Annotated in this window: 104 protein-coding genes, 6 tRNA genes and 7 pseudogenes (2 of these 117 running past the window's edge); 34 read left to right on the forward strand and 83 right to left on the reverse strand. The window is 71.3% G+C overall.

Annotated elements, in window-relative coordinates; genetic code table 11:
• From ACF1FZ_RS09265 to ACF1FZ_RS09295, 7 genes are all read right to left on the reverse strand, one after another.
• Positions 1-2428 carry the 5' portion of a Tat pathway signal sequence domain protein gene (locus tag ACF1FZ_RS09265; RefSeq protein ID WP_391772741.1) on the reverse strand. 317 nt of this gene lie to the left of the window's left edge, so 2428 of the gene's 2745 nt are visible here — the first part of the coding sequence; its start codon is at positions 2426-2428; its stop codon lies beyond the left edge, outside the window.
• Between the two features lie 59 nt (positions 2429-2487).
• Complete coding sequence (locus ACF1FZ_RS09270) at positions 2488-3036, reverse strand: hypothetical protein (protein ID WP_391772975.1); 549 nt, start codon at positions 3034-3036, stop codon at positions 2488-2490.
• 48 nt (positions 3037-3084) lie between these two features.
• Positions 3085-3945 (reverse strand): carbohydrate ABC transporter permease, encoded by an 861-nt coding sequence (locus ACF1FZ_RS09275; protein WP_391772742.1) that lies wholly within the window; start codon positions 3943-3945, stop codon positions 3085-3087.
• Positions 3942-4934, reverse strand: a complete 993-nt coding sequence (locus ACF1FZ_RS09280; RefSeq protein ID WP_391772976.1) for a carbohydrate ABC transporter permease — start codon at positions 4932-4934, stop codon at positions 3942-3944. Before ACF1FZ_RS09280 ends, ACF1FZ_RS09275 begins: the two co-directional genes overlap by 4 nt.
• 10 nt (positions 4935-4944) lie before the next feature.
• Positions 4945-6231 carry an ABC transporter substrate-binding protein gene (locus ACF1FZ_RS09285; protein ID WP_391772743.1) on the reverse strand — a complete coding sequence of 429 codons (1287 nt, stop codon included), beginning with the start codon at positions 6229-6231 and terminating at the stop codon, positions 4945-4947.
• 209 nt (positions 6232-6440) lie between these two features.
• Positions 6441-6512 (reverse strand) — tRNA-Val (locus ACF1FZ_RS09290).
• Between the two features lie 54 nt (positions 6513-6566).
• Positions 6567-7022 (reverse strand): TIGR02611 family protein, encoded by a 456-nt coding sequence (locus ACF1FZ_RS09295; RefSeq protein ID WP_391772744.1) that lies wholly within the window; start codon positions 7020-7022, stop codon positions 6567-6569.
• Between the two features lie 190 nt (positions 7023-7212).
• Between ACF1FZ_RS09295 and ACF1FZ_RS09300 the strand changes: the two genes are divergently transcribed.
• Complete coding sequence (locus ACF1FZ_RS09300; RefSeq protein WP_003959770.1) at positions 7213-7626, forward strand: SsgA family sporulation/cell division regulator; 414 nt, start codon at positions 7213-7215, stop codon at positions 7624-7626.
• 406 nt (positions 7627-8032) lie between these two features.
• Positions 8033-8590 (forward strand): CGNR zinc finger domain-containing protein, encoded by a 558-nt coding sequence (locus ACF1FZ_RS09305; protein WP_391772745.1) that lies wholly within the window; start codon positions 8033-8035, stop codon positions 8588-8590.
• Between the two features lie 65 nt (positions 8591-8655).
• On the opposite strand, the gene ACF1FZ_RS09310 is transcribed toward ACF1FZ_RS09305, so the two are convergent.
• From ACF1FZ_RS09310 to ACF1FZ_RS09320, 3 genes are all read right to left on the reverse strand, one after another.
• Positions 8656-8811: a hypothetical protein gene (locus ACF1FZ_RS09310; RefSeq protein WP_391772746.1), complete on the reverse strand. Its 156-nt coding sequence runs from the start codon at positions 8809-8811 to the stop codon at positions 8656-8658.
• 199 nt (positions 8812-9010) lie between these two features.
• Positions 9011-10030, reverse strand: a complete 1020-nt coding sequence (locus ACF1FZ_RS09315) for a LacI family DNA-binding transcriptional regulator (RefSeq protein WP_391772747.1) — start codon at positions 10028-10030, stop codon at positions 9011-9013.
• A 301-nt stretch (positions 10031-10331) separates the two neighbouring features.
• Entirely contained in the window at positions 10332-10811 is a 480-nt protein-coding gene (locus ACF1FZ_RS09320; protein ID WP_391772748.1) for a hypothetical protein, read from the reverse strand.
• A 154-nt stretch (positions 10812-10965) separates the two neighbouring features.
• Here ACF1FZ_RS09320 and ACF1FZ_RS09325 point away from each other — a divergent pair, with 154 nt between their 5' ends.
• Complete coding sequence (locus ACF1FZ_RS09325) at positions 10966-11481, forward strand: DsbA family protein (protein ID WP_391772749.1); 516 nt, start codon at positions 10966-10968, stop codon at positions 11479-11481.
• Between the two features lie 20 nt (positions 11482-11501).
• Here ACF1FZ_RS09325 and ACF1FZ_RS09330 read toward each other — a convergent pair whose 3' ends face one another.
• The 3 genes from ACF1FZ_RS09330 to ACF1FZ_RS09340 all read right to left on the reverse strand — a co-directional run bounded on the left by ACF1FZ_RS09330 (position 11502) and on the right by ACF1FZ_RS09340 (position 14314).
• Positions 11502-12338 carry a GNAT family N-acetyltransferase gene (locus tag ACF1FZ_RS09330; protein ID WP_391772750.1) on the reverse strand — a complete coding sequence of 279 codons (837 nt, stop codon included), beginning with the start codon at positions 12336-12338 and terminating at the stop codon, positions 11502-11504.
• Between the two features lie 105 nt (positions 12339-12443).
• Positions 12444-13265, reverse strand: a complete 822-nt coding sequence (locus ACF1FZ_RS09335; protein ID WP_391772751.1) for an aminotransferase class IV — start codon at positions 13263-13265, stop codon at positions 12444-12446.
• A complete protein-coding gene (locus ACF1FZ_RS09340; RefSeq protein ID WP_391772752.1) occupies positions 13262-14314 on the reverse strand; it encodes a chorismate-binding protein in 1053 nt (350 codons plus the stop codon). The genes ACF1FZ_RS09335 and ACF1FZ_RS09340 overlap by 4 nt, the downstream gene beginning before the upstream one ends.
• A gap of 144 nt (positions 14315-14458) precedes the next feature.
• On the opposite strand from ACF1FZ_RS09340, the gene ACF1FZ_RS09345 reads away from it, so the two are divergent.
• The 5 genes from ACF1FZ_RS09345 (at position 14459) to ACF1FZ_RS09365 (ending at position 14904) form a co-directional block, all read left to right on the forward strand.
• A tRNA-Gly gene (locus ACF1FZ_RS09345) sits at positions 14459-14531 on the forward strand.
• Positions 14532-14568: 37 nt separating this feature from the next.
• Positions 14569-14642 (forward strand) — tRNA-Cys (locus ACF1FZ_RS09350).
• Between the two features lies 1 nt (position 14643).
• Positions 14644-14715 (forward strand) — tRNA-Val (locus tag ACF1FZ_RS09355).
• 19 nt (positions 14716-14734) lie between these two features.
• Positions 14735-14806: transfer RNA gene (locus ACF1FZ_RS09360), tRNA-Val, on the forward strand.
• 23 nt (positions 14807-14829) lie between these two features.
• Positions 14830-14904 (forward strand) — tRNA-Val (locus ACF1FZ_RS09365).
• Between the two features lie 153 nt (positions 14905-15057).
• On the opposite strand, the gene ACF1FZ_RS09370 is transcribed toward ACF1FZ_RS09365, so the two are convergent.
• The 5 genes from ACF1FZ_RS09370 to ACF1FZ_RS09390 form a co-directional block, all read right to left on the reverse strand.
• Entirely contained in the window at positions 15058-16407 is a 1350-nt protein-coding gene (locus ACF1FZ_RS09370) for an OFA family MFS transporter (RefSeq protein ID WP_391772753.1), read from the reverse strand.
• Positions 16408-16536: 129 nt separating this feature from the next.
• Positions 16537-16848: a zf-TFIIB domain-containing protein gene (locus ACF1FZ_RS09375; protein WP_391772754.1), complete on the reverse strand. Its 312-nt coding sequence runs from the start codon at positions 16846-16848 to the stop codon at positions 16537-16539.
• A gap of 63 nt (positions 16849-16911) precedes the next feature.
• Positions 16912-17874 (reverse strand): phosphotransferase family protein, encoded by a 963-nt coding sequence (locus ACF1FZ_RS09380; protein WP_391772755.1) that lies wholly within the window; start codon positions 17872-17874, stop codon positions 16912-16914.
• 209 nt (positions 17875-18083) lie between these two features.
• A complete protein-coding gene (locus tag ACF1FZ_RS09385) occupies positions 18084-18290 on the reverse strand; it encodes a hypothetical protein (RefSeq protein ID WP_391772756.1) in 207 nt (68 codons plus the stop codon).
• Positions 18291-18511: 221 nt separating this feature from the next.
• Positions 18512-18769, reverse strand: coding sequence for a hypothetical protein (locus tag ACF1FZ_RS09390; protein WP_391772757.1), 258 nt, complete (start codon positions 18767-18769; stop codon positions 18512-18514).
• Between the two features lie 205 nt (positions 18770-18974).
• On the opposite strand from ACF1FZ_RS09390, the gene ACF1FZ_RS09395 reads away from it, so the two are divergent.
• Positions 18975-20294, forward strand: coding sequence for a protein kinase (locus tag ACF1FZ_RS09395; RefSeq protein ID WP_391772758.1), 1320 nt, complete (start codon positions 18975-18977; stop codon positions 20292-20294).
• A gap of 16 nt (positions 20295-20310) precedes the next feature.
• Here ACF1FZ_RS09395 and ACF1FZ_RS09400 read toward each other — a convergent pair whose 3' ends face one another.
• The 8 genes from ACF1FZ_RS09400 to ACF1FZ_RS09435 form a co-directional block, all read right to left on the reverse strand.
• Positions 20311-21135, reverse strand: coding sequence for a TrmH family RNA methyltransferase (locus ACF1FZ_RS09400; RefSeq protein ID WP_391772759.1), 825 nt, complete (start codon positions 21133-21135; stop codon positions 20311-20313).
• An 82-nt stretch (positions 21136-21217) separates the two neighbouring features.
• Positions 21218-22471 (reverse strand): uroporphyrinogen-III C-methyltransferase, encoded by a 1254-nt coding sequence (gene cobA, locus ACF1FZ_RS09405; protein WP_391772760.1) that lies wholly within the window; start codon positions 22469-22471, stop codon positions 21218-21220.
• Positions 22472-22761: 290 nt separating this feature from the next.
• Positions 22762-26166, reverse strand: a complete 3405-nt coding sequence (gene cobT, locus ACF1FZ_RS09410; protein ID WP_391772761.1) for a nicotinate-nucleotide--dimethylbenzimidazole phosphoribosyltransferase — start codon at positions 26164-26166, stop codon at positions 22762-22764.
• Between the two features lie 332 nt (positions 26167-26498).
• Positions 26499-27722 (reverse strand): precorrin-6y C5,15-methyltransferase (decarboxylating) subunit CbiE, encoded by a 1224-nt coding sequence (gene cbiE / locus ACF1FZ_RS09415; RefSeq protein WP_391772762.1) that lies wholly within the window; start codon positions 27720-27722, stop codon positions 26499-26501.
• Between the two features lie 121 nt (positions 27723-27843).
• Entirely contained in the window at positions 27844-28482 is a 639-nt protein-coding gene (locus tag ACF1FZ_RS09420) for a GNAT family N-acetyltransferase (RefSeq protein ID WP_391772763.1), read from the reverse strand.
• A 140-nt stretch (positions 28483-28622) separates the two neighbouring features.
• Positions 28623-29489: a MetQ/NlpA family ABC transporter substrate-binding protein gene (locus ACF1FZ_RS09425; protein ID WP_391772764.1), complete on the reverse strand. Its 867-nt coding sequence runs from the start codon at positions 29487-29489 to the stop codon at positions 28623-28625.
• A 73-nt stretch (positions 29490-29562) separates the two neighbouring features.
• Positions 29563-30234 carry a methionine ABC transporter permease gene (locus ACF1FZ_RS09430; protein WP_391772765.1) on the reverse strand — a complete coding sequence of 224 codons (672 nt, stop codon included), beginning with the start codon at positions 30232-30234 and terminating at the stop codon, positions 29563-29565.
• Positions 30231-31301, reverse strand: coding sequence for a methionine ABC transporter ATP-binding protein (locus tag ACF1FZ_RS09435; protein WP_391772766.1), 1071 nt, complete (start codon positions 31299-31301; stop codon positions 30231-30233). Before ACF1FZ_RS09435 ends, ACF1FZ_RS09430 begins: the two co-directional genes overlap by 4 nt.
• 570 nt (positions 31302-31871) lie before the next feature.
• Between ACF1FZ_RS09435 and ACF1FZ_RS09440 the strand changes: the two genes are divergently transcribed.
• Positions 31872-32231 carry a hypothetical protein gene (locus tag ACF1FZ_RS09440; RefSeq protein WP_391772767.1) on the forward strand — a complete coding sequence of 120 codons (360 nt, stop codon included), beginning with the start codon at positions 31872-31874 and terminating at the stop codon, positions 32229-32231.
• Between the two features lie 2 nt (positions 32232-32233).
• On the forward strand, positions 32234-32695 hold the full coding sequence (locus ACF1FZ_RS09445) for a hypothetical protein (protein WP_391772768.1): 462 nt from the start codon (positions 32234-32236) through the stop codon (positions 32693-32695).
• 22 nt (positions 32696-32717) lie between these two features.
• Here the strand turns inward: ACF1FZ_RS09445 and ACF1FZ_RS09450 are convergent, their stop codons facing one another.
• The 3 genes from ACF1FZ_RS09450 to ACF1FZ_RS09460 form a co-directional block, all read right to left on the reverse strand.
• On the reverse strand, positions 32718-33221 hold the full coding sequence (locus tag ACF1FZ_RS09450; protein ID WP_391772769.1) for a GNAT family N-acetyltransferase: 504 nt from the start codon (positions 33219-33221) through the stop codon (positions 32718-32720).
• A 37-nt stretch (positions 33222-33258) separates the two neighbouring features.
• Positions 33259-33828: a sigma-70 family RNA polymerase sigma factor gene (locus ACF1FZ_RS09455; protein WP_391772770.1), complete on the reverse strand. Its 570-nt coding sequence runs from the start codon at positions 33826-33828 to the stop codon at positions 33259-33261.
• Between the two features lie 102 nt (positions 33829-33930).
• A complete protein-coding gene (locus tag ACF1FZ_RS09460; RefSeq protein ID WP_391772771.1) occupies positions 33931-35088 on the reverse strand; it encodes a glycerophosphodiester phosphodiesterase in 1158 nt (385 codons plus the stop codon).
• Positions 35089-35331: 243 nt separating this feature from the next.
• On the opposite strand from ACF1FZ_RS09460, the gene ACF1FZ_RS09465 reads away from it, so the two are divergent.
• Positions 35332-36003 (forward strand): lysophospholipid acyltransferase family protein, encoded by a 672-nt coding sequence (locus ACF1FZ_RS09465; RefSeq protein ID WP_391772772.1) that lies wholly within the window; start codon positions 35332-35334, stop codon positions 36001-36003.
• A 70-nt stretch (positions 36004-36073) separates the two neighbouring features.
• On the opposite strand, the gene ACF1FZ_RS09470 is transcribed toward ACF1FZ_RS09465, so the two are convergent.
• Positions 36074-37621 carry an MFS transporter gene (locus tag ACF1FZ_RS09470; RefSeq protein ID WP_391772773.1) on the reverse strand — a complete coding sequence of 516 codons (1548 nt, stop codon included), beginning with the start codon at positions 37619-37621 and terminating at the stop codon, positions 36074-36076.
• Entirely contained in the window at positions 37618-38148 is a 531-nt protein-coding gene (locus ACF1FZ_RS09475; RefSeq protein ID WP_391772774.1) for a TetR/AcrR family transcriptional regulator, read from the reverse strand. Before ACF1FZ_RS09475 ends, ACF1FZ_RS09470 begins: the two co-directional genes overlap by 4 nt.
• Before the next feature lie 161 nt (positions 38149-38309).
• Here ACF1FZ_RS09475 and ACF1FZ_RS09480 point away from each other — a divergent pair, with 161 nt between their 5' ends.
• Entirely contained in the window at positions 38310-38810 is a 501-nt protein-coding gene (locus ACF1FZ_RS09480) for a hypothetical protein (RefSeq protein ID WP_391772775.1), read from the forward strand.
• A gap of 55 nt (positions 38811-38865) precedes the next feature.
• Here the strand turns inward: ACF1FZ_RS09480 and ACF1FZ_RS09485 are convergent, their stop codons facing one another.
• Positions 38866-39837: an aldo/keto reductase gene (locus tag ACF1FZ_RS09485; RefSeq protein WP_391772776.1), complete on the reverse strand. Its 972-nt coding sequence runs from the start codon at positions 39835-39837 to the stop codon at positions 38866-38868.
• A gap of 63 nt (positions 39838-39900) precedes the next feature.
• Positions 39901-41334, reverse strand: a complete 1434-nt coding sequence (gene argH, locus ACF1FZ_RS09490; protein ID WP_391772777.1) for an argininosuccinate lyase — start codon at positions 41332-41334, stop codon at positions 39901-39903.
• A gap of 199 nt (positions 41335-41533) precedes the next feature.
• Here argH and ACF1FZ_RS09495 point away from each other — a divergent pair.
• Positions 41534-42132 (forward strand): annotated as a pseudogene (locus tag ACF1FZ_RS09495) (pyridoxamine 5'-phosphate oxidase family protein).
• A 64-nt stretch (positions 42133-42196) separates the two neighbouring features.
• Positions 42197-42892 carry a L,D-transpeptidase gene (locus ACF1FZ_RS09500; RefSeq protein WP_391772778.1) on the forward strand — a complete coding sequence of 232 codons (696 nt, stop codon included), beginning with the start codon at positions 42197-42199 and terminating at the stop codon, positions 42890-42892.
• On the opposite strand, the gene ACF1FZ_RS09505 is transcribed toward ACF1FZ_RS09500, so the two are convergent.
• From ACF1FZ_RS09505 to argC, 5 genes are all read right to left on the reverse strand, one after another.
• Positions 42886-43431 (reverse strand): arginine repressor, encoded by a 546-nt coding sequence (locus ACF1FZ_RS09505; protein ID WP_391772779.1) that lies wholly within the window; start codon positions 43429-43431, stop codon positions 42886-42888. The two genes, ACF1FZ_RS09500 and ACF1FZ_RS09505, sit on opposite strands and share 7 nt — an antisense overlap.
• Positions 43432-43456: 25 nt before the next feature.
• Positions 43457-44653: an acetylornithine transaminase gene (locus ACF1FZ_RS09510; protein ID WP_391772780.1), complete on the reverse strand. Its 1197-nt coding sequence runs from the start codon at positions 44651-44653 to the stop codon at positions 43457-43459.
• Complete coding sequence (gene argB, locus ACF1FZ_RS09515; RefSeq protein ID WP_391772781.1) at positions 44650-45576, reverse strand: acetylglutamate kinase; 927 nt, start codon at positions 45574-45576, stop codon at positions 44650-44652. The genes ACF1FZ_RS09510 and argB overlap by 4 nt, the downstream gene beginning before the upstream one ends.
• On the reverse strand, positions 45573-46727 hold the full coding sequence (gene argJ / locus ACF1FZ_RS09520; RefSeq protein WP_391772782.1) for a bifunctional glutamate N-acetyltransferase/amino-acid acetyltransferase ArgJ: 1155 nt from the start codon (positions 46725-46727) through the stop codon (positions 45573-45575). Before argJ ends, argB begins: the two co-directional genes overlap by 4 nt.
• Positions 46728-46812: 85 nt before the next feature.
• A complete protein-coding gene (gene argC, locus ACF1FZ_RS09525; RefSeq protein ID WP_391772783.1) occupies positions 46813-47841 on the reverse strand; it encodes an N-acetyl-gamma-glutamyl-phosphate reductase in 1029 nt (342 codons plus the stop codon).
• Positions 47842-48092: 251 nt separating this feature from the next.
• Here argC and ACF1FZ_RS09530 point away from each other — a divergent pair.
• Positions 48093-48326: pseudogene (locus ACF1FZ_RS09530) on the forward strand (SRPBCC domain-containing protein); the annotation flags it as partial.
• Between the two features lie 602 nt (positions 48327-48928).
• Here the strand turns inward: ACF1FZ_RS09530 and ACF1FZ_RS09535 are convergent.
• Positions 48929-49327, reverse strand: coding sequence for a DUF5997 family protein (locus ACF1FZ_RS09535; RefSeq protein ID WP_391772784.1), 399 nt, complete (start codon positions 49325-49327; stop codon positions 48929-48931).
• A gap of 58 nt (positions 49328-49385) precedes the next feature.
• Here ACF1FZ_RS09535 and ACF1FZ_RS09540 point away from each other — a divergent pair, with 58 nt between their 5' ends.
• The 4 genes and pseudogenes from ACF1FZ_RS09540 (at position 49386) to ACF1FZ_RS09555 (ending at position 52125) form a co-directional block, all read left to right on the forward strand.
• Positions 49386-50174 carry a LysR family substrate-binding domain-containing protein gene (locus tag ACF1FZ_RS09540; RefSeq protein WP_391772785.1) on the forward strand — a complete coding sequence of 263 codons (789 nt, stop codon included), beginning with the start codon at positions 49386-49388 and terminating at the stop codon, positions 50172-50174.
• Positions 50175-50501: 327 nt separating this feature from the next.
• A pseudogene (locus ACF1FZ_RS09545) lies at positions 50502-50978 on the forward strand (alpha/beta hydrolase); the annotation flags it as partial.
• A gap of 113 nt (positions 50979-51091) precedes the next feature.
• Positions 51092-51460 (forward strand): annotated as a pseudogene (locus ACF1FZ_RS09550) (sensor histidine kinase); the annotation flags it as partial.
• Positions 51457-52125 carry a response regulator gene (locus ACF1FZ_RS09555; RefSeq protein WP_391772786.1) on the forward strand — a complete coding sequence of 223 codons (669 nt, stop codon included), beginning with the start codon at positions 51457-51459 and terminating at the stop codon, positions 52123-52125. The pseudogene ACF1FZ_RS09550 and the gene ACF1FZ_RS09555, both read left to right, overlap by 4 nt.
• 7 nt (positions 52126-52132) lie before the next feature.
• On the opposite strand, the gene ACF1FZ_RS09560 is transcribed toward ACF1FZ_RS09555, so the two are convergent.
• The 4 genes from ACF1FZ_RS09560 to ACF1FZ_RS09575 all read right to left on the reverse strand — a co-directional run bounded on the left by ACF1FZ_RS09560 (position 52133) and on the right by ACF1FZ_RS09575 (position 55914).
• Positions 52133-53284 (reverse strand): serine hydrolase domain-containing protein, encoded by a 1152-nt coding sequence (locus tag ACF1FZ_RS09560; RefSeq protein WP_391772787.1) that lies wholly within the window; start codon positions 53282-53284, stop codon positions 52133-52135.
• Positions 53285-53377: 93 nt separating this feature from the next.
• On the reverse strand, positions 53378-53953 hold the full coding sequence (locus ACF1FZ_RS09565) for a histidine phosphatase family protein (RefSeq protein WP_391772788.1): 576 nt from the start codon (positions 53951-53953) through the stop codon (positions 53378-53380).
• A 66-nt stretch (positions 53954-54019) separates the two neighbouring features.
• Positions 54020-54457 (reverse strand): GNAT family N-acetyltransferase, encoded by a 438-nt coding sequence (locus ACF1FZ_RS09570; RefSeq protein WP_391772789.1) that lies wholly within the window; start codon positions 54455-54457, stop codon positions 54020-54022.
• Positions 54454-55914 (reverse strand): PLP-dependent aminotransferase family protein, encoded by a 1461-nt coding sequence (locus tag ACF1FZ_RS09575; protein WP_391772790.1) that lies wholly within the window; start codon positions 55912-55914, stop codon positions 54454-54456. Before ACF1FZ_RS09575 ends, ACF1FZ_RS09570 begins: the two co-directional genes overlap by 4 nt.
• Here ACF1FZ_RS09575 and ACF1FZ_RS09580 point away from each other — a divergent pair.
• Both ACF1FZ_RS09580 and ACF1FZ_RS09585 read left to right on the forward strand, forming a co-directional pair.
• Positions 55913-56884 carry a DMT family transporter gene (locus ACF1FZ_RS09580; protein ID WP_391772791.1) on the forward strand — a complete coding sequence of 324 codons (972 nt, stop codon included), beginning with the start codon at positions 55913-55915 and terminating at the stop codon, positions 56882-56884. The genes ACF1FZ_RS09575 and ACF1FZ_RS09580 overlap by 2 nt on opposite strands.
• 42 nt (positions 56885-56926) lie before the next feature.
• The gene (locus ACF1FZ_RS09585; RefSeq protein WP_391772792.1) at positions 56927-57130 is read left to right on the forward strand and encodes a DUF1918 domain-containing protein; all 204 of its coding nucleotides are present in this window, start codon (positions 56927-56929) and stop codon (positions 57128-57130) included.
• Positions 57131-57181: 51 nt separating this feature from the next.
• Here the strand turns inward: ACF1FZ_RS09585 and ACF1FZ_RS09590 are convergent, their stop codons facing one another.
• Positions 57182-58438, reverse strand: a complete 1257-nt coding sequence (locus tag ACF1FZ_RS09590) for a glycoside hydrolase family 10 protein (RefSeq protein ID WP_391772977.1) — start codon at positions 58436-58438, stop codon at positions 57182-57184.
• Positions 58439-58635: 197 nt separating this feature from the next.
• Between ACF1FZ_RS09590 and ACF1FZ_RS09595 the strand changes: the two genes are divergently transcribed.
• Positions 58636-59496, forward strand: a complete 861-nt coding sequence (locus ACF1FZ_RS09595) for a 3-hydroxybutyryl-CoA dehydrogenase (protein WP_391772793.1) — start codon at positions 58636-58638, stop codon at positions 59494-59496.
• A 57-nt stretch (positions 59497-59553) separates the two neighbouring features.
• On the opposite strand, the pseudogene ACF1FZ_RS09600 reads toward ACF1FZ_RS09595, so the two are convergent.
• The 8 genes and pseudogenes from ACF1FZ_RS09600 to infC all read right to left on the reverse strand — a co-directional run.
• Positions 59554-59718, reverse strand: a pseudogene (locus ACF1FZ_RS09600) (NUDIX hydrolase); the annotation flags it as partial.
• Between the two features lie 272 nt (positions 59719-59990).
• Positions 59991-62501 (reverse strand): phenylalanine--tRNA ligase subunit beta, encoded by a 2511-nt coding sequence (gene pheT / locus ACF1FZ_RS09605; protein WP_391772794.1) that lies wholly within the window; start codon positions 62499-62501, stop codon positions 59991-59993.
• Complete coding sequence (gene pheS, locus ACF1FZ_RS09610) at positions 62501-63628, reverse strand: phenylalanine--tRNA ligase subunit alpha (protein ID WP_391772795.1); 1128 nt, start codon at positions 63626-63628, stop codon at positions 62501-62503. Before pheS ends, pheT begins: the two co-directional genes overlap by 1 nt.
• A gap of 113 nt (positions 63629-63741) precedes the next feature.
• Positions 63742-64896, reverse strand: coding sequence for an ATP-binding protein (locus ACF1FZ_RS09615; protein ID WP_391772796.1), 1155 nt, complete (start codon positions 64894-64896; stop codon positions 63742-63744).
• Positions 64897-65035: 139 nt separating this feature from the next.
• Positions 65036-65875, reverse strand: a complete 840-nt coding sequence (locus tag ACF1FZ_RS09620; RefSeq protein ID WP_391772797.1) for a TrmH family RNA methyltransferase — start codon at positions 65873-65875, stop codon at positions 65036-65038.
• 163 nt (positions 65876-66038) lie between these two features.
• A complete protein-coding gene (gene rplT, locus ACF1FZ_RS09625; protein ID WP_003970214.1) occupies positions 66039-66422 on the reverse strand; it encodes a 50S ribosomal protein L20 in 384 nt (127 codons plus the stop codon).
• A gap of 114 nt (positions 66423-66536) precedes the next feature.
• Complete coding sequence (rpmI, locus tag ACF1FZ_RS09630; protein WP_030918579.1) at positions 66537-66731, reverse strand: 50S ribosomal protein L35; 195 nt, start codon at positions 66729-66731, stop codon at positions 66537-66539.
• A 120-nt stretch (positions 66732-66851) separates the two neighbouring features.
• Positions 66852-67571 carry a translation initiation factor IF-3 gene (gene infC, locus ACF1FZ_RS09635; RefSeq protein ID WP_104791966.1) on the reverse strand — a complete coding sequence of 240 codons (720 nt, stop codon included), beginning with the start codon at positions 67569-67571 and terminating at the stop codon, positions 66852-66854.
• Positions 67572-67900: 329 nt separating this feature from the next.
• Between infC and ACF1FZ_RS09640 the strand changes: the two genes are divergently transcribed.
• Positions 67901-68266: a DUF1844 domain-containing protein gene (locus ACF1FZ_RS09640; RefSeq protein ID WP_391772798.1), complete on the forward strand. Its 366-nt coding sequence runs from the start codon at positions 67901-67903 to the stop codon at positions 68264-68266.
• Between the two features lie 60 nt (positions 68267-68326).
• Here the strand turns inward: ACF1FZ_RS09640 and ACF1FZ_RS09645 are convergent, their stop codons facing one another.
• On the reverse strand, positions 68327-69091 hold the full coding sequence (locus tag ACF1FZ_RS09645; RefSeq protein ID WP_391772799.1) for an SseB family protein: 765 nt from the start codon (positions 69089-69091) through the stop codon (positions 68327-68329).
• A 92-nt stretch (positions 69092-69183) separates the two neighbouring features.
• Here ACF1FZ_RS09645 and ACF1FZ_RS09650 point away from each other — a divergent pair, with 92 nt between their 5' ends.
• Positions 69184-69993, forward strand: coding sequence for a serine hydrolase (locus ACF1FZ_RS09650; RefSeq protein WP_391772800.1), 810 nt, complete (start codon positions 69184-69186; stop codon positions 69991-69993).
• A gap of 28 nt (positions 69994-70021) precedes the next feature.
• On the opposite strand, the gene mycP is transcribed toward ACF1FZ_RS09650, so the two are convergent.
• Together mycP and ACF1FZ_RS09660 are read right to left on the reverse strand one after the other, a co-directional pair.
• Positions 70022-71251, reverse strand: a complete 1230-nt coding sequence (mycP, locus tag ACF1FZ_RS09655; RefSeq protein ID WP_391772801.1) for a type VII secretion-associated serine protease mycosin — start codon at positions 71249-71251, stop codon at positions 70022-70024.
• Positions 71248-72111, reverse strand: a complete 864-nt coding sequence (locus tag ACF1FZ_RS09660) for a hypothetical protein (RefSeq protein WP_391772978.1) — start codon at positions 72109-72111, stop codon at positions 71248-71250. Before ACF1FZ_RS09660 ends, mycP begins: the two co-directional genes overlap by 4 nt.
• A gap of 413 nt (positions 72112-72524) precedes the next feature.
• Here ACF1FZ_RS09660 and ACF1FZ_RS09665 point away from each other — a divergent pair, with 413 nt between their 5' ends.
• Positions 72525-73727 (forward strand): amino acid deaminase/aldolase, encoded by a 1203-nt coding sequence (locus ACF1FZ_RS09665; protein ID WP_391772802.1) that lies wholly within the window; start codon positions 72525-72527, stop codon positions 73725-73727.
• Between the two features lie 9 nt (positions 73728-73736).
• Here ACF1FZ_RS09665 and ACF1FZ_RS09670 read toward each other — a convergent pair whose 3' ends face one another.
• The 4 genes from ACF1FZ_RS09670 to ACF1FZ_RS09685 are packed head-to-tail and all read right to left on the reverse strand — an operon-like array spanning position 73737 to position 78224.
• Entirely contained in the window at positions 73737-74654 is a 918-nt protein-coding gene (locus ACF1FZ_RS09670) for a DUF2510 domain-containing protein (protein ID WP_391772803.1), read from the reverse strand.
• A 22-nt stretch (positions 74655-74676) separates the two neighbouring features.
• A complete protein-coding gene (locus ACF1FZ_RS09675; RefSeq protein ID WP_391772979.1) occupies positions 74677-75465 on the reverse strand; it encodes a 3-oxoacyl-ACP reductase in 789 nt (262 codons plus the stop codon).
• A gap of 24 nt (positions 75466-75489) precedes the next feature.
• Positions 75490-76854: an aldehyde dehydrogenase family protein gene (locus ACF1FZ_RS09680; RefSeq protein ID WP_391772804.1), complete on the reverse strand. Its 1365-nt coding sequence runs from the start codon at positions 76852-76854 to the stop codon at positions 75490-75492.
• An 8-nt stretch (positions 76855-76862) separates the two neighbouring features.
• The gene (locus ACF1FZ_RS09685) at positions 76863-78224 is read right to left on the reverse strand and encodes a glutamine synthetase family protein (RefSeq protein WP_391772805.1); all 1362 of its coding nucleotides are present in this window, start codon (positions 78222-78224) and stop codon (positions 76863-76865) included.
• A gap of 74 nt (positions 78225-78298) precedes the next feature.
• Here ACF1FZ_RS09685 and ACF1FZ_RS09690 point away from each other — a divergent pair, with 74 nt between their 5' ends.
• Together ACF1FZ_RS09690 and ACF1FZ_RS09695 are read left to right on the forward strand one after the other, a co-directional pair.
• Positions 78299-79036, forward strand: a complete 738-nt coding sequence (locus tag ACF1FZ_RS09690; RefSeq protein WP_391772806.1) for a FadR/GntR family transcriptional regulator — start codon at positions 78299-78301, stop codon at positions 79034-79036.
• A gap of 111 nt (positions 79037-79147) precedes the next feature.
• Entirely contained in the window at positions 79148-79861 is a 714-nt protein-coding gene (locus ACF1FZ_RS09695; protein ID WP_391772807.1) for a gamma-glutamyl-gamma-aminobutyrate hydrolase family protein, read from the forward strand.
• Between the two features lie 3 nt (positions 79862-79864).
• On the opposite strand, the gene ACF1FZ_RS09700 is transcribed toward ACF1FZ_RS09695, so the two are convergent.
• On the reverse strand, positions 79865-80812 hold the full coding sequence (locus tag ACF1FZ_RS09700) for a LysR family transcriptional regulator (protein WP_391772808.1): 948 nt from the start codon (positions 80810-80812) through the stop codon (positions 79865-79867).
• Between ACF1FZ_RS09700 and ACF1FZ_RS09705 the strand changes: the two genes are divergently transcribed.
• Positions 80735-81889 carry a TDT family transporter gene (locus tag ACF1FZ_RS09705; protein WP_391772809.1) on the forward strand — a complete coding sequence of 385 codons (1155 nt, stop codon included), beginning with the start codon at positions 80735-80737 and terminating at the stop codon, positions 81887-81889. The two genes, ACF1FZ_RS09700 and ACF1FZ_RS09705, sit on opposite strands and share 78 nt — an antisense overlap.
• A gap of 91 nt (positions 81890-81980) precedes the next feature.
• On the opposite strand, the gene ACF1FZ_RS09710 is transcribed toward ACF1FZ_RS09705, so the two are convergent.
• The 3 genes from ACF1FZ_RS09710 to ACF1FZ_RS09720 all read right to left on the reverse strand — a co-directional run bounded on the left by ACF1FZ_RS09710 (position 81981) and on the right by ACF1FZ_RS09720 (position 86430).
• Positions 81981-82526, reverse strand: coding sequence for a helix-turn-helix domain-containing protein (locus ACF1FZ_RS09710; protein WP_391772810.1), 546 nt, complete (start codon positions 82524-82526; stop codon positions 81981-81983).
• A gap of 189 nt (positions 82527-82715) precedes the next feature.
• On the reverse strand, positions 82716-85346 hold the full coding sequence (locus tag ACF1FZ_RS09715) for an ABC transporter permease/substrate binding protein (protein WP_391772811.1): 2631 nt from the start codon (positions 85344-85346) through the stop codon (positions 82716-82718).
• The gene (locus ACF1FZ_RS09720) at positions 85339-86430 is read right to left on the reverse strand and encodes a glycine betaine/L-proline ABC transporter ATP-binding protein (RefSeq protein WP_391772812.1); all 1092 of its coding nucleotides are present in this window, start codon (positions 86428-86430) and stop codon (positions 85339-85341) included. The genes ACF1FZ_RS09715 and ACF1FZ_RS09720 overlap by 8 nt, the downstream gene beginning before the upstream one ends.
• Before the next feature lie 264 nt (positions 86431-86694).
• On the opposite strand from ACF1FZ_RS09720, the gene ACF1FZ_RS09725 reads away from it, so the two are divergent.
• Together ACF1FZ_RS09725 and ACF1FZ_RS09730 are read left to right on the forward strand one after the other, a co-directional pair.
• On the forward strand, positions 86695-87603 hold the full coding sequence (locus ACF1FZ_RS09725) for a 5'-3' exonuclease H3TH domain-containing protein (protein ID WP_391772980.1): 909 nt from the start codon (positions 86695-86697) through the stop codon (positions 87601-87603).
• A gap of 65 nt (positions 87604-87668) precedes the next feature.
• Positions 87669-88511 (forward strand): siderophore-interacting protein, encoded by an 843-nt coding sequence (locus tag ACF1FZ_RS09730; RefSeq protein ID WP_391772813.1) that lies wholly within the window; start codon positions 87669-87671, stop codon positions 88509-88511.
• A gap of 64 nt (positions 88512-88575) precedes the next feature.
• Here ACF1FZ_RS09730 and ACF1FZ_RS09735 read toward each other — a convergent pair.
• Positions 88576-89192, reverse strand: a pseudogene (locus ACF1FZ_RS09735) (MerR family transcriptional regulator).
• Between the two features lie 277 nt (positions 89193-89469).
• On the opposite strand from ACF1FZ_RS09735, the gene ACF1FZ_RS09740 reads away from it, so the two are divergent.
• Positions 89470-89913 (forward strand): SPW repeat protein, encoded by a 444-nt coding sequence (locus tag ACF1FZ_RS09740; protein ID WP_391772814.1) that lies wholly within the window; start codon positions 89470-89472, stop codon positions 89911-89913.
• Between the two features lie 92 nt (positions 89914-90005).
• Here ACF1FZ_RS09740 and ACF1FZ_RS09745 read toward each other — a convergent pair whose 3' ends face one another.
• The 12 genes from ACF1FZ_RS09745 to ACF1FZ_RS09800 form a co-directional block, all read right to left on the reverse strand.
• Positions 90006-92834 (reverse strand): DEAD/DEAH box helicase, encoded by a 2829-nt coding sequence (locus tag ACF1FZ_RS09745; protein WP_391772815.1) that lies wholly within the window; start codon positions 92832-92834, stop codon positions 90006-90008.
• A gap of 49 nt (positions 92835-92883) precedes the next feature.
• Positions 92884-93774: a diacylglycerol kinase gene (locus ACF1FZ_RS09750; protein WP_391772816.1), complete on the reverse strand. Its 891-nt coding sequence runs from the start codon at positions 93772-93774 to the stop codon at positions 92884-92886.
• An 18-nt stretch (positions 93775-93792) separates the two neighbouring features.
• On the reverse strand, positions 93793-94755 hold the full coding sequence (gene tatC / locus ACF1FZ_RS09755) for a twin-arginine translocase subunit TatC (RefSeq protein WP_391772817.1): 963 nt from the start codon (positions 94753-94755) through the stop codon (positions 93793-93795).
• Between the two features lie 49 nt (positions 94756-94804).
• Positions 94805-95098: a Sec-independent protein translocase subunit TatA gene (gene tatA / locus ACF1FZ_RS09760; RefSeq protein WP_391772818.1), complete on the reverse strand. Its 294-nt coding sequence runs from the start codon at positions 95096-95098 to the stop codon at positions 94805-94807.
• A 213-nt stretch (positions 95099-95311) separates the two neighbouring features.
• Positions 95312-95509, reverse strand: a complete 198-nt coding sequence (locus tag ACF1FZ_RS09765; RefSeq protein ID WP_391772819.1) for a hypothetical protein — start codon at positions 95507-95509, stop codon at positions 95312-95314.
• Positions 95510-95532: 23 nt separating this feature from the next.
• On the reverse strand, positions 95533-95808 hold the full coding sequence (locus ACF1FZ_RS09770) for a hypothetical protein (RefSeq protein WP_391772820.1): 276 nt from the start codon (positions 95806-95808) through the stop codon (positions 95533-95535).
• Positions 95809-95844: 36 nt separating this feature from the next.
• Entirely contained in the window at positions 95845-96801 is a 957-nt protein-coding gene (locus tag ACF1FZ_RS09775; protein WP_391772821.1) for a helix-turn-helix transcriptional regulator, read from the reverse strand.
• Positions 96802-96815: 14 nt separating this feature from the next.
• Entirely contained in the window at positions 96816-97769 is a 954-nt protein-coding gene (locus ACF1FZ_RS09780) for a helix-turn-helix transcriptional regulator (protein WP_391772822.1), read from the reverse strand.
• Positions 97770-97884: 115 nt separating this feature from the next.
• A complete protein-coding gene (locus ACF1FZ_RS09785) occupies positions 97885-98259 on the reverse strand; it encodes an FKBP-type peptidyl-prolyl cis-trans isomerase (RefSeq protein WP_391772823.1) in 375 nt (124 codons plus the stop codon).
• Positions 98260-98324: 65 nt separating this feature from the next.
• Positions 98325-99302 (reverse strand): FKBP-type peptidyl-prolyl cis-trans isomerase, encoded by a 978-nt coding sequence (locus ACF1FZ_RS09790; RefSeq protein ID WP_391772824.1) that lies wholly within the window; start codon positions 99300-99302, stop codon positions 98325-98327.
• A 237-nt stretch (positions 99303-99539) separates the two neighbouring features.
• Complete coding sequence (gene pafA / locus ACF1FZ_RS09795; RefSeq protein ID WP_391772825.1) at positions 99540-100901, reverse strand: Pup--protein ligase; 1362 nt, start codon at positions 100899-100901, stop codon at positions 99540-99542.
• A gap of 9 nt (positions 100902-100910) precedes the next feature.
• A complete protein-coding gene (locus ACF1FZ_RS09800; protein ID WP_391772826.1) occupies positions 100911-102170 on the reverse strand; it encodes an MFS transporter in 1260 nt (419 codons plus the stop codon).
• A 129-nt stretch (positions 102171-102299) separates the two neighbouring features.
• On the opposite strand from ACF1FZ_RS09800, the gene ACF1FZ_RS09805 reads away from it, so the two are divergent.
• On the forward strand, positions 102300-103328 hold the full coding sequence (locus tag ACF1FZ_RS09805) for a LacI family DNA-binding transcriptional regulator (protein WP_391772827.1): 1029 nt from the start codon (positions 102300-102302) through the stop codon (positions 103326-103328).
• 52 nt (positions 103329-103380) lie between these two features.
• Here ACF1FZ_RS09805 and prcA read toward each other — a convergent pair whose 3' ends face one another.
• The 6 genes and pseudogenes from prcA to arc all read right to left on the reverse strand — a co-directional run bounded on the left by prcA (position 103381) and on the right by arc (position 109213).
• Positions 103381-104220 (reverse strand): proteasome subunit alpha, encoded by an 840-nt coding sequence (gene prcA, locus ACF1FZ_RS09810; protein WP_391772828.1) that lies wholly within the window; start codon positions 104218-104220, stop codon positions 103381-103383.
• Positions 104221-104275: 55 nt separating this feature from the next.
• Positions 104276-105121: a proteasome subunit beta gene (prcB, locus tag ACF1FZ_RS09815; RefSeq protein WP_391772829.1), complete on the reverse strand. Its 846-nt coding sequence runs from the start codon at positions 105119-105121 to the stop codon at positions 104276-104278.
• A pseudogene (locus ACF1FZ_RS09820) lies at positions 105073-105251 on the reverse strand (endonuclease domain-containing protein); the annotation flags it as partial. The gene prcB and the pseudogene ACF1FZ_RS09820, both read right to left, overlap by 49 nt.
• Before the next feature lie 118 nt (positions 105252-105369).
• Positions 105370-105588 (reverse strand): ubiquitin-like protein Pup, encoded by a 219-nt coding sequence (locus tag ACF1FZ_RS09825; RefSeq protein ID WP_014044990.1) that lies wholly within the window; start codon positions 105586-105588, stop codon positions 105370-105372.
• Between the two features lie 120 nt (positions 105589-105708).
• Positions 105709-107220, reverse strand: coding sequence for a depupylase/deamidase Dop (gene dop / locus ACF1FZ_RS09830; RefSeq protein WP_391772830.1), 1512 nt, complete (start codon positions 107218-107220; stop codon positions 105709-105711).
• A 226-nt stretch (positions 107221-107446) separates the two neighbouring features.
• Positions 107447-109213: a proteasome ATPase gene (gene arc, locus ACF1FZ_RS09835; RefSeq protein WP_391772831.1), complete on the reverse strand. Its 1767-nt coding sequence runs from the start codon at positions 109211-109213 to the stop codon at positions 107447-107449.
• Between the two features lie 241 nt (positions 109214-109454).
• Between arc and ACF1FZ_RS09840 the strand changes: the two genes are divergently transcribed.
• A complete protein-coding gene (locus ACF1FZ_RS09840) occupies positions 109455-109766 on the forward strand; it encodes a ferredoxin (protein ID WP_391772832.1) in 312 nt (103 codons plus the stop codon).
• Positions 109767-109770: 4 nt separating this feature from the next.
• Here the strand turns inward: ACF1FZ_RS09840 and ACF1FZ_RS09845 are convergent, their stop codons facing one another.
• On the reverse strand, positions 109771-110311 hold the 3' portion of the coding sequence (locus tag ACF1FZ_RS09845) for a hypothetical protein (protein ID WP_391772833.1). The gene runs 56 nt beyond the window's last position; 541 of the gene's 597 nt are visible here — the last part of the coding sequence; its start codon lies beyond the right edge, outside the window; it ends in the stop codon at positions 109771-109773.

Raw genomic sequence — 110311 nt, forward strand, 5'->3', positions numbered from 1 at the left:
TGGCGTTGAAGTAGCGGCAGTAGTCGATCCAGGCGGCCTCGAAGGCCGGCATGTCGATCATGTCGATGAGTTCGGCGTTGAGCTCGACCAGGCCGAACATGGCCGACAGGTGCGAGACGCCGACCGCGGGCTTGTCGGCTGTCGCGAACTTCCCGGTGTCGAGGTCGTAGAGACCGACGCCCTGCACGAAGCCGTTGGGCTGGGCGGCGATGGTCTCCATGGTGGACAGGACACGGTCCCTGGCCTTCTCCCACTTGGGTCCGCGCCGCTCCCACTCGGTGAGCCAGGCGGAGACCAGGCCGCTCCAGTCCGTGCCGAATCCGATGGACAGCGCGTGCCGGTCGGGGGTGTAGGGCTCGGTGCGGATCTTGCGGATGGGGTCGAGGGCCAGGAAGGTCTCGTCGGAGTCGACATTGGCGTGCATGAGGTCGCCGACGCGCTCGTCGGCGGTGAGGAAGTAGAACATGCGCCGGTAGGTGGTGTTGGCGATGCGCTGCTGCTTGGCGCTGTCGGCGTAGTGCTGGACGCCGTGGCGGGTGCCGAGGCCGGCCCACCTGCCGAGGTGGTAGACGTCGACCTCACCGGTGTGCCGGGTCATGGCCTCGGCGAATCGGTAGATGTCGGCGCGGCCGGACCGCATGTAGGCGTACCAGAGCCAGAGGTCGGGCGAGAGTTCGGAGTTGTCCCAGGCGTAGCCGCCGACGTCGTAGCACCACTGGTGGCGGGTCGGGTCGTAGGTGTGCATGATGTCGCCGTAGTCCCAGAAGCCGTACCAACGGCGCATCTCCACCTGGTCCTTGTAGTACGTGAAGAGGAAGTCCAGGTGGTCCTCGATCTTCGACTTGGCGGCGGTGGAGCGGTCGGGTTCGGCGAAGAGTCCGCCGAAGACCTTCGCCTTGACGAGTTGCTTCGGCGGGGCGGCGAGCTGGGGCGGTGTGCGTACGGCCTCGACCTGCTGAGCGAGTGTTTCGGGTGCCGGGGTGGATTCGTTGGCCCAGAAGAGGAGTTCGCTGGTCCTGGCGATTCCGTACGGGGTCCCGAAGCCGGGTTCGTAGTCCTCGTAGGTGATGTTGAGGCCTTCGAGCTGTTCGGGGTAGGTGTCCTGCTCCATGCCGTCGTGATAGAAGCGCAGGTCCATGGGCTGGGCTTCGGGTGACCAGAGCCAGAGGGTGACCTCGGCCTCGTCGGTGTGCGCGTCGCGGATGTCGAGCTGGGCGGGGTGTTTCTCCCAGAAGTCGCGCAGCCCGAAGGAGAATCCGCCGCTCGGGCCGCCGACGTAGCCGAATCCGGAGGCCCGCCTGCCGCCGCCCGCGCCGATCCAGCCGTGCCCCTTCTTCGTGCGCTTGCGCAGGCCGAAGCCGTCGGCGGACAGCTGGGAAAGCGTGTAGTCGCCCCATTCGGGGATGTACTGGAGCCTGGTGGTGACCCGCTGGTCCCAGGTGGCGGGGTCGGGGAGCTTCCGGCCGGCGAACTGCGCCTCGCGTACGGCCGCCCCGGGGTCGCGGCGCAGTCCGGTGATGCCCTTGACGGCTTCGCGCAGCAGTCCGGTTCCTTCGCCGCCGATGCGGATGTGGCGGTCGTAGGCCGCGTCGTGCATGGGCACGGTGAAGCGGACGCCGAGTCCCCGGACGAAGTCACCGCTCGCCTTGCCGGGTTCCTGGGTGCCGTCGTAGGTGATGGTGTGCACCATGCGGAAGGAGTCGGCGCCCGCGTAGAAGTAGAGGCGCACGGAGAACGGCATCCAGGACCGTGAGCCCCTGCGGTGCTTGCCGTCGATGCGGACGACGGCGCGGACGGGCCCGTCCTGCTCGACCGCCGCCTCCCCGATGACGCTCTCGAAGCGTTCGTACTTCTCGCTGCCCTGGTCGCCGTCCTCGATCTCACCCTGGCGTACGAGCACGAGCCGGCCGTCGTGGGCTATCCGGGTGGAACCGCGTGTGACGGTCTTGACGAGGGCGGAGCCGTTCGTCCCGAGTACGGCGGTGATCACCCCGGTGGAGACGGTGATGGTGCCGCCCCTGCGGACTGCCGTGACCTTCTTCGACGGCGCCGCCGGGGCACCCGCCGTGAGGGAGAACTTCTTGGCGGTGACCTCGGGACCCACGGCGTGTGCGGTCCACTTGAGCGAGCCGTCCGGCCAGTAACCGATCGGCCAGGTCTGTACGGGGACGTCCTTGCCGTCCTCCGTGGACAGGGCGAACGTCTGGTCCTTCGGGTACTGCCCCTTGGGCCAGGGCACACCGAGCGTGGATCCGGGGGCCGCTCCGAGGCCGCCGGATTCCAGCCAGGTCAGGGGGACGGGTTCGCCGCCGTGCTCCGCGCTCCCTGCGGCCGATGCGGAGGTCGCGCCGAGGGACCAGCCGAACTGTGCGGCCGCACCGGCCGCCGTCGCGGCCTTCAGGAGCGTTCTGCGGGGCATCCTGGACATGGTTGAGCCTCTCTCCGTGCGGATTCGGGACAGGGGACGAGCAGGGACGGGTCTGTGGGTCAGTGCCGGAGCCGGCGCGCCCGCACCGCGGTGGCCGCGGCGGCGACGGCGCCGAGGACGGGGGCGGCCAGCGGCAGCACCAGGGCGCCGGACAGCACGACGACGGCCATTCCGCACACCAGCAGGAAGGAGCCGGCCGGGTCACGGACCGTGTCGCGGCCGGCTTCCGCCAGGAGGGGGCGCCAGAGGGTGCCCGGCTCCCAGCACGAGGCGGCGCGTACCACGGCGACCAGGAGACCGATCATGGCGAGGATGCCGACGGCGCCCACGAGGGGCCCGCCGGGCAGGCCGGCCCTGACGGCCGCCAGGTCGAGCCGGAGCAGGGCGGCGGCGGCCAGGACGGCCGCGCCGACGGTCCACCCGCCGCGGGCGGCGGCCAGGACGTCCTCGGCGAACTCGCGCAGCCCGCCGTGCTCCCCGGCGAGGTGGCGGCGCAGGTGCCGGGTCCCCGCGGCGAAGGCCGCGGGGAACGTGAGAACGGGCAGGGCGGCGACGGCTATCCACACGCCGACGAGCAGGCATTCGGAGAAGAGGGCGAAGCGGTCCATGAGGAGCGGACGCCCGGCCGGTCTGCGGGTCTTCGTCGCCACGGTGCGTCAGCCCTTCAGGCCCGAGGTGGCCATGCCGTCGATCAGGTACCGCTGGAAGGCCACGAAGAAGGCCAGGACCGGAAGCAGGGCCACCAGTGACATGGCGATCATGCCGCCGTAGTCCGCCACCGCGTCCTGGTCGATGAACATCTTCAGCCCCAGGGAGACGGTGTAGTTGTCCGGCTCGTTGAGGTACAGCAGGGGGCCCATGAAGTCGTTCCAGGCGTTGATGAACGTGAAGATCGCACTGGTGACGAGCGCGGGCCGGCAGAGCGGCATGACGATGGACCAGTAGGTCCTCAGGTGGCCGCAGCCGTCCAGCCGTGCCGCCTCGTCGAGCTCCTTGGGCAGGCCGCGCATGAACTGCACCATCAGGAAGACGAAGAAGGCGTCGGTGGCCAGGTACTTGCCGATCAGCAGCGGGGTGAAGGTGTTGATCAGCTCCAGTTTCTGGAACAGGACGTACTGCGGAATGATCAGTACGTGGTACGGCAGCAGGAGGGTGCCGATCATGATGGCGAACATGACGGTGCGGCCGGTGAACCGTACCTTCGCGAAGGCGTAGGCGGTCAGCGAACAGGACAGCACCACGCCGACCACGGAACCCACGGCTATGTACGCCGAGTTCAGGAAGAAAGTCGAGACCGGGATGTCCGCGATGCCCTCGGTGAGCCGGCTGTAGTTGTCACCGGTCGGGTCCGCCGGGAACAGGTCCAGGGCGCCGATGATCTCGGCGCTGGGCTTGAACGAGGCCCCCATCGTCCACACCACCGGGTAGAGGACCACGGCGAGGATGACGAGCGCACCGAGGTGCCAGGCGAGTGCACCTGGGCCCCGGCGCCGTACGGCTGCGTATCGGAGGCTCATCGGCCGCCCTCCTCGTAGTGCACCCAGCGCTTCTGGGACCAGAACAGCACGGCGGTGACCAGGCCGACCGCGAGCAGCAGCAGCCATCCCATGGCCGATGCGAAGCCCATGCGGCTGTTCACGAACCCTTGTTCGTACAGGTAACAGGTGTAGACGAGCGTCGCGTCGGCCGGCCCGCAGCTGCCGTTGCTGACGATGTAGGCCGAGCCGAAGATCTGGAACGAGTGGATGGTCTCCAGCAGGACGTTGAAGAACAGCACCGGCGAGATCATCGGCAGGGTGATGTGGAAGAACCTGCGCCAGCGGCCGGCTCCGTCCACCTCGGCCGCTTCGTACAGTTCCCGCGGGACCTGCTTGAGGCCGGCCAGGAAGATGACCATCGGCGCGCCGAACTGCCAGACGGTGAGGGCGATCAGCGCGTAGACGATCATCGAGGGGTCGCCGATCCAGCCGCCGGCCTCGACGCCGAACACCTTCTGCGTACGGTCGACGATCGCGTCGTCCGAGAACAGCGCGCGCCAGACGATGGCAGCCGAGACGCTCGCGCCGATCAGGGACGGTGCGTAGAAGGCGGCCCGGTAGAAGGACTGGCCCCACCGCTTCTGGGCGAGCAGCATGGCGACGGCGAGCGCGGCGGCCAGCTTGACCGGGGTGCCGATCAGCACGTACCAGGAGGTGACCTCGACCGACTGGCGCCAGCGGGGGTCCGCGAACATGTCGGTGAAGTTCTGGAGGCCGATCCAGCGCGGGGCCTCGAACAGGTTGTACTCGGTGAACGACAGGTACAGCGAGAACACCATGGGCCCGGCGATCAGGAACAGGAAGCCCGCGATCCAGGGCGACATGAACAGGTAGCCGGCCACGTTCTCGCGGCGGCCCGGCCGCTTCGGGGTGGTGGGCGGCGCGTTTCCTCCGGGACCGCTCCTCTTGGCGACGGAGTGGTCGTCCCCGGCGGCGAGCACGTCCGGGGAGGTGCGGATGTGAGTCACCACGGTCCTCTCAGTTCGAGGCGAGGGCGGTCTTCGCCTCGGAGAAGAACTGCTTGACGGAGTCCTTCGGCGAGGTCTTGCCCAGAGCCAGGTCGGCACCGATGCGCAGGAAGGCCGCCTCGATGACGTCCGCGCCGGCCGGGTGCGGGGTGATGGGCTCCAGGACACCCGCGTCGGCGATCGCGGTCTCGTACGCACCGATGGCCTTGCTGGGTGCGTCGGCGGGCTGGTAGGCCTCGAACTGCGCGGAGGTGGCGGGCACGCCGCGGTCGTATCCCATGATCCGGGCGACTTCGGGGTCGTGCGTCATGAAGCTGATGAAGGTGGCCACTTCGGCGGGGTGCTCGGTACGCGCCGAGCCGCTCAGCATCAGCGACCCGAGGTACTGTCCGGTCTTCTTTCCGTCGGTGCTCGGGATGGGCGCGAGGCCGTAGCTGCTCCTGCCCTCCGCGCTGTAGCGGACCGAGAAGTTGTCCCAGGTGAACTCGCCGGCGGACAGCCCCTTGGCGGTCGCCGATGCGGGCTTGATCTGCTCGACCTTGCTGGGGTCGGCGTAGAGCCCGGACTTGACCCGGTCGAGGGCTTCGGTCCAGTACGGCAGCAGTTCGGCCTCGCCGAAGCCCATGCCGTCCTCCGTGAAGAAGGCCTTGCCGTTCTGGCGCAGGATCAGGTCGTACAGGTACATCACGCCGTGCGGACCCGCGTCGCCGGCGATCTTCTGCCCGCTCTTGATCTTCTCCAGACCGGCGAGCCAGTCGTCCCACGTCCAGCCGATCTCGGGCGTGATGCCGGCCTTCTCGTACACCTTCTCGTCGATGACCAGGGCCATCGAGTTGCTGCCGACCGGGACGCCGAGCAGCTTCCCGTCGATCTCGGCGAACTTCTCCAGCCCGGAGCGGAAGCCGGTGAGGTCGAGGTTGCCCTTCTCCGCCTGGGGGCCGAGGTCGAGGAGGACGTTCTTCGCCTCGTACTTGCGCAGGAAGGTCACGGCGTTCTGGATGACGTCCGGGGGGTTGCCGCCGGCCGCCTGCGTGTTGAACTTCTTCCAGAAGTCCGCGTACTGCTGGAAGTCCGTCTTCACCTTGATCTTCGGATGCTTCTTCTCGAAGAGGCCGACGCACCGCTGGATCTTCTTGGCGCGGTCGTCCGCCCCCCACCACGAGTGCCGGATGGTGACCGGCCCACCGGAACCGCTGCCACCCGAGCCGCAGCCGGCCGCGGTCAGCCCCAGACCGGCCGCCGAGAGGCCGGCCAACTTCAGCAGCTGCCGCCTGTCCATGCCGTTGTCCCGAGACATAGCTCGCCCCCACCATTCGCATTGAATCGTTTTAGAAAGCGCTTGCTGGGTCAAAGTAAGGAGCGGCACCGGGCGCGTCAACGGTTAGGACGAAATTCCGGGGGCCTGACGGCGGGCCGAACACCCGGCGCGGGCGGCAGTGCGGGGCGCAGGCGGAAACGCCGATGGCCCGGAAGCTTCTGAGAAGCTTCCGGGCCATCGGTCCGGGGTGGGCGATACTGGGTTCGAACCAGTGACCTCTTCGGTGTGAACGAAGCGCTCTCCCACTGAGCTAATCGCCCCGGCGCACGGCACACATTACCCCATGTCAGCGGCGCCTCAGGACCATCACCAGGTCACTGATCGATCTTCCACGGCATCGCTATGCCGAACTTCCAGACGTAGACCCCCACCAGTACCGCGATGATCACGAGCCCCACCGTGGTGAGGATGACGTTGCGCCGCCGGACCTTGGGATCGAGGGCGCGCTGAGCGGCTTCGGTGACCTTGCGCCGGGTCCAGCGCAGGACGAGCTGCGCCCAGACGAACTCGGTCGCCCAGATCGCCATGCCGCCGAAGATCACCAGCCATCCCGGCCCCGGCAGCACCAGCATCAGGACGCCCGCCCCGACCACCGCCAGGCCGACGACGAAGATCCCGACCTGCCAGCTCAGGTGGAGCACCCTCGATTTCTTGATGAACCCGGGCGCCCGCGAGCCCAGCTCCCGCTCCGCCACCCGCTCGTCCCCCGCAGCGGGCTCAGCGACCACCCTCACGGCAGCCTCTTCCCGCTCGTCACTCTCCGCGTTCATGCGTCCCAACCTACCGGAACCACGGGCGTCACCGGAATGGACGCATGACCCAAAGTTACACACCCCCGGACGAACGACCTGAAGCATCACAAATAGGTCAGAGGGGTTTACAACGCCACCGTAGGTGGCATGTCGATTTCGCCGACGTGCGAATCCCCGAGCGCACACTGAGCGAAAGGCCCTGGCGCTTATGAACACCACGGTCAGCTGCGAGCTGCACCTGCGCCTCGTTGTGTCGAGCGAGTCCTCACTGCCTGTACCCGCGGGCCTGCGGTATGACACGGCCGATCCCTATGCCGTGCACGCCACCTTCCACACCGGAGCGGAGGAGACGGTCGAATGGGTTTTCGCCCGTGACCTCCTTGCCGAAGGGCTGCACCGGCCCACCGGCACCGGAGACGTCCGCGTCTGGCCCTCACGAAGTCACGGCCAAGGCGTCGTCTGCATCGCACTGAGCTCCCCGGAGGGCGAAGCCCTGCTGGAAGCCCCGGCGAGGGCCCTGGAGTCGTTCCTGAAGAGGACCGACGCCGCGGTCCCGCCCGGTACCGAGCACCGTCACTTCGACCTCGATACGGAGCTCTCGCACATCCTGGCCGAGAGCTGAGCCAGGCCGAGAGCTGCGGGACGCCGTCCGACTCGGGGAGACGGCGTCCCGCGGACAACGTCACAGGGCAGTCACCGGCGCCGTCGCCGCGGAACCCACCGCGGCGGGGGCGTCGCTGCACGCTCCGGCCGCGGTGGGTTCCGCCTGGGACCGCGCACCGAAGCAGGACGGCGGCCACCGGACGTCGTCGCACCCGCATCACCCGTCACATGAACCTCACCCTTGACTGCCGGAACCTCCTGCGGAGCCGCCAGGGCCCCACAGGCCGCAGCGATGCCGCCCCGCCGGGAAAAAAGGGTGCGGCAGCCCTCCCGGGGCCCGCACCGGGCCCTGGGAGGCTTCGCCGAGCCAGTAGAGTCACCGGGCATCGGCGGGCGCCCGCCCGCCGGAGGCCAGGGAGCGAAGCGTGCTGATCCCCCACGACACCCGGATCGCCCTCGAAACGGTGGTCGATCTGATGAACACCGCACCGGAGAGCGAGGCGGGCGACGGGCTCGCCGATGTCGCCGCGCTCTACGACTTCGCGGAGCGCCATGACATCAGCGGCGTCGGCGTCCTCGGCGACCAGGACCTGCGCGCCGTGCAGGACGTCCGGAGCCGGTTCGCCGAAGTGTTCGCGGCGCCGGACGCCCGCACCGCCGCGGACCTCGTCAACAGCCTGGTGGCCGCGGCCGGCACCACTCCCCAGCTCACGGACCACGACGGCTACGACTGGCACGTCCACTATTTCGCACCGGGCGCCTCCGTCGCGGACCACCTCGCGGCCGACTGCGGCATGGCCCTGGCCTTCATCGTGGTGGCGGGCGAGCGGGAACGGCTGCGTCGCTGCGAGGCCCCGGACTGCCGTGACGCCTTCGTCGACCTCTCGCGCAACCGCTCCCGCCGTTACTGCTCGAGCCGCACCTGCGGAAACCGGCTCCATGTCGCCGCCTACCGGGCCCGGCGCCGGGAAGCGGCCGGCTGACGCCCGCACGCTCCTGGCGCCGCGGCGGGCCCGCGGCCCGGAGGGTGCCCGCGGCCGACAGCCGCTCACAGGATGAAGAGATCGTGCAGGGCGGCCATCAGCAGCAGGCCACCGACGACCGTCAGGAAGATCATCAGCGGCGGCTGGGAAAGTGCGAAGAGGCAGCCACGTGGCTCTTCGGCGGGGGGTGCGGGGGCGTCGCCCCGGGATGTGTCCAGCATCTCGTAGCGATCATGACGCAGAGAGGCTCCTGTTGGCGATCAACAAAGCCTTTCGCGGGACGCGTTCACCCACTCCCGGATGAACGGATTCGCTCGCGCGCCCGAAGACGCCCCACGTGTTCGCCCCCTCACGTCCCACGGGTACGTACGACCTGCCCGAGCGCCGGTCACGGCCCCGGCGGCGGGGGCCCCGCAGGGGTCAGCGCGGGGCCGCGCTGGAGGCGCGGACGACGAGTTCCGGCTGGAGCACCACGCTCCGGTGCCGGTGACCGCCGCCCTCGTCGTCCGCCTCTTCCAGGAGGAGCTCGGCCGCCATCCTGCCCATCACCACGGCGGGCTGCCGGACCGAGGTGAGGGGCACGGCGGCGGCCGCGGCGAATTCGATGTCGTCGTAACCGACGATGGCGACGTCCTGCGGCACCCGTACGCCGGCGGCGTACAGCGACTGCAGGACACCGAGCGCCAGCAGGTCGTTGGCGCAGAACACGGCGGTCGGTCTGGGCACGAGGCCGAGCAGTCTGGCCCCGGCGTCACGGCCCGCCGCCACGTCCAGGCGGTCGGAGGGGATCTCGACGAGCGCCTCCGGACCGAGCCCTGCCTCGGTGAGCGCCGCGAGGGCACCCTTACGGCGGTCCCTGATCTGATGGAGATCGCCGGGCCCGCTCACGTAGGCGACGGAGCGGTGTCCCGCCGAGACGAGATGCCCGACGGCGAGCATGCCCCCGCGGACGTCGTCCACGGAGACGGCGCAGATGTCGGCGGACGCCGCCACCCGGTCGACCAGCACGTACGGAATCCGGTGGCGGGCGAAGGCTTCGAGGTTGCCGCCGGTCGCGTCGGCCGGGGTCACCAGTACCCCGCAGACCCGCTGTTCGGCGAAGAGCCCGAGGTACTCGGCCTCCTCCTCCTGGCTCTGGCCGCTGTTGCAGACCATCACGCCGAGTCCGGCCTCCCGGGCCGCGCGCTCGGCACCGCGGGCGATGTCGACGAAGAACGGGTTGCCCATGTCCAGCACGAGCAGCGCCATGATGCGGCTGCGGCCCGCCCTGAGCTGCCTGGCCGACTCGCTGCGCACGTATCCGAGTTCCTCGATGGCCGCCAGCACACGGGCCCGGGTGTCGGGGAGCACCGCCTCGGGGCGGTTGATCACGTTGGAGACCGTGCCCACCGAGACTCCGGCCTGCCGGGCCACGTCCTTGATCCCTGCCACACGCCCCACTTGCCCTGCCCCACTGATGCGTTCGGCCACCGCGCGTCGGCGCCGGGTCCCTGGTCCACGGACGGACGGCGCGGTCCGACACGCCGCCGCCCGGGCCGTACTCCCTGGATTGAATTGTTTCAATCCGCTCGGGACGCTAACCGCACCTTCCGGATACCGTCAAGGCCGAGGCGGCACCACCCGAATATACCGACGCCCGGGCAGCCACAGACACCTCGACGCCCACCGGAAGGCATGAATCGATTCACACCCTGTCCGTCACGCCGTGGTCCCTCGCGAGGCGCACGGCGCCGGACGTCCGTCAGATGCCGTGCTTCTTCAGGATGGCCTCGATGTCGCTGAAGTCCTCACCGGGCGCGGCGGCCTGCTGCGGCTTCCCCTTCGGCCGATCCCGCACCGTCGGCCTCTCCTGCGCCTGCGGAGACCCTGCGGCCCCGGGTGCCAGTGAGGGCGACGATGCGCCCGGCGCGACGGCCGACCTCTGCCCGGCGGCCCGTGCGGCCCTGCGCTCCTTGCGGGTCGAACCGCCGCGCCGCTCCACGGCGCGTGTGGTCATGAAGAGCAGCCAGGCCACGGCCAGCAGGCCGAAACCGATCCACACGCCCGGCTTGAAGACGATGCCCGACACCCACTCGACGACGCCCGTCATCACCAGGCCGACGGGCACCAGGGAGTAGGCGGCGATGCGGGTCGCCGTGAGGAACCGCTTCCGGTACGCGGTGATCGCGGCGATGCCCAAACCGGCCGCCGACACCGCGGAACAGATCGTCTCGGCAAGCATCGGGGCCTCCAGCGGTCGGGACGTGTCCCTTCCATCCTGCACCGCCCACGGCCGCCGGGGCCACGGTGCGGGCTCACATCAGGGACATTTCAGGGCCGCGGTCATCCCCAGGTCCCGATTGGGAGGAGCCGGCCCCGCCTGGAAGACTGACCGCATGAGCGATTCCCCCTCCGCAGCGCCGGTCGTCCTCGACCTCTGGTGCGAACTCGAGTGCCCCGACTGCCATCGGGCCCTTTCCGACGTCCACGCCCTGCGCGCCCGCTACGGCGACCGGCTGGAGGTCCGGCTGCGCCACTTCCCGCTGGAGAAGCACAAGCACGCGTACGCGGCGGCGCAGGCCGCCGAGGAGGCGTTCGTCCAGGGCGAGGGCTGGCCGTACGTCGAGGCCGTGCTCGCCCGCACCGCGGATCTCGCCCGCGCGGGCGAGCCCCTGCTGCTCGAAGTGGCCGGCGGGCTGGGGCTCGACGCCGAGGAGTTCGACACCGCGCTGATCGACGGCCGGCATCTGCTGGTCGTGGACGCGGACCAGGCCGAGGGGAAGGCGATCGGCGTCACCGGGACTCCGACGTATGTGATCGGTGACGAGCGGCTGGACGGCGGGAAGAGCCAGGAGGGGCTGCGCGCGCGCATCGAGGAGATCGCCGACCGCCTGCTCGCCGGCCAGGGCTGACGGCCGGGCGTTCCGCCCGGCTACAGGGCCTTGGCGAGGTTGTACTGCGTCACCTCGTAACCGAGCGACTCGTACAGTCGCAGCGCGGGTGTGTTGGAGGCGAAGACGTGCAGGCCGAGCACGCCGAGGCCGGCGCCGAGCGTGATGTCCTCCGCGAGGTGCATCAGCGCCCGGCCGTGACCGTGTCCCCGGTGTTCCTCACGCACCTCGATGTCGAACACGTAACCGAGGCCGTCGCCGTCCGGCGTCTCACGCCGGGCCACCCAGACATGGCCGAGGACGGCTCCGCCGTGGACGAGGACGTGGAAGTACATGCCGGGCGTGGCCAGACCGCCCGGCAGGTTCATGGAGTGGTCCCTCTCGGCCTTGCGCCAGGCCTGCTCCTCCGGAACGCCGCGCTCCGCCCATTCCCGCGCATACGCCCCGACGCTGGTGGCCGCCCACGCGGCGTACTCCTGCTCCGTCATGGGACGCCCCGTGACCCCGGCGGGCAGCGCGGGGGCGGTCCGCCGGAGGGTCTTCCGCATGTTCCGGCTGCGCTCGGTGTAGCCGAGCACGGCTGCCACGGCCCGGGCGGCGTCGTTGTCCGCGGGGACCACCAGGCTGACCTGGGTACAGCCCCAGCCGCGCAGCACCTCCTCGGCGGCGAGGGCCGCGATGGTCCCCCGGCCGCGCCTGCGGTGCGCCTCCTCGATGCGGAGCGACCGGAGTACACCCGCAGAGGGACCGAACGCCGGGTCGGTGGAGACGGCGACGGCGCCCACGGGCCGCCCGTTGTCGCACACGTCGTACGTACGTGCCCGCGCGCCGTCGGTGCCTTGCTGGACCGGCCCGGCCGGCCGGATGGTCGTGGTCATCCCGGAGTTCTATCCGCTCGACGGCGGCCCGTCACCCCCTTTGCGGATTCCGGATCTGCGGCCTCGCGGATTCCGGAGCCCGGACCGGTCGCACGGAGGCGGGGCTCACGGATCGAGATCGCCCGCCGCCCGCTCGTCGAAGACCCGCATGGCCTTGGCCGTCACGGGCCCGGGGGCTCCCGGCAGTTCCCGCCCGTCGACCCGGTGGACGGCCTGGATGTCACGGAGTGTGGAGGTCAGGAAGATCTCGTCGGCCCGCTCGACCACGTCCAGCGGAAGGTCGGTCTCCTGTGCGTCCGTCCACTCCACGACCAGGGCACGGGTGATCCCGGCGAGGCACCCCGAGGTGAGGGGAGGCGTGTGGATGCGGCCGTCGAGGACGACGAAGACGTTGGAGCCGGTTCCTTCGCAGAGCCGTCCGACCGTGTTGGGGAAGAGTGCCTCCGAGGCGCCCTGCTCATGGGCGCGTGCGAGAGCGACGACGTTCTCGGCGTACGAGGTGGTCTTCAGGCCCGTCACCGCGCCGCGTTCGTTGCGCGTCCAGGGGACGGTGACCACGGCGGTGCTGTCCGGGCGGCGTGTCGTCTCGCCGAGGGCGACCACCAGGCTGGGCCCGGCGTCGCCGCGGTCGGAGCCGAGCGGTGAGAGGCCGCCGGTGTAGGTGATCCGCAGCCGGCCGAGCTCCATGGGATTGGCCTCGGTGACGGCCGCCACCGCGCGGCGGACCTCGTCGTGGTCGGGGTCGGTCAGGCCCAGACCTCTGGCCGAGCGTGTCAGCCGGCCGAGGTGCCGGGTGAGGGCGAAGGGGCGGCCCCCGGCGACCCGGACCGTCTCGAAGATGCCGTCCCCCACGGTCAGCCCGTGGTCGAGCACGGACAGCCGGGCGTCATCGGCGTCCCGCAGTCCGCCGTTGACCCAGATCCTCATGACGCGGTCCTTCCTGTTTCCTCGTGGGCACCCGACGCTACAGCGAGCAGCCTGGACGCCTTGAGTTCGGTCTCCGCCCATTCGCGTGCCGGATCGGATCCCCAGGTGATGCCGGCCCCGGTACCGAAGCGGAGGAGCGGGGCGGGCCCGGTCCGGTCGATCCAGAAGGTCCTTATGCCGACGGCCAGTTCCGCGGTACCCCGGTCGGCGTCCACCCAGCCGACCGCTCCGCAGTACGGGCCGCGGGGTGCCGTCTCCAGGGCTTCGATGATCCGCAGTGCGCTGGTCTTGGGCGCGCCGGTGACGGAGCCCGGCGGGAACGTCGCGGTGAGCAGCTCGGGCCACCCGGCGCCGTCGGCGAGCCGTCCGCGCACGGTGGAGACGAGGTGGACCAGCCCCGGATGTTTCTCCACGGCGCAGAGGTCGGGGACGCTGACGCTGCCGGGCGCGCAGACACGGCCCAGGTCGTTGCGGACCAGGTCCACGATCATCACGTTCTCCGCGTGGTCCTTCTCCAGCAGATCGTCCTCGGTGCGCCCGGTGCCCTTGATCGGCCCGGATCCGACGATCCGGCCTTCGCGGGAGAGGAAGAGCTCCGGAGAGGCGGTGGCGATCTCCACCCCGTGTTCCGGAAGCCGGATCGTGCCGGCGTACGGGGCCGGGTTGCCGCGGGCGAGCAGAGCGGTGAGGGCGTCCACGTCGGCCTGCGGACCGGGCAGCGGCGCGGACAGGACCCGGCAGAGGTTGGCCTGGTAGACCTCGCCGGCCGCGATGTGTTCACGGATCCGCCGTACGCCGGCCATGTAGGCGGTCCTGCCGAGTGAGGACACCCAGTCCCGCGGGCCGGGTCCCCGCCAGGCCCCGGGCACGGGGAGGGGGACCTCCTCGGGCCGCACGGTGGCGAAGCGGGCGCAGACCGTACGGCCCTCGAAGTCCGCACTCACCGCCCAGAAGCCGGATGATTCGAGAGCTGCGGGGTCGCTGGTGACGTCGCGCAGCCCGGAGGCGACGAGGCCGCCGAAGCGGGCAAGAGGAGTGAGGTCGCGCACGTGACCGAGTCTAGGGCGGCACGCGGTGACCTGCGGCGGGCGACGGCGGCGCAGCACGCTGCGCAAACGCGTTTTTGTGCTGGCCCGGGAATCCGCTAGAGTTCAACACGTCGCCGGGACGCGCAAGCGGACCGGGAAAGACAAGCGGACGTAGCTCAGTTGGTAGAGCGCAACCTTGCCAAGGTTGAGGTCGCCAGTTCGAACCTGGTCGTCCGCTCGCAGAAGGTGGGGGATCTTCCCGAACCCCCGCCCCTGGTGGAGTGGCCGAGAGGCGAGGCAACGGCCTGCAAAGCCGTCTACACGGGTTCAAATCCCGTCTCCACCTCCAAGGACGATTAGCTCAGCGGGAGAGCACTTCCCTGACACGGAAGGGGTCACTGGTTCAATCCCAGTATCGTCCACAGGTCCGCAAGGATCCCCGCGCGATTAGCTCAGCGGGAGAGCGCTTCCCTGACACGGAAGAGGTCACTGGTTCAATCCCAGTATCGCGCACGCAGTACACGCAGGGTCACCCCGCGCGATTAGCTCAGCGGGAGAGCGCTTCCCTGACACGGAAGAGGTCACTGGTTCAATCCCAGTATCGCGCACCAGCCGAAGCCCCCCGGTCGTCTCGACGACCGGGGGGCTTCGTCGTGGGCGGCGCGGGTCAGCCGGTGAAGAGCTGGGTGGCCTTGCGGACGAGCTCGTAGAGGCCGTACGCGAACGGCACGGCGACCCAGAGCCAGACGAACACCATGAGCGGCTTACGACTGCTGGTGGACACGGGGGCTCCCTTCCGGTGCCTCGTGGAAGCGTGCGTGGACCGGGCGGATGCATTCGTTGGCGACGAAGCCGATGACCAGCAGCCCGATCATGATGGTCAGGGAGGTCGTGTAGAGGCTGGGGCCGCTGCGTCCCGCACGCTCCCCCGCGTCCGCGACCCGGTTGACGATCAGCGGGCCGAGCACTCCCGCCGTGGACCAGGCGGTCAGCAGGCGGCCGTGGATGGCTCCCACCTGGTACGTGCCGAAGAGGTCCCGCAGATAGGCCGGAGCGGTCGAGAAACCTCCGCCGTAGAAGGAGAGGATCACGAGCGCGCAGCAGATGAAGAGCGGCTTGGAGCCGTTGCCCAGCTGGGCGATGATCACGTACATCAGCGCGCCGACGCCGAGGTAGACGCGGTACATGTTCTTACGGCCGATCAGGTCCGAGGTGGAGGACCACAGGAGGCGGCCGCCCATGTTGGCCAGCGAGAGCAGGGCGACGAAGCCCGCCGCGGCGGAGACCGAGACCGGGGTGGAGGTGTCCGCGAAGAAGTCCTGGATCATGGGCACGGCCTTCTCGAGGATGCCGATGCCCGCGGTGACGTTCATGCAGAGGACCACCCACAGGCACCAGAACTGCGGGGTGCGCAGGGCGTTGCGGGCGGAGACCTGGGCGTTGGTGACGAGTCTGCGGGTCTCCTGCTTCGGCTCCCAGCCCCCGGGGAGCCAGCCCTCCGGCGGCACCCGCACGAGGAGGACCCCGAGTGCCATGAAGAGGGCGTAGACGACGCCGTGGACCAGGAAGGCCCTGGCGATGCCGGAACGGTCCGTACCGAAGCTCTCCAGCATTCCGGTGGACCAGGGCGAGGCGATGAGCGCGCCGCCGCCGAACCCCATGATGGCGATGCCGGTCGCCATGCCGGGGCGGTCGGGGAACCACTTGATGAGGGTGGAGACCGGCGAGATGTATCCGATGCCGAGGCCTATGCCGCCGATGAAACCGTAGCCGAGGACGACGAGCCAGTACTGGCCGGTGGCGGCGCCGAGCGCGGCGACGAGGAAGCCGGAGCAGAAGCAGACGAGGGAGACGGACATCGCCCAGCGGGGGCCGTTGCGCTCGACGAGGGTGCCGCCGAAGGCGGCCGAGAGGCCGAGCATGACGATGCCCAGCTGGAACGGGAGTGCGCTCGCGGTGCCCGAGAGGCCGAGAGCGGATTCGAGCGGGGGCTTGAACACGCTCCAGGCGTAGGCCTGTCCGATGGAGAGGTGCACGGCGAGCGCGGCGGGCGGTACGAGCCAGCGGCTCCACCCCGGGGGCGCGACAGTCCTGGACCTGTCGAGGAAGTTCATGGACCCGCACTTTAGGCATCGGCCATGGTCATGCCTAGATCATGAACGGAAGTCCGTCGTCCGTGTGCAATGCGGGTCCGGGCGCCGGCCCGGACCCGCCCTGCGGCATCACCCGCCCGGCGGGCCGGGTCAGGAGCTGAACAGCATCCGGCCGAAGCTCTTCTGGCGGTGGTGACCGCCGTAGTGCCCGCCCTGGTGCGGTGCTCCCCAGGCGGGGGCCGGCGCAGCGGGGTAGGCCTGCGGGGCGGGCTGCGCGGGGTAGGCCTGCGGGGCGGGCGGTGCGGGCGGTGCCTGTTGCGCCCACTGCGACTCCAGACGAGTCAGGGACTCCAGCTCGCCGTAGTCGAGGAATATCCCCCGGCAGCCGCTGCACTGCTCGATCTGGACACCGTTGCGGTTGTACGTGTTCATCTGGGCGTGACACTTGGGGCACTGGATCATCGAGTGGGCTCCTCAGTCGTGACGACGTCACCGGAACGCATGCCCGGTGACGATCGCCTTACCCTACGACGCGCATGCGGACACCAACTCGGGCGGGAGGGATGCAATTCGGACACATGCGTCGATCATCAACTGTTCCACCTCATCCGGACTGCGGTCCTCCGCCACGGACTTGGCCAGGGCGAGGGCGGCCGCCTGCACGGTGAGCGCACGCGCCACGACGTCGAGCTCGGGCCAGGGGTCCCCTTCGGCCCGCACGGCCGGGCCGCCGGCCGCCCGGTAGGTGTCGAGGAACCGCAGCCAGGTGCCGGGCGGCAGCAGCCCGGCCGCATACCAGGCGGCGGGCCGCGCCAGGTCCCAGGCGGGATCGCCCAGGCCCGCGTCGTCGAGGTCGATCAGCAGCCAGGGGCCGTGGTGCGCGGGGTGCCGAACGAGTTGGCCGAGGTGCAGATCGCCGTGGCAGAGGAATCCGGCCCGGCGCCCGGGCATCGGAGCCTCGGCGCGGGCCCAGCCGGGCAGCCCGCGCCAGGCGGCGAGCACGGGCGTGACAGCCGGGTCTCCGGGGCGGGCTGCGCACATCCGTGCCACGGCGCGGGCCGCCTTGGCGGGCCCGCGCATGGGCGGGAGGGGGTGGGGCGGCGGGGTGCGGTGCAGCCGGGCCAGGAGGACGGCGGCTTCCTCCCAGGGGGCGGCGTCGGGGTCCGTGGGGTCGACGGGCGTGCCGTACGGCCAGAGGCTCACGGTGCGGCCCTCGACGCTGCCGGGCGGGCCGTCCGGGGCGGGGAGCGCCGGGAGCAGGACTCCCTCCAGGTGAGGAGAGACGGCCAGGGACAGGCGGGCGGCCAGAGCGGGCGGCTCCGAGCCGGGGGCGTGGGCCTTGACGACGACCGGACCGCTGCGGACCACTGTCCCGTCGGGCCGGTCCGCGAGCACCTGGGGCGGAGCGCAGACGCACGGCACCGCGCCCGCGTGCGCGGTGCCGTGCGCGAGGTCGCCCAGCGCGCGTACGACGGGGGTGGTGGTCATCGGTTCGGCTCCCGCTGGGGTGATCGGCCGGCCTCGCGGCCGACGCCGGTGATCGTACGCGGCCGCTCCGGAAAGGGGCCGGACAGCGCGATGTCCGGCCAGCTCCCCAGCTGACCGGACAAACGCTGCCGTCCGCCGCACCCCCGTCCCCACGGGGCTGTTGGCCGGATGTCCCGGTCCGGACCGCTCTTCCGGACCCGGGGCGCCGCTCAGCGCCCCAGCATCACGCCCACGGACGACGCCTGTGTGACCACTGCGTCCCAGCCGCCGAAGACGACGACCAGCAGGGCCGCCAGAGGAAGGACCATGGCCGTCGCCACCAGTGGATGGCGCGTGCCGGACGGGCGCACGCCGACCGAGGCGTAGCCCCTGGGTCCCTGCGTGCGGATCATGGTCCGCGTGGCCGTGTCCGCCATGGTTCCTCTCCTGACCTGTTCCGGAGCGGCGGGCGTCTGGCCTCGGGGGACGAGTTTCCACGCCCGCCGCTTGACTCCAACACTAGGGAGGCGGAAGGCGCCCGGCATCATGCCCGCGTACCGATTGCCGGGCCTCCCGGAGGATGAGCCGGCCGCCTTCGGTGTACTCCCCAGGGTGGAGAACCGGTGCTGGTTACGGCACCCGGTACCTAGGGGGTGCCCTAGGAGCCCAGGCCTCCTGTGACGGGCCGCTCCGAGGCGTCCTCCCCGGGGACCGGCTGTTCGACCAGGGCGAGCACCCTGGTCGCCATGAAGCGGGCGGTACGGACGACTGATCCACTCCGGGTGACTTCACTCACTTCCACCACACCCCGGCGGACCGCTGTCTCCACCCGGCGGCCTGCCCTGGAGGCCACCACTTCGTACGTCCTGGTCGTGTCACCCGCGTCCACGACTATTTCCACACGATCACCCTTCATTGATCCAATCCCCCTTCTGCGACGGTCTTTTGAGATCTCGCACGGGCCGCAGAGCCTGGATCCGCTGCTCCTTGACCACTTCTCAATTCTTCCACCCGGCACTGACAATCGATGAGCCTGCGAGGGCGCGGCCTCTGAGCACGCCGCGCCACGGGTACGTAAGCTGTGCCTCGTCAGGCGGACCGGCAGCGGGGATGGGCAGACGATGGCGATGATGCGGCTCCGGCGCGAGGACCCGCGTGTCGTCGGCTCGTTCAGGCTGCACCGGCGACTCGGCGCGGGTGGCATGGGCGTCGTCTACCTGGGTTCCGACCGACGTGGCCAGCGGGTGGCGCTCAAGGTGATCCGGCCGGACCTGGCGGAGGACCAGGAGTTCCGTTCGCGCTTCGCTCGCGAGGTGTCCGCCGCCCGGAGGATCCGCGGCGGCTGCACCGCCCGGCTGGTGGCCGCCGACCTGGAGGCGGACCGTCCGTGGTTCGCGACACAGTACGTCCCGGGCCCCTCGCTGCACGACAAGGTCGCCGAGGAGGGCCCGCTGCCGGCCGCCGAGGTGGCCTCGATCGGAGCAGCGCTGTCCGAGGGCCTGGTGGCGGTGCACGAGGCCGGGGTCGTCCACCGTGACCTGAAGCCGTCCAACATCCTCCTCTCCCCCAAGGGCCCCCGGATCATCGACTTCGGTATCGCCTGGGCGACCGGGGCCAGCACGCTCACCCATGTCGGGACGGCCGTCGGTTCCCCCGGCTTCCTGGCACCCGAGCAGGTGCGCGGTGCGGTCGTGACGCCTGCGACGGACGTGTTCTCGCTGGGTGCCACCCTGGCCTACGCGGCGACGGCCGATTCGCCCTTCGGGCACGGCAGTTCCGAGGTGATGCTGTACCGGGTGGTCCACGAGGAACCGCATCTGTTCGATGTGCACGACGCACTCGCCCCGCTGGTACGGGCGTGCCTGGCGAAGGACCCGGAGGAGCGGCCGAGCACGCTGCAGCTCTCCATGCGGCTCAAGGAGATCGCCGCGCGCGAGGCGCAAGGACTGCACGAGCGCCGGCCGCCCTCGCAGCGGAACGAGCAGGAGACGGACCGGCCGACGGGCCGCATGGAGGGTCCCTACACCGAACAGGCGACCCGTCGTGCGACCGGGGGGCCCGCCCAGGCGTCGCGCGCCCCGGGGCGGCGCTCCGCCTCGCCGCGCCCGGCAGCCCCTCGCACCGGCGGCTCGCAGTCCCGGGCGTCGCGGGGCGGTTCACGCCCGGGTCAGCAGCCCCGCCGGCCGAAGGGCACGAACGGCAGACAGGCCTCCCGGCCCGGTGTCCGGACGACTTCGGCCGGCCAGGGCGGGAAGCGGCGGCCGGCCAACCCGCGGCTGCTGCGTCAGCGGCTCGTCGTCTTCGTCGTGGTGACGCTGCTGGTCGCCCTGGGGATCGCGGCCGCTCAGGGGTGCCAGGGCCCCGCACAGGGGCTGGGTGGTACACCGCCACCGGCGTACGACCGGGCCGCCGTCCACCCGGGCCAGGCGGACGGGACCTGAGGGGACGGCCCTGGGGTCAGGCGGGTTCGGCCCGGGTCGCGTAGAAGGCGACGGCAGAAGCCGCGGCGACGTTGAGCGAGTCGACGCCCGCGTCCATCGGGATGCGCACGTGGGCATCGGCCGCGCCGAGTGCCTCCGGCGTGAGGCCGTCGCCCTCCGTGCCGAAGACGAGCGCCAGCTTCTCGTACCGCCGGGCCACGAGTTCGTCCAGGGTGATCGACGTGTCGCTGAGGCACAGCGCGGCGGTGGTGAAGCCGGCCTCGCGCAGCAGGCCGGTGTCCTCGGGCCAGGACGTCAGGCGGGTCCACGGCACGTGGAAGACGGATCCCATCGAGACCTTGACCGCCCGCCGGTAGAGCGGGTCGGCGCAGCGCGGGGTGAGCAGGACGGCGTCGACGCCGAGAGCGGCCGCGTTGCGGAAGGCCGCTCCGAGGTTGGCGTGGTCGACGATGTCCTCGAACACGGCGACCCGCCGTACGCTCTCCCGCTCCGGGGACAGGATCTCCCCCACGCCGGGGAGCGGCTTGCGCTGCATGGAGGCGAGGGCCCCGCGGTGCACGTGGTAACCGGTGACCCGCTCGGCGAGAGCCGGCGTGACCGCGTACACCGGTGCCGTGGCCTCGTCGATCACATCGCGCATGACATCGATCCACTTGGCGGAGAGCAGCATGGACCGCATCTCGTACCCGGCGTTCCCGGCGCGCCGGATGACCTTCTCGCCCTCGGCGATGAAGAGGCCCTCTGCGGGCTCCCGGCGGCGCCGGAGCTCGACGTCGGTCAGGCCGGTGTAGTCGCCCAGGCGCGGGTCGTCCGGGTCGTCGACGGTGATGAGTTCAGCCACGGGGTGCTACTGCCTTGCTCGGGGGCCGGTGTGGGGTGGTGTACGCAGGACGTGCCGCCCGGCGGGCCGGGTGCACGGCCGCTCAGCCTTCGAGCGGGCCGGCCGGGCCCGTGCCGACGGCGACGACGTCGCCGATGACGATGACGGCCGGGGGGCGTACCTCTTCCTCGACGGCGCGTGCCCCGACGGTCCCGAGGGTCGCGTCGACCCTGCGCTGGGCTGCCGTGGTGCCCTCCTGGACCAGGGCCACGGGGGTCTCGGGGGACTTGCCGTGGGCGATGAGCGCCTGGGAGATGGCTCCGATCTTGTCGACGGCCATCAGAAGGACCAGGGTGCCGCGCAGCTGCGCGAGGGCCTTCCAGTCGACCAGGGATCGCGGGTCGTCGGGCGCCACATGGCCGCTGACCACCGTGAACTCGTGCGCGACACCCCGGTGGGTTACGGGGACCCCGGCCGCTGCGGGCACCGAGATCGAGCTGGAGATCCCGGGGACGACCGTGCAGGCGATGCCCTCCGCGGCCAGGGCCTGCGCCTCTTCCATGCCACGGCCGAAGACGAACGGGTCGCCGCCCTTGAGGCGCACCACGGACCTGCCCGCCCTGGCGTGGTCGATCAGCGCCTGGTTGATCGCCTCCTGCGCCATGTACCGGCCGTACGGGATCTTCGCGGCGTCGATCACCTCGACGTGTGGCGGGAGCTCGTCGAGGAGGTCGCGCGGGCCGAGCCTGTCGGCGATGACCACGTCCGCCTCGGCGAGGAGACGACGGCCCCGGACCGTGATCAGGTCGGGGTCACCGGGACCGCCGCCCACCAGCGCGACGCCGGGGGCGCGGGTGCGGTGGTGCGGGGCGGCGAGCGTACCATCGCGCAGCCCCTCCACGATGGCGTCGCGGACGGCGGCGGAGTGCCGGGGGTCACGGCCCTGGGAGGTGGTGGTGAGGACGGCGACCGTGATGCCTTCGCTGCGGCCGGTGGCCGGCGTCCAGGCGGTGGCCGCCTCCGCGTCATCGCTCCGGACGCACCAGGTACGGGTGCGCTCGGCCTCGGCGGACGCGGCGTCGTTGGCGGCGGCGTCGGACGACGCGACGAGGGCGTACCAGGTGTCGGCGAGGTCACCGTCCTGATACCTGCGGCGCTCCCAGCGGATCTCACCGGTGTCGGCCATCGCCTCGACGGAAGCGGTCGCGGACGGGGACACCAGGGTGATGTCCGCCCCGGCCGCGATGAGGGCGGGCAGCCGGCGCTGCGCGACCTGGCCGCCGCCGACGACGACGACGCGGCGCCCGTTCAGGCGCAGTCCGACGGGGTAGGCAGGGTGATCGTCATGCTCGGCCATGGTCGTGCGGGCTCCTCGTGCAGGGTGCGGTGTGCTGCGGGCCGCTGCGGCGGTGGAGCGGCGGTGACGTGGACTGGGTGAGGCGGTGACGCGTGGGAACACGATACGGGGTGGTGGAGCGGGGAACCGGGGCGGTGCGGAAGCTTGCGTACCGCGTGCTGCGGGGCTCGTCACCTTCCTCTCCCGTCCGGAGGCCGGGTGCCCCGGGACACCCGTGGGCCCGGTTTCCCGCCTCCGGCGTCCGAGGGTGCCCGGACGGGCCGGTCGGGCGCGTCCGGGCACGGTGACGGCTACTTCTCCGTGACACCTGCGGAGTCGAACGTCGCCACCTCGTGCATGGCACGGGCCGCACTCTGCACGATGGGGAGCGCGAGGAGCGCGCCCGTGCCCTCACCGAGGCGGAGGTCCAGATCGACGAGCGGGCGCAGGCCCAGCTTGTTGAGGGCCGCGACGTGACCGGGTTCCGCGCTGCGGTGGCCCGCGATGCACGCGGCGAGCGCCTCCGGGGCGATCGCCCGGGCGACCAGTGCCGCCGCGCCGGCGCTCACACCGTCCAGGATCACCGGCGTACGGAGCGAGGCGCCGCCCAGCAGGAAGCCCGCCATGGCGGCGTGCTCCAGGCCGCCGACCGCGGCCAGAACGCCGATCGGGTCGGCCGGGTCGGGCTGGTGCAGGTCCAGGGCGCGGCGGACCACGTCGACCTTACGGGCATGCATCTCGTCGTTGATCCCGGTTCCGCGACCGGTCACCTCCGCCGGGTCCATGCCGGTGTAGACACAGATCAGTGCGGCCGAGGCGGTGGTGTTGGCGATGCCCATCTCGCCGGTGAGCAGGCCCTTGTTGCCTGCCGCCACCAGGTCGCGGGCGGTCTCGATGCCCACCTCGATCGCGGCGAGCACCTCTTCGCGGGTGAGGGCCGGGCCGGTGGTGAAGTCGGCAGTGCCGGGACGGACCTTCCTGGGCAGCAGGCCGGGGGTCGCGGGGAGTTCGGCTGCCACACCGACGTCGACGACGCAGACCTCGGCGCCGACCTGGGCGGCGAAGGCGTTGCAGACGGCGCCGCCGCCGAGGAAGTTGGCGACCATCTGGCCGGTGACCTCCTGCGGCCACGCCGTGACGCCCTGGGCGTGCACCCCGTGGTCACCGGCGAAGACCGCGACGGCCGCGGGCTCCGGGATCGGCGGCGGACAGAGCCGGGAGAGCCCGGACAGCTGCGCGGAGATGATCTCGAGCATCCCGAGCGCGCCGGCGGGCTTCGTCATCCGCTTCTGGCGTTCCCATGCCTCACCGAGCGCTTTGGCGTCCAGGGGGCGGATGCCGGCGATGGTCTCCTGGAGGAGGTCGTGCGGCTCTTCGCCGGGCAGGGCGCGACGGCCGTACGTCTCCTCGTGGACGACCCAGGACAGCGGGCGGCGCCTGGACCAGCCCGCCTGCGTCAGCTCGGGCTCCTCGGGGAACTCGTCGACGTAACCGACACAGAGGTAGGCGACGACTTCGAGGTGCTCGGGCAGGCCGAGCGCGCGGACCATCTCCCGCTCGTCGAAGAAGCTGACCCAGCCGACACCGAGGCCCTCGGCGCGGGCGGCGAGCCACAGGTTCTCCACGGCGAGCGCCGAGGAGTACGGGGCCATCTGCGGCTGGGTGTGCCGGCCGAGGGTGTGGCGGCCGCCTCGGGTGGGGTCGGCGGTGACGACGATGTTCACCGGCGTGTCGAGGATGGCCTCGATCTTCAGTTCCTTGAACTGCTTGGCCCGGGCCTTGGGGAGCGACTTGGCGTACGCCTCACGCTGGCGCTGCGCCAGTTCGTGCATGGAACGGCGCGTCTCCGCGGAACGGATGACGACGAAGTCCCAGGGCTGCGAATGGCCGACGCTCGGCGCGGTGTGCGCGGCCTCCAGCACGCGGAGGAGGACCTCGTGCGGGATGGGGTCGCTGCGGAAACCGTTGCGGATGTCACGCCGTTCACGCATGACCCGCAGGACGGCTTCACGCTCGGCGTCGTCGTAGCCGGGAGCGGGAGCGGATGAGGGGCCGGCTTCGCCCTCGGCAGGGACCGCGGCCTCGGCGGTGGTCTCCTGCGCCACCTCGGCGAGCGGGGCTTCTCCGGGAGCGTCCACGATCTCGGGAGCGCCCATGGCCTCGGGAGCTTCCACGAGCGGGGCCGGGGCCTCGGCTGCCGGTGCCTGCGCGTCCAGGGGCTGCACTTCCGGGACCACGGCTTCGGCGCTTCCGGCCTGCGGGGTCCCGGCTTCCGGGGTCCCGATGGTCTCGGACCCCGCATCGGGCTCCGGCTCCGCGAGGGCCTGGGGCCCGGCCTGCACGACGACGGGCTCGGGAGCCGGCCCGGGCTCCGCGACGGGCTCGAACTGGACTTCGGGCTGGGCTTCGTGCTGGGTCTCAGGCGGCTGGACGGCGACAGGCTCCGTCACCTCCACGGCCTCGGGCCCGGCCGGGGCGGGAACCGCCACGGGGGGCCCGGGCTGCGGCGCGGGTCCGGCACCCTGCTCGGGCTCCGCGGCGGGGCCGGCCGTCGCCTCGGCCACGGGCGTCGGCGCGGGGAGCGGGGCCGTGGGTACCGGGCCCTCCTCGGGCACGGACTGCCCCATCGGCGCGTCCGGGACGGCTGCCTCGACGGGCGGTTCGGCGGGCGCCTCCACCGGTACGTCCGCCGGAGCCTCGGCCAGGGCATCCACGGGGTTCTCCCCGGCGGTCTCCGCCGCCGGCTCTGCGGGGGCCTCCGGCAGCACGGCAGCCGCCGGCTCCGGGGCGACCGTTTCTGCGGGCGCGACGGACGCGACAGGCACCACCGCTTCGACGGGCTCGGCGGGAAGAGCAGGCGCGACATGCTCGACGGGTGCGGCGGGCGCCTCGGGCTCCGCGACGGACTCAGGAGCAGCGGCCGGCTCGGGGGCGGCCACCGGCTCCGCGAGGGGCTCGGGCTCCGCGACCGGTTGCGGCTCCGCGGCCGGCTCGGGAACGGCAACCGGCTCCGGTGCCGGGACCGGCTCCGCGAGGGGCTCGGGCTCCACGACCGGCTGCGGCTCCGCGGCCGGCTCGGGAACGGCAACCGGCTCCGGTGCCGGGACCGGCTCCGCGAGGGGCTCGGGCTCCGCGACCGGCTCGGGCGGGCCCCATGCCGGCGCGCCCTGGGGCGGGATCTCGCCCAGCTGCGGGCCCGGCAGCATGGACGCGTCGTCCGCCGGGACGTCGATGTACTCAGGGCCTGTCGTCGCCGGCCCGGCGTGCCGCACGGGCATCGGGTTCTGCGGGCCGGCCGGCCCGCGGTCCGCGAGCGAGCGGACCACTCCGCCGGTGTGCGCCCCTCCGTAGGAGGGTGCCTCGGTGGACACAGGACCGCGGTGCAGCGGGCGGCGGGCCGGCGCGGCGGCGGCCGGGACCTGCACGGGCCGGTGCGCCGGGAGCTGTACGCCGTTGAGGTCGGACACGCCGGACCCGTACGTGCCGTTCACGCCCTGCTCGGGCGCCGGGGACTGCTCGGGCAGGCCCGCGGGCGCCGCCGGAGCGTCACTCCACGCGCCCTGGGGGGCGGGCATCAGAAGGAGGTCGTCGTCCTCGGACGGGTGCTCGGAGGGTTCGAGGTAGGTGTAGGCGTCCGGTGCGGGGACACCCGGCTGCTCCACCATGCCTGCGTTCTCCGGCAGTCCCTCGCCCGGGATCTGGCCGGTGTCAGTCATGCGTACCCCTCGCCCATCGTCAGTGCTCCTTCGCCCTTCGCCCGGGATGCCCGAACCACGGCACGCCGGTGCTCGTCAACTAGAACGAGCGGGCTCCCCGCGCGGCACGAAACGCGCACGGAGGTATATATTCTCGCGTCCGCTCGCCGCCGCGACAGACAGTTCTGCCTCGGCTCGCTGTGGACTGCGCCACGTTGCGCGTCCCCCGGTTTCGCTGTACCACGTCGCGGAACAAAACGGTCCACTTTTCCGGACATTGACGAGCGAACCGTCGAACAGACGGGCGCGGCACAACAATCGGTCAGCCTACCTCGCGCTGCCCCGCGACCACCTCATGGGGCGAGATCGGGGCGCACCGCGGAGAGCAGGAACACGACGGAGCGTTCGCGCTCGGCCCAGGCCGAGGTGTCCATCTCCACGGACTGGAGCAGCGCGCACTCGACCGTGTACCCGCTCGCCGCGAGGGCCGCGCCGAGCGCCTCCGCCTCGTCCCGGTTCGACGCATGGGTGACGACGCGTTCGGGCCGCCGGTCGGCGACCGCCGTGACCACGGGGACCCCTCCGCCGCCGATCCGCACGACATCGGGTTCGGGCAGGCGTTCCAGGACGTGCGGGGCGGTGCCCCTGACGACCTGGACGCCCACCTGGAACGTGCGGGCGGCCGCCGCCGTACGCGCGCAGGCGTCCGGGTCGCTGTCCACGGCGATCACCGCTGCGCCGAAGCGGGCCGCCTCCACGGCGAGGGCACCGCTGCCGGAACCGATGTCCCAGACCAGGTCACCGGTACGCGGCCCGAGGCGGGCCAGCTGGGCCGCTCGCAGGCCGGGCGACTCCCCTTCGCCGCCCCCTCCCGTGCCGCCGTACGCGGCGGCGGGCAGGGCCCAGCCGCGGATGCTCTCGGGGCGGGCGGGGCGGCGGCCGGCTATCCAGGCGCCGTTGGCCGCGGTCTCGGGTCCGCCGCCGATGACGATGACGACGTTGGGGTCGCGCCAGGTGTGGTCGGCCGTCTTGTCGGAGGTGAGGACGGTGACCCGCTCGCGTACGGTGCCGAGCTCCTCGCAGATCACGAAGGTGCGGTGGACGCCTTCGAGCAGCAGGGCGAGCTCGACGGGGCCCGCGCCGGGGGACGTGAGCACGGCCACCTTGTGGTGGGCGCGGATGACGTTGACCGCGCGGCGCAGGGTGCGGGGGTGGGCGACGACGATCTGTGCGTCGTCCCACGGCATGCCGGCACGGGCGAAGGCGGTGGCGACGGACGAGACGGCGGGGACGACCTCGACCTCGAGACCGTGTTCGGGCTTGCGCAGGGTGCGCACGACGCCGAAGAAGCCGGGGTCGCCGTCGGCGAGGACCACGGCGCTCCCCCGGTGGCCGGCGATCCTTCGGGCGGCCAGGTCGACGCTGCCGAGGCGGATGCGTTCGGCGCGCCCGGGGACTTCGGGCAGCGCGAGGTGGTGGGCGGCGCCGGCGACGAGCGTGGCGGCCGAGAGCGCGGCCGTGGCCGCTCTGGTCAGTGGCGAGCCGTCCCAGCCGATCACCGTGACCCGGTCGGCCATCGTCGTCAGTCTCCTGGGGTGTGAGCAGGCGGGTTCTCCGCGCGGGGCGGGCGGAGCAAGGGTGAGCGTATCCGGTCCGTACCAACGTCCTGCCGGGGGCTCCCGGAGCCCGGGCGGGAGGTCAGTTCCAGTCGTCGTACGTGCCGTAGCCGCCCGTCTCGGCCAGCTGTTCCGCGACGCCTTCCAGGTCCTCGGGCAGGAGCCCCCACACGATGAGGTCGGTCCTGATGTCGGTCCAGCCCCCGTCCTCGGTCGCGGTCCTGGCTATGCGGGCGTTGCGCAGGACTCCCTCGCTGATGCAGCCCAGCTTCTGGGCCACCTGCTGGGAGGCGGTGTTCCCGGCAGGGGTACGCAGCTCGATCCGCTCGAAGCCCTGGTCGCGGAAGAGCCACTCGGCGAGGGCCAGCACGGATTCGGTGGCGTACCCCTCACCGCGTGCCCAGGGGGCGGTGATGTAGCGGACCTCGGTGGCCAGGGTGCGCCGGTCGGTGTTGAGGAGGCGCACCGAACCGACGAGGCGCTGGGTGAGGAATTCGGTGACGGCGAAGACTATGCCGTTGCCCTGGGTGCGTTCGGCGGGGGCGATCCTGCGGACCCAGCGTTCGGCGTCGACCTGGGTGTAGGGGTGCGGTGCGTCGGTCCAGGCGGTGACCAGTTCGTCGTTCATCATCTCGATGTACGCGGGGACGTCCGCCATGTCGAAGGGGCGCAGCACCAACCTGTCCGTGCTGATGGAGATGGACGGGAAGGTGGTAGTCATGCGCAGCTCCATGCCGAAGACCGTGTAAAGGCACCAGCATGCAGCATCGGCCCGTGAATGCGCATGACCGGGTCCGCACGGCGGAGCCCCGCGCACCCTGACGGGTGTGCGGGGCTCGTGGGACAAGTAGCGTCTGGGTGTCAGGACTTGGCGGGCGCGCCGAAGGCGGGGATGATCGAGCCCTTGTAGGTGTCCTCGATGAACTTCTTGACCTCGTCGGAGTTGAGCAGCTTCACGAGCTTCTGGACCCGGGGGTCCTCCTCGTTGCCCTCCTTGACGGCAAGGAGGTTGGCGTACGGGTTGCCCTCCGCCTTCTCCAGGACCAGGGAGTCCTTGCCGGGCCGGAGGCCGGCCTCGAGGGCGTAGTTGCCGTTGATGACGGCGGCGTCGACGTCGTCCAGGGCGCGCGGCACGGTCGCGGCCTCGATCTCCTTGAACTCCAGGCCCTTCTTGTCCGTGATGTCGCTGAGCTTGGCGTTGGTGCCGACGCCGTCCTTGACGGTGATCAGCCCGTTCTCGGCGAGCAGCTGGAGCGCACGGCCCTCGTTGGTGGTGTCGTTCGGGACGGCGACGGTCTGGCCGGCCTTGATGTCCTTGAGGTCCTTGGCCTTCTCCGAGTAGAGGCCGAGGGGCTCGAGGTGGACGTCCACCACCGGGACGATGTGGGTCTTGTTCTTCTTGTTGAAATCGTCCAGGTAGGGCTTGTGCTGGAAGAAGTTGGCGTCGACCTGGCCGTTCTCGGTCGCGGTGTTCGGCAGGACGTAGTCCGTGAACTCCTTGACCTCCAGCTCGAGGCCGGCCTCGTCCGCCAGGTTCTTCTTGACGTAGTTCAGGATGTCGGCGTGCGGCGCCGGTGACGCGGCGACGACGAGGGCCTTGGAGGTGTCCGCGCCGGCGCCGGTCCCGCCCTCGGCGGCCGGGTCGGAGTCCGTACCGCAGGCGCTGAGCCCGAAGGCGAGGGCGGCGGTGGCTGCGGCGGCAGCGGTGATCTTGATGTTCCTACGCACGAAGAGTGCCTCTTTCCGGTGGTGATGGTGGTGCGCCCGGACAAGGAGTCCGGGCTTCGGGGAGAGATGACGTTCAGGAGGTGGTGCGGCCCCTGCGTGCCAGCAGGCGTGCGGCTCCGTCACCGATCAGCTGGACCACGGTCACGATGACGATGAGCAGCGCGACGGTGATGAGCATGAACTGGTCGTCGAAGCGCTGGAACCCGTAGGTGACCGCCTTGGAGCCGAGCCCTTCGCCGCCGACCGCGCCGGCCATCGCGGAGTAGCCGATGAGCACGATGACGGTGGTGGTGACGGCGGAGACGAGCGACGGAAGCGCCTGCGGCAGCAGCACCTTGCGGACGATCGTCGGGATGGACCCGCCCATCGACTGGACGGCCTCGACGAGCCCGTGGTCGACCTCGCGCACCGCGGTCTCGACGAGCCGCGCGAAGAACGGGATGGCACCGACGGCGAGCGGCACGATCATCGCGGACGGGCCGATGAAGGTGCCGACGACCCAGGTCGTGAAGGGGATCAGCGCGATCAGCAGGATGATGAACGGCAGGGAGCGGCCGATGTTCACGATCACGCCGATGACCTTGTTCACCACGAGGTTCTGCAGCAGTCCGCCCTTGTCGGTGAGGACGAGCAGAATGCCGAGCGGCAGCCCGCCGATGACGGTGACGAGCGTGGACCAGAGCACCATGTAGAGGGTGTCGACGGTCCCCTGCGAGAGCAGTGGCTGCATTTCGGACCAGGTCACTTCGCCACCTCCTTGGTGATCGGGGCGGGGGTCTGGGCGGGGATGCCGGCGGCACCGGCAGGGGCCGTGTCCGCGATTTCTGCCTGGAGGCCCTGTTCGCGCAGGAAGCCGATCGGTACGACGTTCTCCTCGAAGCCGCCGGGCAGCTCGATGCGCATACGGCCGATCTGCTTGCCGCCGACGGTGTCCATCGCGGCGCCGAGGATCGAGATGTCGATGTTGTACGTGCGGGAGAGCTGCGAGATCACCGGCTGGGCCGCGGCCTCGCCGTGGAAGGTGACGTCGACGACGGTGGATCCGGGGCCGGAGGCGGCGCCGCCGACGGGGAACAACTCGTGGGCCAGCTCGGAGCCGGGGGTGGCCAGCAGTGCGCCGACCGTGCCCGACTCGACGATCCGGCCCCTCCTCATCAGCGCGGCGGAGTCGCAGACGGTCTTGACGACGTCCATCTCGTGCGTGATGAGCAGGACGGTGAGGCCGAGCTCCTGGTTGAGGTCGCGCAGCAGCTGCAGGATGGAGCGGGTGGTCTCGGGGTCCAGTGCGGAGGTCGCCTCGTCGGAGAGGAGCACCTGCGGGTCGCCCGCGAGGGCGCGGGCGATGCCGACGCGTTGTTTCTGCCCTCCGGACAGCTGGCCGGGGTAGGCCTTCGCCTTGTCGGCGAGACCGACGAGGTCGAGGAGTTCGAGCGCCTTACGGGTGCGTGCCTGTCCGGAGAGCCCGAGGATCTCCAGGGGGAGCTCGACGTTGCCCCGGACGGTGCGCGAGTCCAGCAGGTTGAAGTGCTGGAAGACCATGCCGATGCGGCTGCGCGCCCGGCGGAGCTCCTTGCCGGCGCGCCGGCCGCGGCCGGCGAGTGCCGTGAGGTCCTGGCCGGCGACCGTCACGGTGCCCGAGGTGGGGCGTTCGAGGAGGTTGACGCAGCGGATGAGGGAGGACTTGCCGGCACCGCTCTGTCCGATGACGCCGTAGACCTCGCCCTCGCGGACGTGCAGGTCGACACCGTCCAGGGCGGTGACCTCACGGCCGCGTGACTGGTAGACCTTCGTGAGGCCCGAAGTGGTGATCACAGGGTTTCCGTCACTGTCGAGTGCACGGCGCGGTGTCCGCCGGGCACGGGGCATTCGTCTGGTGAGACTTTTCTCAGTGGTCGGCCGGGGGAGCCCGGCATGTCCGGCATCGGCGGGGCGCCGGGTGCGGGACGTGCTCAGGCCGGCTCGATCCGCCGGGTGCGGGCGGCACGGGCTCGGTCTCGCTTCGGGGCGCGAGGCTCAGGCGGGGGCCCTCAGAAGGCGCGCATTCGACACGTACAACGAGCACCGGGCGTCAGGATCGCCTCGGTCGCAGGGCTGCGGTAGCTCGTCGTGGTCATGCCCCAAGTAAAACAGACGTAACGTTCCAGCAGTACGCCGTGTCCGAATAGCGGACGCCGGTGGACAGTGCTCCCCGCACGAAGGACCCTCTCACACGCTGCTTTGACCAGCGAAAACACGAACCCTCTCCGCACACCCCCGCAAGCGACGGCAGGATCGCGCTGTGTGCACCCTGTGGCAAAGGCCACGATTCCGCGACGCCCTCCGGGGCAGCCCGCCCCCGGGCCCGCACGCGGCTGCTCCACCCGTCCGTAATACCCTCGCTTCATGCTTGACGCCCTGACGGTCGCGGTCGCCGTGGCCGCGCTCGCCCTCGCCGCCTGGTGCGGGTTCGCCGCCTACCGGGACCAGCCCACGAAGGACTGGCACTTCATCGGCATGGCGGTCGTCTCCGTGCTGGCGCTGGCGCAGCTGCTCGTGGGGATCGTGCAGCTGGCCCGCGGTGAGCGGCCCGGACAGGGCATGACGATCTTCATCGCCTACCTGATCGGCGCCTTCGCGACCGTGCCCGCGGCGGGCTTCCTGTCACTGTCGGAACGGACCCGTTGGGGTTCGGTGACGGTCGCGGCCGGTGCGGTGGTGCTCGCCGTCCTCGAAGTGCGGCTCTACGACATCTGGGGAAACTGACCATGAGCGACACCGACCGCACGGGCGCGTCCGCGGTACCGGCCCCGGAGCGGGACGCTCCACGGCGGAAGCAGCAGTTCGAGCTCGGTTCCGGGCCGGGGCGGGTACTGGTCTGGTTCTACGGGGTGTTCACCGTGGCCGCCGCGTCCCGTTCGATCGTCGAGATGCTCCTGGACTTCGGCAAGGCCCCGCTCGCGTACGTCCTCTCGGCCGTCGCCGCCGTCGTCTACGGCTTCATCACGTACTCGCTGGTGCGGGGCGGGGAGACGGCGCGCAGGGCGGCGCTGGTGTGCTGCGCCGCCGAGCTCGCGGGGGTGCTGGTCGTCGGCACCTGGACGCGACTGGAGCCGTCAGCCTTCCCCGACAGCACGGTGTGGTCGGATTTCGGCGTGGGCTACCTGTTCATCCCGGTGCTCCTGCCGGTCACCGGGATGATCTGGCTGCGCCGCGCACGGAAGGCCTGACACCGGGCGTCAGCGGTGCCGTTCAGGCACTGGCCGCATAGGCCGGTGCGGTGGCCTCCTTCTCCAGCAGGACCAGCCTGACGCCGTCGCCCCCGGTGGCGTTGCCCACCCGGGCATAGCCCGCCTTGCGGTAGAGCCGCAGATTGCCTTCGCTCCGCTCTCCCGTGTGCAGGCGGAAGCGGGTGGCCGAGCGCCCGTCGGCGAGGCCGGATTCCGCGGCGCGCAGGAGACGGGTGCCGAGGCCGTGCTTACGGAGCCTGGGGTGGACGCAGAGCTTGCCGATCCGTCCGGCGCCGTCCGTGTCGGTGAAGCCGCGTACCGAACCGACGACTTCGTCTCCGAGCCGGGCCACGAACACCAGGTCCGTGGCGACTTCGTCCCGGACGGATTCGAGGGGCTGGACGAGTGGGTCGATCCGGTAGTTGCCGTAGAGCTCCGCCTCGCTCTGGAAACAGAGGTACTGGAGTCTGAAGATCTGCTCGACGTCCTGTGCTGTCGCCGCCGAGATGGTCACGCTCATGCCCATGTGTGCATGCCTCCCGCTCACCTGGTCCGCCGGTTGTCTACCCCTGCTCTCCCCGCAGTCCAGGAGACGCAACCTCCGCCGCCAGCATTCTGCGCAGACATCCAAGGCATCGGGAACGCGTCGGACCCAAACTGCCCTGTGACATACCCAACTCCCCTGCGATTTCCCGGTACGTCGGATCGTGGGGAGCCAGCATCGCCTCGATCAGCCGCGGACATCTTCCGGGTAACCGGCCCACCGCGTCCCGCAGGGCGCGGCGTTCGTCGGCTCCCACCGCGATCCGTTCGGGGGAGCCGGCCCAGTCGCCCAGGGGGCCACCAGGGGTGTAGGCGCGCTCGCGCCGGGCCCTGCGGCGGGCGGTCCGTGCTTCCGCCCGCACGGCCGCGCGGACCCAGCGGGCGGGATCGGCGGGCGCGTCCGGGCCGGTCCGGCGCTCCAGCAGCCGTAGCCACACCGCCTGTTCCAGGTCCGCTGCCTCGATTCCGGCGGCCTGGGCCTCGGCTCCGGCCTCCGCGCGCACCAGCGCGTGCAGGGCGTGCACGACGGCTGGCCCACGGCCGCCCGTGCCGTCGGCCGGGGCCTCAGGAACATGATCAAGAAGAGTCATGTCCCGTCAACGCCCCCCGTGCGTGGCGGGTTGCCGTGCACGGGGAGCTCCACCCGACCGGGGGATGCGCGCTCCGGCCGGATGACACCCGGCTCCTGGTCCTCAGCCCCGGGCGAAGTCGGCGGCTGCGAGGAGGGCGGTGTCCGGGTGGTCGGAGAAGATCCCGTCGATGCCCGCCTCGAAGTACGCCCGGAGCGCGCCGAAGACGTCGCCGTACGCGTTCGGGTCCGTGCCGCGCCGGAAGTCCGCGGGCAGGAAGGTGTTCTCGTTGCGCATCGTGTACGGGTGGAGGACCAGACCCCGCGCGTGCGCGTCCGCGACCAGGGTGGTGGGGGTGGTCAGCCGTCCCGCACCGTCCCTCGGGATGACCAGGTCCAGTGCCGGGCCGATGCCCTGGGCGAAGGACGCGATCCACCTCAGTCCGGCGGGCGTCACCAGATCGGCGACGGTGCGGGGGTCGCCGGCTTCCACGAAGTCCCAGGGCCGTTCCTTCGGGCCGGACAGCAGGACGACACGGGGCGTGGCGACGAGCTTCGACAGCCGCCGCATCGAACTCGGCTCGAAGGACTGGAGGATCGCAGGGGAGTCCGCCCGGTGCCGGCCATGCCGGCGCAGCAGCTTGGCGAGCGGCTCCTCCAGGCCGAGCCCCAGGCCCCGGAAGTAGGAGGGGTGCTTGGTCTCGACGTAGAGCCGGACGGGCTCGCCGCGCCTGCGGCCCTCCTTGTCGGCCCAGCGCAGGACCTCCTCGAAGGTGGGGATCTCCCACCGGCCGTCGTACAGCGTGTTCTTCTGGCGGGTGCCGGGGATGCGTTCCTTCGCGCGGAGGGTCTTGAGCTCGGCGAGGGTGAAGTCCTCGCTGAACCAGCCGGTGAGCGACACCCCGTCGACCTGCTTGGTGGTCCTGCGGCCCGCGAACTCGGGGTGCTCGGCCACGTCCGTGGTGCCGGTGATGTCGTTCTCGTGGCGGCAGACCAGGTGGCCGTCCTTGGTCGGCACGAGGTCCTGCTCGACGATGTGCGCGCCCATGTCCAGGGCCAGCTGGTAGGAGCCGAGCGTGTGTTCGGGACGGTAACCGCTGGCGCCGCGGTGCCCGATGACGGTGGGCACGGGCAGATCCCTGAAGGAGCCGTCGCCCCGGCCGTTCGGGGTGCCCTGCCCGGCGGCGTACGCCGTGCCGGACAGGCCGAAGGCCGCCGTGCCGAGGACGGCCGCGCCCAGGAGGCTCCGCCGACCGGGTGCCGGCTGCACGAGATCTGTCATGAACGCTCCTTGAGTGGTGAGGTGATGTGATGTCCGGCACCTTCGGGGCAGGCTCGATCGTAGGCAGCTACGCCATCGGTGGGGCGGCCCGTGGACGAACATGGCGGAAACACACATCAACACTGCGTATCCGCGGGATGAACCCGATGTGCGCGGAGGCAGTACCCGCGAGTATCGTCCTCACCTGCATATACCCTCGCGAATGCCCGCCCCGGCCGCCCGGCCACGACACCGGAGGATGCGTTGTCCCGACTCACGGTCATCAAGGCAGTGCTCGGACCGATCCTGCGCCTGCTCTTCCGGCCGCAGGTGGAGGGGGTCGAGAACATCCCGGGCGACGGCCCGGTGATCCTCGCGGGCAACCACCTGACGTTCATCGACTCGATGATCATGCCGATCTGCTGCGACCGGCCGGTGTTCTACATCGGCAAGGACGAGTACGTCACCGGCAAGGGTTTCAAGGGCCGGCTGATGGCCTGGTTCTTCACGGGCTGCGGGATGATCCCGGTGGACCGGGACGGTGGCCGAGGCGGCGTCGCGGCGCTGATGACGGGCCGCCGGGTGCTGGAGGGGGGCAATGCCTTCGCCATCTACCCCGAGGGCACCCGCTCCCCCGACGGCCGGCTCTACCGGGGCCGCACCGGCATCGCGCGGCTGACCCTGATGACCGGTGCGCCGGTCGTGCCGTTCGCGATGATCGGCACGGACAAGCTGCAGCCGGGCGGCGCGGGTCTGCCCCGCCCGGGCAAGGTCACGGTCCGTTTCGGTGAGCCGATGGAGTTCTCACGCTACGAGGGAATGGACCGCGACCGCTACGTCCTGCGGGCGGTGACGGACTCCGTGATGACCGAGGTGATGCGGCTGTCCGGCCAGGAGTACGTCGACATGTACGCCACGAAGGCCAAGGCCGCCTGACCCGGACGGGCGGAATCCGGTACCCGGCGCGGCTGCGCCGGGCCCCTCGCCCGCCCCGGGGTCCGGGTCTTCACTCGTCCGGAATGATGCCGTCCTCCAGTTTCTGGTTCCGCAGCAGGAACCATGCGGCGACGGCCGTCGCGAGCAGGACCACGGCGCCCACCCCCGCCGCCACCCGTAGCCCGTTGACGAAGGCCTCCTGAGCCGCGAGGACGAGCTCGCCCGCCTGAGGTGCCGGGAGGTGCTCCGCCGTCTCCACGGCTCCGCCGAGCGACTCGTGGGCGGCTGACGTATCGGCGGCCGAGACGCCCCGGGGCGTCCCGAAGCCCTGGTAGACGCCCGTGACGATGGACCCGAGCAGCGCGATACCGAGGGCGGCGCCCAGCTCGTACGCCGTCTCGGAGACCGCGGACGCGGAGCCGGCCTGTTCCTTCGGGACGCTGGAGAGGATCACGTCGGACGTGACGGTGAACGCGAATCCCGCTCCGACGCCCACCACCAGGAGCAGGACACCGATCAGGGGATAGCCGGTCTCCTTGTGGATCACCGTGACCACGGCGAGCGACACACCGATGGCCCCGAGTCCGCAGGCGACCACCGACCGCACGGAGTAACGCCGTGCGGTCCTCCCCGCGAGCAGCCCCGCGGTCACCGCTCCGACCGCGGCGGGCAGTTCGGCGAGCCCGGCCTCGAGCGGCCCGCGCCCCTGGACCAGCTGCAGGAACTGGGAGAGGAAGAAGACGATCCCGGACAGGCCGAGGATGGTCAGCAGGTCGGCGAGGACGGCCCCGGAGAACCCCCGGTGGTGGAAGAGCCGCATGTCCAGCAGCGGGGCGGGGAGCTCGAGCTGACGGCGTACGAACCAGGCGAGTGCGAGCGCACCGCCGACGGCCACCAGAGCGGTCGGCCAGCTCAGGCCGTGCGCGGCGAGCTCCTTGATGCCGTACACGATGCCGATCACGCCGATCAGGGAGAGCCCGACACTGAGCAGGTCCCAGGGGCCCGGTGCCGGGTTCTTCGATTCGGGGATCATCCTGATGCCCACGGCGACGAGGACCGCCATCACCGGCAGGTTGATCAGGAAGACCGATCCCCACCAGAAGTGCTCCAGCAGGAGCCCTCCCACGACCGGTCCGACGGCGGCGCCCGCCGCTGCCATCGCACCCCAGATACCGACGGCGAGGCTGCGTTCGCGCGGGTCGTGGAAGAGATTGCGGATCAGGGCGAGTGTGGAGGGCATCAGGGTGGCTCCCGCGACACCGAGCAGTGCCCTGGCCAGGATCATCATCTCGGGGCTCGACGCGTAGGCGTTGAGCACGGAGACCGCGCCGAAGGCGGTGGCGCCGGTCAGCAGCAGCTTCTTCCGGCCGATGCGGTCACCGAGGCTGCCCATGGAGACCAGGAGCCCGGCGATCACGAAGGAGTAGACGTCGCCGATCCACAACAGCTGGGTACCGGTCGGTTCGAGGTCCTCGCTGAGGAACGGGGTGGCCAGGCCGAGGACGGTGGCGTCGACGGCGACCAGCAGCACGGCCAGGACCAGGACCGTGAGGGCGATCCACCGGCCCGGATGGTGTGGATCGCCGGTGACGCCGGCCTTCGAGAAGGTGCTGCTCATTTCTCCACGCTCCGGCGTGCTCCGTGCAGGAGCAACTCGACGATCATGTGGGGGAAGTCCTGCGCGGCGACCCGGCCGGCCTGCACCGACCACGCACAGCTCCCGATCAGGCCGTACAGGGCCTCGGTCAGCCAGGCCGGGGTGAGATCGATCCGGAACTCGCCGCGCTCCTGGCCGCGGCGGAAGAAGGCCGCGACCCGGGCGTCGAGGCGGCTCCAGCCCTGGTTGACGTCGTCCCCCTCGAAGAGCTGGTTCTCGGTGACGAGGAAGGACAGCAGTCCGGCGCTGGGCTGAACGGCCGTGATCAGCCGGCGCAGTCCGTCCTCGGCGCTCCCCTCGTCGAGTCCTGCCGCGTCCAGAGCGGCTTCGAATTCCTGGATACCGAGGTCCTCCAGCGCTCCTACCAGGGCTTCACGACCGGCGAAGTGCCGGTGCAGGGTGGCGCGGCCGATCCCTGCGGCCCGGGCGACCTCGTCCATGGTCGCGGTGGATTTCCGGGTCAGCAGTGCGGCGGCGCTGCGCAGCACCTACTCACGATCGAGAGTCATGAGACAACACTAGATCAAATGAGACGTCAATGTCCCATCCGGGCTCGATGCCCGCCGCGGTCCCGGTCCGCCCTGCCCCTGGCCGCGGGCCGCTTCGCCGCCTGCGGGAGAACCGTGGGCGCCGGGGGCACCATGGCGGCATGAAGCCGCTGCTGCTGATCGACGTCGACGGTCCGCTCAACCCGTACGCGGCGCTGTCCCGCCCCATCCCTCCGGAGGGCTACCAGATCCACCGGATGCGGCCGACGGGATGGAAGACGGGAACGCCCCTGCCCGTCCTGCTCGACCCCGGGCACGGCGGGGAGCTGCTGGCTCTCGCCGCCCGGTACGAGCTCGTCTGGGCGACCACCTGGAAGGACGAGGCCAACGAGTGGATCGGCCCGCGTCTCGGGCTGCCCCCGCTGCCGTACATCGACTGGCCCGCCATGCACGCCACCACGGCCGGCGGGACGTACTGGAAGACGCGGTACGTCGTCGACTACGCGGACGGAAGGCCGTTCGCCTGGATCGACGACGAGATCTCCGGCCCCGACACCGCCTGGGTCGCCGCGCACCACCCGGGGCGGGCCCTCCTGCGGAGGATCGATCCCCGGGTCGGGCTGGTGCGGGAGGACTTCGACGCGCTCGCCGACTGGGCGTGAGCCCGGGCCTGCGTCCCGGTGCGGGCCTGCGCCCGGGCCCGCCGGACCGGCCCGCTCAGCTCCAGGGCAGCGAAGCCCGGTGGCGCCAGTACGCCTCCGGCTCCTCCACCAGGGCGGTCAGCCGGTCCAGACGGTCCGGACCCAGGTCGAGCAGGGGCGCGTGCAGATTGGCCGCCAGCTGGGTGACGGTGACCGCGCCGGAGAGGACGACTCCGGCCCACGGCTGGCGGAGTACGAACGCCAGGGCGACGGCGTCCGCGTCCAGTCCGGCTTCGGCACCGATCTCCCGGACGACGGCGGGCGCCTCGGTCCCGGCGAGCCGGCCGTTGGCCATGGCCTCCTTGACGATCACGGTGAGCCCCGCGTCGTGGGCCTCGGCGAGGGCCGCTCCGGCCGAGGTCTCCAGGACGTTGTAGGTGGCCTGGACGGTACGGAAGAGGGGTTCGCCGTCCACGGTCACGGCGAGGGCCGCCCGGATGGCGTCGGCCTGACCGGGACCGCTCGCGGAGAAGCCGACCGTGGTGCCCCCGGCGGACAGCTCGGCGAGCCGCGCGTGCAGGTCCTTGTCGCCCAGTGCCGGACTGCCGGCGGTCACCGAGTGGATCTGGTAGAGATCGAGCCGCTCGCCGAGCAGCGCGGCCGTCTCGGCGTGCTGGCGTTCGAAGGCGGCCAGTCCGTGGTCCTTCACCTCGTGCACCTCGGCGTCGATGTGCCAGTCGCCGGTGTAGGCGTAACCCCATTTGCTGCCGACGACGACGTCCGCCACGGCGGGGCGGGCGGTCAGCCACGCGGCGAGGAACTCCTCGGCGCGCCCGTAGGAGCGTGCGGCGTCGAAGTAGCGGACACCCTGGGCGTAGGCCGCGTCCAGGAGTTCATGGGTGCGGGCGCGCAGCGCGTCCACCCCGCGGTCACCGGGCAGGTCACGGTCACGGTGCGGGGTGATGTAGCCGGGCCTGCCGAGGGCGGCCAGGCCGAGCCCGATGCGGCAGGTCGGGGTGGTCGCTCGGTTCAGGCGGGCGAAGGGCATCGCGGGCTCCTCTGGGTCGGTTCCGAACGCCTTCCCGTCAACGTAGCCCGCGACGCCTTCGAATCAGCCGCGTGCGGCCGCCCAGGCGTGCTGTGTCACCAGGTCGGCCTTCACCTCGGCTAGCTGGACGGCGACGGCCGAGGGCGCCGTCCCGCCGCGTCCGTCACGGGAGGCGAGCGCGCCGGGCACGTTCAGGACGGTGCGCACCTCCGGGGTGAGGTGCTCGGAGATCTTCGCGAACTGCTCGTCCGTCAGCTCGTCGAGTTCGATGCCCTGTTGTTCACACACCTTCACGCACTCACCCGCCACCTCGTGCGCCACCCGGAAGGGGACGCCCTGCCGGACCAGCCACTCGGCGATGTCCGTGGCGAGCGAGAAACCGGCCGGGGCCAGCTCCTCCATACGCTCCCGGTTGACGGTGAGCGTGGCCATCATGCCGGTGAAGGCGGGGAGCAGGACCTCCAGCTGGTCACAGGAGTCGAAGACCGGCTCCTTGTCCTCCTGGAGGTCGCGGTTGTACGCGAGCGGCAGGGCCTTCAGCGTCGCCATCAGTCCGGTCAGGTTGCCGATGAGGCGCCCGGACTTGCCGCGCGCCAGCTCGGCGATGTCCGGGTTCTTCTTCTGCGGCATGATCGAGGAACCGGTGGAGAAGGCGTCGTGCAGGGTGACGAAGGAGAACTCCTTCGTGTTCCAGAGGATGATCTCCTCGGCGATGCGGGAGAGGTTGACGCCGATCATCGCGGTAATGAAGGCGAATTCGGCGGCGAAGTCACGGGACGCGGTGCCGTCGATGGAGTTGGCCGCGGAGCCGCGCTCGAAGCCGAGATCCGCGGCGACGGCCTCCGGGTCGAGCCCGAGGGACGATCCGGCCAGTGCCCCGGAGCCGTAGGGGGACACCGCGGTCCGCTCGTCCCACTGCCGCAGCCGCTCGGCGTCCCGGGACAGGGACTGCACGTGCGCCAGGACGTGGTGCGCGAAGAGGACCGGCTGGGCGTGCTGAAGGTGCGTGCGGCCGGGCATCGCCACGTCGTGGTGCGCCTCGGCAAGCCCCACCAGCGCGTCCTGGAGCTCGGCGACCAGTCCGCCGATGATCCGGGCGTGGTCACGCAGGTACATGCGGAAGAGCGTGGCGACCTGGTCGTTGCGGGACCGGCCGGCCCGCAGCTTCCCGCCGAGGTCCGGGCCGAGACGCTCCAGGAGACCGCGTTCGAGGGCGGTGTGGACGTCCTCGTCGGCGATGGTTGCGGTGAAGGAGCCGTCGGCGACCGCGGCTTCGAGCGCGTCGAGACCGCCGGTCATGCGGGACAGCTCGTCGTCGGTGAGCAGCCCGGCCTTGTTGAGCACGCGCGCGTGGGCCCGGGAACCCGCGATGTCGTACGGCGCGAGCCGCCAGTCGAAGTGGACGGAGGCGGACAGCTTGGCCAGCGCCTCGGCCGGACCGTCGGCGAAACGGCCGCCCCACAGGCGTACGTCGCTGTTGCCGGTGCCGTTGCTCACTGCGGTGCTCCTCGGGGGTGCAAGGGGTGTGCGTCCGCCTTGCGGCGCGACCACGAATAGCATAACTATGCGTTGCGCCGTATGAATTGTCAAAGCTATCGGTCAGGACGAGGGGAAGGGCGGCCGCGGCCGCCCGCGAGGAGCGCCCGGTCCACGAAGGGTCCAGATTCGCGCAAACATTCGAGAAGCAATCATGTCCATGGGGAAGACGTACGAGCGCGTGGAAGGCCGGCTCCGGGCGTTCGTCGAGGAACAGCACCTCTTCTTCACCGGGACCTCGCCCCTGGACGCGACGGCACGATCAACCTGTCCCCCAAGGGCGTGAGCGGGTCCTTCGCCGTCGTCGGCGAACGGACCGTGGCCTACCTCGACCTCGCCGGCAGCTCCGCGGAGACCATCGCCCGTCTCCGCGGGAACGGCCGCATCACACTGGTGCGGTGTGCCTTCCAGGGCCCGCCGAACATCGTCCGCGTGCACGGCCGCGGCGAGCCGGTCTTCCGTGACGACCCGCGCTTCACCGGGCTGTTCGCCCCTTTCCCCGGCGTCGACCCGGCCCCCACGGGCTGCGCGCCGTCATCGTGGTGACGGCCGAACTGATCCGGGACACCTGTTGGTTACGCGGTGCCGTTCATGTCGTACGACGAGGACCGCTCCCTGCACGCCGACCGCTTCCGGCGTGAGGACGACGAGAGCCTCAGCAGGTACTCCGAGAAGGAGCCCGGCACCGCCACCAGCATCGACGGACTGCCGGGCCTTCCCCTGCCTCTGCCCGCGATGCCCGCGACGGCCGAGGGGTGAGGCTCTGGGCCGTACGGAGCAGGCGCGGTGGGGGCGGGCCACCGCACCCCGTACGGTCCGGGGCATGCGCGGATTCCTGGTGACCACGGCGGTCCTGCTGGCACTGACCGGTTCGCTCGCGGCGCGGCCCGCCGGGCCGCCACCCCTCCCTGAGCGGCTGGCCGACACCGGTGGTGGTGCACAGCTGATCACCGCCGAGGCCGCCGGGACGGGCTCCGTCACGGGCACGGTCACCTGGTGGGACCGGCGCGGGGGCGGCTGGGCGGCGGCGGGGTCGGCGCCCGCCCGCTTCGGGGCCGGCGGCTTGGCCGAGGGCACCACCCGCGCCCAGGGCACGGACACCACGCCCACCGGGCTGTACGACCTGCCCTACGCCTTCGGGATCAGGACCGCCCCGCCCGGGACCCGCTTCCCCTACCGCCGGGTCGGAGCCGACTCGTGGTGGTGCCAGGACAACGCCTCCCGCGCCTACAACCGCTGGGTGGAACCGCTCCCCGCCGGCTGCCGCGAGGCCGAGCACCTCGTCACCTATGCCACCCAGTACTCCCGTGCGCTCGTCATCGGCTTCAACTACCACCGGCCGGTACGGGGCAGGGGCGCCGGAATCTTCCTCCACGTCGACGGGAAGGGCGCGACCGCCGGCTGTGTGTCCGTGCCCGCGCCCGCCATGGACCGGATCCTGGCCTGGGCCGATCCCGCCCGCCGGCCGCACATCGCGATCGGGACGGCCTCCGGCGCGACCGCGATCACCCGCTACTGATCACCGCGGTCGTTCTGGGCCAGTCGCAGCAGGTGGTCGGCCAGCGCCTGGCCGCCGTTCGGGTCACGGCTGATCAGCATCAGGGTGTCGTCCCCCGCGATCGTGCCGAGGACCGCCCGGAGCTCGGCCTGGTCGATGGCCGAGGCGAGGAACTGCGCGGCCCCCGGAGGCGTCCGCAGCACCACGAGGTTGGCCGAGGCCTCGGCGGAGATGAGCAGTTCGGCCGAGAGCCGGCGCATGCGCTCCTCCTTGGCCGATCCCCCCAGCGGGGCCTGCGGGGTACGGAAACCACCCTCGCTCGGCACCGCGTAGATCAGCTCGCCGCCGGTGTTGCGGATCTTCACCGCGCCGAGCTCGTCCAGGTCACGGGAGAGCGTCGCCTGGGTGACGCTCAGCCCGTCGTCGGACAGGAGCCTGGCCAGCTGGCTCTGCGAGCGCACCGGCCGGCGGTTCAGGATGTCCACGATCCTGCGGTGGCGTGCCGTGCGGGTCTGTGGCACCGACGGCCCGCCGTGGTCGGTCTCCTGCGCCTCGGTCATCGTCGTCGCCTCATTCCCCGGATCGTCACTCTCCGGATCGTCCGTCCCCGTAAGCCGCGTCGAGAGCTCCCGGCAGGATCCGCAGGAACGCGTCCACCTCGGCGTCACCGATGATCAGCGGCGGCATGAGCCGTACGACGTCGGGGGCGGGCGCGTTCACCAGGAGTCCGGCTCCCTGAGCCGCCTGCTGCACCTGCGGTGCGAGGGGCCCGGTGAGCACGATACCCAGCAGCAGTCCCGAGCCGCGGACGTGGGAGACCAACGGGTGACCGAGGCCCTCGACACCCTCCCGGATCCGCTCCCCGAGCCGCTTCACCTCGTCCAGCGTGCTTTCGGCGGCCAGGGTGTCCAGCACGGCGAGACCGGCCGCGCAGGCGACGGGGTTACCGCCGAACGTCGTACCGTGCTGACCGGGCTTCAACAGGTCCGCCGCCGCTCCGAACGCGACGGTGGCGCCGATCGGCAGTCCGCCTCCGAGCCCCTTGGCCAGGGTGACCACGTCGGGCTCGACACCCTGGTGCGCCTGGTGCTCGAACCAGTGACCGCAGCGGCCGATACCGGTCTGCACCTCGTCCAGGACGAGCAGCGTGCCGGTGGCACGCGTGATCTCCCTGGCCGCCTCCAGATAGCCCTTGGGCGGTACGACGACGCCGTTCTCGCCCTGGACCGGCTCGACGATCAGCAGAGCCGTGCCGGTCGTCACCGCGGCCCTGAGCGCCTCGGTATCGCCGTACGGGACGTGCGTGACGTCGCCGGGCAGCGGCAGGAACGGGGCACGCTTGCCGGGCTGGCCGGTCAGCGCGAGACTTCCCATGGTCCGCCCGTGGAAGCCCCCGTCGGTGGCGACCATGTGCGTCCGGCCGGTGAGCCGGCCGATCTTGAAGGCCGCCTCGTTCGCCTCCGCACCCGAGTTGCAGAAGAAGACCCTGCCCGTCCGGCCGAAGAGCGTCAGGAGGCGTTCGGCGAGCGCGATGGGCGGCTCGGCGGTGTAGAGGTTGGAGACGTGGCCCAGGGAGGCGATCTGTGCCGAGACGGCCTCGACCACCGCGGGGTGGGCGTGGCCGAGCGCGTTGACCGCGATGCCGCCGACGAAGTCGAGGTACTCGCTCCCGTCCGCGTCCCACACGCGGGGGCCCTCACCGCGCACCAGTGGCAGCTGCGGGGTGCCGTAGTTGTCCATCAGCGCGCCCTGCCAGCGCTGTGCGAACTCCGCGTTGCTCATGACGCCCCCTCTGTCGCGTTCTGCACGACGGCAGTTCTGTCCGGCACGACCATCGTGCCGATTCCCTCGTCGGTGAAGATCTCCAGCAGGATCGAGTGCTGGACCCGGCCGTCGATGACGCGGGCCGTCTCGACACCGTTGCGTACGGCGTGGAGGCAGCCCTGCATCTTGGGCACCATGCCGCTGGAGAGACCGGGCAGCAGCTTCTCCAGCTCGGTGGCGGTGAGGCGGCTGATGACGTCGTCGCTGTTCGGCCAGTCCTCGTAGAGGCCCTCGACGTCGGTGAGGACCATCAGGGTCTCGGCGTCCAGCGCGGCGGCGAGCGCGGCGGCCGCCGTGTCGGCGTTGACGTTGTAGACGTGGTTGTCCTCGGCGGACCGCGCGATGGAGGAGATGACCGGGATCCGGCCGTCGTCCAGCAGTGCCTGGATCGCTCCGGTGTCGATGGCGGTGATCTCGCCGACCCGGCCGATGTCGACGGCTTCACCGTCGATCACGGGGCGGTGCTGGGTGGCGGTGATCGTGTGGGCGTCCTCGCCGGTCATGCCGACGGCCAGCGGACCGTGCTGGTTGAGCAGCCCGACGAGTTCCCGCTGCACCTGCCCTGCCAGCACCATGCGCACGACGTCCATGGCCTCGGGCGTGGTGACCCGCAGCCCGGCCTTGAATTCGCTGACCAGGCCCTGCTTGTCGAGCTGTGCGCTGATCTGCGGGCCGCCGCCGTGCACGACGACGGGCTTGAGGCCGGCGTGCCGCAGGAAGACGACGTCCTGGGCGAAGGCGGCCTTCAGCTCCTCGTCGATCATGGCGTTTCCGCCGAACTTGATGACGACGGTCCTGCCGTGGTGCCGGGTGAGCCAGGGCAGCGCCTCGATGAGGATCTGCGCCTTGGGCAGCGCGGTGTGCTTCCTCGCGGCGCTCATGAGCTGTACGCGCTGTTCTCGTGGACGTACTCGGCGGTCAGGTCGTTGGCCCAGATGACGGCGGACTCGTCGCCCGCGGCGAGGTCCGCTGTGATCCTGACCTCCCGGTAGCGCATGTCGACCAGGGCGCGGTCCTCACCGACGCTGCCGTTCCTGCACACCCAGACGTCGTTGACGGCGACGTTCAGCCGGTCGGGCTCGAAGGCGGCCTTCGTGGTGCCGATCGCGGAGAGGACCCGGCCCCAGTTGGGGTCCTCCCCGTGGACGGCGCACTTGAGGAGGTTGTTGCGGGCGATGCTCCGGCCGACCTCGACGGCGTCGTCCTCGCTCGCCGCGTTGATCACCTCGATGCGGATGTCCTTGGAGGCGCCCTCGGCGTCCCCGATCAGCTGCCGGGCGAGATCGGCGCAGACGCTCTGCACGGCCCGGTCGAACCCGGCCTGCGCGGGGGTGGTTCCGCTCGCCCCGGAGGCGAGCAGCAGCACGGTGTCGTTGGTCGACATGCAGCCGTCGGAGTCGATCCGGTCGAAGGTGGTGCGGGTGGCTGCGCGCAGCGCGGCGTCGAGCGCGGGCGCCTCCACGTCGGCGTCGGTGGTGAGGACGACCAGCATGGTGGCGAGACCGGGGGCGAGCATGCCCGCGCCCTTGGCCATGCCGCCGACGGTCCAGCCCTCGCCGCCGGCGACGGCGGTCTTGTGGACCGTGTCCGTGGTCTTGATCGCGATGGCGGCCTTCTCGCCGCCGTGCTCGCTGAGTGCCTTCGCGGCCGTCTCGATGCCCGGCAGGAGCTTGTCCATGGGGAGGGGCAGGCCGATCAGCCCGGTCGACGCGACCGCGATCTCGCCGGCACTGTGCCCGGTGAGGACCTCGGCGGCCTTCTCCGCGGTGGCGTGGGTGTCCTGGAACCCCTGGGGCCCCGTACAGGCGTTGGCGCCCCCGGAGTTGAGGACGACGGCGGTCACTTCGCCGCCCTTGAGCACCTGTTCCGACCAGAGGACGGGTGCTGCCTTGACGCGGTTGGAGGTGAAGACGCCCGCGGCGGCGCGGCGGGGCCCGTTGTTGACCACGAGGGCCAGATCCGGGTGGCCGCTCTCCTTGATTCCGGCGGCGATGCCCGCCGCCGTGAATCCCCTGGCTGCCGTGACGCTCACTGCATCTCCTCGTTCGCTTCGCCGCCCACGCGGCGCGGCGTGGCTTTCGTCGTTACCCGCAGCCCGGCGGCTGCGCGTGCGTCGCTCATGGTGCGACCCCGATCGTGGAAAGACCCGTCTCCTCGGGCAGTCCGAGGGCGATGTTCATGCTCTGCAGGGCGCCCGAGGCGGTGCCCTTGGCGAGGTTGTCGATGGCGCTGATCACGATGATCCGGCCGGCCGCCTCGTCGTGGGCGACCTGGATCTGCACGGCGTTGGATCCGTACACGGCCGCGGTGGCGGGCCACCGGCCCTCGGGCAGCAGGTCGACGAACGGCTCGTCGGCGAAGGCCTTCTCGTACACCGCGCGGAGCGAGCCGGCGCTCACTCCCGGCTTCGCCTTCGCGCTGCACGTGGCGAGGATCCCGCGGGGCATGGGCGCCAGGGTCGGGGTGAAGGACACGGAGACGGGCTCACCGGCCGCGGCGCCGAGGTTCTGGATCATCTCGGGGGTGTGCCGGTGGGTCCCGCCGACGCCGTACGGCGACATGTTGCCCATCACCTCGGAGCCGAGGAGGTGCGGCTTGGCCGCCTTGCCCGCTCCGGAGGTGCCGGACGCCGCGACGACGACGGCTTCGGGTTCGGCGATACCGGCCGCGTACGCAGGGAAGAGCGCGAGGGAGACGGCCGTCGGGTAACAGCCGGGGACGGCGATGCGCTTGGAGCCCTTCAGCGCCGCGCGGGCCCCGGGCAGCTCGGGCAGGCCGTAGGGCCAGGTGCCGGCGTGCGGTGATCCGTAGAACTTCTCCCAGTCGGCCGGGTCCTGGAGCCGGAAATCGGCACCCATGTCGACGACGAGCACCTCGTCACCGAGCTGTTCGGCCACGGCGGCGGACTGCCCGTGCGGCAGGGCCAGGAAGACGACGTCGTGGCCGCCGAGCACCTCCGCCGTGGTCGGCTGGAGGACGCGGTCCGCGAGCGGCCTCAGGTGCGGCTGGAGCCCGCCGAGCCGCTCCCCTGCGTTGGAGTGGGCGGTGAGGGCCCCGATCTCGATCTGCGGGTGAGCGAGGAGCAGACGGAGCAGTTCCCCGCCGGCGTAACCGCTCGCTCCTGCCACTGCCGCACGTACCACCATCGGAAATTCCTCCTCATCGATGGCATGACTATACGCATCTATGCAGTTTTATGCAAAGATCTTTCCGTGGTGTGGGGTGGGGCGAGTGTGACGGAACTTCGGTTACACGGTCCGGGGGACCGGCCGGGTGCGGCGCGAGCGCGGACACGCAGAAGGTGAGGTGAGCGGCCGTGGGTGAGATCGTCGACGAGATCAGCCGGGTGCACCGGGAGGCCGGTACACGCCGTGTGGCGTCGGACGAGGCCGGCACGGTGCTGTTGCGGCGCACTTTCGACGCGGATGCCGCCGACCTCTGGGGGGCGGTCTCCTCTCCGGAGCGGATCGCCCGGTGGTTCCTTCCGGTGACCGGTGAGTTCCGGGCAGGCGGCAGCTGTCAGCTGGAGGGGAACGCCGGTGGCGAGATCCTTGAGTGCGTGCCCCCGGAGCGGCTGCGCGTGTCCTGGCGGTTCGGCCCCGATCCCTCCTTCGCCGAGGTCGAAGTGCGTCTCACGGCGGAGGGCGGTGGGCGGACGGCGTTCGAGCTGGAGCACGTGTCCGTGGTTCCGGAGCCGGTTCGGGCCGGGAGCGGTCGGGATCGGCTGGGACCTGGGGCTCGGGTGGCATCTGACGGGCGGCGGTATCAGCCCTGGGGACTCCGTGGAGTGGCAGGACCCTCCCGGGGCGAAGGCCTTCGTGGCGCGCTCGGCCGAGGAGTGGGGACGCGCGTTCACCGCCTCCGGCGCGGACCCGGAGACCGTGACGACGGTGGCGACGATCGAGTTCTGCACGGGGGGATGGACGGCCGTCAGCGCTCCTGCGCGGCAGCGTCCCGCAGGCGCCACTCGTACCGCTGGACGGCGTCCGGCTCCCAGGTGCCGGACCGGAGCTCCCGGTCCACGGGCCCGGTCAGGCCGTGTCCGGCCACGCACCGCGGGTCGTCGCGCCCGGACGGTCCGGGTGCGCGTCATCCGGTCCCCCTGGTCCAGCAGTCCCGTCGGCGACGTCCGGCCCGGGCGTCCGGACCGGCGCCCCGCCCAGGAGCGCCTCCGCCGCCCGCGGATCCCGCTCCCGTACCGCGGCGACGAGCCGGGCGCGGCCGGCGGGCACGTCAGTCGCGGCCGGCCTGCCCGGCCCGGGCCGCGTCGCGCTCCTTGAGGCGCGCCGCCTCCTCGCGGACCTCCGCCTGGGTGGCGCGTTCCTTCTGCAGCCACTCGGGCCCGTCCTGCTTCAGGGCGTCGATCTGCTCGGTGGTGAGGGGCTCCGTGACCCCGCCGCGCGCGAGACCGGCGATGGAGACGCCCAGCTTCGAGGCGACCACCGGCCGGGGGTGCGGGCCGTTGCGCCGCAGCTCCTGCAGCCACTGGGGCGGGTCGGTCTGCAGCGCGTTCAGCTCGGCGCGCGAGACGACGCCCTCCTGGAACTCGGCGGGGGTGGCTTCGAGGTACACACCCAGCTTCTTCGCCGCGGTGGCGGGCTTCATCGTCTGGGTGGTCTGGTGCGACGTCATGGTGTCCAGGGTATCGAGCATGTGCACCGCCTCCGACCACGGCCGGTAACCTGGCGGGGTGACAGGCTCGGAAGTACCCCCTGCGTTCCGGCTCGCCTACGTCCCGGGCGTGACCCCGACCAAGTGGGTCCGGATCTGGAACGAGCGGCTTCCCGGCACTCCCCTGACCCTCGTCGGTGTACCGGCCGCGGAGGCCGCCGGTCTGCTGCGCGACGGCGGCGCGGACGCGGGTTTCGTGCGGCTGCCCATCGACCGCACCGACCTCAGCGCGATCCCCCTCTACACCGAGACGACCGTGGTCGTCGTTCCCAGGGATCATGCGGCGACGGCCGTCGAGGAGCTGTCGGCCGAGGACCTGGCCGAGGAGATCGTGCTGCATCCCCTCGACGACCCCCTCGGCTGGGAGCGGCCGCCTGGCCGGCCCGCCTTCGAGCGGCCGGCCACGACGGCGGACGCCGTCGAGCTGGTGGCGGCAGGCGTGGGGCTGCTCGTCGTGCCGCAGTCGCTGGCCCGGCTGCACCACCGCAAGGACCTCACCTACCGGCCGTTGGCCGGCGCCCCCGAGTCGCGGATCGCCCTGTCGTGGCCGGAGGAGAAGACCACCGACCTGGTGGAGGAGTTCATCGGGATCGTCCGCGGGCGGACCGTCAACAGCACCCGTGGCCGCACCCCGACGCCACCGCAGCCGAAGGCCGGGCGCACCGGGAAGAAGAGCGGTGCCCCGCGCAAGCCGGCGGCCGGCAGGACGCCCCGGGGCGGCTCCGGCGGTGCCGGGAACCCGAAGGGCGGCGCGAAGAATCCCCGGGGCGGCGCGGCGAAGCGCGGGAAGCCCCGCCGGCGGCCGTAGCGAGGGGCCGGCGCGTACCCGTGGTAATTCGGGACCACGTGCCGGTACACCCCTGAGCGGGACGCCGACCACACGGGTCGGTCCATAACTTCGGTACCGGATTCAACGAGAAACATCCGGTACGGAAGGACTCTCCCCTGGCGACCCGCACACGGAGCAGCCGCGCGCGGCGCGCCCTGCTCGCCGCACTCGTCACCGCGTCGGTGGCGCTCCCGGTGTCGGGGGCGGCGCGGAACCCCCGGCGCTGGAGGCCGGGTACGCGGCCGGGCGGAAGGAGATCCGGGCGGCGCGCGACATGGCCGCCCGTCACGGCGACCGGCGGCGGGCATCCGCGCTCACGGGTACGGCGGACCCTGGGCGCACCTTCCTGATGTCCGACGGGCGTGCCGGCGGCCGCAGCGTGGAGGTCTTCGGGGGCCTTTCCCGGGCCAGGCACATCGCCGTACCGGTGCCCGGAGCGGGCGTCGACCTCGATCACTACGGGCGTTCACGGCGTGGCGCCGAAGCGCTCCTGGGCGAGCTGGGCGGCGGGTCAGCCGTCGTCGCGCCTGGCTCGGCTACCGGACACCTGACCTGCTGGGCCCCTCGTCCCTGACACCGGGACGGGCCGAGGAGGCGGCACCCGGTCCGAGGGCCTTCGTACGGGAGCTGGGCGCGGCCATGCCTGCCACCCGGCTCTCGCTGCTCTGCCACTCCTACGCTTCCGTGGTCTGCAACCGTGCCGCTTCCGGTCTCGATGTGGCGGACATCGTGCTGTCCGGGAGTCGCGGGACCGGAGCCGGGAGTGCCGCCGCCCTGGGCACCCGGGCCACGGTGCGGGCGGGCCTGGGAAGGGACGACTGGATCGCCCGGGTCCCGCACACGGCTCTCCCGCTGCCGTTCGTCACGGTCGGGTTCGGGACGGACCCGGTGTCGCCGAACTGGTCGGCAAGGTCCGGAGCGCGGGCGCCCTCGTCACGGCGGAGACCACCGGCAGGCGTAGGCCGTTCCCGCCGGGGGTGGAACTGCCGGCCTTCCGCATCGTGCAGGAGGCCCTGAGCAACGTACTGCGGCACGCTCCGGGGGCGCGTGCCCGGGTGGAGCTCGGCCACCACTCCTCCGTCGTCACGGTCCGGGTCGCCAACACCGCCCCGGAGTCACCCGCGAAGAGTGCGGCCGGCGGGGGCCACGGGCTGCTCGGCATGCGCGAGCGCACCGCCATGCTCGGCGGCGACCTCACCCACGGCCCCGCCCCCGGCGGGGGTTACGAAGTAGTGGCGACGCTCCCCTTGGAGGACCCCTCATGACCATCCGCGTGCTGATCGCCGACGACCAGATGACGGTCCGCCAGGGCTTCACGGTGCTGCTGAACGCCGAGGCCGGCATCGAGGTCGTCGGTCAGGCTGTGGACGGTCTGGACGCGTTGGAGAAGGCGGCCGAACTCGCCCCCGGCGTCGTCCTGATGGACATACGGATGCCGCGCCTCGGCGGCATCGACGCGACGCGCCGCATCACCGGGGCGCCCGGCGCGACCGCCCGCGTCCTCGTCCTGACCACCTTCGACCTCGACGAGTACGTGTACGAGGCGCTGCGCTCGGGCGCCTCCGGTTTCCTGCTGAAGGACGCCTCCGCCGCCGAACTCGCGCAGGCGGTGCGGGTGGTGGCGGCCGGAGACGCGCTGCTCGCCCCCGACATCACCAAGCGCCTGATCGCCGAGTTCTCCCGGGTGAGCGCCGGGCCACGCGCTCCCAGCAGGGAACAGCTCGGCGACCTGACGGAACGCGAGACGGAAGTGCTCTCCCTGAGCGCGCAGGGCATGTCGAACGCGGAGGTCGCGGTACACCTGGTGGTCGCGGAGCAGACCGTGAAGACCCATGTGAGCAGGGCCCTCGTGAAACTGGGCCTCCGCGACCGGACCCAGGCCGCGGTGTACGCGTACGAATCGGGGCTGGTGCGCCCGGCCGGTTACTGACCGCTGCTCACAGGGCCTCGTACAACGCGTCGATCAACGCCGTCTTGCGGGGGTCGTCCGCGATGTTCGGGCCCATGCGGTTCATGACGTAGCCGAGCGCGATCCCGGCCTCCGGGTCGGCGAGACCGCACGATCCGCCAGCCCCGTCGTGGCCCACGGCGCGCGGGTTGGGGCCGTACGAGGCGTTCGGGCCGCTCAGCCAGAGGCCGAGACCCAGCTCGGTCTCGTGGGCGAAGCCCGCCCCCAGCACCAGGTCACGGCAGCTTCCCTGCCCCTCGCGGACCCGCTCCGCCGCCTCCTCGGACAGGATTCGCCGGCCGTCGAGACTCCCCCGCCCGGCGAGGATGCCGTAGAGGGAGGCGACCGCGCGGGCGGTGCCGTGGCCGTTGGCCGCGGGGATCTCGGCGGCACGCCATTCAGGGGTGTTGGCGGCCGCCGTGCCCGTGCCGGGGTTGAGCAGGGAGGCGATGGCCACCGGCTCCATGGCGGCGAACAGCGCGGCCTGCTCGCGGGAGACGGCTTTCGGCTGGACGAGCTCGGCGACCCGGCCGGCGTCCTTCTCCGGAAGGCCCACAGTGAAGTCGATACCGAGCGGCCCGGTGATCTCCTGGCGCAGGAACTCCCCGGGCAGCAGCCCGGTGATCCGGCGGACGACCTCGCCGACGAGGAAGCCGTACGAGATCGCGTGGTAACCGGAGCGGGTGCCCGGCTCCCACCAGGGCTCGGTCGCCGCGAGCCGGGCGGTGGTCAGTTCCCAGTCGTAGAGCTCCGCCAGGGTGTGCGGGTCACGCAGACCCGCGACACCCGAGCGGTGCGAGAGCAGATGGCGTACGCGCACGGATTCCTTGCCCGCCGCGGCGAACTCCGGCCAGTACACGGCCACCGGGGCGTCCAGGTCCAGCAGGCCGCGGTCGGCGAGGACGTGGGCGCAGAGCGCGGTCGGGCCCTTGGTCGTGGACCAGACGTTGACCACGGTGTCCCGCTCCCACGGGCGGGTCCGTCCCCCGTCGGCCCAGCCGCCCCAGAGGTCGACCACGGGATGGCCGTCGAGCAGCACGGTGACCGCCGCGCCCAGCTCTTCGCGCTCGGCGAAGTTCGCCGCGAACGCGTCACGCACCGCCGCGAACCGGTCGTCACAGTGGCCTTGGATCTGCGGCACGGGTCTCTCCTCGCCTAGGTGCCATGCACCATACCGACTGGTCGGACTGGCGGGAAGGCGCTGTGCGCGAGTCCCCTCGGCCGGGTGATCCGGTCAGTGCGGAAACGCTTCGAGGCTGAGGCTCCAGCGGCCGGGCAGTCCGGTGATCGTCACGGCCGAGAGCGGGCGGACGTCGATGTTCCAGTACGTCCACGGCGGAGCCTGGATGGCGTACACCAGGACCGCGCGGACGACAGCGGGTTCGGCGACGGCGACGAGGGCCCCCTCGCGGACCGGCCGGGTGTCGAGCCAGCCCCCCACCCGGGATATGAAGGTGAGCAGGGACTCGCCGCCGTGCGGGGCGGAGCGCGGATCGGCGAGCCAGGTGTCGACACCCGCCGGCTCGCGGGCGGCCACTTCGGCCAGGGTCATGCCCCGCCAGCGGCCCATGTCGCAGTCGCGCAGCGCGGGCTGGAGCAGCGGGGCGAAGCCGAGCGCGTCGCCGGTGGCCCGGCTGCGCGGGGCGGGCGAGCAGTAGCGCAGCTCGGCGGCACCGAGCCGTACCAGCGTATGGGCGGCGAGCTGGATCGCGTGCAGGCCGGCGTGGTCGAGCGGCCGGTCGTCGTCGAAACGCTCGGCGAGGAGGGCGGAGCTGCGTGCTGCGGCGACCAGGGACACCCGAACACTCATGCGCGCGATGGTGGGGCCGTCCGCCGCACCGGTCAAGAGGGCGGACAGCCGCATGTGCACTCCCGCTCAGCCCGTCTGGAGGCACATCCACATGTCCGGTTCGGCGAGCGGGGTGAATCCGAGCTTCGCGTACACCCCGTGGGCGTCCTTGGTGGCGAGCAGGAACCTGCGTACCCCCAGCGGGGCCAGCTCGTCCCGGACGGTGGTGACGAGCCGGGTGCCGAGGCCGTGGCCGCGGGCCGCGCGGTCGACGTACACGTCGCACACCCACGCGAAGGACGCGCGGTCGGTGACCACACGCGCGTAAGCGGCCTGCTCGCCCGAAGCGAGGTCGTACGCCCCGAAGTTGAGCGAACCCGCGATCGCCCGCTCCTGCTGTTCGCGGGTGCGCCCCAGGGCCCAGTAGGCGTCCGTGGACAGCCAGTGGTGGATGCGGGCCGTGTCGAGCCGCGTCGGGTCGTGGGATATCTCGTAGCGCCGCACCGCGGTCTCCTTGTCGTTCATGCGGGGAGGCTAGCGCCCGGCGCCCTCAGCTCGTCGAGAGCGGTGCGCAGCCTGCGGACCCCTTCGGTGATCTCCGCCGGGCCCGAGACGGCGGCGAAGCTCAGCCGGACGTGTCCGGCGGGGGGTTCGGCGCAGTGGTACGGACGGCCCGGTGCGACGGCGACCCCGGCCCGCAGCGCGGCGGACACCAGGGCGGGCTCCCCGGCTCCCGGTCCGGGGAGCCGGAGCCAGATGCTGCCGCCGCCCGACGGCACGTGCGGCAGCGCGAGTTCGGGGAGCCGGTCGCGCACCGCTGCCGTCATCGCGGTGCGTCGTCCGCCCAGTTCGGCGGCCACGGTGCGGAGATGGCGCTCCCAGGCCGGGGACCCCACGAGTTCCAGCGCGGCCTCCTGGACGGGGCGCGGCACGAAGAAGCTGTCGACGACCTGGATGGCGCGCAGCCGCTCCAGGACGGGGCCGCGGGCGGCCAGCGCTCCGACGCGGAGGCTGGGAGAGGTGATCTTGGTGAGGGAGCGCACGTGGACGACGACGCCGTCCGGGTCGCGGGCGGCGAGGGGCTCGGGCAGCGGACCCGCGTCCGCGTGGGCCAGGCGGCGGGCGAAGTCGTCCTCGACGACGAAGGCGCCCGCCTCCCGGGCCGCCCGAACGACGCGTTCGCGCCGCTCCGGCGCGAGGATCACGCCCGTCGGGTTCTGGAAGAGCGGCTGGCAGACGAAGACCCTCGCCCCGGTGGCACGGAAGGCGGATTCCAGCAGATCGGGCCGCACCCCGTCGGCGTCCATCGGCACGGGCACCGGCCGCAGGCCGGTGGCACGGGCGGCGGCCAGCATCCCCGGGTACGTGGGTGATTCGACGAGCACGGGAGCTCCCGGCGGGGCGAGCGCCCGCAACGCGGTGGCCAGAGCGCTCTGGCCTCCCGCCGTGATCAGGACGTCGGACCCGGTGAGCGTGCCGCCGATCTCCCGGGCGAACCAGGCACGCAGCTCGGTCAGCCCGTCGGTGGGCGGTCTGCCCCACGCCCCTGGCCGGCGTCCGGCCCGGGCCAGGGCTCCGGCGAGGGCACGTTCGGGCTGGAGCCCGGGATGGAGGTAGCCGCCGTTGAATTCGATGACCCCGGGCGGCGGTGCGGCGAGGGTGACGAGGACACCCGAGGCATCGACCGTGCGCGGCACGACCTCGGGGCCGCTGTCCCCGCTGAGCGACACCTCCTGCCACGAGGTGTCACCCGGAGCGGGTGCGGCGGTGCGGGTCTCGGCCCGGAAGGCCCCTGAGCCGGGGCGGGTGACGACCAGGCCTTCGGCGGCGAGTTGCGCGACGGCACGGGAGACAGTCACCGGGCTGACCTTGTACCGCTCGACGAGCGTCCGGCTCGACGGCAGCTTTCCACCGGGTGAGTAGCGGTTCAACTCGCCCCTCAGAGAACTGACCAGTTCGGACACGCTGCTACGCTCATGCATGAGAGCAGAGAATAGCGCTACCACCCGCACGACGATAGCGATCGGGACCGAGCGGCCGCTCACGCGCCGCGGCCCGGGAAGCGGTGCCGTACTCGCCGGGCTCGGCGTCCTGGCCTTCTCCCTGACCTTCCCCTCGACGGTGTGGGGCCTGGAGAGCTTCGGCCCCTGGTCCCTGGTCGCGTTGCGCAGCGTGCTCGCGGCGCTGGTCGCGGGGTGCGCGCTGCTCGCCGGCCGGGTACCGGTACCCGCACGCCGCCACTGGGCCGGTCTCGCGGTCGTCGCGGGTGGCGTGGTCGTCGGGTTCCCGCTGCTGACCTCGCTGGCGCTGCAGACCTCCACGAGCTCGCACGCGGCCGTCGTGGTGGGACTGCTGCCGCTGACGACCGCGTTGTTCTCGGCACTGCGCACCGGCTCACGCCCGCCCCGCGCTTTCTGGGCCGCAGCGCTCGCCGGGGCGGCCGTGGTGATCGCCTTCACGGTCCAGCAGAGCGGCGGGGAACTCTCCGGCGGCGATCTCTACCTCTTCGGGGCACTGCTGGTGTGCGCGGCGGGATACACCGAGGGCGGCAGGCTGGCAGGGGTGATGCCGGGCTGGCAGGTGATCGGCTGGGCTCTCGTCCTCTCGCTGCCGCTCGCGGTGGCCGGGGCGGCCGTGGCACTGCCCTTCGAGCCGGTGCGCCTCACGGCGCACGGGGTCGTGGGGCTGGTCTGGGTGGCCGTCGGATCGACCTTCCTCGGGCTGTACGTCTGGTACCGGGGCATGGCGGAGATCGGTGTCCCCCGTGCCAGCCAGCTGCAGCTGGCACAGCCGCTGCTCACCTTGGTCTGGTCCTTCCTCCTCCTCGGCGAGGAGGTGTCCACCGCCGCCCCGCTCGCGGCGGTGGCAGTCCTGGTGTGCATCGCCGTCACCCAGCGGGCGGGGCGGGGCGGGGCACGCCGTACGGGAGCCGAGGCGACCACTCGGTCATAGACTTGTCGACATGGACCGCCATCCGTGAGGAGGTCAGCCCCGATGGAGGCACACACGGGCGACCGGCTGCTGACGCACGGCAGGACCGTGGGACAGCACGACCGGGTCGCAGAGATCATCGAGGTGCTCGGTGACGGGGGCGGCCCCCCGTACCGTCTGCGCTTCGAGGACGGGCACGAATCGATCAGGTCCCCGGGCCCCGACAGCGTCGTCCAGCACACCGCTCCGGAGGACCGGAAGCGGTAGAGCGCGTGCGCCGGGGGCACGAGTGGTTCCCGGCGCACGCGCCCGGGCCGGTCAGTGAGGTGTGCGGGCCCTGACCTGGTAGTGGTCGGCCACCACCCGGGCCATGGCGCCGACGGGATCGGCCTTCACGTGCTTCGCCGAGAAGTAGACGTGGCCACCCACCTCCGGATGGCCCGCGGCGAGGTCGAGGTGCCGGGAGAGTTCCGCCGGGTCCTGCCATGCGGCGGGCTGTGCCGGATCCCCGGCCTTGTAGAGCGCCTCGCCGACGTAAAGGCCGACTCCGGTGCCCCGTACCGCCTCGGCCCACCACGGCAGCAGTTTCGCGTAGTCGGCGGCGGAAAAGCCGATGTTCCAGTAGATCTGCGGGCAGATGTAGTCGATCCAGCCCTCCTTCACCCATTTCCGGGTGTCGGCGTGCAGGTCGTCGTAGGTCTGCACACCGGCCGCGGTGTCGGAGCCCAGCGGATCGGTCGTCGCGTTGCGCCACACCGCGAAGGGGCTGATCCCGAAGCGGACGCCGCTCCTGACCTCCTTGATCCGCTCGGCCGTCCCACGCACCAGCCGGTCGGTGTTGTCGCGGCGCCAGGCCGCCTTGTCCGCGAAGTCCCCGCCGTACCGCTCGTACGCGGCGTCGTCGTCGAAGACCTGGCCGGCCACCGGGTAGGGGTAGAAGTAGTCGTCCCAGTGCACCGCGTCGACGGCGTAGCGGCTGACCGCGTCGAGCATCGCGTCCTGGACGAACTCCCTGACCTCGGGCAGCCCCGGGTTGTAATAGAGCTTCCCTCCGTAGGGCAGGACCCAGTCCGGGTGCAGCCGGGCGGGGTGGGAGGCGACGAGACGGGACGGGTCCGTGTGGTTCGCGACCCGGTAGGGGTTGAACCACGCGTGCAGCTCCAGTCCGCGGGCGTGCGCCTCGCGCACCGCCGTGCCCAGCGGGTCCCACCCCGGGTCCTTGCCCTGAACGCCGGTGAGGCACTGGGCCCAGGGCTCGTAGGACGAGGGCCACAGGGCGTCGGCGCTCGGCCTGACCTGGAGGACCACGGCGTTCAGCCGCAGCGCCACCGCACGGTCCAGATGGGCGATCAGTTCCGCCTCCTGGGCCGCGGCGCTCAGGCCGGGCGCCGAGGGCCAGTCCAGGTTGGCGACCGTGGCGATCCACACACCGCGCAGCTCGGCCTGGCCCGCTCCGTGGCGCCGGCGCCACGGAGGATCCGGCCGCCGCGCCGCGACGGCATCACCCGCTGTCATCATGGCGGCCACCACGCCCGCCGCGGCCGTCACCCACGACCTCCGGCTCATATGATGCATCTGCATACCTTTCGCCTGTACGTTCCCGTGTGTCGCGTCGACCCTGCGTGACGCAGATCATGCCCGCCGCCGGACCACCCGACCCGCAGCTCACCGGAGTGGCGTCGCGGAGTAACGTCGTGGGGTCGAGGCGGGCACCGGAATCAAACGGGAACTGCCGCACGAGGATCAGCGAAAGGCACGAGGTGACGGACTCTATGGCCGACATTGCACGCGTCGGAGTGGTGGGCTGTGGCCAGATGGGCGCAGGCATCGCGGAGGTGTGCGCCCGCAGCGGCCTCGATGTCATGGTGGCCGAGACCACCGGCGAGGCCCTGGAGATAGGGCGCACCCGGCTTCACAACTCCCTCTCCAAGGCCGCCGAACGCGGCAAGATCACCGAGGAGGAGCGCGACGGGACCCTCGGCCGCCTCAGCTTCACCACCGACCTCGGCGAGTTCGCCGACCGCGACCTCGTGATCGAGGCCGTCGTGGAGAACGAGCAGGTCAAGACCGAGATCTTCCAGGTGCTCGATCAGGTGGTGACCCGGCCGGACGCGATCCTCGCCTCGAACACCTCCTCCATCCCGCTGGTGAAGCTGGCCGTGGCGACCTCCCGGCCGGACCAGGTCATCGGCATCCACTTCTTCAACCCGGCCCCGGTGCAGCGGCTCGTCGAGCTGATTCCCGCGCTGACGACGTCCGACGCGACCATAAAGCGTGCCGAGGCCGTGGTGCACGACGTGCTCGGCAAGCACGCGATCCGCGCCCAGGACCGCTCCGGCTTCGTCGTCAACGCCCTGCTGATCCCGTATCTGCTCTCCGCGATCCGGATGTTCGAGTCGGGCATCGCGAGCCGCGAGGACATCGACAACGGCATGGAGATGGGCTGCGCCCACCCGATGGGTCCGCTCAAGCTCGCCGACCTGATCGGTCTGGACACCGTGGCCTCGGTCGCCGACTCGATGTACGCGGAGTACAAGGAGCCGCTGTACGCCGCTCCTCCGCTGCTCCAGCGGATGGTGGACGCGGGCCGGCTCGGCCGGAAGACGGGCTCGGGCTTCTACCCCTACGAGTGAACCGCCTCCGCCGGTGCGGCGGGCTGCCCAGGTGGCCGGCCGCACCGGCGTGCGCCGTCACCCCAGCTGCATGTGATGGAGCATCAGCAGCCCGGCCGCCATGTCGGCGGCCGGGATCCCACCGCCCGCGACCATGTCCGGGACGAGTTCGAGCGGGACCCACTCGCGGCGTGAGGACTCGAAACCGCCCGCCGGAGGACCGGTGTACGTCGCCTCTCTGGACCTGCGCCCTGCCGCGCCGGTGCGCCGCTCGGTCGAATGATCGCCTCGCAGGAGGCGGCCGGGTCGACGGACCCCCCCTCGTAGCAGTTCGACGGCCCGCACCCGCGCCGTCCGTCCTGCCCCGGCACTCCGTGGCAGGACGGACGGCGCCGGACCGCACAGCCCACCGACCCGCGATGCCAGGAGGGTCCCTGTACGGTCCCCGGGCCGCCCGGCGGGAGCAGAAGGGGCGTACCCGGTGGCCGGATACGCCCCTTCCCACCACTCGGGTCCTACGCGCCGCGCAGGACCGCCCCGGTGCGCTCGGCCGCCAGGGCGACCGCGGTGTCGCGGGCCGCGGAGGCCTCCTCCACCGTCAGCGTGCGGTCCGGGGCACGGAACCGCAGCGCGTACGCCAGGGACTTCTTGCCCTCACCGATCTGCTCGCCGGCGAAGACGTCGAACAGCCGAAGCGATTCGAGCAGGTCACCGGCGCCTTCGCGAAGCGCCTTCTCCACGGTCTCGGCGGGCATGTCCGAGGCGACGACGAGCGCGACGTCCTGGGTCGCCACCGGGAAGGTGGAGATCCGGGGCGCCTGGAGCACGCCGTCGACGGCCTTCTCCAGGACGTCGAGCTCGACCTCCATGGCGCAGGTCCGCTCGGGCAGGTGGAGTTCCTTGACGACGCGCGGGTGCAGTTCGCCCGCGTGCCCGAAGAGGATTTCCTCCCCGCCGGCCGTGACGTACAGCGCGGCGCAGCGGCCGGGGTGCCACGGTGCGTGCCGGTCGGCCCGGACCGTCACCTCGACGCCCGCCTCGCGTGCGATGACGCGCGCCGCCTCGACGGAGTCCGCCCAGTCCGCGGGGCGGCCCTTGCCCCACCAGCCGGCCTGCTCGCGGGCTCCCGCGAGGACGACGGCGGCACGGCGCGGCTGACGCGGCAGTGCCGCGTCCAGCCCGGCGATCTCTTCGTCGGTGGGACGCCGGTCGACGGGCAGCCGCACGGCCTTGGTCTCCTCGCCGGTGGGCCTGAAGACCAGACCGGTCTCGAAGAGCGCCAGGTCGTGGCTGCCACGACCGTCGTTGCGCCGCAGTGCGCCGAGCAGGCCCGGCAGCAGCGTGGTGCGCAGCGCGGGTTCCTCGTCGGAGAGCGGGTTGACGAGGGTGACCGTACGGCGGCGGGCGTCGTCCTTCTCCAGGCCGAGCTGGTCCAGGACGGCGTCGCCGATGAACGGGTAGCTCAGCGCCTCGACGTAACCGGCGCCCGCGAGGGCGCGGCCGATGCGGCGGTGCAGCCGCTGGCGGTCGGTGAGCCCGCGTCCGGAGGGCGGGGTCGGCAGGGTGGAGGGGAGGTTCTCGTACCCCTCCAGCCGGATGACCTCTTCGGCCAGGTCGTTCGGCTCGGCGAGGTCGGGGCGCCAGGACGGCACCGTGACGATCAGCTCGTCCTGCCCGTAGACGTCGCAACCGACCTGCTGGAGGCGGCGTACGACGGTCTCGCGGCCGTAGGCGACACCGGCCACCCGGTCGGGGTGGCTCGCCGGCATCGCGATGGTGCGGGGCGCGGACGGGGCGGTGATCTCCGTGACGCCGGCCTCGGCCGTGCCGCCCGCGAGGAGGACCAGCAGGTCGACCGTGCGCTGCGCGGCAGCGGCGGCCGCCCGCGGGTCGACACCGCGCTCGAAGCGCCTGGAGGCCTCGGAGCTCAGCTTGTGGCGGCGCGCGGTCCGGGCGATCGCGATCGCGTCGAAGTGCGCGGCCTCGATGACGACCTCGGTGGTCCCTGCCTCCTCGGCCGAGTCGGCGATCTCCGTGTCGGCGCCGCCCATGACGCCCGCGAGACCGATCGGCCCGCGGTCGTCGGTGATGACCAGGTCCTGGGCGTCCAGTACCCGTACGGCGCCGTCGAGCGTGGTGAGCTTCTCGCCCTGCTGGGCCCGGCGCACCCCGATCGTGCCCTCGACACGGGTGCGGTCGTAGGCGTGCAGCGGCTGCCCGAGCTCCAGCATCACGTAGTTGGTGATGTCGACGGCGAGCGAGACGGTGCGCATCCCGGCCTTCTGCAGCCTGCGCTGCATCCAGATCGGGGAGCGCGCCTCGGGCCGCAGGCCGGTGACCGTGCGTGCGGTGAAGTTGCTGCATCCGAACGGGTCGGAGACCTTCACCGGGTAGCCGTGCGCGTTGGGCGGGGGCACGTCCAGGAGCGCCGGGTCACGCAGCGGCAGCCCGTACGCGATGGCGGTCTCACGGGCGACCCCGCGCATCGAGAGGCAGTAGCCGCGGTCGGGCGTGACGGCGATGTCGAGGACCTCGTCGACGAGCTCCAGGAGCTCGATCGCGTCGGTGCCGGGCTCGAACTCCGGCGGCAGCACGATGATGCCGTGCGTGCCGTCGTCGCCCATGCCGAGCTCGTCGGTCGAGCAGATCATGCCGTGCGAGGTCTTGCCGTACGTCTTGCGCGCGGCGATCGCGAAGTCACCGGGCAGCACCGCGCCCGGCAGGACCACGACGACCTTGTCACCGACGGAGAAGTTGCGGGCGCCGCAGACGATCTCCTGCGGTTCGCCGGTGCCGTTGGCGGTGCCGACGTCGACCGTGCAGAAGCGGATGGGCTTCTTGAAGCCCTCCAGCTCCTCGATGGTCAGGACCTGCCCGACGACCAGGGGGCCCTTGAGGCCGGCACCGGTCTGCTCGACGGTCTCGACCTCGAGGCCCACGGAGACGAGCTTGGCCTGTACGTCCCGGCCGGTCTCCGTCGCCGGCAGGTCGACGTATTCCCGCAGCCAGGAAAGCGGGACGCGCATCAGATCTCCATCCCGAACGGCCGGGTGAACCGGACGTCGCCCTCGACCATGTCTCGCATGTCCTCGACGTTGTGGCGGAACATCAGCATCCGCTCGATACCGAATCCGAAGGCGAATCCGCTGTACTTCTCGGGGTCCACACCGCAGGCGACGAGCACCTTCGGGTTGACCATGCCGCAGCCACCGAGCTCGATCCAGCCCTCGCTGCCGCAGGTGCGGCAGGGGCGGTCCGGGTTGCCGACGGACTCGCCGCGGCAGACGTAGCAGACCATGTCCATCTCGGCGGACGGCTCGGTGAACGGGAAGAAGTTCGGCCGCAGCCGGGTCTTCATGTCCGGTCCGAAGAGCGCCTGGACCATGTGGTCGAGAGTGCCCTTGAGGTCGGCCATCGTGAGGCCCTCGTCGACCGCCAGCAGCTCGATCTGGTGGAAGACCGGGGTGTGCGTGGCGTCGAGCTCGTCGGTGCGGTAGACCCGGCCGGGGCACACCACGTAGACGGGGGGCTTGCGGCTGAGCAGGGAGCGGGCCTGGACGGGCGAGGTGTGCGTGCGCAGCACGACACCGGACTCGTCGGTCTTCGCACCGTCGGCACCCTGGACGAAGAAGGTGTCCTGCATCTGCCGCGCCGGGTGGTCGGGCACGAAGTTCAAGGCGTCGAAGTTGAACCACTCCGCCTCGGCCTCGGGGCCCTCGGCGATCTCGTAGCCCATGGCGACGAAGACGTCGGCGACACGCTCCATGATCGTCGTCAGCGGGTGGCGCGCACCGGCCGGGGTCCGGTCGTAGGGCAGGGTGACGTCCACCGCCTCCTCGACCAGCACCCGGGCGTCACGCTCGGCCTCCAGCTCGGCCTGGCGGGCGGCCAGTGCCTTGGAGACGGCGCCGCGGGCCTGGCCCACGCGCTTGCCCGCCTCGGCCTTGGCCTGCGGCGGCAGGGCGCCGATCTCCCGGTTGGCGAGCGACAGGGGCGAGGTGCCACCGGTGTGCGCGGTCTTCGCCTGGGCGAGCGCGTCGAGGTCGCCCGCGGCGGCGAAGGCGGCGAACGCCTCGTCCCGCATGCGCTCGATCTCTTCCGGTTTCAGTGCCTCGACCTCGACTGGGTCGTACGACTTGTTCGGTGCCGACATCTCTTCCCGTGCTTCCGATTGGCTGGTGGCGACCCTGTTCGACGACTGAGGACGCAAAGGTGCCAAAAGTCGAGTCTACGGGCCGCCGGGGGGCGAAGAAGCCCGTGGGCCGCTCAGACCAGGTAGGCCGGCGCGCTCACGGGCAGGATAAACCGGAACTCGGCGCCGCCGCCGGGCGCCCGGTCGACGGTGATGGTGCCGCCGTGCGCCTCGACGATGCCCTTGACGATGTACAGGCCCAGGCCGGTCCCGCCGCGCTTGCTGCCCCGCCAGAAGCGGGTGAAGACGCGACCCATCGACTCCTCGGGGATGCCGGGGCCTTCGTCGCTCACGGTGACTGCCGTTCCGCTCTCGTCGCTCTTCGCCGGTGCGGGTGCAGGGGCGATCTCAATAGTGACGGTTCCCTCGCCGTGGCGCACCGCGTTTTCGAGGAGGTTGCCGAGTACCTGGTCGACCTTGTCCGGGTCGGCCCAGAGCGCGGGCAGCGGCCGGCGGGTGTGCACGAGGAAGCGGCCTGGCGCCTGGCCGTTCGCGGTGAGCGCCTGGATGTGGCGCTCGACGGCGGCGGAGATGTCCACGGGCTGGCGGCGCAGCTCCAGCCGGCCGGAGTCGATGCGGGAGATGTCGAGCAGCTCGGCGATGAGCCGGGTGACGCGGTTGGCATCCGCGTCGACGGTCTCCAGCATCAGCCGCTTCTGGTCGTCCGTGAACCGCTCCCACTTGGCCAGGAGGGTGGCGGTGAAACCCTTGACCGAGGTCAGCGGGGAACGCAGCTCATGGGCGACGGTCGCGATCAGCTCGGCGTGGCTGAGCTCCGTGCGACGGCGCGCCTCGGTGCCGCGCAGCGACACGACGAGCCGTCGGACCGGGCCGGCCGGGGTCTCGCGTACGTACCGGGCGGAGACCAGGACCTCGCGGCCCCCGGGGAGCAGCAGGTTCTGTTCGGGCTGGCCGACCCTGATGGCGAGCCCGCCGTAGGGGTCGGTGAGGTCCCACCAGCGTCGCCCCTTGAGGTCCTCGAGGGGCAGCGCCTGGTCCAGGGAGCGGCCGAGCGCGGCGGGCCCGGGCGTGGCGGTGATCCGGGCCGCGGCCGCGTTGAAACAGATGACCTTGCCGTGCTCGTCGGCGACGACGAGACCGTCGGGCAGATCGTCCGGGTCGATGCCCGTAGCGGGGTCCCCGTCGGCCCGGCTCTCGCCGGCCCCGTCGGAGGGGGCGCGCACGGCGGCCGTGTGTGTCGCTCGCGGCCTGCTCATGCCGACAGTCATCTTCCCGTACCCCACCTCTCGAACCGGTGCAGTGGGCCCCCGAGTCCGTCACCTTACTAGGCGTCAGCGGCCGGGCACACCCTCCGGGCGGGCACCGGCGGGGTGTGGCCCGTATCGATCGGTGGTGCGCCGGCGGGGATCAGCGGGCCCGTCGCGGGCGCTGGGCCCGCGCGGAGGCGTAGAGGCACACGGCGGCGGCGGTGGCGAGGTTGAGACTCTCCGCCTTTCCGTGGATGGGGACCCGGACGACGGCGTCGGCCAGGGCCCGCGTCTCCTCCGGGAGGCCCCACGCCTCGTTGCCGAACACCCAGGCGGTGGGCCCGCCCATGGTGCCCGCGTCGAGTTCGTCGTCCAGGTCGTGCTCGCCCGCGCCGTCCGCCGCGAGGATGCGCACACCGGCGCTCCGGAGCCCCTGCACGGCCTGCTCCACGGGTACACCGACGGCCACCGGCAGATGGAAGAGCGAACCGACGGAGGCCCGGACCGACTTGGGGTTGTAGAGGTCCACGGAGGCGTCGGTGAGCACGACCGCGTCCGCTCCGGCGGCGTCCGCGCAGCGCAGCACCGTACCCGCGTTCCCGGGATCGCGTACGTGGGCGAGGACCGCGACCAGGGTGGGCTTCGCCACGAGGATGTCCTGGAAGGGCGAGTCCAGGAAGCGGCAGACGCCGATCAGCCCCTGGGGGGTGACGGTCTGCGAGACGTCGGCCAGCACGTCGGCGTCCGCGAGGTGCACGCGGGCGCCCGCGGCGCGGGCGGCGTCGATGATGCCGGCGTACCGGTCGGCCGCCTCGACCGTCGCGAAGAGTTCGGTGAGCGTGGGTACGCCGTCACCGCCCCGGTGCGCGGCGGCCTCCCGCACGGCCTGCGGCCCCTCGGCGATGAACCTGCGCTCCTTGCCGCGGAAGTTGCGCCTGGCCAGCCGGCGTGCGGCGGCGACTCGCGGCGATCGCGCGGAGATCAGTTCGGGGGTGCCCATGGTCGGCGGCGAGCCTCTCTGCGTAAGTCAGCTTCTCTGCGTACGTTTCTCTGCGTACGGCTGACTGCGTACGCGACACGTGGTGCAACGCACCGGACCCGCAGACGGCACACGCCTGCGGGTCCGGCTCAAAACACTGGGACGTCGGGAAGTGCTGCCTGGATCAGGCGGCCTTCGGGGCGTTGACGTCGCTCGGGAGGGCCTTCTGGGCGACCTCGACGAGGGCGGCGAACGCGTTGGCGTCGTTGACCGCGAGCTCGGCCAGGATCTTGCGGTCCACCTCGATGTTGGCGGCCTTCAGACCCTGGATGAGGCGGTTGTACGTCATGCCGTTCTGACGGGCAGCCGCGTTGATCCGCTGGATCCAGAGCTGACGGAAGTCGCCCTTGCGCTTCTTGCGGTCGTTGTAGTTGTAGACCAGGGAGTGGGTGACCTGCTCCTTGGCCTTGCGGTACAGGCGCGAACGCTGACCGCGGTAACCGCTGGCGGCCTCGAGGATCGCCCGGCGCTTCTTGTGGGCGTTTACCGCCCGCTTGACGCGTGCCACTTTTAACTCCTTGCAGCGGGGCTGGGAATCGCGGTGTCGACTCACCAGCCCGGAAACGAATTGGTCCCGGTCGGATGGAGGTCGTGCCCCCGGCTGTACCGGAGGCGTCGTCCTCTACTTGCCGAGAAGCTTCTTGATCTTCTTGGCGTCGGCCGGAGCCACGACGACCGTGCCGGTCAGCGAGCGGGTCTTCTTGGACGACTTGTGCTCGAGCAGGTGGCGCTTGCCGGCCTTCTCGCGCAGCACCTTGCCGGAGCCGGTGATCTTGAAGCGCTTGCTGGCACCGCTGTGCGTCTTGTTCTTCGGCATCGCGCCGTTATCTCCTCGTCAGTGGCGCCCCTCACGGTGCGGGCACCGGACTGCAGGGGCGTCAGATCTTTGGGTGGTTTCCGGGGGACCCGGGGGCGCCTGGGTGGCGGCCCCCGGAGGTCACGCCTCGGAAGGTGTCTCGGCCGGAGCCTCGGCCGCTGCGGCCGGGGCCTCAGCGGTGTCACCCTCGGACTCGGCGTCGGGGGTGGATCCCTGACGCTCCGCCTTGCGGGCGGCCTGGGCCTCACGGGCTTCGGCCATGGCTTCGGTCTTCTTCTTGTGCGGGCCCAGAACCATGATCATGTTCCGGCCGTCCTGCTTCGGGTTCGACTCGATGAAGCCGAGGTCCTCGACATCCGAAGCGAGACGCTGGAGCAGTCGGAAGCCCAGCTCGGGACGGGACTGCTCACGACCGCGGAACATGATCGTGATCTTGACCTTGTCCCCCTGCTTGAGGAACCGGACGACGTGACCCTTCTTGGTGTCGTAGTCGTGCGGGTCGATCTTCGGCCGGAGCTTCATTTCCTTGATGACCGTGTGCGCCTGGTTCTTGCGCGCCTCACGGGCCTTCATGGCCGACTCGTACTTGAACTTTCCGTAGTCCATGAGCTTGCACACGGGGGGACGGGCTGTCGCCGCCACCTCGACCAGGTCGAGGTCGTACTCCTGTGCGAGCTCCAGGGCCTTGGCAAGCGGAACAATCCCGACCTGCTCGCCGCTGGGACCGACAAGTCGCACCTCGGGAACGCGAATCCGGTCGTTGATGCGGGGCTCGGCGCTGATGGATCCTCCTCGGTAGCACCACGCGACCGCCTGGCGGACAGCCGCGTAACGTCTTATGTATGACCAACCGAGCCGGGAAAACAGAAATGCCCCGGACGGGACACAGGCGGGGCTCCTGGAACTACCGGAACACCGCCGCGTGCAACCGCGGGGCGCAATCGGGCGACCCCATCGTCCGTACGGAACGATGGCTGCCACCTGACCGGTGACCCGCCGTCCCTGAGGACGGTCAGGTGGGAGATCGGAGCCTCCACTTGTGGGCCGGACACATAGATGTCCAGCCGGTCGTTACACAAGGTTAGCAGCTCTCCGGGCCCACGGCTAACCCGCTGTCCGGGCGGCTCCCGCAGCAAGAGCCGCGCCGACGTGGCCTTATCGTGTGGGGCATGAGCGACTCGACCACCCCCAGCACCGAGAACCCCGGCTTCGACGACATGGCCCGCGACATCGCGGAGGTTCCCGCGGTCGAGGTGATCGTGACCGTCGCCGTCAATCTGATGAGCGCGGCAGCCGTGAAGCTCGGCCTGACCGAGGAGGGCGAGCAGCACAAGGACCTCGACGAGGCCCGCAAGCTGGTCCAGGCACTGGCCGGACTGCTCGACGCGAGCGCCACCGAGATCAGCACGTTCCACGCCTCGCCCCTGCGCGACGGCCTGAAATCGCTCCAGCTGGCCTTCCGTGAGGCCTCGCTCGTCCCGGACGAGCCCGGTCAGGGCCCGGGTGAGAAGTACACCGGTCCCGTCTACGGCTGATCCTCCGGCCGAGGCCACCGACGAGCCCGCCGCCTGTGACAGGCGGCGGGCTCGTGTGCGTCAGCGGCTGAACAGCGGCTCGCCCGGGGCCTCGGCGCCGGCCGGCAGCAGGGCGAGATCGATGCCGTGCACCAGCCGGGCGCGCAGCACCTCGCTGGCCGAGAGGGCGTCGGCGACCCGGCGGGCGGCTTCGGCGACCACGGCGTCCGGGGCGAGGACCAGGGCGAGGGTGCCGTCGGCCCGGCCGGGGCCGAGGTGGGCGCGCAGCACCGCGGGCTCGGCGGCCGCCGCCTCCCGCACCGCGGCGACGACGGCGGGGTCGTCGAGCGGGTCCGCGCTGGCACGGTTCTCCGCCAGGGCCAGCAGTGCCGGGCCCGTGAGCTCGAAGGCGACGGGCCCCGCGAGGTCGAGCACCACCGTGTCCGCCTTCTCGTGCGCGGCTGCCTGCAGCGCCTGGTGCAGGGGCACGGCGACGGGACGCGCCTGCGGGTCCCAGCGGGCCAGCGAGGCGGTGGAGGTGAAGACGGGCAGGGCCCGCCGGTCACCGGCCTGCAGGGTCGGCACCGCCATGTCGCTGGTCTTCTCCCGGCGCAGTCCGCCCACCCGCCGCCCGCCGCCGTCCTTCCCAGGAGCTTCGTGCCCCTCCTCGACCTCTCCCAGGACGGCGACGACCGGTACGAGCAGCCGTGCGTCACGGAGCGCCGCGAGGACGGGGCCGACGGCCGTCCGGTCCGCGGCCCATGCCGCGAGGGCCGCCGTCAGTCCGGGCGAGGCCGTGCCGTCGTCGTCGGAGAAACCGGGGTCGGGGATGTTCTTGAGCGCCACACGACGAGCGTAGTGGGTCGCTCCTCCCGCCCGGACGACAGGGCGGCCCCGGACTGCCGCCGGCCTGTTCCGCCGCCGGAGGTGCGTGTCCGGTGGGTTGTGCGCCCGATGACACGCCTGCTGCCGTGGCCGCCGTATCGTCCGCGTCGAGCCCGTCGGCGGTGACGGGCCGGGACGAGGAGACCGACGTGGATCTCGACGCGGAGCTGGCCGACGCGCTGGCGCACCTGGCGGACGGCGCCGACGTGTCGGTGGCCGTGCTGGACGCGGGGAGCGGCGCCGGTGCCGCGTACGGGGACGGGGCGTACGACGCGGCCAGCGTCGTCAAGACCGGCATCCTGGCGGCGCTGCTGCTCCAGGCGCAGGACGCGGGCCGGGAGCTGAACGGTGCCGAACACGCGTACGCGGAGGCCATGATCCGGCGGAGCGACAACACCTCGGCCACCGAGCTGTTCAAGGCGATCGGTGGGGAGGAAGGGCTGGACGCGGCCCACGAACGGCTGGGGCTGACCAGGACGCGAGCCGCCCACGCGTGGGGGCTGACCCGGACCACGGCCGCCGACCAGGTGCGGTTGCTGGAGGCGGTGTGCGGGACGGAATCGGAGCTGACGGCGGCCTCTCGCACCTACATCACGGAGCTGATGGGGCAGGTCGAGGCCGATCAACGGTGGGGAGTGTCCGCGGCGGGCACCGGCGTGGTGCTGAAGAACGGCTGGATGCCCCGGACGACGACGGGACTGTGGGACGTCAACAGCGTCGGACGGGTCGAGAGCGGCGGGCACACCCTGCTGATGGCGGTGCTGTCGCGCGGGCACGCGACGAAGGAGGCGGGCATCGCTCTCGTGGAGTCCGTCGCGAAGGCGGCGGCCGGGGTGACCGGTGCGTTGGCTGATCCGGGCTGAAGCCGTGCGGCCGGCCGGGGCCGTCCGCTCAGCGCGGGGGGCCGGCGGGGAACGGGTGGTGTCCGGGCGCGGGCGCGTACCCGCCACCGGTGTTCCTGCCGCGCCACAGCACCACGGCCAGGGCGAGGAGCACGGCTCCGAGACCGCCCGCCGAGGGGGCCAGCCAGCCGGCCGGATCCCCGTCGTCCCCTCGCGGCGCGGGGCCGGAGCCGAAGTACTCGTCCCGGTGGCCCGCCCCGGCGGACCGCGCGCCCGGATCGTCCGGGCGCAGCTCCGCGCCGGCCGCTATCGCGGCGGCCGGGTCGACCAGGCCGTACCCCCTGGCGTCGTCGCGGCCGCCGGCGGGGGCGTCACGGGCGGTGTCCGCGAGCAGGGTCTTGATCTGCGCGGGCGAGAGGGCCGGGTGCGCGGCACGCACGAGGGCCACGGCCCCGGAGACGTACGCCGACGCCGCGGACGTGCCCCACTCGATGTAGTAGTGCCGGTCGGGATTGGCCACGACGATGTCGACGCCGGGCGCGCTGACGGTGGCGTACCAGCGCCGGGTGGAGAACGCGGCGTGCGTGCCGTACTTGTCGACGGCTGCGACGGCGATCACGCCGGGGTAGGCGGCGGGATAGGAGATGCGGTCCCCCTTGTCCCCGCTGTTGCCCGCCGAGGCGACGACGGCGACCCCCTTGCCGAGGGCGTACTGGACGGCGGCGTCCTCCCCGGGCTCCGGGTGGGCCGACTCGCTGTCGTCCCCGAGGGAGAGGTTGATGACGTCGGCGCCCTGGTCGGCGGCCCAGCGGATGCCGTCGGCGAGCGCGGTGCCGCGTGATTCGCGGGCTTTGGCGCGTGAGGGGTCGCCGGACTCGAGGATCACCCGCACGGGCAGGATCTTCGCTTCCGGGGCGATGCCGAGGACGCCGTCTCCCCGCCCGGGGCCGCTTCCCCGGCCCGCGATGATGCCGGCCATGGCGGTGCCGTGCAGGGCCCAGGAGCGGTCACCGCGTGCGGCACCGAAGCCGATGAGGTCCTTGCCCGGAAGGACCTGTCCGGCGAGGTCCGGGTGGGCGTCGTCGACCCCGGTGTCCAGGACGGCGACCGTGATGCCCGCGCCCTTCGTGGTCTGCCAGGCCGTGTCGGTGCGGAGGGCCTTCAGACCCCACTGCTGGTCACGGATGGCGTCCGCGTGGGCGGGGACGGCGGGCAGCACCACGAAGGCGGTGGCCGTGGCCACGGCGGCGAGCGCCCGGAGCCGGCGGGGACGGATCACGCCGGCTTCTCCGTGAGGTCGGCGACGGTCCTGCGCAGGGCGCGTTCCACCCGGTCGGCGACGCCCTTGGCCTCGTGGCCGAGACCCGCCTGGGCGGGGGGCGTCGTGGCACCGGCGGCCATGGCCTCGGCGGCGGGCTGCGGCTCGGCGACCGCACGGCCGTCGGCGAAGCCCGAGACGGCGAACACGACGACGGGCAGCTCGGTCAGGACGTGCACCGTCCAGCTGGCGCGCTGCTGGTCGCCGAAGCCGGCGGCGACGGTGCCCTCGGCGGGGTAGGTGCGGGGCATCAGGTCGGGGCGCCCGGTGAGGCGCTGGGTGGTGAACCGGGTGCTGAGCGCGCTCATCGCGCCGGTGCCGGCCTCCGTGAAGACCATGCCGACGGTGGTGACGCTGCTGCGTGTGGCGTCGGTGTAGGTGGCGCGCAGCAGGCGTTCGCAGCCGACCGGGCGGAGCGTCTCGAGCAGCAGCGGGTCCAGGCCCGCCGCGCAGCCGCTGTCGCTCGCTACGGCGACCCTGGACCAGGTCCGGTCCGTGGCCCCCGGACCCGCGCCGTCGCCCTTGAGGGTGCGCGGGAAGAGGGTGTCGACGGGCACACTGTGCCAGGCGGAGCGGCTCACGGTGTACACGCTGTCGTCGCCGGCCCGGGCCGCGGAGTCACCGGTGAGCCAGCTGCCGGTGACGGCGCCGCCGATGAGCCCCAGGCCGAGCACGGCGCAGACTGCGGCCCCCGCGGTCCTGGCGGGGTGCCGGGCCTTGACGGGGCGCAGCCGGGTGGTGGTCTCGACGGGCGTCTCGGCGTACGCGTGGTACGCGCCGGGGGGAGCGGGCGCGGCACCGGGGCGCGGGGTGAGGTCCACGGCGCCGACGGGCCTGCGCCTGGTGGCGGCGGGCGGTGGCGGGCCGGGCGGCACGGGGCGGAGCCGCGTGGTCGTCTCCACCGGGGGGACGGGCCCGCCTCGCGGGGCAGGCGGCGGCGGGGCGCTGCCGGATACGGGCGGAGCGGGTTGCGGGCGCGGGGCCGGTGGTACGTGCGGCGGGGAGGCCGGCCGGGGCGGCACTGGAGCGCGCCGCGCTTCGGTACTCATCCGCCCCCCTGGTCCACGTCCCCGTACCGCCTGCGGACCGCCGCTGCGCACGGGTCCGCCGGTCGGTCGTGTGACGGTCACTCTACGGGGTGTACGGCCACCCGTGGGAACGGGACCGAGGGTGCGGGACGATCTGCACCGAACATCCTCTACCCAGTGGTACGGCCGTCTGGCAGGCTGCGGCCATGACTGTCCGCGCCGCTGACCGGAGCCGTTACGACCGGGCCACCGCCCACCTCGACGCCCCGGTGGCCGTCGTCGATCTGGATGCCTTCGACGCCAACGCCGACGACCTGGTGCGCCGGGCGGGCGGGAAACCCGTCCGGGTGGCGAGCAAATCGGTGCGCTGCCGTGCCCTGCTGGAGCGGGTGCTCGCGCGTCCGGGCTTCGCCGGGGTCATGTCGTTCACCCTCGCGGAGTCGTTGTGGCTGGCCCGCTCCGGGTTCGACGACGTGCTGCTGGCCTATCCGTCGGCCGACCGGTCCGCGTACGCCGAGCTGGCGGCCGATCCGAAGCTGGCCGCGGCCGTGACGGTGATGGTGGACGATCCCGCGCAGCTGGAGCTGATCGACGCCGCGCGGGCCGGCGGCACCGAGGAGATCCGGGTCTGTCTGGAGCTGGACACCTCGCTGCGGCTGCTCGGCGGCCGGGTCAGGGTCGGCGCGCTGCGCTCCCCGCTCCGCTCCCCCGCCCAGCTCGCCGAGCTGGCCCGCTCGGTGGGACGCAGGCCCGGCTTCCGGCTGGTGGGGCTGATGGCGTACGAGGGGCATGTGGCCGGGGTGGGCGACTCGGTGGCCGGGCGGCCGCTGCGCTCGCGCGCGGTCCGGCTGATGCAGACGGCGGCTCGCCGGGAGCTGGCGGCGCGGCGCGCGGAGACCGTGCGGGCGGTCCGTGCGGTGGCGCCCGGCCTGGAGTTCGTGAACGGGGGCGGCACCGGCAGCGTGCAGCACACCGCCGCGGAGTCCGCGGTGACCGAGATCGCGGCGGGATCCGGGCTCTACGTCCCGAGGCTGTTCGACAACTACACCTCCTTCACGGGCCGTCCGGCGGCCCTGTTCGCCCAGCCCGTGGTACGGCGGCCGGGGGTGGGCGTGGTGACGGTGCTCGGCGGCGGTTACCCGGCGTCCGGGGCTGCGGGAGCGGACCGGCTGCCGGTGCCGTATCTGCCCGAGGGGCTGCGCTACGAACCGCAGGAGGGCCCGGGCGAGGTGCAGACGCCGCTGCTCGGGGCCCCCGCCGACGACCTGCTGATCGGCGACAAGGTGTGGTTCCGCCACGCCAAGGCCGGTGAGCTGTGCGAGCGCTTCGACGAACTGCGGCTGGTCGAGGGCGAGCGGATCACCGCCACCGTGCCGACGTACCGCGGTGAGGGACGCACCTTCCTCTGAGGGCCCGGTTCAGGGAGCCACGGTGCTGCCCACGCCGCCGCCGGTGGCGTCACCGATCGGGCGGATCGCCCGGGTGATGGTGTCCATGAGGGAGAGCGGCAGGCCGTCCTGGCCGGCGTCGAACGCGAAGCGTACGACCACCGGCGTCCCGCTGCCCACCGCGGAGGGGAAGACGAGCGACTGCACATACCCGCCGGGGCCCTTGCCCGTGGTGACCTGACGGCGCACCAGGTGTCCGGTGCGCCCCGCCACGGTCACGGACCTGGACTCCAGCTCCTTCTGGGACCTGATGCCCCCGTGGATGAGGGCGTCCACGGAGTTCCTCCCGTAGGCGCGCTCCGCCGCGGTTTCGATGTCCTCCTCGGCCAGCGCCTTCATGGACGTGAGGTCGGTCCCGCCCGACGTGCGGACCGAGACCGTGCCGTGGTGGCAGAAGCTCCCCGAGTCGCCGGGGCAGGTGTAGGAGCCGGTCGTACGCATCGTGGAGGCGTCGTCGAGCGTGTTCTCCGGCTTCTCCCAGCCGTCGGGAACGGGGAGGGTGACCCCGTTGAGCTGGTCGACCAGCACCGTGGGGTCGTCCTGCGCACCCTCCGCGGGCGCCGGGGCGGCCGGGCTCGCACTGTCCGTGGCGGTGACCGGTGGCGCGCTGCTGGGGGGCACGGCCTCGGGTCGCGTGCCGCCGTCGCCCAGTACCAGGAGCCCGGTGACGGCGGCGGCGACCGCCAGGCCCGCCACGGCGAGTGGGACGGTCCGGGTGGCGCGGCGGCCGCCGCGCGTGGCCGGGTTCCCGGGCCGGAGCGGCGCGGACAGCGGCTGGGTGAGGACGGCCGGGCGGGTGTACCCGGTCCAGGCGGTGCCGTCCCACCAGCGCTCGGTGCCCGGCACGTTCACGTCCGGGTACCACCCGGACGGCGTCGCGTTGGTCATGGCACCACTGTAGGGAGGGGCATCAGAGCGGGGTCACGTACGCTCCCGAGATTCCGCCGTCGACGAGGAAGTCGGTGGCGTTGACGAACGAGGAGTCGTCGCTCGCCAGGAAGGCGACGGCGGCCGCGATCTCCGTCGCCTCGGCGAAGCGCCCGACGGGGATGTGCACGAGCCTGCGGGCGGCGCGCTCCGGGTCCGTGGCGAACAGCTCTTGGAGCAGCGGGGTGTTGACCGGTCCGGGGCACAGGGCGTTGACCCGGATCCCTTCACGGGCGAACTGCACCCCGAGTTCCCGGGACAGGGCGAGGACTCCGCCCTTGGACGCGGTGTAGGAGATCTGGGAGGTGGCGGCACCCATCCGCGCCACGAAGGACGCGGTGTTGATGATCGAGCCGCGGCCCTGGCGCCGCATGTAGGGGAGGGCGGCCTTGCAGCAGAGGTAGACGGAGGTGAGGTTGACGTCCTGGACGCGTTTCCATGCCTCCAGCCCGGTCGTGAGGATGGAGTCGTCGTCCGGCGGCGAGATGCCCGCGTTGTTGAAGGCGATGTCGACGGAGCCGTAGGTCTCGTCCGCCGCCGCGAAGAGGGCTTCGACCTGGCCGGGGTCGGTGACGTCGACGCGTACGAACGTTCCTCCGGCCTGCTCCGCGGCGGCCCTGCCGGCGCTCTCGTCGATGTCGCCGCAGACGACGTGGGCTCCTTCCGATGCCAGCCGGCGGGCGGTGGCGAGGCCGATGCCGCTGCCCGCACCGGTGATGACGGCGGTGCGGCCGGTCAGCCGGCGGCAGACGTTCCCGGAGCCGGTGGTCATGGGGGTTTCGGTGGTCATACGGATTCAGGCCTCCGTGCCGATGAAGACGTTCTTGGTCTCGGTGAAGGCCGCGAGGGCGTCAGGCCCCAGTTCACGGCCGAGCCCGGACTGCGCGTATCCGCCGAACGGGGTCCAGTAGCGGACGGCGGAGTGGGAGTTGACGGACAGGTTCCCTGCCCGGACCGCCTGGGAGACCCGTAGGGCGCGGCCCACGTCGCGGGTCCAGATCGAGCCGGCCAGGCCGTGGTCGGTGGCGTTGGCCAGCCGGACGGCGTCGTCCTCGTCCTCGAAGGGCAGGACGACGGCGACAGGGCCGAAGACCTCCTCGGTGGCGACGGGGGCGTCGGGGGCGGTCCCGGTGAGCACGGTCGGGGGGAACCAGAAGCCGGGGCCGGCGGGCGCGCTGCCCCGGATGCCGTCCGCGCCCTCGGGGACGAAGCCGTGGACGCGCTCCAGCTGGGTCCGGGAGATCAGCGGGCCCATCTGTGTCCGCTCGTCCGACGGGTCCCCCACCACGACGGAGGTGACGGCGGGGGCGAGGAGTTCCAGGAAGCGGTCGTACACGGCCCGCTGGACCAGGATGCGGGTGCGGGCGCAGCAGTCCTGGCCGGCGTTGTCCAGGAAGGACATGGGTGCGGTGGCTGCGGCGGCCTCGATGTCGGCGTCGGCGAAGACGATGTTGGGGCTCTTGCCGCCGAGTTCGAGGGTCAGCCGCTTCACCCGGTCCGCGCACCTGGCCATGATCTGTTTGCCGACGCGGGTCGATCCGGTGAAGCAGATCTTGGCCACGCCCGGGTGTTCGACGAGTGCGCTGCCCGTGACGTCCCCCGCGCCGGGCAGCACCTGGAAGAGGTGCTCGGGAAGGCCGGCCTCGAGAGCGAGCCCGGCCAGACGGAGGGCGGTGAGCGGCGTGGTCTCGGCCGGTTTGAGGAGGACTGCGTTACCGGCGGCGAGGGCGGGAGCGGTGCCCCAGGCGGCGACCGGCATGGGGAAGTTCCACGGGGCGATCACTCCCACGACGCCCAGGGGTTCGAGGAAGGTGAGGTCGATCCCGCCCGGGACGGGGATCTGCCGCCCCGTCAGGCGCTCCACTCCCCCGGCCGCGTAGTCCAGCAGGTCCCGGACGTTGGCCGCCTCCCAGCGGGCGTTGCCCAGGGTGTGTCCCGCTTCGGTGACCTCCAGCCGGGCCAGCCGTTCGGCGTGTCCGTCGACGAGGACGGCGAAGCGGCGCAGCAGCCGGGCGCGGTCGGCGGGGGCCAGGGCCGCCCAGGTGCGCTGGGCGGCCGCGGCGCGGGTGACGGCGGCGGCGACCTCGGCGGCGGTGGTGGCGGGGACGGTGGCGACGAGTTCTTCGGTCGCCGGGTTCAGGACACGGTGTTCGTGGATCACGGGGCGCCTCACAGGCGTTCGAAGGAGCGGCGGAGCTCCCAGTCGGTCACCGCTGCGTCGAAGGCCTCCAGTTCGACGCGCGCCATGTTGCGGTAGTGCGCGACGACGTCCTCGCCGAAGGCCTCCCGGGCCGCCTCGCTGCTCTCCCAGAGGGCGGCGGCTTCGCGGAGTGTGGTGGGGACCTGTTCGTATCCGGCGGTGTAGGCGTTCCCCTCGCACGCGTCGGGGAGTTCCAGTTCGTGTGCGATGCCGTGGAGGCCGGCGGCGACCAGGCCGGCGACCGCGAGGTACGGGTTGACGTCGCCGCCGGGCAGCCGGTTCTCGAAGCGCATCGAGCGGCCGTGCCCGACGACGCGCAGGGCGCAGGTGCGGTTGTCATGGCCCCAGGCGACGGCGGTCGGGGCGAAGGAGCCGGGCTGGAACCGCTTGTAGGAGTTGATGTTCGGCGCGTACAGCAGGGAGAAGTCGCGCAGGGCGGCGAGCTGGCCCGCGAGGAAGTGCCGCATCACGGGAGACATCGTGCCGTCCTCACCCGCCATGACGCTGTGTCCTTCGGCGTCCTGGAGCGAGAGGTGGATGTGGCAGGAGTTGCCCTCGCGCTCGTTGTACTTGGCCATGAAGGTGAGGGCGACACCTTCCTGGGCGGCGATCTCCTTGGAGCCGGTCTTGTAGACGGCGTGCTGGTCGCAGGTGACGAGGGCCTCGTCGTAGCGGAAGACGATTTCGTGCTGACCGGGATTGCACTCGCCCTTGGCGGACTCGACGGTGAGCCCGGCGGCGGCCATCTCGTTGCGGATGCGGCGCAGCAGCGGTTCGACGCGGCCCGTGCCGAGGACGGAGTAGTCGATGTTGTACTGGTTGGCCGGGGTGAGGCCTCGGTAGTTGCGGTCCCACGCCTGCTCGTAGGTGTCCTTGAAGACGATGAACTCGAGTTCCGTGCCGACGTGGGCGCTCAGTCCGTGTGCGGCGAGCCGTTCCAGCTGCCGTCGGAGGATCTGGCGGGGCGCGGCGGTGACCGGCGAGCCGTCGTCCCAGGCGAGATCGGCCATGACCAGGACCGTCCCTTCGTGCCAGGGGATCCGGCGGAGGGTCATGAGGTCGGGGCGCATCGCGAAGTCGCCGTAACCCTCGGACCAGGAGGACATCGCGAATCCGTCGACGGTGTTCATGTCCGTGTCGACGGCGAGCAGGTAGTTGCAGCCCTCCGTGCCGTGTTCCAGCACCTCGTCGAGGAAGAACGGTGCCGCGAAGCGTTTGCCCTGCAGCCGGCCCTGCATGTCGGGGAAGGCGAGGACCACGGTGTCGATCTCACCGCGCTCCACGAGCACGCGCAGCTCGTCGGTCCCCAGCGGGGGTGTTCGGTCTGCCACGGGATACTCCTCGTTCGGTCAGCCGGCCGGTCTAAGGTAGGGGAGAAAACCATTGGGGGAAAGGGAATCGGGACGTGGCGGAAGAGACCGGGGAGCCGGCGTCCTTCGACCTGCTGCTGCCCGCACTGCGGCCGGTCCGCGCGGGCAACGGCTTCGAGGAGGCGCTGGAGCGGATACTCCAGGTGATCCGGCTCGGTCTGGTGCCCGGCGGCGGGCGGCTGCCGGCCGAGCGTGAGCTGGCCGCACTCCTCGGCATCAGCCGCGTCACCCTGCGCGAGGTGCTGAAGGTGCTTCAGGACGAGGGTCTGACCGAGTCCAGACGCGGCCGGTACGGCGGTACGTTCGTGCGGCCCCGTACGGACCCGGCGGACGGGGGCGAACTGCGCCGCCGGATGGCGGAGACCGACATCGAGGACCTCCTGCTCTTCCGTGAGGTCCTGGAGTCGGGGGCGGCCGGGCTCTGCGCGTCGCGCGGCCTCGACGACGAGGGGGCGGACCGGCTGCGTACGGCTCTGGCGGCGACACACGAGGCACCTCTGCCCCACTACCGAAGGCTTGACACCCTCCTGCACCTGACGCTCGCCGAGCTCTCCGGTTCACCCTCCCTCGCGGCCCGGTACGCCACCGTGCGGGCGGGCGTCAACGAACTCCTGGACTGCATACCCCTGCTGGTGCGGAACCTCGAACACTCGCAGCAGCAGCACACGGCGCTCGTCGAAGCGGTGCTCGCCCGCGACGAGGAGACGGCGCGGGCGGTGGCGCGCGAGCACTGCGCGGGGACGGCCGCACTGCTCCGGGGATTCCTGGCTTGATCCCGCCTGCCGGATCACCGCTCTTGTGCGGGGGCGCGGTACAGGCAAAGGTATGACGCAACACCATTGCACCGGGCCGGCCCGCAGACCGGCCGCCGGAGGGACCGCACCATGCACGAACCGCTCATCGGCGTCACGACCTATCTGGAGCCGGCGGCTCGCTGGGGTGTCTGGGAACTCCCCGCGGCGGTGCTCCCCTCCGCCTACCCCCGACTGGTCCAGCGGTCCGGCGGACTGGCCGCCATGCTGCCACCGGACGACCCGTCGAAGGCGGCGGCCGTCGTGGCACGGGTGGACGGTCTCGTGATCGCCGGCGGGGCGGACGTCGATCCCGGTCTGTACGGCGCGGAGCGCGATTTCAGGACGGGCCCTCCGGCGCACGAGCGTGACACCTGGGAGGTGGCTCTGCTCCGAGCGGCGAGAGCGGCCGGCACTCCGGTGCTCGGAATCTGCCGGGGCATGCAGCTGCTCAATGTGGCGCTGGGCGGCACGCTGATCCAGCATCTGGACGGCCACGCGGGCCCGTTCGGCAAGGCGGGGGTCCTCGGCGAGCACATGGTGACGGCCGTTCCGGGGACGCTCTGTGCCTCTCTGGTGCCCGGGGAGGCGTCCGTACCCACCTATCACCATCAGGCCGTGGACCGGCTCGCGCCGGGTCTGGTGGCTTCCGCGCACGCCGCTGACGGCACGGTGGAGGCGGTCGAGCTGCCGGGTGACCAGTGGGTTCTCGGGGTCCAGTGGCATCCGGAGATGGGTGACGACCTCCGCATCATGCGGGCCCTGGTGGCAGCGGCCCGGGCCGGGGCGGCAGTCCCTTCGGCGTGAGGCTCACGCGCCCGGTCTGCTCTCCCTGGCGGTCAGGGAGAGCAGGTCGCGGGCGGGGCCGGCGGGCCGGTGGCCGGCGGGCCAGACCGCGCGCAGCTGACGGCGCAGTCTGACGCCTGCGACAGGCACCTTGACCAGGCGCTGCGCGGAGAGCTCCTCACCCAGCGCCAGCTCGCTCAGCACGCAGGGGCCGGCGCCGCTCTCCGCGGCCCCCTTGACCGCGGTGGTCGAGGAGAGTTCGAGCAGCGGGCACGCCAGTCCTCCGTGCACGGCGAGCGCGGCGTCCAGCACCTGACGGGTGCCCGAGCCGTGTTCACGCAGGATCAGGGGCGTCCCGGCGAGCTCGGCCGGGGTCACTCGGCCCCTGCGCGCCCACGGATGGGAGGGGGCGACCACGACGACGAGCCGGTCGTGCGCGATGACCGTGCCGTCGAGCCCCTCCGGCGTCGAGAGCCCCTCGACGAAGCCCAGATCCGCCTCCCCGGCCAGCAGCCGCAGGGCGACCGCCGCCGAGTTGCCCGCGAGCAGGGAGACGGCGGTTCCCGGCCGCTCGGCCCGCAGTGCGATCAGCCAGCCCGGCAGCAGGTACTCCGCGATGGTCATGCTCGCGGCGACCCGCAGCCGGGAGTCACGCCGGTCCCGCAGCGCCTGTGCTCCCGCGTCGAACGCCTCGGCCGCCTCGACCACCCTGCGCGCCCAGTCGGTGACGAGGGCGCCCGCGTCGGTGAGGCGGGAGCCGCGTGGTGAGCGGTCCAGGAGCGCGACACCGAGCTGCCGCTCCATCGACCGGATACGGCCGGAGGCGGCGGGCTGGCTGATGCCGACGTCCCGTGCCGTCTGGTGGGGGGCGACCCGTCCGCCGAGAATCGTGGCATGGCCATCTTTCCCCGGACCCGGACCGGACCCCCCGCCGCCCGTACCGCCGTCCTCCCGCTCCCGTCCCTGCGGCATTTCGGCCCCAACTGGTACGCGACGGTCATGGGGACAGCCGTCGTCGCGACCGCGGGCGCGGCGCTGCCCGTGCACCTGCCGGGTCTGCGGACCGCGTGCGTCGTGGTGTGGGCCCTGTCCGCCGTGCTGCTGGCCGCCGTGCTGGCGGCCCGTGCCGGCCACTGGATCCTCCACCGGGACCAGGCCCGCGCCCACCTCATGGATCCTGCCGTCGCCCCCTTCCACGGCTGCTCGGCCATGGCACTGCTCGCCGTCGGTGCGGGCACCCTGGTGGCGGGCCAGGACGTCATCGGGCGCCCTGCCGCCGTCGCCGTGGACGCGCTGCTGTTCACGACGGGTACGCTCATCGGCCTCGCCTCAGCCGTGGCGATCCCTTACCTCATGGTCGTACACCACCGTCCTGCCCCGGGCACCGCGTCACCGGTCTGGCTGCTGCCGTTGGTGGCCCCCATGGTCTCGGCCGCGGTCGGGCCGCTGCTGGTACCCGAGCTGGCTCCCGGCCAGGGACGTGAAGCGCTTCTGCTCGCCTGTTACGCGATGTTCGGGCTGTCCCTGCTGGCGACCCTGGTGGTCGTGCCGCTGGTCTTCGCGCGGCTGGTGCACCAGGGACCGCTGCCGCTCGCGCTGACCCCGGCGATGTTCCTGGTGCTCGGTCCGCTGGGCCAGTCCACGACCGCCGTCAACCAGCTCGCGGACGTGGCGCAGGGCGCGGTCTTCGCACCGTACGCCTCGGCCTTCGGCGCGTTCGCCGTCCTCTACGGGGTGCCGGTGATGGGCTTCGCCCTGCTGTGGCTGGCCCTGTCCGCCGCGTTGGTGGCGCGTGCGCTGCGGCGCGGCATGAGGTTCACGATGACGTGGTGGGGATTCACCTTCCCCGTCGGCACGTGCGTCACCGGCGCGGCGGGCCTGGCCCGGCGCACCGGGCTGGACGCGTTCGGCTGGCTGGCCGTGGCGCTCTACGCGCTGCTGGTGGCCGCCTGGGCGTTCGCCGGCGTGCGGACGCTGGCCGGACTGTTCGGCGGGACGCTGCTCACCGGGCCCGGGCCGCTACGGCCGGCGACACTCCGTACCACGTGAGGTCACGTCCGTCGACGAGCCCGGCGGACAGCCCGGGGAAGGCTCGGGGGACGACGGGACGAGGGGGACGACGCGCGCCGGCGCTCCCCCGTCAGCGACGGGAATCGTACGTTGCGTCGATGTGCTCGGCGACCGAGACGACCAGCAGCCGGGTGCTCGGCACGGTGGTCCGCCACCGGTGCCGGACCCCGCCGGAGAGGAAGAGGGTGTCACCACGGCCGAGCCGGTGCGCCCGCCCTTCGGCCTCGACCTCGACGGCGCCCTCCACGACGTACATCACCTCGTCGTTGCGGTGCTGGAACTCGCGCCCCAGGTCCTGCTCGCCGATGAACTCCAGCGCGCTGAGCTGGTGCCGCCCGCGCACCAGCCTGTGGGCGCCGTCCTCGTCGGCCGCCCGCACGACGTCCACGGCACGCGCCGAGTCCGCCGCGGCCCGCAGGCGCTCCGTCGTGGTCTCCAGAGCGTCCGCCACCCGGTCCAGGGACCGGGGGCTGGGTCTGGCCCGTTCGTTCTCGATCTGGCTGAGGAACGGTACGGACAAGCCGCTGCGCCCGGCCACCGCGGCCAGGGTGAGTCCGAGGGTCCTGCGGCGTCGGCGAACCGCGGCACCCACTCGAAGGGCTTCCTTTTCGTCCATGTCCGGCTCCCTCCCCGGATCGCCATCCTCCCGGTTGCCAAGCACCCTACGCATGTCGTCTCCGAGACGGAGGGGAAGTCTACGGACGGGGACCCCCTCGAGGACTCCCTCAGACAAGCCTGAAGGGGACGGCTCCGGTTCGCTACCGGGGCCGTCCCCTCCAGGGTGTTCCGTGCGTGGATCAGCGGATCAGCTGCCGACGGGCGTCAGCTTCTCCACCACGTCCGGGTTGGCGTCCATCCAGCGGCGGGCGGACTCCTTCTCCTTGCCGGCGCCGCCCTTCTGGAGCTCCACCTCGAGCGAGGCGAGCTGCGCCTCGCTGAGCTCGAAGTCCTTCAGCCAGCCGGTCAGCTCCGGAAAGTCCTCGGCGAAGCCCTTCTTGGCGACCGTGTGGATCTGCTCACCCTTGCCCCAGGCACCCTTCGGGTCCTCGAGCTTCTTCAGGTCGTGCTTGCCGTAGGCCCAGTGCGGCGACCACAGGGTCACCACGACCGGCTCCTTCTTCTTGATCGACCGGTTCAGCTCGGCGAGCATCGAGGAGGTGCTGGAGGAGACCACCTCGTACTCACCTTCGAGGCCGTACTCCTTGAGCACCTTCTCGTTGAGCGTGCCCATCATCCCGGCGCTCGACTCGATGCCGATGATCTTGCCGTCGAACTTCTCGCCCTGGCCCTTGAGGTCCTCGAGCGAGTCGATGCCCTTGACGTACGAGGGAACCGTCAGCTCCAGCGAGGTCGGCCCGTACCAGGAGCCCAGGTCCTCCAGCCGGTCGCCGTACTTGTCCCAGTAGTCCTTGTGCGTCGTCGGCAGCCAGGCGTCGAACTGGACGTCGAGCTGCCCCTGTGCGAGCCCCGTGTAGAGCGGGCCCGGGTCGAGCTGCTTGACCGTCGTCCTGTAGCCCCGGTCCTCCAGCAGGTTCTGCCAGAGGTAGGTGCTGGCGATGGCCTCGTCCCACGGGAAGTACCCCATGTTGACGGTCTTGCCCGCGTCCTTGCCCTGCTGCGTACCACCCGCGCCGCCCGGCACCGGAGCCAGCTTGTCGACCAGGCCGGGGTTCTTCTTCAGCCAGGTGCGGACGCCGTCCTGCTCCTGGCCCTGACCGGCGTTCTGGATCTCGTTCTCGAGGCTCGTGAGCTGCTTCTCGGTGAGTTCGAAGTCCTTGAGCCACCCGGCGACGGCGGGCGCCTTCTTCGCGAAGCCCTTGTGGGCGACGGTGTGGACCTCTTCGCCCTTGCCCCAGGCACCCTTCGGGTCCTCGAGCTTCTTCAGGTCGTGCTTGCCGTAGGCCCAGTGCGGCGACCACAGGGTCACCACGACCGGCTCCTTCTTCTTGATGGAGGCGTTCAGCTCGGCGAGCATCGAGGAGGTGCTGGAGGAGACCACCTCGTACTCACCTTCGAGGCCGTACTCCTTGAGCACCTTCTCGTTGAGCGTGCCCATCATCCCGGCGCTGGCCTCGATGCCGATGATCTTGCCGTCGAACTTCTTGCCCTGGCCCTTGAGGTCCTCGAGCGAGTCGATGCCCTCGACGTACGAGGGAACCGTCAGCTCCAGCGAGGTCGGCCCGTACCAGGAGCCCAGGTCCTCCAGCCGGTCGCTGTACTTGTCCCAGTAGTCCTTGTGCGTGGTCGGCAGCCAGGCGTCCGTCTGGAAGTCGATGTCGCCGCGTGCGACGCCGGAGTAGAGCGGACCGGCGTCGAGCTGGGTGACCCCGGTCTCGTAACCGCGCTGCTCCAGGATCTCCTTCCACAGGAAGGTGGAGGCGATGCCCTCGTCCCAGGGGATGTACCCCATGTTGATCTTCTGGCCCTGACCGACGTCCGCGCTGCCGGCCTCATCGGCCTTCGAGTCACCGGAACCGGCGATGTTCAGGCCACCCGCGACGAGCGCGAGCACGACGACACCGGCCATCGCGACGGCGGTTCCCGGCTTGTAGTGCGTGAACTTGAGCCGCCGCGCACCGGCGGCGGCCTTGGCCGCGGCGCGGCGGCCGAGCGGGGAGACCCGCTCGTTGAGCGCGCCGGTCATGCGGTCCAGGTACATGGCGAGGATGACGACGGCGATGCCGCTCTCGGCGGCGAGGCCGACCTGGAGCTGGGTGATCGCCGCGTAGACCTTCTCACCGAGGCCACCGGCTCCGGCCATGCCGCCGATGACGACCATCGACAGGGCCAGCATGATGACCTGGTTGATCCCGGCCATGATCGTCGGCAGGGCGAGCGGCAGCTGCACCCGCGTGAGGGTGTGCTTGGGGGTGGTGCCGAAGGCCGCGGCGGCCTCGACCAGTTCGCCGTCGACCTGGCGGATGCCGAGCTCGGTCATCCGGACGCCGGGCGGCATCGCGAAGACGATGGTGGCGATCACGCCGGGAGTGACGCCGACGCCGAAGAACATGACGCCGGGAATCAGGTAGACGAAGGCAGGCATCGTCTGCATGACGTCGAGCACGGGCCGCAGCGCGGCGCTGACCCTGTTGTTGCGCGCCGCCCAGATACCCGTGGGCACCGCGATCACAATCGTGATGACGGCTGCCACGACGACCAGCGAAAGGGTGGCCATCGCCTCGTCCCAGAGGGCGAGGGAGTCGATGAGCGCGAAGCCGGCGAAGGTGAGCACGGCGGGAACGACGCCGCGCAGCCAGAACGCGATGACGGCGAAGATCCCGGCCATCAGCAGGGGCTCACCACCGCCGAGCACGGCGTTGACACCGTCGTACATGCCGCCGAGGACGGTCTTGATGGCGTCGAAGATCCAGGTGAGGTTCGACTGGAGCCAGTCGACCGCGTCCTCGACCCACGCGCCGAAGGAGAGCCTAGGCACCGGCGATCACCTTCTTGGCCTCGCGCCGGGCAGGAATCTGGGCGTCGACCTGCGGTTCCTCTCCGAGAGCGGCGAGCAGCCGGTTGCGCGGCACGACACCGATGACGCCGCCGCCGGCGTCGGTGACGGCGACGGCGACCCTGCTGGTGGAGGCCGGGGTGAAGAGCTCGACTATGGGCGTGTCGGCGGACACCGTCGCGGGGGCCCCGTCCAGCAGGTCCTTGTCGGAGCGGCCGGCTTCGGGCGCCTCCATGATCGAACCGGCGGTGAGCACCCGGGAGCGGTCCACGTCCTGGATGAACGACGCCACGTAGTCGTTCGACGGCCGGACCAGGATGTCCTCGGCAGTACCCTGCTGGACGATCTCGCCGTCCCGCATCACGGCGATGCGGTCACCGAGACGCATGGCCTCGTTGAGGTCGTGGGTGATGAAGACGATCGTCTTCTTCAGACGCTTCTGCAGTTCGAGGAGCTGGTCCTGCATGTCACGCCGGATCAGCGGGTCGAGCGCACTGAAGGACTCGTCCATCAGCAGCAGGTCCGCGTCGGTGGCGAGCGCGCGGGCGAGGCCCACACGCTGCTGCATGCCGCCGGACAGCTCGTCGGGCCAGGACTTCTCCCAGCCGGCGAGGCCGGTCAGCTCCAGCGCCTCGGCGGCCCGCTTCTCGCGCTCGGCACGCGGGACGCCCTGGACCTCCAGGCCGTACGCCGCGTTCTCGAGCACGCTCCTGTGGGGGAAGAGCGCGAAGTGCTGGAAGACCATGCTGATCTTGGTGGAGCGGACCGTGCGCAGCGCACGGGGGCTGAGAGCGGTCAGGTCCTGACCGTCGAACAGCACCCGGCCGGCGGTGGGCTCCAGCAGACCGTTGAGCATCCGCAGCAAGGTGGACTTCCCCGATCCGGAGAGTCCCATGACGACGAAGATCTGGCCCGGCTCCACGGTGAACGAGGCGTCGATCACCGCTGCGGTCGTTCCGTCGGCGCGCAGCTCGTCGCGGTGGGTGCCGTCTTCGAGCTTCCGCACGGCTTGATCGGGTCGTCTGCCGAACACTTTGTACAAGTGCTCAGCTTGCAGCCTGGACACATACACCTCACGCGTTGAAACGAAAACGGTCTGCCACCCCCTTCGGCAGACCGTGGAGCGGGGCGGATTCCGTCCGCAGAGCACGCGCATTCGTTGAAAAATGGACGTGGTCCGCTCCGGTGCCGCGTCTGCCCCCACTTACGCGACCCAAACACGTGTGTGATTCAGGTCACTCCAAAGAAACCGCTGTCGCGGGAACCGTGCGCCTCTCCGTCATGAACTGTCGGAGGGGTGCGGCATCATCGGGGTGTGACGCGACGCCTGATGCTCCTCGACACCGCCTCCCTCTACTTCCGCGCCTATTTCGGCGTCCCGGACTCGGTGCGCGCACCGGACGGCACTCCGGTCAACGCCGTGCGCGGACTGCTCGACTTCATCGCCAGGCTGGTGCAGGACCATCGGCCTGACGACCTGGTCGCCTGCATGGACGCGGACTGGCGCCCGCAGTGGCGGGTCGACCTGATTCCGACCTACAAGGCGCACCGGGTGGCCGCCAGGACCGGCGAGGGAGTCCCGGACGAGGAGGAGGTCCCCGACACCCTCTCCCCGCAGGTCCCGGTGATCGAGGACGTGCTGGACGCCCTCGGCATCGCCCGGGTGGGCGTCGCCCCCTACGAGGCGGACGACGTGATCGGCACGCTGACCGGACGAGCCACCGGCCCGGTGGACATCGTGACCGGGGACCGCGACCTCTACCAGCTGGTCGACGACGCACGCCGGGTGCGGGTGCTCTACCCGTTGAAGGGTGTGGGGACGCTCCAGGTGACGGACGAGGCCTGGCTGCGCGGGAAGTACGGCGTGGACGGCGGCGGATACGCCGATCTGGCCCTGCTGCGCGGCGATCCGAGCGACGGACTGCCGGGTGTGCCCGGCATCGGCGAGAAGACGGCGGCGAAGCTGCTGGACGCCTTCGGCGACCTGGCCGGGATCATGGCGGCGGTGGACGACCCCGCCGCCCGACTGACCCCGTCCCAGCGCAAGCGGCTGGACGAGGCCCGGGACTACGTCGCGGTCGCCCCCGAGGTCGTCCGCGTGGCCGACGACGTACCCCTGCCCGCCTTCGACCCCGCGCTCCCCCGCGAACCGCGCGACCCGGCGGCCCTGGAGGCACTCGCGGCACGGTGGGGGCTGGGGAACGCCCTGCAGCGCCTGCTCCTCACGCTCCAGGCGTGAAGGTGCTAGCTTAGGTAAGCCTAAGTGCGCATGACCTCATGTATGCCCAGAGCAGGGAGATCCTCGTGGCAGAGCGGCCGCAACGCCGGACACCGAAGGCGCAGGGAGCGCAGGTCCTGCGCACCGAACAGGTCACCCCGCACATGGTGCGCGTGATCCTCGGTGGCGACGGCCTGGCCGATTTCTCGCTCGGGGGATACACCGACCACTACATCAAGCTGTGTTTCGCCCCGGAGGGCGCCGGCCACAGCCACCCCTTCGACATGGCCAGGATCCGCGAGGAGTACCCGCGCGAGCTGTGGCCCACCACGCGTACGTACACGGTGCGCTCCTGGGATCCCGCCACCCGTGAGCTCGCCGTGGACTTCGTGGTGCACGGCGACGAGGGCCTGGCGGGCCCCTGGGCGGCGCGGGCGCAGCCCGGCGACCAGGTGACCTTCCTGGGGCCCGGTGGCGGGTACGCGCCGGACCCCTCGGCCGACTGGCACCTGCTCGTGGGTGACGAGAGCGCCCTGCCCGCGATCGCCGCGTCGCTGGAGCACATGCCGGAGGGTGCGCTCGTGCACGCCTTCATCGAGGTGCCGGACGCCGCGGAGGAGCAGAAGCTCGTGGCGCCGGACGGCGTCTCGGTGACCTGGCTGCACCGCGGCGGCCACCCGGTCGGCGAGGCTCTCGTCGCAGCGGTGACCGGGCTGGAGTTCCCCGAGGGCGAGGTGCAGGCCTTCGTCCACGGCGAGGCGGGGTTCGTGAAGGAGATCCGGCGCCACCTCCGCCTGGAGCGGGGCATCCCTCTCAAGCAGCTTTCCATCTCGGGTTACTGGCGCCTCGGCCAGAACGACGACGCGTGGCGCGCGGTCAAGCGCGAATGGAACGAGCAGGTGGAGCGCGAGCAGGAGAGCGCCGCCTGACCCGCCCCCGCACCCCGCGAAACCCGGCCGCCGTCCAGTACGCCGGCCGGGTTCCGCGTACGCCTCACCCGCGGCCCCCCGGTTCCGCCTCCTGACCGCCTTCGTAGGCGCGGGCCGAGGCGTCCACAGGAACCAGTCGCCGCAGGGCGCCGAACATGACCTCCCCGAGCACCGTGCCGACGACGACGCTCTCCACCAGGTCCTCACGCGCCACCCGCCGCCGGACGTAGCCGAGGTCCGCCCGGGCGACAGGCTCCGCCGCGTCCGCGTAGACGTCGAGCAGCTCGACGAACCGCCGTGCCCCGCCCTGTGCGGAGCGGCCGGCACGCCCGCCAGCAACCGTGCCGCGGGGTTGTCCTCAGCCACCTGCCGGCCCCGCCGCGCCAGCAGGGCGGCGACCTCCTCCCGGGCCCCGGCCGAGTCCGGCCCCTCCTCACCGGGCCCCTCGGGCTCCGTGCGCGGGAGGCGATCGGCCGCCACCCCGAGCACCTTGTGCACCGGCTGCCCGGGGTCGTCGACCGCCCCCAGGACTTCCGCGACAGCTGACACGGAAAGTCCGCCGACGTCCAGAAGGGCGCGGATCAGCCGCAGCCTGCGCTCGTGGCGGTCGTCGTAGCGTGCCTGGTTCGGGCTGGCCAGCCTGCCGGCCGGCAGCAGCCCTTCTCGTACGCAGTACTTGATCGGGGATGTTCCCGGAGTCGCGCAGGCCCGGGGTCTCCCCGCTGGTGACGGGCCCCTTACCGGTACCGGCGCTTCCGCTCTCACCGATCGGCTCGGCGGTCGTGCTCGTCGTCAGGGGGCCCGGAGCACGGACGCACCCTCCGCCTCGACGGATCCGCAGAATCCGACCGCCAAAAAACTACACATAAGGGACACATAAGAGCACACTGGTCTGGAAAGCTGATGGCCGCACCCACTGACCGCGGTCGCTCCAGCAAGTGCGAAGGAGACCATCCTCATGAGTAACATCTCGCACACCGGAAGGGACATCTCCGGGCACCCCGACGCCGAGGAAATGCGGGCACGCCACGACCGTGTGATGGGCGGGGGCCGCACCACCGGCATGATGGAAGCACCGTTGTTCCTGCTCGGTCTGTACTGCGCCGTCTCGCCCTGGGTACTCCACTTCACCGCGAGCCAGCCGACCCTGGTGACACACAACCTCGTCATCGGCATCGCGATAGCCGTGCTGGCCCTCTGCTTCGCCGCCATGCCCGAGCGGATGACCGGTATGAGCATGGCCATCGTCGCACTGGGCGCCTGGCTCATCGTGTCGACCTGGATCGTGGGAGAGAGCCCGGACACGGGCGTCATCCTCAACAACATCATCGTCGGTGGTCTGGCGATCCTGCTGGGAGCAGCCTGCGCGGGACTCGCGATGAAGAACAAGAAGAAGACCTGACGGGAGCACACACCCGAGTGGCCACAGGCCGGCACCTGCCCGCCCGTGGCCACTCGTCCGTTCGGCTTCGTCCGCCGGGACCCCGGGGCCGATCAGCCCACGGAGCTGTACGCCACCACACCCCGCAGCACCGCATCGACAGCCTTGCGGGCGTTCTTCGGGACCGAACTCCCGTCGCGGGGCGCGGCGGCAGCGATCTGGCCGAGTACGTCGATGACTTGTTTGCACCACCGCACGAAGTCGCCGGCCGGCATCTCCGCTTCGCGGAGCACCTCGTCCAGCGTCCGACCCGAGGCCCACATGTAGACCGCCCAGGCGAAACCGAGATCGGGTTCGCGCTGGCCGACCCCTTCCGTCTGACTGATCTTGAAGTCTTCCTCCAGGGCGTCGAGACGGCCCCAGATGCGGACCATCTCGCCCATCGCGGCCTTCGCCGGTCCTGACGGCAGCTTGGGTGCGACCGCGTCGTCCGCCTGACGCGCCTCGAAGACCAGCGCCGAGACACACGCGGCGAGTTCAGCGGGGTTGAGCCCCTCCCAGACACCGTCCCGCAGGCATTCGCTGGCCAGCAGATCGAGCTCTCCGTAGAGCCGTGCCAGCCGTCGGCCGTTGTCGGTGACCTCGCTGCCCCGCAGGTAGTCGAGTTCGGTCAGGAGCGCCACGATGCGGTCGAAGGTCCGGGCGATGGTGTTCGTCCGGCCCTCGATCCGGTGCTCCAGCTGCCGGGTGTCACGCCGCAGCCGGTGATACCGCTCGGCCCAGCGAGCGTGGTCCTCACGCTCGTCGCACCCGTGGCAGGGGTGGGCGCGCAGTTCCGTGCGCAACCGGGCGATCTCCCGGTCGTCGGCCGCGGTGGCCCGCTGCTTGCGGTGCCGCCCCGGGTCGATGTGCCCCGCCTTGCTCCTCAGGGCGGAGGCCAGGTCACGGCGGGACTGCGGTGAGCGCGGGTTGAACGACTTGGGCACCCGCATCCGCTCCAGCGCCTCGACCGGCACCGGGAAGTCGATCTGGGCCAGCCGCTTGACCTGTCGCTCGGCGGTCAGCACCAGGGGACGCGGCCCGTCGTGGTACTCCAGCCCGCGATGTCCGTTGGTCCGTCCGGCGGGCAGTCCCGGGTCGAGCACCAGGGCGAGTCCGGCGAACTTGCCGGTGGGCACGTGGATGACGTCACCGGGCTTCAGCTTCTCCAGGGACGACGCGGCGGCGGCCCGCCGCTGGGCCGCGCCCTGCTTGGCCAGTTCCGTCTCCCGGTCCTTGAGGTCGCGGCGCAGTCGCGCGTACTCCTCGAAGTCCCCGAGATGGCAGGTCATGCCCTCCTTGTAACCCGCGAGGCCTTCCTCGTTGCGCTGGACCTGCCGGGAGATCCCCACGACGGACCGGTCGGCCTGGAACTGTGCGAAAGAGGTTTCCAGCAGCTCACGCGAACGGCGACGCCCGAACTGCTGCACTAGATTGACGGCCATGTTGTACGAGGGCCGGAAACTGGAGCGCAGCGGATAGGTCCGCGTGCCGGCGAGTCCGGCGAGCGCACCGGGGTCCATGCCCCGCTGCCAGAGGACCACCGCGTGGCCCTCGACGTCGATGCCGCGGCGTCCGGCCCGGCCGGTCAGCTGGGTGTACTCGCCGGGTGTGATGTCGGCGTGCTGCTCACCGTTCCACTTGACGAGCTTCTCGAGCACCACGGAACGCGCGGGCATGTTGATGCCGAGTGCGAGCGTCTCGGTCGCGAAGACGGCCTTGACGAGGCCACGGACGAACAGCTCCTCCACGACCTCCTTGAAGGTCGGCAGCATGCCGGCGTGGTGCGCGGCGATGCCCCGCTCCAGACCTTCGAGCCACTCGTAGTACCCGAGGACATGGAGGTCCTCGGGGGGGATGGACGCCGTCCGCTCCTCGACGATCTCCCGCACCAGATGGCGCTTGTCCTCGTCGTTCAGCCGCAACCCGGCCTGCAGACACTGCTGTACGGCCGCCTCGCAGCCCGCCCGGCTGAAGATGAAGGTGATGGCCGGCAGAAGCCCCTCGGCGTCGAGCCGGTCGATGACCTCGGGCCTGGCCGGGGTCCAGATCCGGCTGCGCTGGCGCCGCTCGCGCTCCCGGTCCGCCTCGCGCACCGTCTTTCCGCGCCTGCGCTCGCGCGGGTTGTACCCGCGCTGGTTCTCCATCCGGGCGAGCCGGACGAGATCCGGGCTGACCTCACGCCGGCCGGTGCCCCGGCCTCCGTGGTCGGTCGCCTCCTCGAAGAGGTCGTACATCCGGCGTCCGGCCATGACGTGCTGCCACAGCGGCACGGGCCGGTGCTCGGAGACGATCACCTGGGTGTCGCCGCGGACGGTGTCCAGCCAGTCGCCGAACTCCTCGGCGTTGGACACGGTCGCCGACAGCGAGACCAGGGTCACGGACTCCGGCAGGTGGATGATCACTTCCTCCCACACGGCGCCCCGGAAGCGGTCGGAGAGGTAGTGCACCTCGTCCATGACCACATAGCCGAGGCCGGAGAGCGCCTGGGAGCCCGCGTACAGCATGTTGCGCAGGACCTCGGTCGTCATGACGACCACGGGCGCGTCCGCGTTGACGCTGTTGTCACCGGTCAGCAGACCGACCTTGTCCGCGCCGTAACGCCGGACGAGGTCGGTGAACTTCTGGTTGGACAGGGCCTTGATGGGCGTGGTGTAGAAACACTTGCGGCCCTGGAGCAGGGCCAGGTGCACGGCGAATTCACCGACGATCGTCTTGCCCGACCCCGTGGGGGCCGCGACCAGCACCCCCTTGCCGGCCTCCAGTGCCTGGCAGGCCTCGGTCTGGAACGGGTCCAGTCCGAATTCGTACATCTCGCGGAAGGGCCCGAGAGCCGTGGCCTGCTCGGCCGCACGGACCCGGGACGCCTGGTATCGCTCAGCTGGTGAGAGGTCCTCTGTCATCTTGATACGAGCCTACCCGCCCCGTATGACAGTCAGCCCGATCTTTAATTCACGGCGCAAGGACCCTGACGGCGCCAGGTACGCAGGTGGCGCCGAGCGGCAGGGCGCCCAGCGGCTCACCGTCCGCGTACGCCGTGACACCTGCCGCGGCCAGCTCGATCGAGGAGACGCGGTGCACGGTGACCTTCGGGTGCCCGAGGTGCGTCCCCTTGTACACCCTCGGGAAGACCTTGAGCAGGGTGGTCCGGCTGCAGTCACCGACCACGGTCACGTCGAAGAGCCCGTCGTCCATGACCGCCTCGGCGCAGATCCGCATCCCACCGCCGTACGTGGTCCCGTTGCCCACCGCGATCAGCGTCGCCTCGATCTCGGTCACCGGGCCGCCGTCCAGCCTCACGCGGTACGGGATCGGCCGGAAGGCGGCGAGTTCGGCGAGGATCGCCAGGTCGTACTTGAAGCGCCCGCCGGCCCAGCGCATCCGGTTCCCCCGGTCGTTGACCCGCGAGTCGAAGCCCGAGGCCAGCACGGAGCCGAACCAGCGCTCCCCGACCCGGCCCAGGTCGATCTCGCGTACCGAGCCGGACTTCAGCGCCCCGGCGGCCAGCCGTCCGGCGGCGGCCGGATCGCGGACCGGCAGTCCGAGGGCGCGGGCGAAGTCGTTCCCCGTACCCACGGAGACGGCGCCGAGCGGCGTCGGGGTACCGGCGACGGCCTGCAGGGCGAGCGACATCATGCCGTCACCGCCGACGGCTATCAGTGCTCCGGTCCCGCCCGCCACCGCTTCGCGGGCCCGCCGCAGGGCGTCGTGCGCGTCCTCGCCGAGAACCGTCCGTACGGAGAAGCCGGCCTGCCGCAGGGCGGAAGCGGCCGGCTGCGCGGCACGTGCGCCCCGTCCGCTTCCCGCGGTGGGATTGACGAAGAGGGTGATCTCGCTGGTCACCCGCGGGACCTTACAAGGTCAGGTGATGTCGTCGTAACCGTTGAGCCGGTGCGACCGGCCGCCGTCCGCGCCGCTGCCGGCCTGCTCGGGAAGAGCGGCCCGGGAGGACACCGGTTCGATCGCGCCGACGGCCTCGGGGGTGAGGTCCAGCTTCGACGCCTCGTCGTCGTCGAGCTCGGCATCGGGGTCGGCCCGTCGCCTGCGCTTGTCGTTGAGCAGCGAGAAACCGACGGCGATGAAGTAGAGCACCGCGAGCGGACCCGCGAGCAGCAGCATCGAGATGGGCTCACCGCCCGGCGTGGCGATGGCCGCGAACCCGGTCAGCCCGACGATCATCCCCCGCCACCAGCGCAGCATGCGGGCACCGGTCAGGACGCCGGTCAGGTTGAGCAGGATGAGCAGCAGCGGCAGCTCGAAGGCGAGCCCGAAGACGATCACCATGCGGGTGATCAGGTCCAGGAAGTCGTCCAGCGGCAGCAGGTTCTTCACGTTGTCGGGTGTGAAGCCCAGCATGATCTCGGCGGTCTGCGGCAGGATCGCGTACGCCAGGTAGGCGCCGGCGACGAAGAGCGGGACGCCGGCCGCGGCGAAGGCGACCGAGTAGCGCTTCTCCTGCTTGTGCAGGCCGGGGGCCACGAAGGCCCACAGCTGGTACAGCCACACGGGCGTGGCCACCAGGACACCCGCCATCAGGGACACCTTCAGCGCGATGGTGAACGGCGACAGCAGACCGTTGGTGGTCATCTCCGCGCAGGGACGGCCGTTGATCATGGTCACGGCGCCGTTCCTGCAGCCGACCGAGTCCAGGATCGGCTTCATCAGGAACTCGAAGATTTCCTTCTGGAAGAACGCCGCCACGATCACGGCGATGACGATCGCCAGGACCGACTTCAGCAACCGGTTGCGCAGCTCACGCAGGTGATCGAGGAGAGGCATCCGCCCCTCGTCGTCCTTCTCCTGCTTGCGGGCAGACTTGAGCAACCCACTTCCCTCGTCTCGTGCGGCAGCTTCCGGTGGTGCGGAACGGCTGTCAGCTCTGGGTGGTGGGCTTGGCCTCGCTGACCGGGCGGGAGCTGGTGACGTCTCCCGGAGCGGCCTGGATCGTGCGCGCGGTGGCCGCGGGCGAGGTGGTGTCCGCGACGTTCTCCGTGGTGGGCGCCGCGGGTTCCGCGTCTTCCTTCTTCATGGCCTTGGCCTCGCTCTTGAGGATGCGGGCCGACTTGCCGAGTGAGCGCGCCATGTCGGGAAGCTTCTTGGCACCGAAGAGCAGCAGGATGACAGCGATGATCAGAACGATCTCGAGGGGCTTCAGATTGCCGATCATGTGCGACTTCCTTCTCACTGAGGCGTCCGGAGGGTGGGCTCGCTACCCGTTCGACCGGACAGATGCCCGACCTTCGCGCTGCAGCGATCGTAACCCGCAGGGGTGAACGCGGGGCAATGCCCGTGCATACTCCCGCTTGCGGCCCGCACCTCCCTGCCTGGGCCGCTCCAGCAGCGTACCTCCAGAGCCGGTGAATCTGGAGGCCGCGCCCTGCTATCGCAGGGCTTCGCCGGTGTCGGCGAGGGTGGTGGCCGCTCGTTCGAGATCCTCTGCCGCTCGGTTGATCCGCTGCGTGGTCGCGGTGACCTGCCGCGCGAGCCGCTGTGCCTCGACGAAGACCTTGACGGCCAGAACGCCGAGCACGGCCAGGCCGGCGAATCCCAGAGCGATGGCGAGCATGGGCCAGAACATGGGTGGATCCTCGGTGTTTCTCGTTACCGCAGAGCGGTGTGCAGGCGCAGCGTCCGCACCCCGCCGCCGCTGAGGAGCTCGATGACGCGCTCCCCGGCAGGCTTGCGGACCGCGGAACCACACGCGGGGCAGGTGAAGGAGTAGAAGGTCGTGCGGCTGCTGGCGCCGATGGCCAGCCGCAGCGCTCCCGGCGCGAGCTCGAACCGCTCGCGGCAGTCCGGGCAGGCGGCCCGGAACCGTACGGTGTCGGGCACCATGACCGGAACCGGTCCGGCGTGCGTGCTGGATATGGCGGTCATACGGTCTCTGTCCCCTCGGTGCACCGGTACCGCCGCTCAGAGCGCGCCGTCGTAGGCGGCCAGTGCCTCACGCGCCGCCAGCCGGGCGCTCTCGGCCAGGTCCGGGGGCGAGGTGATGCGCCCTTCGCCACCCAGCCGGAGGGCGAGCCTGCGCAGGGAGGCCGGGTCGGGGGTACGGAGTGTGATCTTCAGGCCACCGTCGGGGAGTTCCTCCGCGCTGTCGTGCGGGTAGTACTCGGCGACCCACCGACCGCCGGGGCCGACCTCGATCACGACCTCCGGATCCTCGGCGGCGGGCTGGACCAGCCCTTCGGAGAGATCACGCAGTTCCAGCTCCGGCGGGGCGGCGGGGGCGTCGAGGAGCTTGATCTCGGCGACCCGGTCGAGGCGGAACGTACGCCGTGCCTCGGTGAGCCGGCACCAGCCCTCCATATAGGTGTGGCCGACGGCGAACAGCCGGATCGGGTCCACCTCACGCTCGGTCAACTCGTCGCGTGCGGGCGAGTAGTAGCGCAGCCAGAGCCGGCGCCGCTCGGAGATAGCCCGGTCCACGTCGGCGAAGACACCTCCCTCGGACTCGAAGGTGACGGAGAGCCGTGAGCTCGCGGCCCCCACCTCGCCTGCGGCCGTCTCCAGCTTGGCGGTCGCGCGGACCAGCGCCTTCCGGTCGCTCTCACGCAGGCCGGGGAGCGTGGCGACGGCGCGGGCCGCGACGAGCAGGGCGGTCGCCTCGTCGGCGGCGAGCCGCAGCGGCTCGGCGACGTCGTCCGGGTTGTGCCACCAGATCCGGTCGCCGTCGGTGTCGATGTCCAGCAGGTCGCCGCCGCGGAAGCTGGTCCCGCACATGGGAAGCACGTCGAGGTCGGAGATCAGTTCGTCCTCGGTGATCCCGAAGGCCCGGGCCACGTCCTGGACGTGCGCACCGGGGCGCTCGCGCAGGTAGGTGACGAGGGAGAGCATCCGCCGGGTCTGGTCGATCGCGTTCGTGGCCACGAGTACGGGTCCCCTCAGTCCTTGGCCACGGCGCGCAGCCGGTCCATCACGTCGGCCCGCAGATCGGCGGGCTCACTCACGATCACGTCGGGCCCGAACTCGACGAGCCAGGCGTCCAGCCCGTGCCCGTACGGGATCTCCAGCTCGTCCCAGCCGTCACCGAGTTCCCGTACGGATATCGCACGGGAGCGCAGGGGGTAACCGGAGCCGGTACGCAGCCTGATGCGGGCGGTCCTGGTGGCGGTCTCCCCCGCCCAGCTCTCCACCGTCTCGCGGACGGTGACGGCGTCGGGGACCCGGGCCGTGAAGGCCCCGGCGCGGGAGCGGACCCGGCCCGAGATCCGGGACAGCCGGAAGACCCGCTCGGCGCCCCGGTCGCGGTCCCAGCCGGCCAGGTACCAGTGGCCGCGCCAGCATTCGAGTGTCCAGGGCTCGACCTGCCGCTGCTCGGGACGGGCGGAGTTGCCCTTGCGGTAGTCGAAGGTGACCGGGCGGCGGTCCCGGCAGGCGAGCATCAGCGGCTCGAAGGCGGCCTCGTGGACCGGAATGCGTGGTTCGAGGGCGCTGTGCACCTCGTAGGCGTCCTCGGCCTCCGGCATGCCGGCGGCCCGCAGCTTCTGCAGGGCGCCGCTGGCGGCGCCGGCGAGCCTGGCCTGCTGCCAGACCTTGGCGGCGAGTCCGAGGGCCGCTGCCTCCTCGGCGTCCAGCGTGATGGGGGGCAGCCGGTTGCTGTCACGGCGTGCGAGGTACCCGGTGTCACCGTCCAGGTTCTCCACGGTCTCGATGACCAGGCCGAGTTCGCGCAGATCGTCCTTGTCGCGCTCGAACATCCGGTTGAAGGATTCGTCGGAGCCCGCCTCCAGGTAGGCCTCGATGGATCCGCGGAGCTCACGCTTACTGAGCGGGCGCCGGGTACCCAGCAGACACAGTGCCAGGTTCATCAGCCGTTCGGCCTTGGCAATCGCCATCGACGCCCTTTCTCCACGTGCTCTCCGACCGTCGACCGTACCGCCCCGGGGTGTCCGGACCAAAGCCAGGGCCCGCGCCTCGCGGCACGCGCCCTGGCTGCGGTGGACGGGCGGGTCAGACGCCGACGAGGTCGCAGACGAAGATCAGCGTCTCGCCCGGGGCGATGGCACCGCCGCCGGCGCCGCGGTCGCCGTAGGCGAGGTGCGCGGGGATGGTCAGCTGGCGACGGCCGCCGACCTTCATGCCCTGGACACCCTGGTCCCAGCCCGCGATGACCTGACCCGCACCGAGCTGGAACTGCAGCGGGGTGCCGCGGTTCCACGAGGCGTCGAACTCCTCACCGGTGGAGAAGGCCACACCGACGTAGTGCACGGAGACGGTCTGACCCGCCTGGGCCACGGGTCCGTCGCCCTCCCAGATTTCCTTGATCTCCAGGTCGGCCGGCGGCTCGCCACCCGGGAAGTCGATCTCGGGCTTCTCGATGCTCACTGAATTGCTCCTAATAAAGAATCTTGGGGACGACCGCACGATTTTCGCACGGTTCACGCCACCGCTCAGACAGCGCCGAGGATGTCGACGACGAAGACCAGGTTGTTCTTGGCCAGCTCGTTCGAGGGGTCGGCGCCGTAGGCCTGGTTGGGCGGAATGGCCAGCAGGACACGGTCGCCGACGTGCTTGCCTACCAGTCCCTTGTCCCAGCCCGAGATGACGCCGCCGACACCGATCGGGAAAACGCTCGCGCCACCGTGGTCCCAGGAGGAGTCGAACTTCTTGCCGTCCTCCCACTTCACACCCGTGTACTGGACGACCAGGCCCTGGCCGGCCTTGACCTCGGCGCCGTCGCCCTTGATCAGCACCTGCTCCTGGAGGGTCTTCGGTGCCTTCTCCCCCTTGGGAACGGTGATCGTCGCGGCCTTCTGCGGCTGGGCCTTCACCTCGGGCATGCCGGGCTCGCTCGCGGCCTGCGCGCCCTTCACCTCGCCCTTCTTGTCGACCTTCCTGGCGTTCACGATGTCGACGACCCAGATCAGGGGGTCGGTGGGCTTGATCCCGGCCTGCGGGTTCAACTGGTCGCCGACGATCGACTCGGCCGTGCCCTCGACCTGGACACGGCTGCCGACCTTGTGGCCGATCAGCGCGTCGGCCACCTTGGCCGGCAGCATCTGTCCCTGCTGGCCGACCTCCTGCACGACCTGCGCACGGGGGGCCTTCGGGTCGGCACCCTGACGCTCGGCCCAGGTGGAACCGAGCGCCTCGATGTTGCCGGCGAAGTCCACACGGACGATGTCGCCCTTCTTCACCTCGGCACCGTCACCGGCGGAGACGTCGTCCGTCACGACCTTGTCGGACACCTTGGCACCCTTGGGAACCTCGATCTCGGGCTCGGTGCCGAACTTCCCGGACACCTTGGCGACGGCCCCCGACTTCGGTTCGTCCTTGTCCTCGGCGTCGGAACCGCAGGCGGCGGTGAACAGCAGAGCGGGCACAACCAGTACGGCGGCGGCACGCCGGGCAGTTTTCGTGGGGTTCATCAGTCCAACTCGCGAGTAGGGGGCTCGGGGCACTCCCGTCACTCTACGACTTCACCCCAGCGGCATCACGGTTACCGGCACAGCCGTACGCCGGGGCGGATTCGCCCCGGCGTACGGTGAGTCCTTCCCGCAGGCGGCCCGCTTCCCTCGATGACCGCCCCGTGTGCGGGAACCAGGAAAATCGAAAGGGCATCGTCGCGGCCCCTGAGCACAGGCCGCCGAGCGGGCTTCCGGCGCTCACATCCCCGCGATCAGCTTCTCCACCCGGTCGTCGACGGAACGGAAGGGATCCTTGCAGAGCACGGTGCGCTGCGCCTGGTCGTTGAGCTTGAGGTGGACCCAGTCGACGGTGAAGTCCCGCCGCTGTTCCTGCGCCCGGCGGATGAAGTCGCCGCGCAGCCGCGCCCTGGTCGTCTGCGGGGGCACCGACTTGCCCTCGAAGATCTTGAGGTCGTTGCAGATGCGGGCGGCCTGCCCCTTGCGCTCCAGGAGGTAGTAGAGCCCTCGCCGCCGGTGGATGTCGTGGTAGGCGAGGTCTATCTGAGCGACCCTCGGATTCGACATGGTCATGTTGTGCTTGGCCCGGTAGCGCTCGATGAGCTTGTACTTCATGACCCAGTCGATCTCGGTTCCGATCCGGTCCAGGTCCTCGGCCTCGATGGCGTCCAGCGTGCGGCCCCACAGTTCGAGGACCTGGTCGACGGTGCCGGTGCGGATGCCGCGGCGTTCGGCGAAGTCGACGGCCTTCTCGTAGTACTCGCGCTGGACCTCGATGGCCGATGCCTCACGGCCGCTGGCCAGGCGCACCTTCCGCTGTCCCGTGATGTCGTGGCTGACCTCGCGGATGGCCCGGATCGGGTTCTCCAGGGTCAGGTCGCGCATCACCGTGCCCGCCTCGATCATCCGCAGCACGAGGTCGGTGGCACCGACCTTGAGGAGCATGGTCGTCTCGGACATGTTGGAGTCACCGACGATGACGTGGAGGCGGCGGTACCGCTCGGCGTCGGCGTGCGGTTCGTCCCGGGTGTTGATGATCGGACGGGAGCGCGTCGTCGCGGAACTGACGCCCTCCCAGATGTGCTCGGCCCGCTGGCTCACGCAGTAGACGGCTCCGCGCGGCGTCTGCAGCACCTTGCCGGCACCGCAGATGAGCTGGCGGGTGACGAGGAAAGGGATGAGGATGTCCGCGAGCCGGGAGAATTCCCCGTGCCGGGCCACGAGGTAGTTCTCATGACATCCGTAGGAGTTTCCGGCCGAGTCGGTGTTGTTCTTGAAGAGATAGACGTCGCCCGCGATTCCCTCCTCGTGCAGGCGGCGTTCGGCGTCGACGAGCAGGCCTTCGAGAATGCGCTCGCCCGCCTTGTCGTGCGTGACCAGTTCGGTCACGTTGTCGCATTCGGGTGTCGCGTATTCCGGATGCGATCCCACGTCGAGGTACAGGCGGGCGCCGTTCCGCAGGAAGACATTGCTGCTGCGGCCCCATGACACAACACGGCGGAAGAGGTAGCGCGCCACTTCGTCAGGTGACAGCCGGCGCTGTCCCCTGAACGTGCACGTGACGCCGTACTCGTTCTCCAGCCCGAAAATGCGGCGGTCCATGACTGAACATTACGCCTTATGGCCTGAGCTGAAACCGGGTTCGACAGCACCGTTCCGATCATTTTCCGAACCGGTCACGGCCACGGGTGCGCGCCCGGGATCTGCGAGGACCCTTCCGGTGGCCAGCAGGACCAGCAGCGCCGCCACTCCGCCGGCCCCGGCGACGGCGAAACTCCACGCCGTCCCGCCCAGCTCGGCGGCCGGACCCGCCACAGCGGTTCCGGCCGCCGCGCCCACCCCGAAGGTCGTCACGAGCCAGGAGAACGCCTCGGTCACCGTGCCCCGCGGCGCATGCCGGTCCACGACGATGAACGAGCAGGCGATCGCCGGTGCCAGGAACACCCCGGCGAGTGCCGCCAGCGCGGTCATGGCGGGCACACCGGGCGTCAGCATCAGCGGCAGGTAGCCCAGGGCCAGCAGCGCGACGATGACGCGCAGCCTGCGCTCGGGCGCCCCGGCCCACTGCCGCGCCCCGTACACCGCTCCGCCGATCAGCGCACCGAGGCCGAGCGCGGCCATCAGCCAGCCGTACACGGACTCCCGGCCGTGGTCGTCGGCGTACGCGACACCGGCCACCGTGATCGAGCCGAGCGCCACGCCGACGAAGAAGAAGGCGCCCAGCAGGGCGAGCAGCCCCGGTGAGCGCAGGGCGCCGAGCCAGTGCGCCTCGCGGGGCGCCGAGCGCCACGTCCTGGAGGGCTCGGAGAGGACGACGGACAGCGCTCCCAGCACCCCGATGGCGTTGATGGCCAGCAGCGCGGCCGCCGGCGACCAGAGCGAGACCAGGACCGTCACCAGGAGCGGCCCCACGGTGAACATGATCTCCTGGGCCACCGCGTCCATGGCGTACGCCCGGTGCACCCGGTCCTCCCGGCCGAGGACCGTCGGCCACAGGGCACGCAGGCCGCCCTCCAGCGGGGGTGTGAACACGCCGGCCACGACGACCGCCGCGTACGCGACCGGGAGCGAGCCGAGGCCCACCAGTGCGAGCACGGCCATGCCGAGCGCGGAGACGACCGCCGCGGGGAACTGGACGCGCGGCTGGCCGTACAGATCGACGGCCCGGCCCAGCAGGGGCTGACCCACCGCTGTGGCCAGGCCGTACGCCGCCGCGAGGGCGCCGGCCAGCGTGTAGCTGCCGCCCTCCGCCCGGGTGAACAGGACGATCGCGATGTGGGCGGTGCCGTTCGGCAGCCGTCCCACCAGCGTGCCCGTCAGCAGCCGGGCGGCGTGCCGCGCCCGGAGGATGTCCAGATATCCCGCGGCCATGTCCGCCCCTCTCCCCCGCCGGTGTCACAGCCCCGGGGTTTTACGTATAACGTCAGCGTTCATACGTACCATGTGGGCAGCCCGGGAGTCCATCCCGCCGCAGGCGAACGCCCCAGCACGGAGGCACGAGTGAGCAGCGCCCAGCAGCCCGCCCCACCCCGGCCCACCAGTCGCGACGTGGCCCGGACGGCAGGCGTCTCGCAGGCCACGGTCTCGCTCGTGCTCGGTGACAAGTGGCGGGGCCGGGTGTCGGCGGCGACCGCCGAGCGCGTCCGTGACAGCGCCCGGGACCTCGGCTACCGGCCGAATCACGCCGCCCGCAGTCTCCGGCTGGGCCGCACCCGCACCGCCCTGCTCGTCGTGCCCGCGCTCACCAACGAATTCTTCGCCCGGGTGTACACCGGCGCCGCGGGCGTCGCCGCCGAGCACGACTTCGGCGTGGTCCTCTATCCGTCCCCCGACGGCACCGGCCCCGCGCGGGACCCGTTCGCCTCGGCGCGCGCGGCACTCGACGGGGTGATCGCCTCGTCGATGGCGGCGGACGCCCTGGGGGCGCTGCGGGGCGCGGACCTGCCTCTGGTGATGCTGGACAGCGACCCCGAGGACCACGGGGCCGCCGCGCGCGTCAATCTCGACATCGCGGACGGCATGCGCCAGGTGGCGGGCCATCTGCTGACCCTCGGTCACCGCCGGCTCGTGCACCTCGCGTCCGCCGTGGACACCTGGACCTTCGCCGCGCGCGCCCGTGCGCTGCGGGAGACCGTGCGGGGCACCCCCGGCGCCGTCCTGCATACGGTGACCGCACCGCTGGACGTGCGGGCCGGGCGTGAGGCGGCCGAGGCGGTCCTGGCCTCCTCGGGCCCGTCGCCCACGGCCATCGTGTGCGACGACGACATCCTGGCCGCCGGCGCCTGCAAAGCGGTGCGCAGACGGGGACTGCGGGTGCCCGACGACATCTCCGTGACCGGCTTCGACGACCTGGCGCTCGCCACGGCGGTGGAACCGGAGCTCACCACGGTGCGCCTCCCCGCCGAACAGGTGGGCGAGCAGGGCATGAGGGCGCTGCTGGACGTCCTGGAGGGCCGCCCCGCGGAGCACCGCGACCTGCCCGTCCAGCTGGTGGTGCGGGGGTCCACCGCGCCTTCGGCCACCGCGTGACGAAGTCCTCCGGCCCCCGCACGCGGCGCCCGGAGGACTTTGCCCGAACCGGTTACTCCTTGGTGGTCCCGCCCGTGCCCTCCGCGGGACCGTCGGCGTCCTTCGCGGGAGCGCCGGTACCGGCGGCCGGCGTGCTGCCGCCTTCCGGCTCCTCCGTGTCGGACGGGGCGTCCGTGGGGGTCGCCCCGGCACCGTCCGCGTCCAGCAGCCTGGTCAGCTGCCGGCCGACGATCCGCTTGAACTTGCGCTGCTGCGGCCTCGTCCGGTCCAGGACCGCGACCTCCAGCCGCTCGGCGGGGATCTCCCGCTCGTTGCCGTTGGCCTCGCGGGACAGCGCCTGCACGGCCAGCTTCAGCGCCTCGGCGAGCGACATGCCGTCACGGTGGCGCTGGTCGAGGAAGCTGCTGATCTGCTCGGCGTTCCCGCCGACCGCGACCGAGCCGTGCTCGTCCACGATCGAACCGTCGTGCGGCAGCCGGTAGATCTGGTCGCCCTCGGGTCCGGCGCCGACCTCGGCGACCACCAGCTCCACCTCGTACGGCTTCTCGGCCGCGCTGGAGAAGATGGTGCCGAGCGTCTGCGCGTAGACGTTGGCCAGCCCACGGGCCGTCACGTCGTCACGGTCGTAGGTGTAACCCCGCAGGTCGGCGTAACGGACCCCACCGATCCGGAGGTTCTCGTACTCGTTGTACTTACCGGCTGCGGCGAAGCCGATCCGGTCGTAGATCTCGCTGAACTTGTGCAGCGCGCGGGACGGGTTCTCGCCGACGAACACAATGCCGTCGGCGTACTGCAGCACAACCAGGCTGCGACCACGGGCGATGCCCTTCCGGGCGTACTCCGCCCGGTCGGCCATGGCCTGCTGAGGTGAGACATAGAACGGCGTCGACACCGGCTATCCGTCCCTTTCTGTCAGTGACGAGTGCATCGGAGAAGCATCGGGCCGGTCAGAGCAGTGCGGCGCGGGGGCCGTCGGGCTGCTCGAGCCGGCGCTCCAGGATCGCGCGTGCGATCTCCGAGGATTCCGTGTCGTCCAGCTTGCGGAAGCCCTCGTCGGTGATGACGGTGACGATCGGGTAGATCCGGCGGGCCACGTCCGGGCCACCGGTCGCCGAGTCGTCATCGGCCGCGTCGTACAGCGCCTGCACGACCAGGGTGAGTGCCTGTTCCTCCGTCAGGTCGTCGCGGTACAGCTTCTTCATCGACCCTCGCGCGAAGACGGAGCCCGAGCCGGTGGCCGCGTAACCGTGTTCCTCGGAACGCCCGCCGGTGACGTCGTACGAGAAGATCCGGCCCTTCTCACGGTCGACGTCGTACCCGGCGAACAGCGGGACAACCGCCAGGCCCTGCATGGCCATGGCCAGATTGCTGCGGATCATCGTGGAGAGCCGGTTGGCCTTGCCCTCCAGGGAGAGCGTGGCGCCCTCGACCTTCTCGAAGTGCTCCAGCTCCAGCTGGAACAGCTTGACCATCTCCACGGCGAGACCCGCCGTGCCGGCGATGCCCACCGCCGAGTACTCGTCGGCCGGGAACACCTTCTCGATGTCGCGCTGCGCGATCATGTTCCCCATGGTCGCCCGCCGGTCACCGGCGAGCACCACTCCGCCGGGGAAGGAGGCCGCGACGATGGTCGTGCCGTGCGGCGCCTCGATGGCGCCCTGCAGCGGTGGCAGGCTGCGGTTGCCGGGGAGGATCTCGGGTGAGTGGTCGGACAGGAAGTCCATGAACGAGGACGAACCCGGCGTCAGGAACGCAGCTGGTAGACGCCCGGTGCTACGAGTGTTGGCTTCCACGCGTTTCCCTCCAGGTATGCGATGGCCCTGCGCAAGGAGTCAGGATCATCCCCCCGACTTGCCGATGGCCGCATTGCAGTTGAAGCAGTACGCCACGGACCCTACCCGCCCGGTGACGGTGATCAACATGATCCCGGGTGCGGAAGCGCTCCCGTGGGATGCCCCGGTGCGAGCGGGGGCATCCCACGGAAGGCGCCGTGCTGCGGCGCCAGGCCGCCGGCGAGCGGTCCGGGCCGGATCTCCGGTTGTTACTCGCCGCCCTTTTGAACGAACGAACGAACGAAATCCTCGGCATTGGACTCGAGGACGTCGTCGATCTCGTCCAGGACGTCGTCGACGTCGTCGCTGAGCTTCTCCTGCCGCTCCTTGAGGTCCTCGGACGCCTGGGCGTCCTGCACCTGCTCCTCGGTCTCCTCGGTGGAGCGTGTCGCCTTCTGCTGTCCGCCGCCGGTGTCCTTGGTCGCCATGTAGCTCACCCCGCTCGGTTCGAAGCACTTGATCAGACCCTACCTAGGGGGTCCGACATCGGCCCGGTACTTTCCTCAACGTCCGGAGGTCATCTGATTGATTCCCAGCCGGAGGGCCTTTCAGCCCCCCGTCAGCGTCCGGACCAGCTCTTCCGCGGTGCGGCAGCGGTCCAGCAGCTCCTCGACGTGACTACGTGTACCTCGCAGCGGTTCCATGGTGGGCACCCGTTGCAGCGAGTCACGGTCCGGCAGGTCGAAGATGACCGAGTCCCAGGAGGCCGCGGCGACGTCGTCCGCGTACTGCTCCAGACAGCGGCCCCGGAAATAGGCCCTGGTGTCCTCGGGCGGCTTCGTGCGGGCCCGCTGGACATCGCTCTCGTCGAGCAGCCGCTTCATCTTCCCCCGGGCGGCCAGGCGGTTGTACAGGCCCTTGTCGGCCCGCACGTCGGCGTACTGGAGGTCCACCAGATGCAGGCGCGGAGCGTCCCAGTCCAGGCTGTCACGGCGCCGGTAGCCCTCCATGAGCTCCCGCTTGGCGATCCAGTCCAGCTCGCCCGACAGGCTCATCGGATCGTTCTCCAGACGGTTCAGGGTGTCCTCCCAGCGGACCAGGACATCCTTGGTCTGCTCGTCGGCGTCGGCCCCGAACCGCTCCTCGACGTACTTGCGGCCCAGCTCGAAGTACTCCATCTGCAACTGCACCGCGGTGAGCGTGCGACCGCTACGGAGCGTGATCAGCTGCTTCAGCGCCGGGTCGTGCGAAACCTGGTGCAGGGTGCGGACCGGCTGGTCGACCGCCAGGTCCACCTTGATGAAGCCGTCCTCGATCATGGCCAGCACCAGCGAGGTGGTACCGAGCTTCAGATAGGTCGAGATCTCGGAGAGGTTCGCGTCACCGATGATCACGTGCAGCCTGCGGTACTTCTCGGCGTCGGAGTGCGGCTCGTCGCGGGTGTTGATGATGGGGCGCTTGAGCGTGGTCTCGAGACCGACCTCGACCTCGAAGTAGTCGGCACGCTGACTGATCTGGAATCCGTGCTCGTGGCCGTCCTGGCCGATGCCGACCCGGCCGGCACCCGTGACGACCTGGCGGGAGACGAAGAACGGGGTCAGATGACGCACGATGTCCGAGAAGGGGGTCTCCCTCTTCATCAGGTAGTTCTCGTGCGTGCCGTAGGACGCGCCCTTGTTGTCGGTGTTGTTCTTGTAGAGGTGGATCGGCTGGGCACCGGGGATCGCGGCGGCCCGTTCGGCCGCTTCCGCCATCACCCGCTCGCCGGCCTTGTCCCAGAGCACCGCGTCCAGCGGATTGGTGATCTCCGGTGAGCTGTACTCGGGGTGCGCGTGGTCGACGTACAGCCGCGCACCGTTGGTGAGGATGACATTGGCCAGGCCGATGTCCTCGTCGGTGAGCTGGCTGGAGTCCGCGGTCTCACGGGCGAGGTCGAAGCCTCGCGCGTCGCGCAGCGGGTTCTCCTCCTCGAAGTCCCAGCGGGCGCGGCGCGCCCGGTGCATCGCCGCCGCGTAGGCGTTGACGATCTGGGACGAGGTGAGCATGGCATTGGCGTTGGGTTGACCGGGGACGGAGATCCCGTACTCCGTCTCGATGCCCATCACTCGCCGTACGGTCATGCGGCCCTCCTTGCCCGGCGGCGCTCCCGTCCGGGAGCGGCGCTCAAGTACCGCTGCTGGTCCGCGGTGCCCGTCCCCGCACTGCGCGACTCGGCGGTATGTCAGAGCCTAGAGTGCCTCTGCGCCGGTGGGGAGATCGATTACGTCATTGTTCGGGTGTGGCCGGCACTGCCGGGAAAACGGCCGGCTGCGGATGCCCGCCGGGCATCCGCAGCCGGTCTGCGTTTTACAGGTACTGTCCGGTATTCGCCACCGTGTCGATGGAACGACCGGTGTCCGCGCCCTGCTTTCCGGTGACGAGTGTGCGGATGAACACGATCCGCTCACCCTTCTTTCCGGAGATCCTGGCCCAGTCGTCCGGGTTGGTGGTGTTGGGCAGGTCCTCGTTCTCCTTGAACTCGTCCACGCACGCCTGGAGGAGGTGGGAGACGCGCAGGCCCTTCTGGCCCTGCTCGAGAAAAGCCTTGATGGCCATTTTCTTTGCCCGGTCCACGATGTTCTGAATCATCGCTCCGGAGTTGAAGTCCTTGAAGTACAGGACTTCCTTGTCGCCGTTCGCGTAGGTGACCTCGAGGAAGCGGTTCTCCTCGGACTCCGTGTACATCCGCTCCACGACGGACTGGATCATCGCGTGGGCGGCGGCCTCCCGCGAGCCGGTGTGCTCGGCCAGGTCGTCCGAGTGCAGCGGCAGGGAAGGGGTGAGGTACTTCGCGAAGATGTCCTTCGCGGCCTCCGCGTCCGGACGCTCGATCTTGATCTTCACATCGAGACGGCCCGGCCGCAGGATCGCGGGGTCGATCATGTCCTCGCGGTTGGAGGCGCCGATGACGATGACGTTCTCCAGGCCCTCCACACCGTCGATCTCGGCGAGCAGCTGGGGGACGATGGTGTTCTCCACGTCCGAGCTGACGCCTGAACCACGGGTGCGGAAGAGGGATTCCATCTCGTCGAAGAAGACGATGACGGGGGTGCCCTCGCTCGCCTTCTCCCGGGCACGCTGGAAGACGAGGCGGATGTGCCGCTCGGTCTCACCGACGTACTTGTTGAGGAGCTCGGGGCCCTTGATGTTGAGGAAGTAGCTCTTCCCCGCGGGCTGTCCGGTGACCTCGGCGACCTTCTTGGCCAGCGAGTTGGCGACGGCCTTGGCGATGAGTGTCTTGCCGCAGCCTGGGGGGCCGTAGAGCAGGATCCCCTTCGGCGGACGCAGTTCGTGCTCCTTGAAGAGGTCCGGGTGGAGGTACGGGAGCTCGACCGCGTCGCGGATCAGTTCGATCTGGTCGCCCAGGCCGCCGATCTTGTCGTAGTCGATGTCCGGGACCTCTTCGAGGACGAGCTCCTCGACCTCGCTCTTGGGGACCACTTCGTAGACGTAGCCGGACCTGGGCTCGAGCAGCAGGGCGTCGCCGGGACGGATGGTGATGTCCAGCAGGGGCTCGGCGAGCCTCACCACCCGTTCCTCGTCGGTGTGCCCGATGACCAAGGCGCGTTCGCCGTCCTCGAGGATCTCCTTGAGGGTGACGATGTCCCCGGCCCGCTCGAATTCCATGGCCTCGACCACGTTGAGCGCCTCGTTGAGCATGACTTCCTGGCCCCGCCGGAGGCCGTCGAGCTCGACGCTGGGGCTCACGTTCACCCGGAGCTTCCGGCCCCCGGTGAAGATGTCGCAGGTGTCGTCCTCGTTGGCCTGCAGGAAGACACCGAAGCCGGCCGGCGGCTGCGCGAGCCGGTCGACCTCCTCCTTGAGGGCCACGATCTGGTCGCGGGCCTCCCGGAGTGTGCCGGCGAGCCGCTCGTTCTGCGCGGACACGCCCGCCAGGCTGGTCTGCAACTCGACGATCCGCTCTTCGAGAATCCTCGTATGACGCGGAGAGTCGGCGAGCTTACGTCGCAGGACGGCGATTTCCTGCTCGAGAAAGGCAACCTGGCCGGCTGGGTCTTCTGACCCCCGCCCGGGCCGGATGCCGCGGTTGATGTCGTCGTCGTGGGCTGCCACGGTCCTCACCTCCTCCAAGGGGAGCTGGACGCTTCCTGACCCTACCTGGGTGGGTGATGATTGAAACCCCTAGATCACAAAGACCCGGAAGTGTGTCCGATCTTCACCCTTGCGCCCTCCCTCCCGCCAAGGGAATACCCACCCTTCGGCACCGGAAAGCAGCCGGTTGTATCGTCGAAGCGTTCAACACCCGTCAGGGCTGGCTTCAATTGGTGCAGATACGCAGGGAACGGCAGGACACATGACCGTGCAGCAAGACGCTCCGGGCGACAGCGACACGCAGGACCTCGAGGTCTGGATCGACCAGGATCTCTGTACGGGCGACGGCATCTGCGTGCAGTACGCGCCCGAGGTGTTCGAGCTGGACATCGACGGTCTGGCGTACGTGAAGAGCACCGAGGACGAGCTCCTCCAGGACAAGGGCGCCACCACACCGGTGCCGCTGCCCCTCCTCCAGGACGTGGTGGATTCGGCCAAGGAGTGCCCGGGCGACTGCATTCACGTACGTCGCGTCTCGGACCGTGTGGAAGTCTTCGGGCCGGACGCGGAGTAAGGGCTCAGGCACCCTGCGCGGTGCTCCCGGCGGGGCCGGCCGACGTGACGAAGGCGTTTCCCTTCCACTGCCAGGTCGCCCTCTCCAGCTCGTCGGGGCAGCAGCGCGGTACGTCGGCCGAGGAGTAGCCGAGCAGGGTCGCCGAGACCCGGCCGTCCCGGACGGCGAAATCGGTGACGTTGAGTTTCCGAGCGGGGTCCACCAGGGTCGCCACGACCCGGGGTGCGGCCCCGCCCGACTGCGTCACGACGTAGATGCCGCTGGGCGGGGTGCCCGATCCGGCTGCGCAGCGGACGACGGCCACCGTCTCGGGCCCGCCGTCCCCGTCGAGGTCTCCGACGGCGCTGTCGGCCACGGTCTGCCCCGCGGCGCCGCAGTCGAGCGGGAAGGTGACGCCTGCCGGGTCGGGCGCCGTGGCGGCGGGCGCGCTGCCGTGCTGTGTGGCGACCCGGTGCTCGGACGCCTCGGCCGTGGCGGTGGCCGCTTCGGGCTGCAGCAGGCCCGCGACGGCGACGACCGCGGCCATCGCCGTCGCCGTGGCGAGC

It is taken from the genome of Streptomyces sp. NPDC014623, from assembly GCF_043088245.1.
GTDB lineage: Bacteria > Actinomycetota > Actinomycetes > Streptomycetales > Streptomycetaceae > Streptomyces.

Excerpts from the sequence above, each read along its gene's own strand:
- ACF1FZ_RS09270 (WP_391772975.1), bottom strand. The coding sequence starts at position 3,036 with ATGGACCGCTTCGCCCTCTTCTCCGAATGCCTGCTCGTCGGCGTGTGG.
- ACF1FZ_RS09275 (WP_391772742.1), bottom strand. The coding sequence starts at position 3,945 with ATGAGCCTCCGATACGCAGCCGTACGGCGCCGGGGCCCAGGTGCACTC.
- ACF1FZ_RS09285 (WP_391772743.1), bottom strand. The coding sequence starts at position 6,231 with ATGTCTCGGGACAACGGCATGGACAGGCGGCAGCTGCTGAAGTTGGCC.
- ACF1FZ_RS09295 (WP_391772744.1), bottom strand. The coding sequence starts at position 7,022 with ATGAACGCGGAGAGTGACGAGCGGGAAGAGGCTGCCGTGAGGGTGGTC.
- ACF1FZ_RS09300 (WP_003959770.1), top strand. The coding sequence starts at position 7,213 with ATGAACACCACGGTCAGCTGCGAGCTGCACCTGCGCCTCGTTGTGTCG.
- ACF1FZ_RS09310 (WP_391772746.1), bottom strand. The coding sequence starts at position 8,811 with ATGCTGGACACATCCCGGGGCGACGCCCCCGCACCCCCCGCCGAAGAG.
- ACF1FZ_RS09320 (WP_391772748.1), bottom strand. The coding sequence starts at position 10,811 with ATGCTTGCCGAGACGATCTGTTCCGCGGTGTCGGCGGCCGGTTTGGGC.
- ACF1FZ_RS09325 (WP_391772749.1), top strand. The coding sequence starts at position 10,966 with ATGAGCGATTCCCCCTCCGCAGCGCCGGTCGTCCTCGACCTCTGGTGC.
- ACF1FZ_RS09330 (WP_391772750.1), bottom strand. The coding sequence starts at position 12,338 with ATGACCACGACCATCCGGCCGGCCGGGCCGGTCCAGCAAGGCACCGAC.
- ACF1FZ_RS09335 (WP_391772751.1), bottom strand. The coding sequence starts at position 13,265 with ATGAGGATCTGGGTCAACGGCGGACTGCGGGACGCCGATGACGCCCGG.
- ACF1FZ_RS09370 (WP_391772753.1), bottom strand. The coding sequence starts at position 16,407 with ATGAACTTCCTCGACAGGTCCAGGACTGTCGCGCCCCCGGGGTGGAGC.
- ACF1FZ_RS09375 (WP_391772754.1), bottom strand. The coding sequence starts at position 16,848 with ATGATCCAGTGCCCCAAGTGTCACGCCCAGATGAACACGTACAACCGC.
- ACF1FZ_RS09380 (WP_391772755.1), bottom strand. The coding sequence starts at position 17,874 with ATGACCACCACCCCCGTCGTACGCGCGCTGGGCGACCTCGCGCACGGC.
- ACF1FZ_RS09385 (WP_391772756.1), bottom strand. The coding sequence starts at position 18,290 with ATGGCGGACACGGCCACGCGGACCATGATCCGCACGCAGGGACCCAGG.
- ACF1FZ_RS09390 (WP_391772757.1), bottom strand. The coding sequence starts at position 18,769 with ATGAAGGGTGATCGTGTGGAAATAGTCGTGGACGCGGGTGACACGACC.
- ACF1FZ_RS09395 (WP_391772758.1), top strand. The coding sequence starts at position 18,975 with ATGGCGATGATGCGGCTCCGGCGCGAGGACCCGCGTGTCGTCGGCTCG.
- cobA (WP_391772760.1), bottom strand. The coding sequence starts at position 22,471 with ATGGCCGAGCATGACGATCACCCTGCCTACCCCGTCGGACTGCGCCTG.
- cobT (WP_391772761.1), bottom strand. The coding sequence starts at position 26,166 with ATGACTGACACCGGCCAGATCCCGGGCGAGGGACTGCCGGAGAACGCA.
- cbiE (WP_391772762.1), bottom strand. The coding sequence starts at position 27,722 with ATGGCCGACCGGGTCACGGTGATCGGCTGGGACGGCTCGCCACTGACC.
- ACF1FZ_RS09420 (WP_391772763.1), bottom strand. The coding sequence starts at position 28,482 with ATGACTACCACCTTCCCGTCCATCTCCATCAGCACGGACAGGTTGGTG.
- ACF1FZ_RS09440 (WP_391772767.1), top strand. The coding sequence starts at position 31,872 with ATGCTTGACGCCCTGACGGTCGCGGTCGCCGTGGCCGCGCTCGCCCTC.
- ACF1FZ_RS09445 (WP_391772768.1), top strand. The coding sequence starts at position 32,234 with ATGAGCGACACCGACCGCACGGGCGCGTCCGCGGTACCGGCCCCGGAG.
- ACF1FZ_RS09450 (WP_391772769.1), bottom strand. The coding sequence starts at position 33,221 with ATGGGCATGAGCGTGACCATCTCGGCGGCGACAGCACAGGACGTCGAG.
- ACF1FZ_RS09455 (WP_391772770.1), bottom strand. The coding sequence starts at position 33,828 with ATGACTCTTCTTGATCATGTTCCTGAGGCCCCGGCCGACGGCACGGGC.
- ACF1FZ_RS09460 (WP_391772771.1), bottom strand. The coding sequence starts at position 35,088 with ATGACAGATCTCGTGCAGCCGGCACCCGGTCGGCGGAGCCTCCTGGGC.
- ACF1FZ_RS09470 (WP_391772773.1), bottom strand. The coding sequence starts at position 37,621 with ATGAGCAGCACCTTCTCGAAGGCCGGCGTCACCGGCGATCCACACCAT.
- ACF1FZ_RS09480 (WP_391772775.1), top strand. The coding sequence starts at position 38,310 with ATGAAGCCGCTGCTGCTGATCGACGTCGACGGTCCGCTCAACCCGTAC.
- ACF1FZ_RS09485 (WP_391772776.1), bottom strand. The coding sequence starts at position 39,837 with ATGCCCTTCGCCCGCCTGAACCGAGCGACCACCCCGACCTGCCGCATC.
- ACF1FZ_RS09500 (WP_391772778.1), top strand. The coding sequence starts at position 42,197 with ATGCGCGGATTCCTGGTGACCACGGCGGTCCTGCTGGCACTGACCGGT.
- ACF1FZ_RS09505 (WP_391772779.1), bottom strand. The coding sequence starts at position 43,431 with ATGACCGAGGCGCAGGAGACCGACCACGGCGGGCCGTCGGTGCCACAG.
- ACF1FZ_RS09510 (WP_391772780.1), bottom strand. The coding sequence starts at position 44,653 with ATGAGCAACGCGGAGTTCGCACAGCGCTGGCAGGGCGCGCTGATGGAC.
- argB (WP_391772781.1), bottom strand. The coding sequence starts at position 45,576 with ATGAGCGCCGCGAGGAAGCACACCGCGCTGCCCAAGGCGCAGATCCTC.
- argC (WP_391772783.1), bottom strand. The coding sequence starts at position 47,841 with ATGGTGGTACGTGCGGCAGTGGCAGGAGCGAGCGGTTACGCCGGCGGG.
- ACF1FZ_RS09535 (WP_391772784.1), bottom strand. The coding sequence starts at position 49,327 with ATGACGTCGCACCAGACCACCCAGACGATGAAGCCCGCCACCGCGGCG.
- ACF1FZ_RS09555 (WP_391772786.1), top strand. The coding sequence starts at position 51,457 with ATGACCATCCGCGTGCTGATCGCCGACGACCAGATGACGGTCCGCCAG.
- ACF1FZ_RS09565 (WP_391772788.1), bottom strand. The coding sequence starts at position 53,953 with ATGAGTGTTCGGGTGTCCCTGGTCGCCGCAGCACGCAGCTCCGCCCTC.
- ACF1FZ_RS09570 (WP_391772789.1), bottom strand. The coding sequence starts at position 54,457 with ATGAACGACAAGGAGACCGCGGTGCGGCGCTACGAGATATCCCACGAC.
- ACF1FZ_RS09580 (WP_391772791.1), top strand. The coding sequence starts at position 55,913 with ATGAGAGCAGAGAATAGCGCTACCACCCGCACGACGATAGCGATCGGG.
- ACF1FZ_RS09575 (WP_391772790.1), bottom strand. The coding sequence starts at position 55,914 with ATGCATGAGCGTAGCAGCGTGTCCGAACTGGTCAGTTCTCTGAGGGGC.
- ACF1FZ_RS09585 (WP_391772792.1), top strand. The coding sequence starts at position 56,927 with ATGGAGGCACACACGGGCGACCGGCTGCTGACGCACGGCAGGACCGTG.
- ACF1FZ_RS09590 (WP_391772977.1), bottom strand. The coding sequence starts at position 58,438 with ATGCATCATATGAGCCGGAGGTCGTGGGTGACGGCCGCGGCGGGCGTG.
- ACF1FZ_RS09595 (WP_391772793.1), top strand. The coding sequence starts at position 58,636 with ATGGCCGACATTGCACGCGTCGGAGTGGTGGGCTGTGGCCAGATGGGC.
- pheT (WP_391772794.1), bottom strand. The coding sequence starts at position 62,501 with ATGCGCGTCCCGCTTTCCTGGCTGCGGGAATACGTCGACCTGCCGGCG.
- pheS (WP_391772795.1), bottom strand. The coding sequence starts at position 63,628 with ATGTCGGCACCGAACAAGTCGTACGACCCAGTCGAGGTCGAGGCACTG.
- ACF1FZ_RS09615 (WP_391772796.1), bottom strand. The coding sequence starts at position 64,896 with ATGACTGTCGGCATGAGCAGGCCGCGAGCGACACACACGGCCGCCGTG.
- ACF1FZ_RS09620 (WP_391772797.1), bottom strand. The coding sequence starts at position 65,875 with ATGGGCACCCCCGAACTGATCTCCGCGCGATCGCCGCGAGTCGCCGCC.
- rpmI (WP_030918579.1), bottom strand. The coding sequence starts at position 66,731 with ATGCCGAAGAACAAGACGCACAGCGGTGCCAGCAAGCGCTTCAAGATC.
- ACF1FZ_RS09640 (WP_391772798.1), top strand. The coding sequence starts at position 67,901 with ATGAGCGACTCGACCACCCCCAGCACCGAGAACCCCGGCTTCGACGAC.
- ACF1FZ_RS09665 (WP_391772802.1), top strand. The coding sequence starts at position 72,525 with ATGACTGTCCGCGCCGCTGACCGGAGCCGTTACGACCGGGCCACCGCC.
- ACF1FZ_RS09670 (WP_391772803.1), bottom strand. The coding sequence starts at position 74,654 with ATGACCAACGCGACGCCGTCCGGGTGGTACCCGGACGTGAACGTGCCG.
- ACF1FZ_RS09675 (WP_391772979.1), bottom strand. The coding sequence starts at position 75,465 with ATGACCACCGGCTCCGGGAACGTCTGCCGCCGGCTGACCGGCCGCACC.
- ACF1FZ_RS09695 (WP_391772807.1), top strand. The coding sequence starts at position 79,148 with ATGCACGAACCGCTCATCGGCGTCACGACCTATCTGGAGCCGGCGGCT.
- ACF1FZ_RS09705 (WP_391772809.1), top strand. The coding sequence starts at position 80,735 with ATGGCCATCTTTCCCCGGACCCGGACCGGACCCCCCGCCGCCCGTACC.
- ACF1FZ_RS09700 (WP_391772808.1), bottom strand. The coding sequence starts at position 80,812 with ATGCCGCAGGGACGGGAGCGGGAGGACGGCGGTACGGGCGGCGGGGGG.
- ACF1FZ_RS09710 (WP_391772810.1), bottom strand. The coding sequence starts at position 82,526 with ATGGACGAAAAGGAAGCCCTTCGAGTGGGTGCCGCGGTTCGCCGACGC.
- ACF1FZ_RS09725 (WP_391772980.1), top strand. The coding sequence starts at position 86,695 with ATGCTCCTCGACACCGCCTCCCTCTACTTCCGCGCCTATTTCGGCGTC.
- ACF1FZ_RS09740 (WP_391772814.1), top strand. The coding sequence starts at position 89,470 with ATGAGTAACATCTCGCACACCGGAAGGGACATCTCCGGGCACCCCGAC.
- ACF1FZ_RS09745 (WP_391772815.1), bottom strand. The coding sequence starts at position 92,834 with ATGACAGAGGACCTCTCACCAGCTGAGCGATACCAGGCGTCCCGGGTC.
- tatA (WP_391772818.1), bottom strand. The coding sequence starts at position 95,098 with ATGATCGGCAATCTGAAGCCCCTCGAGATCGTTCTGATCATCGCTGTC.
- ACF1FZ_RS09765 (WP_391772819.1), bottom strand. The coding sequence starts at position 95,509 with ATGTTCTGGCCCATGCTCGCCATCGCTCTGGGATTCGCCGGCCTGGCC.
- ACF1FZ_RS09770 (WP_391772820.1), bottom strand. The coding sequence starts at position 95,808 with ATGACCGCCATATCCAGCACGCACGCCGGACCGGTTCCGGTCATGGTG.
- ACF1FZ_RS09780 (WP_391772822.1), bottom strand. The coding sequence starts at position 97,769 with ATGGCGATTGCCAAGGCCGAACGGCTGATGAACCTGGCACTGTGTCTG.
- ACF1FZ_RS09790 (WP_391772824.1), bottom strand. The coding sequence starts at position 99,302 with ATGAACCCCACGAAAACTGCCCGGCGTGCCGCCGCCGTACTGGTTGTG.
- pafA (WP_391772825.1), bottom strand. The coding sequence starts at position 100,901 with ATGGACCGCCGCATTTTCGGGCTGGAGAACGAGTACGGCGTCACGTGC.
- ACF1FZ_RS09800 (WP_391772826.1), bottom strand. The coding sequence starts at position 102,170 with ATGGCCGCGGGATATCTGGACATCCTCCGGGCGCGGCACGCCGCCCGG.
- ACF1FZ_RS09825 (WP_014044990.1), bottom strand. The coding sequence starts at position 105,588 with ATGGCGACCAAGGACACCGGCGGCGGACAGCAGAAGGCGACACGCTCC.
- dop (WP_391772830.1), bottom strand. The coding sequence starts at position 107,220 with ATGACCGTACGGCGAGTGATGGGCATCGAGACGGAGTACGGGATCTCC.
- ACF1FZ_RS09840 (WP_391772832.1), top strand. The coding sequence starts at position 109,455 with ATGACCGTGCAGCAAGACGCTCCGGGCGACAGCGACACGCAGGACCTC.